This window comes from Pseudomonas sp. ZS1P83 (genome assembly GCF_054897825.1).
This window is the reverse complement of sequence record NZ_CM142706.1, coordinates 457281-570432: the sequence shown is the minus strand read 5'-3', so window position 1 is coordinate 570432 and position 113152 is coordinate 457281. Positions and strand designations below refer to the sequence as shown.

109 protein-coding genes, 2 tRNA genes and 2 pseudogenes (2 of these 113 only partly in view) are annotated in these 113152 nt (G+C 58.7%); 43 read left to right on the top strand and 70 right to left on the bottom strand.

Features of this window, described 5'->3' with window-relative positions; all coding sequences use genetic code 11:
• From ACYZT0_RS02765 to pdeM, 9 genes are all read left to right on the top strand, one after another.
• A protein-coding gene (locus tag ACYZT0_RS02765) for a ligase-associated DNA damage response exonuclease (protein WP_462044526.1) crosses the window boundary here: on the top strand, positions 1 to 510 show its 3' end. Its footprint begins 525 nt before the window's first position; 510 of the gene's 1035 nt are visible here — the last part of the coding sequence; the start codon falls outside the window, past its left edge; the stop codon is at positions 508 to 510.
• Positions 507 to 2195, top strand: a complete 1689-nt coding sequence (locus ACYZT0_RS02760; RefSeq protein WP_462044525.1) for an ATP-dependent DNA ligase — start codon at positions 507 to 509, stop codon at positions 2193 to 2195. The genes ACYZT0_RS02765 and ACYZT0_RS02760 overlap by 4 nt, the downstream gene beginning before the upstream one ends.
• A 206-nt stretch (positions 2196 to 2401) precedes the next feature.
• Positions 2402 to 3184, top strand: a complete 783-nt coding sequence (locus tag ACYZT0_RS02755) for a transporter substrate-binding domain-containing protein (protein WP_462044524.1) — start codon at positions 2402 to 2404, stop codon at positions 3182 to 3184.
• A 56-nt stretch (positions 3185 to 3240) separates the two neighbouring features.
• Entirely contained in the window at positions 3241 to 3969 is a 729-nt protein-coding gene (locus ACYZT0_RS02750; protein WP_462033723.1) for an ABC transporter permease, read from the top strand.
• Entirely contained in the window at positions 3966 to 4676 is a 711-nt protein-coding gene (locus tag ACYZT0_RS02745) for an ABC transporter permease (RefSeq protein WP_462044523.1), read from the top strand. Before ACYZT0_RS02750 ends, ACYZT0_RS02745 begins: the two co-directional genes overlap by 4 nt.
• A gap of 29 nt (positions 4677 to 4705) precedes the next feature.
• A complete protein-coding gene (locus ACYZT0_RS02740; protein WP_462044522.1) occupies positions 4706 to 5824 on the top strand; it encodes a succinylglutamate desuccinylase/aspartoacylase family protein in 1119 nt (372 codons plus the stop codon).
• A 13-nt stretch (positions 5825 to 5837) separates the two neighbouring features.
• A complete protein-coding gene (locus ACYZT0_RS02735; RefSeq protein ID WP_462044521.1) occupies positions 5838 to 6602 on the top strand; it encodes an ABC transporter ATP-binding protein in 765 nt (254 codons plus the stop codon).
• A gap of 59 nt (positions 6603 to 6661) precedes the next feature.
• Positions 6662 to 9142, top strand: coding sequence for a ligase-associated DNA damage response DEXH box helicase (locus ACYZT0_RS02730; protein ID WP_462044520.1), 2481 nt, complete (start codon positions 6662 to 6664; stop codon positions 9140 to 9142).
• Positions 9139 to 9795, top strand: coding sequence for a ligase-associated DNA damage response endonuclease PdeM (gene pdeM / locus ACYZT0_RS02725; protein WP_462044519.1), 657 nt, complete (start codon positions 9139 to 9141; stop codon positions 9793 to 9795). Before ACYZT0_RS02730 ends, pdeM begins: the two co-directional genes overlap by 4 nt.
• Before the next feature lie 46 nt (positions 9796 to 9841).
• On the opposite strand, the gene ACYZT0_RS02720 is transcribed toward pdeM, so the two are convergent.
• A complete protein-coding gene (locus ACYZT0_RS02720) occupies positions 9842 to 10051 on the bottom strand; it encodes a hypothetical protein (protein WP_282376892.1) in 210 nt (69 codons plus the stop codon).
• 106 nt (positions 10052 to 10157) lie between these two features.
• Entirely contained in the window at positions 10158 to 10724 is a 567-nt protein-coding gene (dcd, locus tag ACYZT0_RS02715) for a dCTP deaminase (protein WP_462044518.1), read from the bottom strand.
• A 356-nt stretch (positions 10725 to 11080) separates the two neighbouring features.
• Between dcd and ACYZT0_RS02710 the strand changes: the two genes are divergently transcribed.
• A complete protein-coding gene (locus ACYZT0_RS02710; RefSeq protein WP_002554837.1) occupies positions 11081 to 11290 on the top strand; it encodes a cold-shock protein in 210 nt (69 codons plus the stop codon).
• A gap of 111 nt (positions 11291 to 11401) precedes the next feature.
• Here ACYZT0_RS02710 and ACYZT0_RS02705 read toward each other — a convergent pair whose 3' ends face one another.
• The gene (locus ACYZT0_RS02705; RefSeq protein ID WP_462044517.1) at positions 11402 to 12409 is read right to left on the bottom strand and encodes a DUF481 domain-containing protein; all 1008 of its coding nucleotides are present in this window, start codon (positions 12407 to 12409) and stop codon (positions 11402 to 11404) included.
• Positions 12410 to 12574: 165 nt separating this feature from the next.
• Here ACYZT0_RS02705 and ACYZT0_RS02700 point away from each other — a divergent pair, with 165 nt between their 5' ends.
• The 4 genes from ACYZT0_RS02700 to ACYZT0_RS02685 all read left to right on the top strand — a co-directional run bounded on the left by ACYZT0_RS02700 (position 12575) and on the right by ACYZT0_RS02685 (position 17347).
• Positions 12575 to 12928, top strand: coding sequence for an MGMT family protein (locus ACYZT0_RS02700; protein ID WP_462044516.1), 354 nt, complete (start codon positions 12575 to 12577; stop codon positions 12926 to 12928).
• A gap of 44 nt (positions 12929 to 12972) precedes the next feature.
• Positions 12973 to 14538: an AmpG family muropeptide MFS transporter gene (locus tag ACYZT0_RS02695; protein ID WP_462044515.1), complete on the top strand. Its 1566-nt coding sequence runs from the start codon at positions 12973 to 12975 to the stop codon at positions 14536 to 14538.
• Positions 14539 to 14660: 122 nt separating this feature from the next.
• Positions 14661 to 16376 (top strand): proline--tRNA ligase, encoded by a 1716-nt coding sequence (locus ACYZT0_RS02690; protein WP_462044514.1) that lies wholly within the window; start codon positions 14661 to 14663, stop codon positions 16374 to 16376.
• A gap of 17 nt (positions 16377 to 16393) precedes the next feature.
• Positions 16394 to 17347 (top strand): hypothetical protein, encoded by a 954-nt coding sequence (locus ACYZT0_RS02685; protein ID WP_462044513.1) that lies wholly within the window; start codon positions 16394 to 16396, stop codon positions 17345 to 17347.
• A gap of 54 nt (positions 17348 to 17401) precedes the next feature.
• On the opposite strand, the gene dinB is transcribed toward ACYZT0_RS02685, so the two are convergent.
• Positions 17402 to 18463 (bottom strand): DNA polymerase IV, encoded by a 1062-nt coding sequence (gene dinB, locus ACYZT0_RS02680; RefSeq protein ID WP_462044512.1) that lies wholly within the window; start codon positions 18461 to 18463, stop codon positions 17402 to 17404.
• 301 nt (positions 18464 to 18764) lie between these two features.
• Between dinB and ACYZT0_RS02675 the strand changes: the two genes are divergently transcribed.
• From ACYZT0_RS02675 to ACYZT0_RS02660, 4 genes are all read left to right on the top strand, one after another.
• A tRNA-Met gene (locus ACYZT0_RS02675) sits at positions 18765 to 18841 on the top strand.
• 221 nt (positions 18842 to 19062) lie between these two features.
• Positions 19063 to 19139 (top strand) — tRNA-Met (locus ACYZT0_RS02670).
• A 278-nt stretch (positions 19140 to 19417) separates the two neighbouring features.
• Positions 19418 to 22060, top strand: a complete 2643-nt coding sequence (gene mprF / locus ACYZT0_RS02665; protein ID WP_462044511.1) for a bifunctional lysylphosphatidylglycerol flippase/synthetase MprF — start codon at positions 19418 to 19420, stop codon at positions 22058 to 22060.
• Positions 22060 to 23355 (top strand): virulence factor family protein, encoded by a 1296-nt coding sequence (locus tag ACYZT0_RS02660; RefSeq protein WP_462044510.1) that lies wholly within the window; start codon positions 22060 to 22062, stop codon positions 23353 to 23355. Before mprF ends, ACYZT0_RS02660 begins: the two co-directional genes overlap by 1 nt.
• A 57-nt stretch (positions 23356 to 23412) precedes the next feature.
• Here ACYZT0_RS02660 and ACYZT0_RS02655 read toward each other — a convergent pair whose 3' ends face one another.
• Positions 23413 to 23700: a type II toxin-antitoxin system RelE family toxin gene (locus ACYZT0_RS02655; protein ID WP_462044509.1), complete on the bottom strand. Its 288-nt coding sequence runs from the start codon at positions 23698 to 23700 to the stop codon at positions 23413 to 23415.
• Between the two features lie 11 nt (positions 23701 to 23711).
• The gene (locus ACYZT0_RS02650; protein WP_134418782.1) at positions 23712 to 24002 is read right to left on the bottom strand and encodes a type II toxin-antitoxin system Phd/YefM family antitoxin; all 291 of its coding nucleotides are present in this window, start codon (positions 24000 to 24002) and stop codon (positions 23712 to 23714) included.
• A 347-nt stretch (positions 24003 to 24349) separates the two neighbouring features.
• Between ACYZT0_RS02650 and ACYZT0_RS02645 the strand changes: the two are divergent.
• A pseudogene (locus ACYZT0_RS02645) lies at positions 24350 to 24427 on the top strand (DUF3077 domain-containing protein); the annotation flags it as partial.
• 128 nt (positions 24428 to 24555) lie between these two features.
• On the opposite strand, the gene ACYZT0_RS02640 reads toward ACYZT0_RS02645, so the two are convergent.
• Positions 24556 to 26457, bottom strand: coding sequence for a potassium transporter Kup (locus tag ACYZT0_RS02640; protein WP_462044508.1), 1902 nt, complete (start codon positions 26455 to 26457; stop codon positions 24556 to 24558).
• Positions 26458 to 26746: 289 nt separating this feature from the next.
• Here ACYZT0_RS02640 and rimO point away from each other — a divergent pair, with 289 nt between their 5' ends.
• The 6 genes from rimO (at position 26747) to tsaA (ending at position 31956) form a co-directional block, all read left to right on the top strand.
• Entirely contained in the window at positions 26747 to 28084 is a 1338-nt protein-coding gene (gene rimO / locus ACYZT0_RS02635) for a 30S ribosomal protein S12 methylthiotransferase RimO (RefSeq protein WP_462044507.1), read from the top strand.
• Between the two features lie 126 nt (positions 28085 to 28210).
• Positions 28211 to 28684 carry a GNAT family N-acetyltransferase gene (locus tag ACYZT0_RS02630; RefSeq protein WP_462044506.1) on the top strand — a complete coding sequence of 158 codons (474 nt, stop codon included), beginning with the start codon at positions 28211 to 28213 and terminating at the stop codon, positions 28682 to 28684.
• Positions 28685 to 28873: 189 nt separating this feature from the next.
• Positions 28874 to 29584, top strand: a complete 711-nt coding sequence (locus ACYZT0_RS02625) for an rRNA pseudouridine synthase (RefSeq protein ID WP_401118818.1) — start codon at positions 28874 to 28876, stop codon at positions 29582 to 29584.
• Between the two features lie 75 nt (positions 29585 to 29659).
• A complete protein-coding gene (locus tag ACYZT0_RS02620) occupies positions 29660 to 30130 on the top strand; it encodes a YehS family protein (protein WP_462044505.1) in 471 nt (156 codons plus the stop codon).
• 186 nt (positions 30131 to 30316) lie between these two features.
• On the top strand, positions 30317 to 31087 hold the full coding sequence (locus tag ACYZT0_RS02615; RefSeq protein ID WP_462044504.1) for an SDR family oxidoreductase: 771 nt from the start codon (positions 30317 to 30319) through the stop codon (positions 31085 to 31087).
• Positions 31088 to 31254: 167 nt separating this feature from the next.
• On the top strand, positions 31255 to 31956 hold the full coding sequence (gene tsaA / locus ACYZT0_RS02610) for a tRNA (N6-threonylcarbamoyladenosine(37)-N6)-methyltransferase TrmO (RefSeq protein WP_462044503.1): 702 nt from the start codon (positions 31255 to 31257) through the stop codon (positions 31954 to 31956).
• Positions 31957 to 32092: 136 nt separating this feature from the next.
• Here the strand turns inward: tsaA and fpr are convergent, their stop codons facing one another.
• Positions 32093 to 32872 (bottom strand): ferredoxin-NADP reductase, encoded by a 780-nt coding sequence (gene fpr / locus ACYZT0_RS02605; RefSeq protein ID WP_003443014.1) that lies wholly within the window; start codon positions 32870 to 32872, stop codon positions 32093 to 32095.
• A 150-nt stretch (positions 32873 to 33022) separates the two neighbouring features.
• Between fpr and ACYZT0_RS02600 the strand changes: the two genes are divergently transcribed.
• On the top strand, positions 33023 to 33949 hold the full coding sequence (locus ACYZT0_RS02600) for a LysR family transcriptional regulator (protein WP_008153977.1): 927 nt from the start codon (positions 33023 to 33025) through the stop codon (positions 33947 to 33949).
• Here ACYZT0_RS02600 and ACYZT0_RS02595 read toward each other — a convergent pair.
• The 3 genes from ACYZT0_RS02595 to ACYZT0_RS02585 all read right to left on the bottom strand — a co-directional run bounded on the left by ACYZT0_RS02595 (position 33946) and on the right by ACYZT0_RS02585 (position 36004).
• Positions 33946 to 34308: a diacylglycerol kinase gene (locus ACYZT0_RS02595; RefSeq protein WP_282376914.1), complete on the bottom strand. Its 363-nt coding sequence runs from the start codon at positions 34306 to 34308 to the stop codon at positions 33946 to 33948. The two genes, ACYZT0_RS02600 and ACYZT0_RS02595, sit on opposite strands and share 4 nt — an antisense overlap.
• A gap of 76 nt (positions 34309 to 34384) precedes the next feature.
• Positions 34385 to 35035, bottom strand: a complete 651-nt coding sequence (gene erdR, locus ACYZT0_RS02590; protein ID WP_282376915.1) for a response regulator transcription factor ErdR — start codon at positions 35033 to 35035, stop codon at positions 34385 to 34387.
• A 210-nt stretch (positions 35036 to 35245) separates the two neighbouring features.
• Positions 35246 to 36004 carry a tRNA-uridine aminocarboxypropyltransferase gene (locus tag ACYZT0_RS02585; RefSeq protein ID WP_462044502.1) on the bottom strand — a complete coding sequence of 253 codons (759 nt, stop codon included), beginning with the start codon at positions 36002 to 36004 and terminating at the stop codon, positions 35246 to 35248.
• Positions 36005 to 36193: 189 nt separating this feature from the next.
• On the opposite strand from ACYZT0_RS02585, the gene ACYZT0_RS02580 reads away from it, so the two are divergent.
• Positions 36194 to 36619: a PA3611 family quorum-sensing-regulated virulence factor gene (locus tag ACYZT0_RS02580; RefSeq protein WP_462044501.1), complete on the top strand. Its 426-nt coding sequence runs from the start codon at positions 36194 to 36196 to the stop codon at positions 36617 to 36619.
• Here ACYZT0_RS02580 and ACYZT0_RS02575 read toward each other — a convergent pair whose 3' ends face one another.
• Positions 36620 to 36814, bottom strand: coding sequence for a hypothetical protein (locus ACYZT0_RS02575; protein WP_462030853.1), 195 nt, complete (start codon positions 36812 to 36814; stop codon positions 36620 to 36622).
• A 366-nt stretch (positions 36815 to 37180) separates the two neighbouring features.
• Here ACYZT0_RS02575 and ACYZT0_RS02570 point away from each other — a divergent pair, with 366 nt between their 5' ends.
• A complete protein-coding gene (locus ACYZT0_RS02570) occupies positions 37181 to 38299 on the top strand; it encodes an LOG family protein (RefSeq protein ID WP_462030854.1) in 1119 nt (372 codons plus the stop codon).
• A 41-nt stretch (positions 38300 to 38340) separates the two neighbouring features.
• Here the strand turns inward: ACYZT0_RS02570 and recX are convergent, their stop codons facing one another.
• The 23 genes from recX to ACYZT0_RS02455 form a co-directional block, all read right to left on the bottom strand.
• Positions 38341 to 38808: a recombination regulator RecX gene (gene recX / locus ACYZT0_RS02565; protein ID WP_462044500.1), complete on the bottom strand. Its 468-nt coding sequence runs from the start codon at positions 38806 to 38808 to the stop codon at positions 38341 to 38343.
• Positions 38809 to 38816: 8 nt separating this feature from the next.
• Positions 38817 to 39869, bottom strand: coding sequence for a recombinase RecA (gene recA / locus ACYZT0_RS02560; protein WP_449644954.1), 1053 nt, complete (start codon positions 39867 to 39869; stop codon positions 38817 to 38819).
• An 83-nt stretch (positions 39870 to 39952) separates the two neighbouring features.
• Complete coding sequence (locus ACYZT0_RS02555) at positions 39953 to 40453, bottom strand: CinA family protein (protein WP_462044499.1); 501 nt, start codon at positions 40451 to 40453, stop codon at positions 39953 to 39955.
• A gap of 80 nt (positions 40454 to 40533) precedes the next feature.
• Positions 40534 to 41070, bottom strand: coding sequence for a lysis protein (locus ACYZT0_RS02550; RefSeq protein ID WP_462044498.1), 537 nt, complete (start codon positions 41068 to 41070; stop codon positions 40534 to 40536).
• Positions 41052 to 41615: a glycoside hydrolase family 19 protein gene (locus ACYZT0_RS02545; RefSeq protein WP_462044497.1), complete on the bottom strand. Its 564-nt coding sequence runs from the start codon at positions 41613 to 41615 to the stop codon at positions 41052 to 41054. Before ACYZT0_RS02545 ends, ACYZT0_RS02550 begins: the two co-directional genes overlap by 19 nt.
• 3 nt (positions 41616 to 41618) lie before the next feature.
• Positions 41619 to 42023: a phage tail assembly chaperone gene (locus tag ACYZT0_RS02540; protein ID WP_462044496.1), complete on the bottom strand. Its 405-nt coding sequence runs from the start codon at positions 42021 to 42023 to the stop codon at positions 41619 to 41621.
• A gap of 13 nt (positions 42024 to 42036) precedes the next feature.
• The gene (locus tag ACYZT0_RS02535; RefSeq protein WP_462044495.1) at positions 42037 to 43248 is read right to left on the bottom strand and encodes a carbohydrate-binding protein CenC; all 1212 of its coding nucleotides are present in this window, start codon (positions 43246 to 43248) and stop codon (positions 42037 to 42039) included.
• Positions 43249 to 43290: 42 nt separating this feature from the next.
• A complete protein-coding gene (locus tag ACYZT0_RS02530) occupies positions 43291 to 43851 on the bottom strand; it encodes a tail fiber assembly protein (RefSeq protein ID WP_462044494.1) in 561 nt (186 codons plus the stop codon).
• Between the two features lie 7 nt (positions 43852 to 43858).
• Positions 43859 to 44881 (bottom strand): phage tail protein, encoded by a 1023-nt coding sequence (locus ACYZT0_RS02525; RefSeq protein WP_462044493.1) that lies wholly within the window; start codon positions 44879 to 44881, stop codon positions 43859 to 43861.
• A gap of 11 nt (positions 44882 to 44892) precedes the next feature.
• The gene (locus ACYZT0_RS02520; protein WP_462044492.1) at positions 44893 to 45492 is read right to left on the bottom strand and encodes a YmfQ family protein; all 600 of its coding nucleotides are present in this window, start codon (positions 45490 to 45492) and stop codon (positions 44893 to 44895) included.
• Complete coding sequence (locus ACYZT0_RS02515; protein WP_462044491.1) at positions 45483 to 46523, bottom strand: baseplate J/gp47 family protein; 1041 nt, start codon at positions 46521 to 46523, stop codon at positions 45483 to 45485. Before ACYZT0_RS02515 ends, ACYZT0_RS02520 begins: the two co-directional genes overlap by 10 nt.
• Entirely contained in the window at positions 46513 to 46911 is a 399-nt protein-coding gene (locus ACYZT0_RS02510) for a phage GP46 family protein (RefSeq protein ID WP_462044490.1), read from the bottom strand. The genes ACYZT0_RS02515 and ACYZT0_RS02510 overlap by 11 nt, the downstream gene beginning before the upstream one ends.
• The gene (locus tag ACYZT0_RS02505) at positions 46911 to 47420 is read right to left on the bottom strand and encodes a phage baseplate assembly protein V (RefSeq protein ID WP_462044488.1); all 510 of its coding nucleotides are present in this window, start codon (positions 47418 to 47420) and stop codon (positions 46911 to 46913) included. Before ACYZT0_RS02505 ends, ACYZT0_RS02510 begins: the two co-directional genes overlap by 1 nt.
• Positions 47421 to 47456: 36 nt before the next feature.
• A complete protein-coding gene (locus ACYZT0_RS02500) occupies positions 47457 to 48497 on the bottom strand; it encodes a phage baseplate assembly protein (RefSeq protein ID WP_462044487.1) in 1041 nt (346 codons plus the stop codon).
• Between the two features lie 3 nt (positions 48498 to 48500).
• The gene (locus ACYZT0_RS02495) at positions 48501 to 49739 is read right to left on the bottom strand and encodes a DNA circularization protein (protein WP_462044486.1); all 1239 of its coding nucleotides are present in this window, start codon (positions 49737 to 49739) and stop codon (positions 48501 to 48503) included.
• Complete coding sequence (locus ACYZT0_RS02490) at positions 49726 to 51288, bottom strand: phage tail protein (RefSeq protein WP_462044485.1); 1563 nt, start codon at positions 51286 to 51288, stop codon at positions 49726 to 49728. The genes ACYZT0_RS02495 and ACYZT0_RS02490 overlap by 14 nt, the downstream gene beginning before the upstream one ends.
• Before the next feature lie 130 nt (positions 51289 to 51418).
• Positions 51419 to 51715, bottom strand: a complete 297-nt coding sequence (locus tag ACYZT0_RS02485) for a phage tail assembly protein (RefSeq protein WP_046054588.1) — start codon at positions 51713 to 51715, stop codon at positions 51419 to 51421.
• On the bottom strand, positions 51712 to 52059 hold the full coding sequence (locus tag ACYZT0_RS02480; protein ID WP_046054587.1) for a phage tail tube protein: 348 nt from the start codon (positions 52057 to 52059) through the stop codon (positions 51712 to 51714). Before ACYZT0_RS02480 ends, ACYZT0_RS02485 begins: the two co-directional genes overlap by 4 nt.
• Positions 52060 to 52126: 67 nt before the next feature.
• Positions 52127 to 53623, bottom strand: coding sequence for a phage tail sheath subtilisin-like domain-containing protein (locus ACYZT0_RS02475; protein ID WP_462044484.1), 1497 nt, complete (start codon positions 53621 to 53623; stop codon positions 52127 to 52129).
• A complete protein-coding gene (locus tag ACYZT0_RS02470; RefSeq protein ID WP_462044483.1) occupies positions 53623 to 53805 on the bottom strand; it encodes a DUF2635 domain-containing protein in 183 nt (60 codons plus the stop codon). The genes ACYZT0_RS02475 and ACYZT0_RS02470 overlap by 1 nt, the downstream gene beginning before the upstream one ends.
• A complete protein-coding gene (locus ACYZT0_RS02465; protein WP_462044482.1) occupies positions 53802 to 54386 on the bottom strand; it encodes a phage tail terminator protein in 585 nt (194 codons plus the stop codon). Before ACYZT0_RS02465 ends, ACYZT0_RS02470 begins: the two co-directional genes overlap by 4 nt.
• A gap of 133 nt (positions 54387 to 54519) precedes the next feature.
• Positions 54520 to 54867 (bottom strand): phage holin family protein, encoded by a 348-nt coding sequence (locus ACYZT0_RS02460; protein ID WP_462044481.1) that lies wholly within the window; start codon positions 54865 to 54867, stop codon positions 54520 to 54522.
• A 506-nt stretch (positions 54868 to 55373) separates the two neighbouring features.
• Entirely contained in the window at positions 55374 to 56108 is a 735-nt protein-coding gene (locus tag ACYZT0_RS02455; RefSeq protein WP_462044480.1) for a LexA family transcriptional regulator, read from the bottom strand.
• A 210-nt stretch (positions 56109 to 56318) separates the two neighbouring features.
• On the opposite strand from ACYZT0_RS02455, the gene mutS reads away from it, so the two are divergent.
• Both mutS and fdxA read left to right on the top strand, forming a co-directional pair.
• Complete coding sequence (gene mutS, locus ACYZT0_RS02450; protein WP_462044479.1) at positions 56319 to 58898, top strand: DNA mismatch repair protein MutS; 2580 nt, start codon at positions 56319 to 56321, stop codon at positions 58896 to 58898.
• Positions 58899 to 59040: 142 nt separating this feature from the next.
• The gene (gene fdxA / locus ACYZT0_RS02445; protein ID WP_128872800.1) at positions 59041 to 59364 is read left to right on the top strand and encodes a ferredoxin FdxA; all 324 of its coding nucleotides are present in this window, start codon (positions 59041 to 59043) and stop codon (positions 59362 to 59364) included.
• A gap of 1155 nt (positions 59365 to 60519) precedes the next feature.
• On the opposite strand, the gene rpoS is transcribed toward fdxA, so the two are convergent.
• The 8 genes from rpoS to ACYZT0_RS02405 form a co-directional block, all read right to left on the bottom strand.
• Positions 60520 to 61527, bottom strand: coding sequence for an RNA polymerase sigma factor RpoS (gene rpoS / locus ACYZT0_RS02440; RefSeq protein WP_008154012.1), 1008 nt, complete (start codon positions 61525 to 61527; stop codon positions 60520 to 60522).
• 105 nt (positions 61528 to 61632) lie between these two features.
• Entirely contained in the window at positions 61633 to 62490 is an 858-nt protein-coding gene (locus tag ACYZT0_RS02435) for a peptidoglycan DD-metalloendopeptidase family protein (protein ID WP_462044478.1), read from the bottom strand.
• Positions 62491 to 62701: 211 nt separating this feature from the next.
• Positions 62702 to 63337 (bottom strand): protein-L-isoaspartate(D-aspartate) O-methyltransferase, encoded by a 636-nt coding sequence (locus tag ACYZT0_RS02430; protein WP_462046493.1) that lies wholly within the window; start codon positions 63335 to 63337, stop codon positions 62702 to 62704.
• 41 nt (positions 63338 to 63378) lie between these two features.
• Entirely contained in the window at positions 63379 to 64128 is a 750-nt protein-coding gene (gene surE, locus ACYZT0_RS02425; protein WP_462044477.1) for a 5'/3'-nucleotidase SurE, read from the bottom strand.
• Positions 64116 to 65174: a tRNA pseudouridine(13) synthase TruD gene (gene truD, locus ACYZT0_RS02420; RefSeq protein ID WP_462044476.1), complete on the bottom strand. Its 1059-nt coding sequence runs from the start codon at positions 65172 to 65174 to the stop codon at positions 64116 to 64118. The genes surE and truD overlap by 13 nt, the downstream gene beginning before the upstream one ends.
• Entirely contained in the window at positions 65171 to 65644 is a 474-nt protein-coding gene (ispF, locus tag ACYZT0_RS02415; RefSeq protein WP_462044475.1) for a 2-C-methyl-D-erythritol 2,4-cyclodiphosphate synthase, read from the bottom strand. Before ispF ends, truD begins: the two co-directional genes overlap by 4 nt.
• A gap of 43 nt (positions 65645 to 65687) precedes the next feature.
• Positions 65688 to 66533, bottom strand: coding sequence for an S-formylglutathione hydrolase (gene fghA / locus ACYZT0_RS02410; protein ID WP_462044474.1), 846 nt, complete (start codon positions 66531 to 66533; stop codon positions 65688 to 65690).
• Positions 66534 to 66541: 8 nt separating this feature from the next.
• Positions 66542 to 67654: an S-(hydroxymethyl)glutathione dehydrogenase/class III alcohol dehydrogenase gene (locus ACYZT0_RS02405; protein WP_462044473.1), complete on the bottom strand. Its 1113-nt coding sequence runs from the start codon at positions 67652 to 67654 to the stop codon at positions 66542 to 66544.
• A 106-nt stretch (positions 67655 to 67760) separates the two neighbouring features.
• On the opposite strand from ACYZT0_RS02405, the gene ACYZT0_RS02400 reads away from it, so the two are divergent.
• Positions 67761 to 68657 (top strand): LysR family transcriptional regulator, encoded by an 897-nt coding sequence (locus tag ACYZT0_RS02400; protein ID WP_462044472.1) that lies wholly within the window; start codon positions 67761 to 67763, stop codon positions 68655 to 68657.
• Here the strand turns inward: ACYZT0_RS02400 and ispD are convergent.
• The 23 genes from ispD to rpsB form a co-directional block, all read right to left on the bottom strand.
• A complete protein-coding gene (gene ispD, locus ACYZT0_RS02395; RefSeq protein ID WP_462044471.1) occupies positions 68654 to 69361 on the bottom strand; it encodes a 2-C-methyl-D-erythritol 4-phosphate cytidylyltransferase in 708 nt (235 codons plus the stop codon). The genes ACYZT0_RS02400 and ispD overlap by 4 nt on opposite strands.
• Positions 69358 to 69636 (bottom strand): cell division protein FtsB, encoded by a 279-nt coding sequence (ftsB, locus tag ACYZT0_RS02390; RefSeq protein WP_008028992.1) that lies wholly within the window; start codon positions 69634 to 69636, stop codon positions 69358 to 69360. Before ftsB ends, ispD begins: the two co-directional genes overlap by 4 nt.
• Positions 69637 to 69808: 172 nt before the next feature.
• Complete coding sequence (gene eno / locus ACYZT0_RS02385; RefSeq protein ID WP_462044470.1) at positions 69809 to 71098, bottom strand: phosphopyruvate hydratase; 1290 nt, start codon at positions 71096 to 71098, stop codon at positions 69809 to 69811.
• A gap of 163 nt (positions 71099 to 71261) precedes the next feature.
• Positions 71262 to 72107 carry a 3-deoxy-8-phosphooctulonate synthase gene (gene kdsA / locus ACYZT0_RS02380; protein WP_007949350.1) on the bottom strand — a complete coding sequence of 282 codons (846 nt, stop codon included), beginning with the start codon at positions 72105 to 72107 and terminating at the stop codon, positions 71262 to 71264.
• Positions 72107 to 73744, bottom strand: a complete 1638-nt coding sequence (locus ACYZT0_RS02375) for a CTP synthase (protein WP_462044469.1) — start codon at positions 73742 to 73744, stop codon at positions 72107 to 72109. The genes kdsA and ACYZT0_RS02375 overlap by 1 nt, the downstream gene beginning before the upstream one ends.
• A 274-nt stretch (positions 73745 to 74018) precedes the next feature.
• Positions 74019 to 75332: a tRNA lysidine(34) synthetase TilS gene (gene tilS, locus ACYZT0_RS02370; RefSeq protein ID WP_462044468.1), complete on the bottom strand. Its 1314-nt coding sequence runs from the start codon at positions 75330 to 75332 to the stop codon at positions 74019 to 74021.
• Positions 75333 to 75455: 123 nt separating this feature from the next.
• Positions 75456 to 76403 carry an acetyl-CoA carboxylase carboxyltransferase subunit alpha gene (locus ACYZT0_RS02365; protein ID WP_462044467.1) on the bottom strand — a complete coding sequence of 316 codons (948 nt, stop codon included), beginning with the start codon at positions 76401 to 76403 and terminating at the stop codon, positions 75456 to 75458.
• A 149-nt stretch (positions 76404 to 76552) separates the two neighbouring features.
• Positions 76553 to 80074: a DNA polymerase III subunit alpha gene (gene dnaE / locus ACYZT0_RS02360; protein WP_462044466.1), complete on the bottom strand. Its 3522-nt coding sequence runs from the start codon at positions 80072 to 80074 to the stop codon at positions 76553 to 76555.
• An 84-nt stretch (positions 80075 to 80158) separates the two neighbouring features.
• Positions 80159 to 80800, bottom strand: a complete 642-nt coding sequence (gene rnhB, locus ACYZT0_RS02355) for a ribonuclease HII (protein ID WP_282376959.1) — start codon at positions 80798 to 80800, stop codon at positions 80159 to 80161.
• Positions 80797 to 81927 carry a lipid-A-disaccharide synthase gene (lpxB, locus tag ACYZT0_RS02350; protein ID WP_462044465.1) on the bottom strand — a complete coding sequence of 377 codons (1131 nt, stop codon included), beginning with the start codon at positions 81925 to 81927 and terminating at the stop codon, positions 80797 to 80799. Before lpxB ends, rnhB begins: the two co-directional genes overlap by 4 nt.
• 2 nt (positions 81928 to 81929) lie before the next feature.
• Positions 81930 to 82706 (bottom strand): acyl-ACP--UDP-N-acetylglucosamine O-acyltransferase, encoded by a 777-nt coding sequence (gene lpxA / locus ACYZT0_RS02345; RefSeq protein WP_262165811.1) that lies wholly within the window; start codon positions 82704 to 82706, stop codon positions 81930 to 81932.
• Positions 82703 to 83143, bottom strand: a complete 441-nt coding sequence (fabZ, locus tag ACYZT0_RS02340) for a 3-hydroxyacyl-ACP dehydratase FabZ (protein WP_017336708.1) — start codon at positions 83141 to 83143, stop codon at positions 82703 to 82705. The genes lpxA and fabZ overlap by 4 nt, the downstream gene beginning before the upstream one ends.
• 108 nt (positions 83144 to 83251) lie before the next feature.
• Positions 83252 to 84307, bottom strand: coding sequence for a UDP-3-O-(3-hydroxymyristoyl)glucosamine N-acyltransferase (lpxD, locus tag ACYZT0_RS02335; protein ID WP_462044464.1), 1056 nt, complete (start codon positions 84305 to 84307; stop codon positions 83252 to 83254).
• 2 nt (positions 84308 to 84309) lie between these two features.
• Positions 84310 to 84813: an OmpH/Skp family outer membrane protein gene (locus tag ACYZT0_RS02330; RefSeq protein ID WP_008028980.1), complete on the bottom strand. Its 504-nt coding sequence runs from the start codon at positions 84811 to 84813 to the stop codon at positions 84310 to 84312.
• Positions 84814 to 84858: 45 nt separating this feature from the next.
• Positions 84859 to 87249, bottom strand: coding sequence for an outer membrane protein assembly factor BamA (gene bamA / locus ACYZT0_RS02325; protein WP_462044463.1), 2391 nt, complete (start codon positions 87247 to 87249; stop codon positions 84859 to 84861).
• A gap of 74 nt (positions 87250 to 87323) precedes the next feature.
• Positions 87324 to 88676, bottom strand: coding sequence for a sigma E protease regulator RseP (gene rseP / locus ACYZT0_RS02320; RefSeq protein WP_462044462.1), 1353 nt, complete (start codon positions 88674 to 88676; stop codon positions 87324 to 87326).
• Between the two features lie 53 nt (positions 88677 to 88729).
• The gene (ispC, locus tag ACYZT0_RS02315; RefSeq protein WP_462044461.1) at positions 88730 to 89920 is read right to left on the bottom strand and encodes a 1-deoxy-D-xylulose-5-phosphate reductoisomerase; all 1191 of its coding nucleotides are present in this window, start codon (positions 89918 to 89920) and stop codon (positions 88730 to 88732) included.
• Positions 89917 to 90723: a phosphatidate cytidylyltransferase gene (locus ACYZT0_RS02310; protein ID WP_462044460.1), complete on the bottom strand. Its 807-nt coding sequence runs from the start codon at positions 90721 to 90723 to the stop codon at positions 89917 to 89919. The genes ispC and ACYZT0_RS02310 overlap by 4 nt, the downstream gene beginning before the upstream one ends.
• Positions 90723 to 91478 carry a polyprenyl diphosphate synthase gene (gene uppS / locus ACYZT0_RS02305; RefSeq protein WP_462033610.1) on the bottom strand — a complete coding sequence of 252 codons (756 nt, stop codon included), beginning with the start codon at positions 91476 to 91478 and terminating at the stop codon, positions 90723 to 90725. Before uppS ends, ACYZT0_RS02310 begins: the two co-directional genes overlap by 1 nt.
• 13 nt (positions 91479 to 91491) lie before the next feature.
• A complete protein-coding gene (frr, locus tag ACYZT0_RS02300) occupies positions 91492 to 92049 on the bottom strand; it encodes a ribosome recycling factor (protein ID WP_462044459.1) in 558 nt (185 codons plus the stop codon).
• The gene (gene pyrH / locus ACYZT0_RS02295) at positions 92046 to 92789 is read right to left on the bottom strand and encodes a UMP kinase (RefSeq protein WP_003172271.1); all 744 of its coding nucleotides are present in this window, start codon (positions 92787 to 92789) and stop codon (positions 92046 to 92048) included. Before pyrH ends, frr begins: the two co-directional genes overlap by 4 nt.
• Positions 92790 to 92998: 209 nt before the next feature.
• Complete coding sequence (tsf, locus tag ACYZT0_RS02290) at positions 92999 to 93862, bottom strand: translation elongation factor Ts (RefSeq protein ID WP_033056302.1); 864 nt, start codon at positions 93860 to 93862, stop codon at positions 92999 to 93001.
• Between the two features lie 192 nt (positions 93863 to 94054).
• The gene (rpsB, locus tag ACYZT0_RS02285) at positions 94055 to 94792 is read right to left on the bottom strand and encodes a 30S ribosomal protein S2 (protein WP_003219330.1); all 738 of its coding nucleotides are present in this window, start codon (positions 94790 to 94792) and stop codon (positions 94055 to 94057) included.
• Between the two features lie 373 nt (positions 94793 to 95165).
• Between rpsB and map the strand changes: the two genes are divergently transcribed.
• From map to ACYZT0_RS02265, 4 genes are all read left to right on the top strand, one after another.
• Positions 95166 to 95948, top strand: a complete 783-nt coding sequence (gene map / locus ACYZT0_RS02280; protein ID WP_462044458.1) for a type I methionyl aminopeptidase — start codon at positions 95166 to 95168, stop codon at positions 95946 to 95948.
• Between the two features lie 45 nt (positions 95949 to 95993).
• On the top strand, positions 95994 to 98696 hold the full coding sequence (locus ACYZT0_RS02275; RefSeq protein WP_462044457.1) for a [protein-PII] uridylyltransferase: 2703 nt from the start codon (positions 95994 to 95996) through the stop codon (positions 98694 to 98696).
• A 43-nt stretch (positions 98697 to 98739) separates the two neighbouring features.
• Positions 98740 to 99939: a succinyldiaminopimelate transaminase gene (gene dapC, locus ACYZT0_RS02270; protein ID WP_462044456.1), complete on the top strand. Its 1200-nt coding sequence runs from the start codon at positions 98740 to 98742 to the stop codon at positions 99937 to 99939.
• Positions 99940 to 100398: 459 nt separating this feature from the next.
• Positions 100399 to 101124 carry a M12 family metallopeptidase gene (locus ACYZT0_RS02265; protein WP_462044455.1) on the top strand — a complete coding sequence of 242 codons (726 nt, stop codon included), beginning with the start codon at positions 100399 to 100401 and terminating at the stop codon, positions 101122 to 101124.
• 252 nt (positions 101125 to 101376) lie between these two features.
• Here the strand turns inward: ACYZT0_RS02265 and ACYZT0_RS02260 are convergent, their stop codons facing one another.
• The 3 genes from ACYZT0_RS02260 to ACYZT0_RS02250 are packed head-to-tail and all read right to left on the bottom strand — an operon-like array spanning position 101377 to position 103087.
• On the bottom strand, positions 101377 to 101517 hold the full coding sequence (locus ACYZT0_RS02260; RefSeq protein WP_462044454.1) for a hypothetical protein: 141 nt from the start codon (positions 101515 to 101517) through the stop codon (positions 101377 to 101379).
• 48 nt (positions 101518 to 101565) lie between these two features.
• Positions 101566 to 102762, bottom strand: coding sequence for an IS66 family transposase (gene tnpC / locus ACYZT0_RS02255; protein ID WP_462046492.1), 1197 nt, complete (start codon positions 102760 to 102762; stop codon positions 101566 to 101568).
• Entirely contained in the window at positions 102722 to 103087 is a 366-nt protein-coding gene (locus tag ACYZT0_RS02250; RefSeq protein WP_462044453.1) for a transposase domain-containing protein, read from the bottom strand. Before ACYZT0_RS02250 ends, tnpC begins: the two co-directional genes overlap by 41 nt.
• A gap of 37 nt (positions 103088 to 103124) precedes the next feature.
• Here ACYZT0_RS02250 and ACYZT0_RS02245 point away from each other — a divergent pair.
• The 5 genes and pseudogenes from ACYZT0_RS02245 to ACYZT0_RS02225 all read left to right on the top strand — a co-directional run.
• Positions 103125 to 103891, top strand: a pseudogene (locus tag ACYZT0_RS02245) (LysR substrate-binding domain-containing protein); the annotation flags it as partial.
• 148 nt (positions 103892 to 104039) lie between these two features.
• Positions 104040 to 104402: an ArsC family reductase gene (locus tag ACYZT0_RS02240; protein ID WP_462044452.1), complete on the top strand. Its 363-nt coding sequence runs from the start codon at positions 104040 to 104042 to the stop codon at positions 104400 to 104402.
• A 33-nt stretch (positions 104403 to 104435) separates the two neighbouring features.
• Positions 104436 to 105470, top strand: a complete 1035-nt coding sequence (dapD, locus tag ACYZT0_RS02235; RefSeq protein ID WP_449644911.1) for a 2,3,4,5-tetrahydropyridine-2,6-dicarboxylate N-succinyltransferase — start codon at positions 104436 to 104438, stop codon at positions 105468 to 105470.
• A gap of 156 nt (positions 105471 to 105626) precedes the next feature.
• Positions 105627 to 106832, top strand: a complete 1206-nt coding sequence (locus ACYZT0_RS02230) for an aminotransferase class V-fold PLP-dependent enzyme (protein WP_462044451.1) — start codon at positions 105627 to 105629, stop codon at positions 106830 to 106832.
• Positions 106829 to 107239 (top strand): SufE family protein, encoded by a 411-nt coding sequence (locus ACYZT0_RS02225; protein WP_462044450.1) that lies wholly within the window; start codon positions 106829 to 106831, stop codon positions 107237 to 107239. Before ACYZT0_RS02230 ends, ACYZT0_RS02225 begins: the two co-directional genes overlap by 4 nt.
• Positions 107240 to 107382: 143 nt before the next feature.
• On the opposite strand, the gene tcdA is transcribed toward ACYZT0_RS02225, so the two are convergent.
• Complete coding sequence (gene tcdA / locus ACYZT0_RS02220; protein ID WP_371918014.1) at positions 107383 to 108195, bottom strand: tRNA cyclic N6-threonylcarbamoyladenosine(37) synthase TcdA; 813 nt, start codon at positions 108193 to 108195, stop codon at positions 107383 to 107385.
• 228 nt (positions 108196 to 108423) lie between these two features.
• Here tcdA and ACYZT0_RS02215 point away from each other — a divergent pair, with 228 nt between their 5' ends.
• The 3 genes from ACYZT0_RS02215 to ACYZT0_RS02205 form a co-directional block, all read left to right on the top strand.
• Positions 108424 to 111015, top strand: coding sequence for a glycosyltransferase (locus ACYZT0_RS02215; RefSeq protein WP_462044449.1), 2592 nt, complete (start codon positions 108424 to 108426; stop codon positions 111013 to 111015).
• A gap of 212 nt (positions 111016 to 111227) precedes the next feature.
• Positions 111228 to 112379 (top strand): succinyl-diaminopimelate desuccinylase, encoded by a 1152-nt coding sequence (gene dapE, locus ACYZT0_RS02210; protein ID WP_462044448.1) that lies wholly within the window; start codon positions 111228 to 111230, stop codon positions 112377 to 112379.
• Positions 112379 to 113152: the 5' portion of a putative RNA methyltransferase gene (locus tag ACYZT0_RS02205; protein ID WP_218536281.1), read on the top strand. 36 nt of this gene lie beyond the right edge of the window; the window shows 774 of its 810 coding nt (coding positions 1-774); the start codon lies at positions 112379 to 112381; its stop codon lies beyond the right edge, outside the window. Before dapE ends, ACYZT0_RS02205 begins: the two co-directional genes overlap by 1 nt.

Sequence of the window (113152 nt, the reverse complement as noted above, 5' to 3'; positions counted from 1 at the left end):
AAGGCCCAGCGCATTCTCCACGGCATCGACGCCAGCCTCGGCCCCATTCTGGTGCATGGCGCTGTGGAACCGCTGAACCGGGTGTATCGCGAGAGCGGTATTTACTTACCGCCAACGATCTATGCCGGCGAGGTCAAAAAGAGCGATCCGATGATGCGCAAAGCCTTGGTCATCGCCCCACCTTCTGCTGGCGGCAGTACCTGGATGCGCCGATTCGGCGACTACAGCGACGGCTTCGCGAGCGGCTGGATGCGTTTGCGTGGCACCCGGCGGCGGCGCGGCGTCGACCGTGGTTTCGTACTGTCTGACCACGCCGACTGGCCGGGCCTGCTCTGGGCCATCGAACAGACCGGTGCGGAACGGGTCATGGTGACCCATGGTTCGGTGGGCGTACTGGTGCGCTATCTGCGTGAACAGGGTCTTGATGCTCAGAGTTTCAGCACCGAGTACGGCGACGATGAGGAAGAAAATGTAGCCGTCGAACCCGAGCGCGCCGAGGTGCTGCCATGAAGGCCTTCGCCGAGTTGTACGCCGAACTCGACGCCACAACATCGAGCAACGCCAAACTCGCGGCGATGCAAAACTACTTCGCCAAAGCCGCGCCGGAAGATGCCGCATGGGCTGTTTACTTTTTGTCCGGTGGGCGACCTCGACAACTGGTGCCGGTGCGCATCCTGCGAGAGCTGGCGGTGGCGTTCTCCGGCCTCTCGCCGTGGTTGTTCGAAGAAAGTTATCAGGCGGTCGGCGATCTGGCGGAAACCATCTCACTGGTATTGCCCGAAGCACCTCACAGCTCCAATGACGGATTGGCGGTTTGGATTGAAGACAAACTGCTGCCACTGCGCGGTGAAACCCCGCAAGTCCTCGCCGAGCGACTGCCAGCCCTGTGGTCGCAACTGGACCGCCAGAGCCTGATGCTCTGCATCAAACTGATCACTGGCAGTTTCCGCGTCGGCGTATCCAAGTTGCTGGTAACCCGTGCCTTGGCGGCCATGGCCGGGCTCGACAGTAAACGAGTGGCCCAGCGACTGGTGGGTTACACCGACCTGTCCCACCGCCCGAGCGCGCCCGGTTACTTGAAGCTGATCGCCGCTGAATCAACTGACGAACATGCGCAACGTGGTGGTCAGCCCTACCCGTTTTTTCTCGCCCACGCGCTATCGCAACCCGTTGAACAATTCGAAGCCCTGCTTGGCCCTGCCAGCCACTGGCAAGTGGAATGGAAGTGGGACGGCATCCGCGCGCAGGTCGTCAAACGCGACGGGCGACTGTGGATCTGGTCGCGAGGTGAAGAGCTGGTCACCGAGCGCTTCCCCGAACTCGATAGTCTGGTTCACGGCTTGCCCGATGGTACGGTGATCGACGGTGAAATCGTCGCTTGGAAAACCGCACAACCCACCACCGAGGACGCCTTCAACCCTCCTTCCCCAGCCTCACCCGCGGTAAAACCTTTCGCTCTGCTGCAACAGCGGATCGGCCGTAAAACCCTGGACAAAAAAATTCTCGAAGCAGTGCCGGTGGTCGTCCTCGCCTACGACCTGCTGGAATGGCAGGGCGAAGACTGGCGCAATCAGACTCAGGCAACGCGTCGCACTCAGCTGGAACAGGTGGTTAAAACCTGCGCTAACCCGGTGCTGCTGCCCTCGCCTGTGCTCACTGGCAAAGACTGGTTCGACCTCGCCCGACAACGGGAAGCCTCCCGCAGTCTCGGTGTCGAAGGCATGATGCTCAAAGCTCGGGATGCGCTGTATGGCGTCGGGCGCACCAAGGACATGGGCATCTGGTGGAAATGGAAAGTCGACCCGTTCATCGTTGACGCGGTGCTGATCTATGCGCAACGCGGCCATGGTCGCCGCGCCAGTCTCTACAGCGATTACACCTTCGCGGTGTGGGACGGGCCGCCTGACGCGAGCAAACGCACCCTGGTGCCGTTCGCCAAGGCCTATTCAGGGCTGACCGACGAAGAAATGCGCCAGGTCGACAGCATCGTACGCAAGACCACCGTAGAGAAATTCGGGCCGGTGAGCAGTGTGACGCCGAGTCTGGTGTTCGAACTGGGATTTGAGGGCATCGCCCTGTCCAAACGGCACAAGAGCGGGATTGCAGTGCGGTTTCCGAGGATGTTGCGCTGGCGGCAGGATAAGTCGGTTGAAGAGGCTGACAATCTTGGGACGTTGCAGGATTTACTCAGCTGACTATCAGGTTATGCTCCACGCCAGTGCATCAAATTTTCAACGCCCGTTTTCGTGCACGAATAGCGTATTGCCACTTCTTGTATTACCTTTTAAAACGCTTGTTCGGGACTCTGGTTCGGAAATTGCTACTTTCAGTAGGTCTTACGCTTTCCAGTAACAATAATTCTGCGCCACACGCGCTCATATTGGTTCTTAGGGATTGAATAATGAAAAAAGCATTGCTGACCCTTTCTGCACTGGCGTTGTGCATGGCTGCCGGCTCCGCGCTGGCGAAGGAATACAAAGAATTGCGTTTTGGCGTTGACCCTTCCTACGCTCCGTTTGAATCGAAAGCGGCTGACGGTAGCCTGGTAGGCTTCGACATCGATCTGGGTAACGCGATCTGCGCCGAGCTGAAGGTCAAGTGCAAATGGGTCGAAAGCGATTTCGACGGCATGATTCCGGGCCTGAAGGCCAACAAATTCGACGGTGTTATCTCTTCGATGACCGTCACCCCGGCCCGCGAAAAAGTCATCGACTTCTCCAGCGAGCTGTTCTCCGGCCCGACGTCCTTCGTGTTCAAGAAAGGTTCTGGCATTACTGCAGAAACCGCTTCGCTGAAGGGTAAAAAAGTCGGTTACGAGCAAGGCACGATCCAGGAAGCCTACGCCAAAGCCGTGCTGGACAAGGCCGGCGTGACTACTCAGGCCTACGCTAACCAGGACCAGGTCTATGCTGACCTCACTTCCGGTCGACTGGACGCCTCGATTCAGGACATGTTGCAAGCCGAACTGGGCTTTTTGAAGTCGCCACAAGGTGCAGATTACGAAGTCAGCAAGCCAGTTGACGATCCTCTGCTGCCAGCCAAAACGGCTGTCGGTATCTCTAAAGGTAACAAAGACCTCAAGGCGCTTTTGGATAAAGGTATCAAAGCGTTACACGACGACGGCACCTACGCCACCATTCAAAAGAAACACTTTGGCGATCTGAATCTGTTCAGCGGCAAATAATGCCCGGCGCCCATCTCACGATGGGCGCTTTTTTCATCCGATCAGGTTGCTGATTTATGTTCGAAAACCTACTACAAAACCTGGGGCTCTCAGCCTTCAGCCTCAAGGGCTTCGGTCCGTTGCTGATGGAAGGCACCTGGATGACTATCAAATTATCAGCGTTGTCGCTGCTGGTGGCCGTGTTGCTTGGCCTGCTCGGCGCCACAGCCAAACTGTCAAAAGTCAAACTGGTGCGGGTTCCGGCCCAGCTCTACACCACACTGATTCGCGGTGTGCCGGACCTGGTGCTGATGCTGTTGATTTTCTACAGCCTGCAAACCTGGTTGACGTCGTTTACCGATTTCATGGAATGGGAATACATCGAGATCAACCCGTTCAGCGCAGGGGTCATCACCCTGGGCTTCATTTATGGCGCGTATTTCACCGAAACCTTCCGCGGGGCGATCCTCGCTGTGCCTCGGGGTCAGGTCGAAGCCGCCACCGCTTATGGCCTCAAACGCGGCCAGCGTTTTCGTATCGTGGTGTTCCCGCAGATGATGCGTTTCGCCCTGCCGGGCATCGGTAACAACTGGATGGTGATGCTCAAGGCCACCGCGCTTGTCTCGATCATCGGCCTTGCCGACCTGGTCAAGGCTGCGCAGGATGCCGGTAAAAGCACCTATCAACTGTTCTACTTCCTGGTGCTGGCAGCCGTGATTTACCTGCTGATCACCAGCGCGTCCAACGTCGTCCTGCGCTGGCTCGAACGCCGCTACGCCGCCGGTTCCCGGGAGGCCGTACGATGATCGAACTCCTGCAGGAATATTGGAAACCTTTCCTTTATACCGACGGCTACAACATCACAGGCCTGGCCATGACCCTGTGGCTGCTCAGTGCGTCGATCTTCATCGGTTTCCTGGTGTCGATTCCACTCTCCATCGCCCGGGTTTCGCCGCACGTCTACATCCGCTGGCCAGTGCAGTTCTACACCTACCTGTTTCGGGGTACGCCGCTCTATATCCAGCTGCTGATTTTCTACACCGGTATCTACAGCCTGGCCAGCGTGCGCGCCCAGCCAGTACTCGATGCGTTCTTTCGCGATGCGATGAATTGCACCATCCTGGCCTTCGCCCTGAATACCTGCGCCTACACCACGGAGATTTTCGCCGGGGCAATTCGCAGCATGGCTCATGGTGAAGTCGAAGCGGCCAAGGCTTACGGTCTGACAGGCTGGAAGCTTTATGCCTACGTGATCATGCCTTCGGCCCTGCGTCGTTCGTTGCCTTATTACAGCAACGAAGTGATTCTGATGCTGCACTCGACCACCGTGGCGTTCACTGCGACCATCCCGGACATATTGAAAGTCGCGCGGGATGCCAACTCGGCGACCTTCCTGACCTTCCAGTCGTTCGGCATCGCCGCGCTGATCTACCTGACGGTTACCTTTGCGCTGGTCGGCCTGTTCCGCCTCGCCGAACGCCGATGGCTGGCCTTCCTCGGGCCGACCCACTAGGACCTGCTTTCAGGAATAAAGAGACGAACATGCGCCACCAGATTCATGACCTGCTGGCCCCACTGCCGGGGACCGCACGACAGATTCACAGCTTCCACTTCGGCCCTGAGTCGGCCAAAGGCAAGATCTACATCCAGTCATCCCTGCATGCCGACGAAATGCCGGGCATGCTGGTGGCCTGGCACCTCAAGCAACGTCTGGCGGAGCTGGAAGCCGCCGGCCGCCTGCGCAGCGAAATCGTACTGGTACCGATAGCCAACCCGGTGGGCCTCGAACAAGTGCTGATGGATGTGCCGCTGGGCCGTTACGAACTCGACAGTGGGCAGAACTTCAATCGCTGGTTCGTCGATGTGAGCGAAGCCGTCGGCAACGAGATCGAAGGCCAACTCGGCGACGATCCGCAGCTCAACCTCGAACTGATTCGCAGCTGCCTGCGCAATGCCCTCGCTCAGCAGACTGCCAGCACGCAACTGCAATCCCAGCGCCTGACCCTGCAACGGCTGGCCTGCGATGCCGACATGGTGCTGGACCTGCATTGTGATTTCGAAGCGGTCGCCCACCTTTACACCACGCCCGAGGCCTGGCCGCAGGTCGAGCCGCTGGCGCGGTACATCGGGGCCGAAGCCAGTCTGCTGGCCACCGATTCCGGCGGTCAGTCGTTCGATGAATGCTTCACCCTGCTTTGGTGGCAGTTGAAGGAGCGCTTCGGCGAACACTTCGACATTCCGTTGGGCAGTTTTTCGGTCACCGTTGAATTGCGCGGTCAGGGCGACGTCAATCACCCTTTGGCCAGCCTCGATTGCCAGGCGCTGATCGATTACCTGATTCACTTCGGCGCGATTGCTGGCGAACCTGCTTCGCTGCCCGAGCTGCCCTACCCCGCCACACCGCTGGCCGGCGTTGAACCGGTGGCAACAGCGGTCGGCGGGCTGCTGGTGTTCACCGCGCTGCCAGGGGAATACCTCGAAGCCGGGCAACTGATCGCTGAAATCATCGACCCGATCTTTGATCGCGTCACCCCCGTTCATTGCACCGTCGCCGGATTAATGTACGCCCGCTCGCTACGGCGCATGGCCACTGCCGGCATGGTGATCGCGCACGTCGCGGGCTCCGAGGCCTATCGCAGCGGCTACCTACTTTCGCCTTGAGGATGCATGCCCCATGTACAAACTGACCATCGAAGGCCTGCATAAAAGCTATGGCGATCACAACGTGCTCAAAGGTGTTTCACTCAAGGCCAACACCGGCGACGTCATCAGCCTGATCGGCGCCAGTGGCTCGGGCAAAAGTACCTTCCTGCGTTGCATCAACTTTCTTGAACAGCCCAACGACGGCGCCATGAGCCTGGACGGCCAGAACATCCGCATGATCAAGGATCGCCACGGCATGCACGTGGCCGACGCCAATGAACTGCAACGGATTCGTACCCGCCTGGCCATGGTGTTCCAGCACTTCAACTTGTGGAGCCACATGACCGTGCTGGAAAACATCACCATGGCGCCGCGCCAGGTGCTGGGTTGCAGTAAGAAAGAGGCCGAAGACCGTGCCCGACGTTACCTCGACAAGGTCGGGCTGGCGGCGCGAGTGGCCGATCAGTACCCGGCGTTCCTGTCCGGCGGTCAACAGCAACGGGTCGCCATTGCCCGCGCATTGGCCATGGAACCGGAAGTCATGCTGTTCGACGAACCGACCTCCGCACTGGACCCGGAACTGGTGGGCGAAGTACTCAAAGTGATCCAGGGCCTGGCCGAAGAAGGCAGGACCATGATCATGGTCACCCACGAAATGAGCTTCGCCCGCAAAGTATCGAGTCAGGTGTTGTTCCTGCACCAAGGGTTGGTGGAGGAAGAAGGCGCACCGGAAGACGTGTTGGGCAATCCGAAAAGTGAGCGGCTGAAGCAGTTCCTGAGCGGTAACCTCAAGTAAAACTAATCCCGTGCCGGCGTGGTCACTGAAAGAGGACTTTCAGAGCGCACACGGCCGGCATGGGAACCTCCCCCGACTTCGCAAAACAATGGTTCACCGCCCGCGGCTGGAAGCCGTTCGTCTTTCAGAAACACGTGTGGGCGGCCGTTAAACGCGGTGAGTCCGGGTTGCTGCATGCCAGCACCGGCGCCGGTAAAACCTACGCCGTCTGGTTTGGCGCGCTTAATCGCTACGCCTCTTCTTTTGAACAACCTCGAAAACGAAAAACGGTTGCCGAACCGCTGACGGTGCTGTGGATAACGCCCATGCGCGCCCTTGCCGCCGACACCGCTCGCGCACTGGAAGCCCCGCTACACGACCTGCAGATTCCGTGGAGCGTCGGCCTGCGAACCGGCGACACCAGCAGCAGCGAACGTGCGCGTCAGAGTCGGCGATTGCCCACCACGCTAATCACCACCCCGGAAAGTCTTACCCTGATGCTCGCCCGTGCTGACGCACACACTGCGCTGTCGACCCTGCGCATGGTGGTGGTCGACGAATGGCACGAACTGCTGGGCAACAAGCGCGGCGTGCAACTGCAACTGGCCCTAGCCCGGTTGCGCCGCTGGCATCCGGCGCTGATTGTCTGGGGCGTTTCCGCGACCCTGGGTAATCAGGCCCACGCCGAACAGGTATTAATCCCACAGGGCGCAGGCATCAGCGTTCAGGGCCAAACCCATAAAGAACTACGCATCGACACGCTGCTACCGCCCGCCACCGAGCGATTTCCATGGGCCGGGCACATCGGGCTGAAGATGTTGCCGCAGGTCATCGCCGAGATCGATTCCAGCCCCAGCAGCCTGGTGTTCACCAACACCCGTGCGCAATCGGAGATCTGGTATCACGCCCTATTGGATGCGCGCCCCGATTGGGCTGGATTGATTGCCCTGCATCACAGTTCACTGTCACGAGACACGCGTGACTGGGTCGAGCGCGCCCTCAAGGAAGGTCAGCTCAAAGCCGTTGTCTGCACGTCCAGTCTGGATTTGGGGGTGGACTTCCTGCCAGTGGAACGCGTGCTGCAAATCGGTTCGGCCAAAGGCGTGGCGCGACTGATGCAGCGTGCGGGCCGTTCCGGTCATGCACCTGGGCGGGTTTCACGGGTGACGCTGGTGCCAACGCACAGCCTCGAACTGATCGAGGCTGCGGCGGCACGGGACGCCGTAACACAACGGCAAATTGAACCACGCGAGTCTCCCCATAAACCGCTGGATGTGCTCGTTCAGCATCTGGTCAGCATGGCGCTGGGAGGGGGTTTTCAGCCCGATGAGTTGTACGAGGAAGTACGCGGCGCCTGGGCTTATCGCGACCTTACGCCGGCGGACTGGACGTGGGCGTTGGCTTTCGTACGCCACGGCGGACTTTCCCTGACGGCTTATCCGGATTATCGCCGGGTCGAACCGGATGAACACGGTGTCTGGCGCGTACCCGATGCGCGCTTGGCCCGCCGACATCGCCTGAGCATCGGCACCATCGTCAGCGACGCGAGCATTCAGTTGAAGTTCTGGAGCAAGGGTGGCGGCGGCAAGCAATTGGGCAGCATCGAGGAAGGTTTTATCGCACGGCTCAAGCCCGGCGACGGTTTTCTGTTCGCGGGGCGCTTGCTGGAGTTGGTGCGGGTGGAAAACATGACCGCCTATGTAAAACGCAGCATCGCGAAAAAAGCTGCGGTGCCGCGATGGAATGGCGGGCGCATGCCATTGTCCAGCGAGTTGGCCAGTGCGGTGGTCGCGCGCTTTAGTGCGGCGGCGCAGGGCGAGTTCGCTGGGCCGGAAATGCAGGCGCTGCGCCCACTTTTAGAGGTGCAACAACGCTGGTCCGGGCTACCGACCTCGGACACTTTGCTGGCCGAAACACTGAAATCACGCGAAGGCTGGCACCTTTTCCTCTACCCATTCGCCGGGCGTCAGGTACATCTGGGGTTGGCGAGTTTGATGGCATGGCGGGTCAGTCAGCAGCAGGCGGTGACGTTTTCTATTGCGGTGAATGATTACGGGCTGGAATTGCTCAGCGCTACCTGCGTGGATTGGTCCGACCCTCTGCCCACCGGACTATTAAGTCCGGAGCATCTGCTCAGGGACGTGCTCGCCAGTCTGAATGCCGGTGAACTCGCGCTTCGCCGATTTCGGGAAATCGCACGAATTGCCGGTCTGGTGTTTGCCGGCTACCCCGGCGCACCGAAAAGCACTCGCCAAGTTCAGGCCTCGAGCGGGTTGTTCTTCGAAGTGTTCAAGCAATACGACGCCGGGAATCTGCTACTGGCCCAGGCAGGGGAAGAAGTCCTGCGGGAGGAATTGGATATTCATCGACTGAAACAGACGCTGGAGCGGATCAACCGACTGAAACTGGACCTGCATCACATCAAACGTCCTACGCCGCTCGGGTTTCCGCTGCTGGTGGAGCGCATGCGGGAAAGCATGAGTTCGGAAAAACTCGCGGATCGCATCAGGCGCATGGTCACAGATCTTGAAAAAACCGCCGGCACCGGGAAAGCCAGATGAATACGCCCTATCCCGTGCAATTGGCTGGCGAAGAATTGTGGCTGCTGCCAGAAAAAGCCCTCTACTGGCCCGACCAACAAGCGCTGCTGATTGCCGACGTGCATTTCGGCAAGGCTGCGGCCTATCGAAGCCTCGGCCAACCCGTGCCTCATGGCACCACCGCCAGCAACATTGCCGTGCTGGACGGAATTTTGGCCGCCTTGCCCTGCCGTCAGCTGATTTTCCTCGGAGATTTTCTTCACGGCCCCGGTTCCCACGCAACGGCCACACTGAACGCCTTGGCTGAATGGCGCGCCCGACACCGCGATTTGCCTATGACACTGATCCGCGGCAACCACGACAAGCGCGCGGGCGATCCGCCGGCATCGTTAAACATTCGTGTGGTGCCCGAGCCGTTGCTGCTGGGGCCGTTCGCCTTGCAGCATGAACCTGACCCGCATCCATTCCGGCATGTGCTCGCCGGGCATGTGCATCCCGTTTATCGGCTGAACGGTAGAGGTCGACAAAGTTTGCGACTGGCGTGCTTCAGACTGGGAGAGCACATCAGTCTGCTGCCGGCTTTCGGCGCGTTTACCGGCGGCTATCAGGTCGAACGGGACGATAGCTGTAGGATCTTTGTCATAGGCGACAACGAAATATGGCCAGTCAGCTGATGTCTTTAAGGACATCAGCTGACTGGCCATTCATTTCAGCTACAGATCAAGCTACAGGCGCGGGAGGCGGCTCATCCGGCAGGGTGGGCTCACCGGGCTCCGTAGGTTGTTCGTTGGGCGTATCGGGATCAGGCTGACCGGGAATTCCCCCTGCCATGCTGATGGGTGGATGTGCCAACAAGGACCAGGCCAAAACGCCAACCTGATTGGGCTCAAGCTTTGCCAGTTCGGCACTTATTCGCGGATCGATCTTCATAGAGCACTCCTGAGCGATGGCCCCGTCCGCATCGCGCGAACCGGGCAGTACACCCAATAGAGTATCTACTCGCTCAAGAATTCCCACGACTTGCCAGACAAACCGATCAGGTGCGTGGCAGGGTGACGCCGCGCTGGCCCTGATACTTGCCGCCACGGTCCTTGTAGGACACTTCGCACTCTTCGTCGGATTCGAAGAACAGCATCTGAGCCACACCTTCGTTGGCGTAGATTTTTGCCGGCAACGTAGTGGTATTAGAGAATTCAAGGGTCACGTGGCCTTCCCACTCAGGCTCAAGCGGTGTCACGTTGACGATAATGCCGCAACGAGCGTAGGTGCTTTTACCCAGGCAGATAGTCAGCACATTGCGCGGAATACGGAAGAATTCCACGGTGCGCGCCAAGGCAAAGGAGTTCGGCGGGATGATGCAGACATCGCTTTTGACGTCGACGAAGCTCTTCTCGTCGAAGTTCTTCGGATCAACGGTCGCCGAATTGATGTTGGTGAACACTTTGAATTCATCGGCGCAGCGTACGTCGTAGCCATAGCTCGACACGCCGTAGGAAATCACTCGGTCGGCGCCTTCGCCGCGCATCTGGCGCTCTACGAAGGGCTCGATCATGGCGTGCTCTTGCGCCATGCGGCGAATCCACTTGTCCGATTTGATGCTCATGGCGGGTGTCCTGAATAGCGAGGTGGAAAAAATCTGTCCGGCATCTTACCGGGCGCGCGCTTCGGGTTCAAAGTCCGAGGCACACAATTCTCGCCAATCCCCCGTGAAATCTGGCCCTTCGCCGCAATCGGGTGCACCGTCAGTCATGAAAACAGAGAAACCTTCGCAGGAAGCATTGGCACGTTCCGGAAAAAGGGTTAAGGTGGCGCCACTGTGCTGCTTGTGTCACTGAGAATCTCTACACGATATGTTGAATTTCGATCCAACCATCTACAAGAATTTTTCCTGCTCTTTGCACTCAGTCTCGGCCAGGGTTCTTCCTGCGTCGCAGTTATCTTTGTTCAAGGAGTTACACCATGTCTAATCGCCAAACTGGTACCGTTAAGTGGTTCAACGATGAAAAAGGCTTCGGCTTCATCACTCCACAATCCGGTGACGACCTGTTCGTTCACTTCAAAGCTATCCAATCCGACGGCTTCAAAAGCCTGAAAGAAGGCCAACAGGTTTCTTTCATCGCTACCCGCGGTCAGAAAGGCATGCAAGCTGAAGAAGTTCAAGTTATCTAACTTGTACTTGCTTTAGTAAAAAGCCCCGCCCTCAAAAGCGGGGCTTTTTTGTGCCTGTCTATTTTGCAGGCAAAAAAATATCGCAGCCCATGGCTGCGATTTTTTTGCGTCTTACCAGGCCACGCCAAACCCTGCGGTGTAGCGGGTCTTGTCCAGATCGGCATCGTCGGTACCGCTGATAATGTCTCGCTCGGCCTTCAGGTTAAGCGACGCCCAGTCGGTCACCTTGTAGCGCAAGCCCATTTCGGCATCTAGCGCGTAATCCGCCACGCCCGACAACGGCTTACCCACTTCGCCATTGGTGAAGAACTCCACCTTCTTACCGATCAGGTAGCGGTTGTAATCCCATTTCATCGCCACAGAATAGAAGTTTTCTTTGCCGCCGTTGGCGAACTCATAGTCCGTGCGGTTGACCAGCGAGCCCAGGGAGAATGCACCCAACTCGTTGTCCCAGAACTGGTAACCAGGGCCTGTACCGACCGTGCGCTGGCGGGAAAGCTCTTCAACCTTGTCGCGTTTATAGACCGCGCGACCCTGCCAGAACCATTTCTCGGTCAGGAAGCGGTCGAGCGAGTATTCAGCCCGCCAGTTGTCGGTGGTGACTACGTCATCCTGAAACTCGCGGTTGTACTCGCCTTCCGCCGTGTGCCGCCACCGACCATGGCGCGCAGTGGTTTTGAAGCCAACGTCGTAGTCATCGGTGTCTTTTTCTGCCCGCTGATAATCAAGCGCCGCGTCGACATTCCCCTTCCACACCAGATCCTCGATCACAGGTTTTGGCTTGAGAATCTGCTGGATACTGGCCAGCTCGACGGTCTTGGGAGCGTCGCCATTGGCCAAGGTGACCTTGCCGTCATCTGCCGCATGCAGCGCCTTGGCCTTTTCGCCAGTGTAGGCATCCTGCTTGACCAGCAGTTGCTGATCACTTTCCAGGGTTTTAACCTGCTTCCAGTCGATCGGGACGGCACCGGCGTATTCGGTCTGGATCAACAGCTTGCCGCCATCGAAAACGGTGATCTTGCCGCTCAGCTTGTCACCGTTCTTCAACCAGACGGTATCGGCGAGTAAGGGTGTGGAAGCACTGGCGACAGCGAGGCACAGCAGGGTTCTAGACAACATAAGCAAATACAGGCTCAAGTTTGCGAAAAAAAGTCGGCATTATCCGTAGGAATAAGACCCTAACAAGGACTGACCCGACTAATTCTATTGAGTTCATTTCTCAATGGGTGATCCAGGATTTACTCTACAGACGGTAATGCGAAACTTTTTTCAGGAACTGCGGACGTGACCGACTCAACCACTGAAACCGACAGTCCGGCGCAAATCCGACGCACGGCGCTCTACCTGACTCTGGCCCAAGTCCCCGAGGGCAAAGTCGTGAGTTACGGGCAGCTTGCCGAGCTGGCGGGATTGGGTCGCGCCGCCCGCTTCGTCGGGCGGACATTGAGCCAACTGCCGGGTGACAGCAAATTACCCTGGCATCGTGTGCTCGGTGCCGGCGGGCGTATCAGCCTGCCGGTAGGCAGCCCTTCGGGGGATGAACAACGCGCGCGTTTGCGCCTGGAGGGCATCAGTATCCTGAACAATCGTGTTGATATTCAGCGCCATGGCTGGCGCCCGGTAGAGCACAGCGGTTAGAGTGCGCGCTTTGTTTCCGTATTTGTTGAGGCAGACTTCAGCCCATGCCCCGTAAAACCTGGCGCGCCGCGCTCGCCGCCTATGCCAGCCCCTCGACGCTCGTACTCTTGCTGCTTGGTTTCGCCGCCGGCCTGCCCTACATGCTGGTGTTTTCGACACTTTCGGTCTGGCTGCGCGAAGCCGGCGTAGCTCGCGAAACCATCGGCTATGCAAGCCTGATCGGCCTGGCCTATGCCTTTAAGTGGGTCTGGTCACCGCTGCTCGACCAATGGCGCCTGCCATTGCTCGGCAAGCTCGGTCGACGACGTTCGTGGCTGGTGCTTTCCCAGGCGCTGGTCATCCTCGGTCTGATCGGGATGGGTTTCTGCGACCCGCAAAAGCATTTGTCCTGGCTGATCGCCATTGCTGTGGTCGTCGCCTTCGCCTCCGCGACGCAAGACATTGCGGTCGACGCCTATCGCCTGGAAATCGCCGACGACAGTCGCCAGGCCGCGCTCGCCGCCAGTTATATGTCTGGTTATCGGATCGCTGCGCTGCTGGCCACCGCCGGTGCCCTGTTCTTCGCTGAAGGCTTCGGTTCCACCGGCTTCAACTATAAGCATTCGGCATGGGCCGGCACCTACATCCTGTTCGGCGCCTTGATGGTTCCGGCGCTGCTGACCTCCTTTTTCATGCGCGAACCGCCGGTGCCGCTGCGCACCCAGCTTCAGGCCGGGCGCTACAGCTTTGTACATCAACTGGCGTCGGTGTTCGTACTGATCGTGCTGCTGGTGTCCGTACCGGCCATGTTCACCCAGCTCTACAACACCGATTTCGCCAGCGTGCTGTTCAAAGGCGTGAGCGTGCTCGACCTGCTGCTCGAAGACCGCGCGCTCCTGCGGGCAATCCTCTACACCACGCTCACGGCTATATGCCTGTCGGCCATAGGCCGCCGCGGCTTGGCACCAGTGCTGACGCCGGTCAACGATTTCATTCTGCGTTACCGCTGGCAAGCTTTGCTGCTGCTTGGCCTGATCGCCACCTATCGGATGTCCGATACGGTCATGGGCGTGATGGCCAACGTGTTCTACATCGATCAGGGCTTCACCAAGGATCAGATTGCCAGCGTCAGCAAGATCTTTGGCCTGATCATGACCCTGGTTGGTGCCGGCATGGGCGGCCTGCTGATCGTGCGCTTCGGCATCCTGCCAATCCTGTTCATCGGTGGTATTACATCGGCCGGCACCAATCTGCTGTTCCTGATGCTGGCCGACATGGGCGCCAACCTGAACATGCTGATCCTTACTATTTCCCTGGATAACTTCAGCTCGGGCCTGGCGACTTCGGCGTTCGTCGCTTACCTGTCGAGCCTGACCAACCTCAAATTCTCCGCAACCCAGTACGCCCTGCTCAGTTCGATCATGCTCTTGCTGCCACGCCTGATCGGCGGCTACTCGGGGGTCATGGTGGAGAAGTTCGGCTATCACAACTTCTTCCTGATCACCGCCCTGTTGGGCGTGCCGACCCTGCTGTTGATCGCCTTGCACTGGTTCCAGGAGAGCCGTCGTGCAGGTCCGACACCAACGCCAACGCCCGAACCGGTTCCGACCCAGGTCGCGGAAGAATCGTAGGAAGCTTCGCAGAGGGCGCGGTGATTCCCGCCCTCCTGCCGACCGCACGCCTGTACGCCAGCAGATCTCGCCCGTACAATGCTCCGTCATTTCTCGTCATCAGCAACCGACAACGGCCAACCATGCGCACCAGTCAATTTTTGCTCGCCACACAGAAAGAAACGCCTTCCGACGCGGTCGTGATCAGCCATCAGCTGATGCTGCGCGCCGGCATGATCCGCAAACTCGCCTCGGGCCTGTACACCTGGCTGCCGATGGGCTTGCGAGTGATGCGCAAGGTTGAAGCCGTCGTTCGTGAAGAAATGAACGCCGCTGGCTCTCTCGAAGTGTTGATGCCGAGCACCCAACCGGCTGAGCTGTGGCAGGAATCCGGTCGCTGGGAAGAATACGGCCCTGAATTATTGCGCTTCAAGGATCGCCACGGTCGCGACTTCTGCGCCGGCCCGACTCACGAAGAAGTCATCACCGACCTGATGCGCAACGAGTTGAGCAGCTACAAACAGCTGCCGATCAACCTGTACCAGATCCAGACCAAATTCCGTGACGAAATCCGTCCACGCTTCGGTTTGATGCGCGGTCGCGAATTTATCATGAAGGACGCCTATTCCTTCCACGCTGACCAGCCATCGCTGCAGGTCACCTACGACCGCATGCATCAGGCGTATTGCAACGTGTTCACCCGTCTGGGCCTGAAATTCCGTCCGGTTGAAGCTGATAACGGCTCGATCGGTGGTGCCGGCTCCCACGAGTTCCACGTACTGGCCGAATCCGGCGAAGACGATATCGTCTTCAGCAACGGCTCCGACTACGCCGCGAACATCGAGAAAGCCGAAGCCGTGCCGCGCGAAACTTCCCGCGCCGCACCGACCGAAGCGCTGCGCTTGGTCGACACGCCGAACGCCAAGACCATCGCGCAACTGGTCGAAGGCTTCGACCTGCCGATCGAAAAGACCATCAAGACCCTGGTGGTTCGCGCTGAAGAGCAAGGCAAGCTGATTGCCTTGATCATCCGTGGCGACCACGAGCTTAACGAAATCAAGGCCGCCAACCAGCCTGGCGTTGCCAGCCCGCTGGTCATGGCGTCCGAAGCCGAACTGCGCGACGCCATTGGCGCTGGCGCAGGCTCCCTCGGACCGTTGAACCTGCCACTGCCAATCATCATCGACCGCTCTGTCGAACTGATGAGCGACTTCGGTATCGGCGCGAACATCGACGACAAGCACTACTTCGGTGTGAACTGGGAGCGTGATCTGCCGGTTCCGACCGTTGCCGACCTGCGCAACGTCGTCGCCGGCGATCCAAGCCCCGACGGCAAAGGCACCCTGGAAATCAAGCGCGGCATCGAAGTCGGGCACATTTTCCAGCTGGGCGACAAGTACAGCAAAGCGATGAAGTGCGAAGTGCTAGGCGACAACGGCAAGCCAGTCACCCTGCAAATGGGTTGCTACGGCATCGGCGTTTCCCGCGTGGTGGCGGCTGCCATCGAGCAGGGCAACGACGCCAACGGGATCATCTGGAGCGACACGCTGGCTCCGTTCCAGATCGCTCTGGTACCGCTGCGCTACGAAACCGAACAGGTTCGCGAAGCCACCGACAAGCTGTATGCAGAACTCACTGCAGCCGGTTTCGAAGTATTGCTGGACGACCGCGACAAAAAAACCAGCCCGGGCATCAAGTTCGCGGACATGGAGCTGATCGGCATTCCTCACCGGATCGTGGTCAGTGACCGCGGCCTCGCCGAAGGCAATCTGGAGTACAAGAGTCGCACCGAACCCGAAGCGCAAGCGCTGCCGGTCGCCGACGTACTGTCTTTCCTCCAAACCCGTATCCGCCGCTGACACCAGATAGAGAAGTCATGTTCAAGCGAAACACCTTAGGCCTCGGTGGTGCCGCCCTGTGCGGCACCCTGCTGGTCAGCGGCTGTGCCAATCACATGTCGCAACGCAGCGAGCACGAGGAACGTGTCGAGCGCAAATTGCTCGATCACAGCCTGCAGATCGATGTCGGCGAGCCAAAGGTGCTTGAGCTGCCGCAACGCCGGATAAAGATCCACGAGCAGAAGACTTTCGAAGTCACCGAATTCGAAGTCTCCCGCCACTACGACCGCTACACGCCTTACCAACCCTGGCGCGAGGCTTACGAGATCCCGCTGGGTGCGGTGGCCGTGGTCGCCGGTGTCGGCGCGAACGTGGTCAACGTGTTCACTCTCGGCAACCTGCCGGACAGCGTGACGAAAGATTGGTTGAGCTACGGTTTCGCCGGGCTCAACCCGTTCATGAACGTGCAGTCTCATGGTCGCGCGCAGCAGAACCTGGCGGGAATCGACGAGGTCCAGCTCGACAAGCGCACCGAATACTCGAGCCTGCCATGGAGCGAGCGTCCGGTTGAGGTCAAGGCTGGCAAAGAAACGTTCAATCTGAGCACCGACAAGAACGGCGTATTGCGCGTGAACCTGCTGGACAGCCCGTTCGCCGAACATGACATCAATCATCTGAGCCGACTGCTGATCAGCGTCGAAGATGCCCAGGACGATGTGCACACCGAATCGTCCCTGGCGGTCAGCAGTTCCTTGCGCGGCAAGCTGCTCGAAGCTCACGGGCTGATTTACGACGACCTCGAAGACGACGAAGTGAGCCAGTGGGTACACCGGGTCAAACGCCTGTCGGAACTGGGTCTGGAAGAAGAAGCCACCGAGCTGGAACAGAGCCTGATCGAACTGACGCGCAACGATCCTGAGTTGCAGACCGAATTCCTCAAGTCGTTGACCAAGGATGCCGGGCGACTGGTAGCGGATCCGGGACCGAATTAAAGCCTAAAGCATCGCGAGCTTGCTCGCGATGCGACCCTGACAACCACCGCTGAACTACCGCTCAAATAACTCCAACTGTTCAAACCCGCCCCGCAAATCCTCCAGCCGCACTCCAATCCCCAACAAACGCACCGGTTTGCCGCCGCGATTGAAGGCTTGGGTCAGCAACAACTGATAACTCCCCAAATCCCGCCCTGCCCCGGCCTGCTCCAAAGTGGTCTGAGTGAAGTCATGGAATTTCACTTTGACGAACGGCTTGCCCGGCCGATAGCTGCTGTCGATCCGCGCCATGCGGCCGGCGAGGGTTTCCAGCAACTCGGGCAACTTATCAAGGCAGCTCACCAGATCCGGCAGGTCCACGTCGTAGGTGTTTTCGACACTGATCGACTGCCGGCGACTGTCGTTGTGCACCAATCGGTCATCGATCCCACGAGCCAGGCTCCAGAGTCGCTCGCCGAAGCTGCCGAATTCCCGCACAAGCGCCAACTTGTCCCATTCGCGCAGATGTGAGCAATCAACGATGCCCAGCTTGCCCAGTTTATCTGCGGTCACTTTGCCAACGCCGTGCAGCTTGCTCACCGGCAACCCACTGACAAAATCCTCGACCTGATCCGGCGTGATGACGAACAAGCCGTTGGGCTTCTTCCAGTCGCTGGCTATCTTGGCCAAAAACTTGTTCGGCGCTACGCCAGCCGAAACGGTGATGTGCAGTTGATTAGAGACACGACGGCGAATGTCTTGGGCGATCCGCGTGGCGCTGCCACCGAAATGCGCGCATTCCGACACATCGAGGTAGGCCTCATCCAGCGAAAGCGGCTCTATCAAGTCGGTGTAATCGCGAAATATCGTGTGAATTTCCTTCGAGGCTTCTCTATAGGCATCCATGCGCGGCTTGACGATGGTCAGGTCCGGGCACAGTTTCAAGGCATGGCCGGAAGACATGGCCGAGCGCACCCCATATGCCCGCGCTTCATAATTGCAGGTGGCGATCACGCCACGTCGATCCGCCGAACCGCCCACCGCCAGAGGTTTACCGGCCAGACGCGGGTCGTCACGCATCTCGATGGCGGCGTAGAAGCAGTCACAATCGACGTGGATGATTTTTCGCTGCGTCATATAAAAGCAGTGTTCATGGTTAAGAAATGGAGTCTTGGCGAGTCAGATCGGCAGTATCTCACTGACACCTGTATATAGCACCAGTACTCAGAATGTTCTTTTTCACTCGTAGGAAAAGTGCCGGATGAATTTATTTTTTCAATCGAAATGCCTCACCCGATAGAGCTGAAAGCCTTGCCACACTGGCCTTACAGCCAATCACCCAGCCCTCTTTTCAAGCTAAGCGATTGAACAGAAAGAGGTTTCCTCTGGATTTAAGGTTGACAGCCCGCCGATCCTCTGTAGAATGCCGACACACAGACGCGGGATGGAGCAGTCTGGTAGCTCGTCGGGCTCATAACCCGAAGGTCGTCGGTTCAAATCCGGCTCCCGCAACCAAACATCAAAAAAGGCTACTCGAAAGAGTGGCCTTTTTTGTGCGCGTTTGTTTTGTATAGATGGAGTGCTTACGCCTGCGCGGCGCAGAAATGAGAAATCGTTCTGATTCCGAAACTTAGGTCTCCCCCACGACCGTTCACCGCTTATTTACGCTTATTTGACCCGATTCAGGATTAACGGTTGACACCTAGGCGTATCTCTATAGAATGCCGCCACACAGACGCGGGATGGAGCAGTCTGGTAGCTCGTCGGGCTCATAACCCGAAGGTCGTCGGTTCAAATCCGGCTCCCGCAACCAAACATCAAAAAAGGCTACTCGAAAGAGTGGCCTTTTTTGTATCTGCTGAAAAAGTCCTTTCGCAACAATGATCTGCCACTGTGCAGTAAGCCGTTCGGCATCACCCATACTCTGAGCCCGGATTATGCTGAACCGCAGACAAAACCCTCTACGACTGATGACGCACCATCGCCGAGACCCGGTGAGAGGCGTTAATATTTGTGATTATTTTTTTCTACAGGGATTGGTAACTTGGCTGGATACCCCCATCCTGTCGCGCACAATCCAAGAGGTGATTGATGCGCGCCAACTCGTCTGATCCACAAGACACCGTCACAGCGACACAACCGATCAAGGCCGAACGTCTGCGTTTGCTTGATCGAATCAGCAAATACCGCCAGCCCATCGGCCTGGCAGTCACTTTGCTGTTGTTCGCTATCGCGCTGATTGCCTGTCGCCACCTGCTGAGCGAACTCGATCTGTACGCTCTGCACGACTCGATTCTCGACGTTCCGAAACCGGCATTATTGGGCGCGCTGGGCGCGACCGTGGTCGGCTTCATCATTCTGCTGGGCTACGAATGGTCGGCCAGCCGCTACGCGGGCGTGACACTGGCGCCGCGAATCCTGGCCCTGGGCGGGTTCACCGCATTCGCCATCGGCAATGCGATCGGCCTTTCGATGCTCTCGGGGGGCTCGGTTCGTTACCGTTTATACGCACGTCATGGCTTGGGAGCTTCTGAAGTTGCCCATATGACGCTGTTTGCCAGCCTCTCGCTCGGCTGCGCCCTGCCCCCACTGGCCGCCCTCGCCACCCTCAGCAACCTGCCTGCCGCCTCTACTGCACTGGGTCTGTCCGAGATATTGCTGGGTGCAATTGCCGTGGCCGTCTTGCTGCTCTTCAGCGTAGTGGCCATCGGCATCTACCGCCGCCGCCTGCCAGAACAGCCTTATCCCGACAACCTGCTGGTCAAGGTTGGACGCCGCACCTTGCGCCTTCCGGGCCGTCGCCTGACGTTCCTGCAACTGATCATCACTGCCCTGGACGTCGCCGCCGCGGCAACCGTGCTCTATCTGCTGCTGCCTGAAGCGCCGCCCTTTGGCGCGTTCCTGCTGGTGTACTTGCTGGCCCTGGCCGCCGGTGTGCTCAGCCACGTTCCCGGCGGGGTCGGGGTGTTTGAAGCGATTCTGCTGGCCGCCTTTTCCGACACACTCGGCGCCGCGCCACTCGCTGCCGCCCTGCTGCTCTATCGCCTGATCTATGTGGTGCTGCCGTTGCTGGTGGCCTGCGTATTTCTGCTGATCAACGAAGGTCAGCGCCTGTTTCAATCGCGTCAGTCCTTAAGAGTTGCGTCCGGCCTGGCCGCGCCGATTCTGGCGGTGCTGGTATTTCTGTCCGGCGTGGTGCTGTTGTTCTCCGGTGCCACCCCGGAAATCGACACACGCCTGGAACACATCGGCTTTCTGATCCCGCATCGATTGGTCGACGCCTCGCACTTCGGTGCCAGCCTGATCGGCGTGCTTTGCTTGCTGCTGGCTCAAGGACTGCGCCGCCGACTGTCGGCCGCCTGGATGTTAACCACCATATTGTTGCTGGCCGGTGCCCTGCTCTCGCTGCTCAAGGGCTTCGACTGGGAAGAAGCCTGCCTGCTGACGCTGACTGCGAGCTTGCTAGGGGTTTTCCGCAGCTCGTTCTATCGCCCCAGCCGTCTGACCGAACTGCCGTTCTCGCCGCTGTATCTGGTGGCCAGCCTGTGTGTACTCGGTGCGTCGATCTGGCTGCTACTGTTCGCTTATCAGGACGTCCCGTACAGCCATCAGCTCTGGTGGCAGTTCACCCTCGACGCCGACGCCCCGCGTGGCTTGCGCTCGCTGCTCGGTGCCGCAGTCCTGCTGGTGGTGGTGTCCCTGACCTGGCTGCTGCGCACCGCCCGCCCGGTGATCCATCAGCCAACGCCCGATGAACTGGACCGCGCGGTAAAGATCCTCATGGCCTCCGCACAACCGGATGGCGGTCTGGCCCTGACCGGTGACAAGGCGCTGCTGTTTCACCCCAACGACGAAGCGTTCCTGATGTACGCCCGCCGTGGTCGCAGCCTGGTGGCCTTGTATGACCCGATCGGCCCGACCCAGCAGCGGGCGGAAATGATCTGGCAGTTCCGCGACCTCTGCGATATCCATCACGCCCGTCCTGTGTTCTATCAAGTGCGCGCCGAGAACCTGCCGTACTACATGGACATCGGCCTGACCGCGATCAAGCTCGGCGAAGAAGCCCGGGTCGACCTGCTTCGCTTTGATCTCGAGGCCAAGGGCAAAGAGATGAAAGACCTGCGCTACACCTGGAACCGTGGCACTCGCGATGGCCTGTCGCTGGAGATCTTTGATCCGGGGCAAGCGCCGATGGATGAGCTCAAGGTGATTTCCGATGCCTGGCTGACCGGCAAAAACGTACGCGAGAAAGGCTTCTCGCTCGGCCGCTTCAGCGATGGCTACATCAAGCATTTCCGCGTCGCGGTGATTCGTTTCGAAGGGCGCCCAGTGGCGTTCGCCAACCTGCTCGAGACCTACGGCCATGACTTGGCCAGCCTCGATCTGATGCGCGCACACCCGGACGCCCCCAAGCTGACCATGGAGTTCATGATGGTCGGCCTGATTCAACATTATAAAAATCATGGATACGCGCGCTTCAGCCTGGGCATGGTGCCGTTGTCGGGGTTACAACCCCGACGTGGTGCACCACTGACCCAGCGTCTGGGCTCGATGGTGTTCCGCCGTGGTGAGCAGCTCTACAACTTCCAAGGTTTGCGCCGTTTCAAAGACAAATTCCAGCCTGACTGGGAACCCCGTTATATGGCCGTGCCCGCCGGACTTGATCCGCTGGTTGCCTTGGCCGACACTGCTGCCCTGATTGCGGGCGGCTTGACTGGATTGGTGAAACGCTGATGATTCAACGCTCCTTGCGGTACGTACTGGCCACACTGGTAGTGCTGGCCCTGATTCTTGGTGGCGGTTACTGGTACCTGAAACGCCCGGCACCCGAACCGACCCTTGAACAGTTGACGCCTGCCGATGGCGCCGTGATGACCCGCGTCATCCCCGGTGCCACGCCACGCGCCCAAGTGCTGGTGGCGGTCAATGAAGGCCAGAAGCTCAGCGATAAACAATTGATAACCCTGAGCCGCACCGGCTCGGCGCAGATTGTTCAGGTGATCCTGCCCAAAGACTGCCTGCTGCAAAGTCGCGCCCTGCAATCGGCCCTGAGAGAGCTCAAAGGCCCGGCGACCCTGGTCAGCGGCATCGGCCCTGGCGCCGTGCTGGCGTGGCGCTGGTTGTCCGAGCAGAAGGACGACAAGGCCCAGGCCATTTCGGTTGACCTGGCCCTGGAAAAACCCGGTTGCACTCACCTGCTGCCGAAAAGCGCCGCTCACGGTCGCTGGCTGGTGGCGTGGAACGACAACCCTGACGACACCAGCGCCGGCTTCGTGCGCGACCAACCCAACGCCGAAACCAGCATCAGCGACTACGACATCAATCTGCCGCAAGTGCTGAACAACGAACTGCGCAAGATCCTCGTTGGCGGCGATAAAGCCGCCGGCGGCCTGCAGATCCCGGTGGTCGAAGTGCCCGCCGGTCAAGCCAAGGACACCGTGACCCTGTTCCTGTCCGGTGACGGCGGGTGGCGCGACCTTGACCGTGACGTCGCGGGCGAGATGGCGAAGATCGGCTACCCAGTGGTCGGCATCGACACCTTGCGTTACTACTGGCAGCACAAGAGCCCTGAGCAAAGCGCTCTGGACCTGGCCGAACTGATGCAGCACTACCGGCAGAAATGGGGCACCAAACGCTTCATCCTGACCGGCTACTCGTTCGGCGCCGACGTCCTGCCGGCGATCTACAACCGACTGGCCGAATCGGAGCAGCAACGGGTCGATGCGATCATCCTGCTGGCCTTCGCCCGCACCGGCAGCTTCGAAATCGAAGTCGAAGGCTGGCTTGGCAACGCCGGCAAAGAAGCCGCCACCGGCCCGGAAATGGCCAAGCTGCCACCGGAGAAAGTGGTGTGCATCTACGGTGAAGAAGAAGTCGACGAGAGCGGCTGTACCGACAAGACTGCGGTGGGCGAAGCGATGAAACTGCCCGGCGGTCATCACTTCGACGAGAACTACCCGGCCTTGGCCCAGCGGTTGGTGGATGTGATCGAGAAGCGTCAAGCGAAGGAGACGGCGGCTCAAGAGTGATCTGAGTCCCGCCCACAGAAAAGCCCCCGCAACCATAAGGCTGCGGGGGCTTTTTAGTTAGAGACGACGCTCTGCCGCGCCGTAGACCTCTTCGTCACGTCGAGCACCAACGGCAACGATCAATACCTGAATCGCCTTGCCATCGACTCGATAAACAATTCGCGTGTCGCCTGTTCGGATCCGTCTACAGCCTGCAAGACTGGCTCTTAGGGGGTTGCCGCTCTTGTCCGGCTCACCATTGATAATCCGCTCTTCGATGACATCAAGAATGCGGTTCGCCGCCACAGTTCCCAGCAGATCCAGATCCTTCTGAACCTCCAGATGATAGATAACACCCCAAACCATCCACAACTCCTTTAGTCTTTCCTGGCGTACCGCGCCCGCAAATCGTCGTGGCTGACTGCCTTGCTCTGATCAAAACCAATCAGTCGCTCCCGAGCGGCTGCTTCAACTCTCAGATCTTCAAGTTCATCGAGCATTTCCTGATACGCATCGACATTGATAATGACCGCTGCTGGCTGATTGTCCTTGAAAATGACCAGCCGCTCGGTGGCTCGACTGGAAATCTCTTTGAGCCTTGCGCTGAACCCCCTGACCATTGCAGTCACCGATATCGCCTGGTCAGCACGCTCTAGTAATGCCGTCATACTCACCTCTCTACACAATCATGCAAATTTGAACACATAGTTCTACGCAGAGTATTGCGTCGAATTCGACATACAGCAAGCGGCAAAAAACACGAAATACGACCTGCGTTTTTCATGCCTACAAAAAGAGGCGATCGGGTGTGGTAACCCGGCGAAACCAGCGCAACAGCGCCTTCAACACGAACACAGGCATTTTTTATGTCTGCGATCTCGCGTTATGGCGGCTGTGCGTGGGACGCCCTCGGGCGTGCCGGTTTCCTTGGTTCCCGGTTTACCACCCTGCGTACATCTGCCTCCCTTTCGTGTGGTAACGAAAATGGCAGCTCCTCGAACCCAGGAGTAAAACCATGACAAAAACAAATCCGTCCCAACCCTCAGAGCTGAAAACCATCGGCCTCACCCCCTTCATCTACTGCTCAAATCAGGACGCCGCCACCTGCTTGGACAAAAGCCGAATCTAAAAATAGCTGCCTGAGCGCAATTAATAGCACCGAGACACCAGACACAAAAAAGCCCCCGCTGCCGCAAGGCAACGGGGGCTTTTTGATGGGGCTTACATTTCTACCTGGGTCCCCAGTTCAATCACCCGGTTCAGCGGCAGATTGAAGAAGCGCAGGTTGCCGTTGACGTTCTGCAACATGAAGGCGAACAGCGCCTCACGCCAGCGTGCCATGCCTTCAAGCTTGGAAGCGATGACCGTCTCGCGGCTGAGGAAGTAGGTGGTGCGCATCGGGCTGAAGTCCAGTTCATCGAGATGACACAGCTTCAGCGCTTGCGGCACATCCGGCTCGTCGACGAAGCCAAAGTGCAGGATCACCCGGAAGAAACCTTCGCCGTGGGATTCAACCTCGAAACGCCGCTGCGCAGGCACCCGCGGGATGTCTTCGTACACCACCGTCAGCAACACCACTTGCTCGTGCAGCACCTGGTTATGCAGCAGGTTGTGCAACAGCGCATGAGGCACGGCATCCGGCCGCGCGGTCAGGAATACGGCAGTGCCCTGAACGCGATGCGGCGGTTGCACGCGAATACTGCCGATGAAGATCGGCAGCGGCAATCCACCTTCGTCCAGACGGTCGACCAGCAGTTGCTTGCCGCGTTTCCAGGTGGTCATCAGCACAAACAACACGATACCGGCGATCACCGGGAACGCCCCGCCCTGAATGATTTTCGGCACGTTGGCAGCGAAGTACAGACCGTCCACTAACAGGAAACCGAGCAACAGCGGAACCGCGAGGATCGGAGGCCATTTCCACAGCAGCAATATCACCGCCGACACCAGAATGCTGGTCATCAGCATGGTCCCGGTCACGGCCACACCGTAGGCCGAGGCCAGGGCACCGGAAGACTCGAAGCCCAGCACCAACAGGATTACGCCGACCATCAGCGCCCAGTTCACCGCGCCAATATAGATTTGGCCTTGTTCGGCACTGGAGGTGTGCTGAATGTGCATGCGCGGAATATAGCCGAGCTGGATCGCCTGACGGGTCAAGGAGAACGCACCGGAAATCACCGCCTGAGAAGCGATCACCGTGGCCAGGGTCGACAACCCCACCAACGGAATCAGTGCCCAGCTCGGCGCTAGCAAGTAGAACGGGTTGCGAGCGGCTTCCGGGTCACCGAGCAGCAAGGCGCCCTGACCGAAGTAGTTCAGCACCAGCGCCGGCAGCACGAGGATGAACCACGCACGGGCAATCGGCTTGCGACCGAAGTGGCCCATGTCGGCGTACAGCGCTTCGGCGCCGGTCAGTGCCAGCACCACCGCGCCAAGAATGGTCACACCCATGCCTGGGTGTGCGACGAAGAAACGCACGCCCCAGAACGGGTTCATCGCTTGCAACACTTCCGGGTGTTGCAGGATGCCGTAGACACCCAGCGCCCCCAGCACCACAAACCAGGTCACCATGATCGGCCCGAACAGAATGCCGATCCGCGCGGTGCCGTGACTCTGAATCAGGAACAGCGCCACCAGCACGATCAACGACAGCGGCACCACCCAATGGTCAATGCCGTCAAATGCCAGCCCCAGGCCTTCAATAGCCGAGAGAACGGAAATCGCCGGCGTGATCATGCTGTCGCCGTAAAACAGCGCCGCACCAATCAGCCCGCAGACCACCAGAAACCCTCTCAACTTGGGATGCCCCGCCGCTGCCCGCCGAGCCAGTGCAGTCAAGGCCATGATCCCGCCTTCGCCTTGGTTGTCGGCGCGCAGTACGAACATCATGTACTTGATCGACACCACCCAGATCAGCGACCAGAAAATCAGCGCCAGAATCCCCAGCACCCCGTCATGATTGACAGGCACGCCATAGCCACCGAAAAACACTTCTTTGAGGGTGTACAGCGGGCTTGTGCCAATATCGCCATAAACCACCCCGACCGCCGCGACCAGCATGCCGATCGGCTTCGCGGCCGAATGCTCGGCGCCCGCCGCCTGACTACTTGCCTGACCCATCCACCACTCCTACTACTCAGACCGGACTTCTTTGGAAGAAGCACTATGCTTTGCCGTGCAGCATGCGCTGTTTTACTTCACGTTACAGACGTTTTGTTGACTGTAAAAAATCGGTAAAGCGTAACGGCGCGAAGCATAGCGCAGCACTCGTCGTATTTCCCTGCATAAAGCTGGTCAAGTGAGCTCCCCATCGCTAGAATTGCGCACTTTTTGATCAGAGGCGCGACAAAGCGCCCGTCTGTCGCCTTGCCGACTTCGGCTGGAGGCGTCACAAATACCGAGGTTAGACATGTCCACCACTCCTGCGCCGGCCAATCCAAAGGTTGGCTTCGTATCCCTGGGTTGCCCTAAAGCACTGGTCGACTCCGAGCGCATCCTTACCCAGCTGCGTATGGAAGGCTATGACGTTGTGTCCACTTATCAGGACGCTGACGTCGTGGTGGTCAACACCTGCGGTTTCATTGACTCGGCCAAGGCTGAATCCCTGGAAGTGATCGGCGAAGCCATCAAGGAAAACGGCAAGGTCATCGTGACCGGCTGCATGGGCGTTGAAGAAGGCAACATTCGCAAGATTCACCCAAGCGTGCTGGCCGTGACCGGCCCGCAGCAGTACGAGCAAGTGGTCAACGCCGTGCACGACGCCGTGCCGCCGCGCAAGGATCACAACCCGCTGATCGACCTGGTGCCGCCGCAAGGGATCAAACTGACCCCGCGCCACTACGCCTACCTGAAGATTTCCGAAGGCTGCAACCACAGCTGCAGCTTCTGCATCATCCCGTCGATGCGCGGCAAACTGGTCAGCCGCCCGGTCGGTGACGTACTCGACGAAGCTCAGCGCCTGGTCAAGGCCGGCGTCAAAGAGCTGTTGGTGATCTCCCAGGACACCAGCGCCTACGGCGTCGACGTGAAATACCGCACCGGTTTCTGGAACGGCGCGCCGGTGAAAACCCGCATGACCGAACTCTGCGAAGCCCTGAGCACCCTCGGCGTCTGGGTTCGTCTGCACTATGTTTACCCGTACCCCCACGTCGACGAGCTGATTCCGCTGATGGCCGCCGGGAAAATCCTGCCGTACCTGGACATCCCGTTCCAGCACGCCAGCCCAAAAGTCTTGAAAGCCATGAAACGCCCGGCCTTCGAAGACAAGACCCTGGCCCGAATCAAGAACTGGCGCGAAATCTGCCCGGACCTGATCATCCGTTCGACCTTCATCGTCGGCTTCCCCGGCGAAACCGAAGAAGACTTCCAGTACCTGCTGAACTGGCTGACCGAAGCGCAGCTCGACCGCGTCGGCTGCTTCCAGTACTCGCCGGTTGATGGCGCACCCGCCAATGATCTCGACCTGGACATCGTTCCGGACGACGTCAAGCAAGACCGCTGGGACCGCTTCATGGCGCATCAACAAGCCATCAGCGCCGCGCGTCTGCAAATGCGTGTTGGCCGTGAAATCGAAGTGCTGGTGGACGAAGTCGACGAGCAAGGCGCTGTCGGCCGTTGCTTCTTCGATGCCCCGGAAATCGATGGCAACGTGTTCATCGACAATGGCAGTAACCTCAAGCCAGGCGATAAAGTCTGGTGCAAAGTGACTGACGCCGACGAATACGACCTGTGGGCTGAACAGATCTAAACGCAAAAAATACGAAAAGCCCCGCCCTCTTGACGAGATGCGGGGCTTTTTTACGGCTATCGTTTTGTTAGGAAAGGATTCTCAACATTCACAGAAACAGCGAGTAAAAAGAAGGAGCAACCGGCCATGCGCCAACATTCGGTCATCCACACGCCGAAACACAGCGACTACGAAGAACTCACTCAGGTCTGGGAAGCCTCGGTGCGCGCCACCCATGACTTTCTGCCGGACAGTTATATTGAACTGCTGAAGAACCTGGTGCTGACCCGCTACCTCGATGCAGTGATGCTGATCTGTACCAAAGACCCGCGCCAGCGCATCACCGGGTTCGCCGGGGTCGCGGCGGGCAAGATCGAAATGCTCTTCATCGACCCGGCTCACCGTGGCCAGGGCCTGGGCAAGCAGTTGCTACGCTATGCCATGGAACACCTGAATGCCGATGAACTGGACGTCAACGAGCAGAATCCTCAAGCCTTGGGTTTCTACTTCAAACAGGGCTTCGAGGTGATCGGTCGCTCCGAACATGACGGCATGGGCCAGCCTTATCCGCTGCTGCACATGCGCCTGCGCCAAAACCAGCAACATTCGCGGCATGGCTGACACAATGCGGAACCACTGTGGGAGCGAGCCTGCTCGCGAAGAGGCCATCAGTTTCATATCAATGTTGTCTGATAAACCGCTTTCGCGAGCAGGCTCGCTCCCACAAAAAGCTTTACTGCGCAAATGGACCCGCGATTAACCGGCGCCAGGCAGGTACAATGCCCACCCCTTTTTTGTTACGGCCCTGTCATGACTGACCCGATTCGTCTCTCCAAACGCCTCATCGAACTCGTCGGCTGTTCCCGTCGGGAGGCTGAGCTGTTCATCGAGGGCGGCTGGGTTACCGTGGACGGCGAAGTCATCGACGAGCCGCAGTTCAAGGTCGACACGCAAAAAGTCGAGCTTGATCCCGAAGCCAAGGCCACTGCCCCGGAGCCGGTGACCATCCTGCTGAACGTGCCCGTGGGCATGGATGCGGAAACGGCCATGGCGACGATCAGCGCCGAGACCTTGAGCGAAGAACATCGCTTCAGCAAACGTCCGCTCAAGGGCCACTTCCTGCGCCTGACCGCCAGCACCGACTTGCAGGCCAATGCCAGCGGTCTGCTGGTGTTCACCCAGGACTGGAAGATTCTGCGCAAACTCACCGCTGACTCCGCCAAAATCGAGCAAGAGTATGTGGTCGAAGTTGAGGGCGAGATGGTGGCGCACGGCCTCAACCGCCTGAACCACGGACTGACTTACAAGGGCAAGGAACTGCCGCCGGTCAAGGCCAGCTGGCAGAACGAAAACCGTCTGCGCTTTGCGATGAAGAACCCGCAACCGGGCGTGATCGCCCTGTTCTGCCAGGCCGTAGGCCTGAAGGTGGTCGCCATCCGCCGCATCCGCATTGGCGGCGTGTCCATCGGTAAAGTGCCGTTGGGGCAATGGCGCTACCTGTCCGGCAAAGAGAAGTTCTAATACTTTTCACGCCGCCACACTTTTCGGCGCCGCTGTGTATGCGGCGCCCACTGCTGAATATCAGGATTGCACACCATGATTCATAACGACGTACTGCGCAGCGTGCGCTACATGCTCGACATCAGCGACAAGAAAGTCATCGAGATCATCAAGCTCGGCGGCATGGACGTTACCTTGGAAGACCTGGTGACGTACCTCGATAAGAAAGAGGAAGACGAGGAAGGCTTCGTACGCTGCCCGGACGACGTCATGGCGCATTTCCTCGACGGCCTGGTGACCTTCAAGCGCGGCAAGGACGAAAGCCGTCCGCCACAGCCGATCGAAGTGCCGGTGACCAACAACATCATCCTGAAGAAACTGCGTGTGGCCTTCGAACTGAAAGAAGACGACATGCACGCGATTCTCAAGGCGTCCGAGTTCCCGGTGTCCAAACCTGAGCTGAGCGCGCTGTTCCGCAAGTTCGGCCACACCAACTACCGTCCGTGCGGCGACCAGTTGCTGCGCAACTTCCTCAAGGGCCTGACCCTGCGCGTGCGCCCGCAGTAAATCGCCCACCCAAGGAGCACAGCTTGCTGGCGATGGCGTTTTGAAGATCGCCATCGCCAACAAGCTGTGCTCCTACAGGGGCGGCAGTTCAAGGCTGTATAGACCCACATTCCTCGCAAAAATAGTGGCTCCGCTTCTGGCGGCTGACGACTAGGGTGTATTGACCCTCAGCTCTCAGGATTCGCCATGCACCCGTACTTTTCCCTGCAAGGCCGCACCGCTCTGGTGACCGGCGGCACCCGTGGTATCGGCAAAATGATCGCCAAGGCTTATGTCGAGGCTGGCGCCACTGTGTACGTGTGCGCCAGGGATGCCGAAGCCTGTCAGCAAACGGCTGATGAGCTGAGTGCGCTCGGTCGCTGCCATGCCCTGGTGGCCAATCTCGCCACTGAAGAAGGCGTGCTTCAGTTGGCCACACAATTGGGAGAACAGATCACCCAGCTGGATATTCTGGTGAACAACGCCGGCACCACGTGGGGAGCGCCGTTGGAGAGCTACCCGGTCAAGGGCTGGGAAAAGGTCATGCAGCTCAACGTGACCTCGGTGTTCAACTGCATTCAACAGTTTTTGCCGCTGCTGCGTAAGGCCGGTTCGCCAGCGAATCCGGCGCGGATCATCAACATCGGTTCAGTGGCCGGTATTTCGTCCTTCGGCGAACAGGCTTATGCCTACGGGCCGAGTAAAGCGGCCCTGCATCAACTCTCACGGATTCTCGCGCGGGAGTTGGTGAGCCAGCACATCAACGTCAACGTCATCGCACCGGGGCGTTTTCCGAGCAAGATGACTCAGCACATCGGCGATGATGAACAGGCGCTGGCCAACGATACGGCGTTGATCCCGATGAAACGCTGGGGTCGGGAGGAAGAGATGGCGGCGCTGGCGATTAGTTTGGCGAGTACGGCTGGGGCATACATGACCGGGAATATTATTCCTTTGGATGGTGGGTTCAGTCTCTGACTGTCTCCCCATGATCGTTCCCTCGCTCTGCGTGGGAATGCAGCCCGGGACGCTCCGCGTCCCAAGAGCGGATGCAGAGCGTCCATTGAGGCATTCCCACGCGGAGCGTGGGAACGATCTTTGGGTGGGTTATCATGCCCGCCCTCACTCCCGCCTCGACCTAAACCATGACCTACAGCGTTTCCCCCATCGGCTTCGTGCGTTCCTGCTTCAAGGAGAAGTTCGCCATCCCGCGCCAGCCGCAACTGGCCCCGGCTGCTCGCGGCGTGTTGGAACTGGTGGCGCCGTTCGATCAGGGTGACGCCGTGCAAGGTCTGGAGCAGGTCAGCCATGTCTGGCTGCTGTTCCTGTTTCACCAGGCCCTGGAAGAAAAGCCACGACTGAAAGTCCGCCCTCCTCGCCTCGGCGGTAACAAATCCATGGGCGTGTTCGCCACCCGGGCGACGCATCGACCCAATGGCATCGGTCAGTCAGTGGTCAAACTGGACAAGGTTGAAGCCAATCGGCTGTGGATATCCGGTATCGACCTGCTGGACGGCACGCCGATTCTCGACATCAAACCCTACGTGCCTTACGCCGACATCATCGATACGGCCTCCAACAGCATCGCCAGCGCTGCGCCGCAGCTGATTCCCGTGCAGTGGACAGATTCCGCGCTGCAACAGGCTTACGGCCATGCTCAGCGCCTTGAAGAACCGCTGGTGGCATTGATCGAGCAATGCCTGGCACAAGACCCACGTCCGGCGTACCAGATTCCTACACCAGAACGGGAATACGGCGCACAGTTCTGGGATCTGGATGTTCGCTGGCATTACCCAGAGGCGGGGGTGATCCGCGTCTTGGAAGTCGTTCCAGCGCCTAACTTGTAGGAGCAAAGCTTGCTCGCGATGCCGATCTCAAGGACGCCATCGCCGGCAAGCCGTGCTCCTACAGGGATTGCGTCAGGCATAAAAAAACCCCCACTGCCTGGACAGGCAATGGGGGCTTTTCAGTGATGCGGTGTTCTTACTTCTCGACGAACGCTCGCTCGATCAGGTAATCACCCGGCTCGCGCATCCGTGGGGAAACTTTCAGGCCGAAGCTGTTCAACACTTCGCTGGTCTCGTCGAGCATGCTCGGGCTGCCGCATAGCATGGCGCGGTCGTCCTGCGGATTGATAGGTGGCAGGCCGATGTCGCTGAACAGCTTGCCGCTGCGCATCAGGTCGGTCAGGCGACCTTCGTTCTCGAACGGCTCGCGGGTCACGGTCGGGTAGTAGATCAACTTGTCACGCAGGGCCTCGCCGAAGAACTCGTTCTGCGGCAAGTGCTCGGTGATGAACTCGCGGTAAGCGACTTCGTTGACGTAACGCACGCCGTGGCACAGGATCACTTTTTCGAAGCGCTCGTACGTTTCCGGGTCCTGGATGACGCTCATGAACGGCGCCAGACCGGTACCGGTGCTGAGCAGGTACAAATGTTTGCCAGGCTTCAAGTCATCCAGCACCAGCGTGCCGGTAGGCTTTTTGCTGATGATGATCTCGTCGCCTTCCTTCAGATGCTGCAGCTGGGAAGTCAGCGGGCCATCAGGCACCTTGATGCTGAAGAACTCGAGATGCTCTTCCCAGTTCGGGCTGGCAATCGAGTAAGCGCGCATGAGCGGCCGGCCGTTGGGCTGTTGCAGGCCGATCATCACGAACTGACCGTTCTCGAAGCGCAGGCCCGGATCGCGGGTGCACTTGAAGCTGAACAGAGTGTCGTTCCAGTGATGAACACTGAGGACACGCTCGTGGTTCATGTTGCTCATGTACGTGGGACTCCTGGGAATTTTGTCTGCGCTTGCTCTGCGCCTGCTCTGCGAAAAATGAGCTGCTGTGCACAATTGCATCGCATTCTAATGGCAGCCACAATATCTGTTAACTGGATTATTAAGATAAGGGTTATCGGTTATATAGATATGCGATTTACTCTCCGTCAACTTCAAGTATTCGTCGCCGTCGCCCAGCAGGAAAGCGTGTCCCGTGCCGCGGGTCTGCTCAACCTCTCGCAGTCGGCGGCGAGTACCTCAATCACCGAGCTAGAGCGTCAGTCCAGCTGTCAGCTGTTCGACCGCGCCGGCAAACGGCTGAGCCTCAACGCCCTCGGCAAACAGCTGCTGCCGCAAGCGGTGGCGCTGCTCGATCAGTCCAAAGAAATCGAAGACTTGCTCAATGGCAAGTCGGGATTCGGCTCTCTGGCGGTCGGCGCGACCCTGACCATCGGCAATTACCTGGCCACCTTGCTGATCGGCAGCTTCATGCAGCGCCATCCGGAAAGCCAGGTGAAGCTGCACGTGCAGAACACCGCCAACATTGTGCAGCAGGTTGCCCACTATGAAATTGATCTGGGTCTAATCGAAGGCGACTGCAGCCATCCGGACATCGAAGTGCAGAGCTGGGTCGAGGATGAGCTGGTGGTGTTCTGCGCGCCCCAGCATCCACTGGCCAAGCGCGGCACGGCGACTATGGAAGAGCTGACCCACGAAGCCTGGATTCTGCGTGAACAGGGTTCTGGCACGCGACTGACCTTTGACCAGGCCATGCGTCACCATCGCAGCTCGCTGAATATCCGACTGGAGCTTGAACACACCGAAGCGATCAAGCGTGCTGTGGAGTCCGGGTTGGGGATTGGTTGCATTTCTCGCCTGGCACTGCGCGATGCATTCCGCCGTGGCAGCCTGGTGCCTGTGGAGACACCGGATCTGGACCTGGCGCGGCAATTCTATTTTATCTGGCACAAACAGAAATATCAGACGTCGGCTATGCGCGAATTCCTCGACCTGTGCCGCGCTTTCACCGCCGGGGTTCAGCGCAGCGACGAGATTGTGCTGCCCACCATCGCTTAAAGCAGAATCACCGCCCACACCAACGCGATCATGCTCAACGCCACGAACTGAGCGGCGCTGCCCATGTCCTTGGCATTCTTGGACAGCGGGTGCAATTCAAGGGAAATGCGGTCGATGGCCGCTTCCACTGCCGAATTGAGCAATTCGACGATCAACGCCAACAGGCAGACTGCAATCAGCAACGCCTGTTCGACGCGACTGACGTTCAGGAAGAACGACAGCGGGACCAATATGACGTTGAGCAACACCAGTTGCCGAAAGGCCGCTTCGCCGGTGAAGGCAGCGCGCAGGCCGTCCAGGGAATAACCGGAGGCGTTAAGGATGCGTTTTAGGCCGGTTTGGCCTTTGAAAGGTGACATAAAGTAGGTAACTGTCCAAGAACGAAGTGGGAAAGCTAGATTAAGCAAAGTCAAAAAAGCGTGAACATGCAGCGCCTTAGTGGTTCGAAATTGACTCAAGTTGTTGCAGGAGCAACGCCGCCTGAGTCCGGGTCCGCACATTCAGCTTGCGAAAAATCGCTGTCACGTGGGCCTTGATCGTCGCTTCGGAAACGCTCAGTTCGTAGGCTATCTGCTTATTCAGTAAACCTTCACAGACCATGGTCAGGACACGAAACTGCTGGGGCGTGAGGCTCGCAAGGCCTTCACTGGCGGCTTTGGCTTCGGCGGAAACGCTGACCGCCTCGAACGCCTGGGGCGGCCAGAACACATCACCATCGAGCACCGCGCGTACGGCTTTCTGGATGACGCTCAGATCACTGGACTTGGGGATGAAGCCGCTGGCGCCGAATTCACGGGACTTCACCATAATCGAAGCTTCTTCCTGGGCCGACACCATGACTACCGGAATCTGTGGATATTGACCGCGCAGCAGCACTAGTCCGGAAAAACCGTAGGCCCCCGGCATGTTGAGGTCCAGCAGCACTAAATCCCAGTCGGACTTCTCGTCCAGACGGGTTTCCAGCTCGGCAATGCTCGCCACTTCCACCAGACGGACTTCAGGGCCCAGTCCCAGAGTCAACGCTTGATGCAGGGCGCTACGAAATAGGGGGTGGTCATCGGCAATCAGGATTTCGTATGTGGCCATTTTTCAAATGATCCTGTTTTTCAAACAACTCGAGGTGCAGCCACGGAGCGGCACCAACAGGGCACGTTCAACGCCAATCACGTGGCTATTCACGTAAAGAATACGGCGTATCAAACTTTGGCCGCGCCCTAATGGGCGCCAAGCATGCCCAGCGAAACCGGGGTGGTCAAGGTGCATGGCCGGTACAGTTCTTTGCAGTATGGGCGACAATCAGCAGATGACCGGGGCCGTGTTCTGCACGAAAGGCATCAGTTCGGCGTGGGCTGGCGTTGCTACGTTCATGTCCAGCTGATGTTTCGCATCCAGGTAATGCTGGCTGAACACGTCGAAATAAGCGTCCAGCGCCGATGCCGCTTCGGTATCGCCCGCAAGATCGAGACACAGTGCCGCCACTTCAGCTGTGCACAAATGCTCGCTGCGGGTCGACCTGCGCAACCGGTACCGCGACAGCTTCTCGGGCAACAGGCTCAGGATCGGCAACGTATCAAAATACGGGCTTTTGCGGAAAATCTTCCGGGCTTCGGTCCAGGTCGCGTCGAGCAGAATGAACAGTGGTCGCTTGGTGCTATCGGCTTCGACGGTGTTCGTCACTCGCTCAGGCTCGACGTATTCACCTGGAAAGACCAGATACGGTTGCCATTGCGGGTCGGCCAGCAACGCCAGCAACTGCGGATCAGTTTCCGTGCGCGACCAGATAAATGCATGGTTGTCGCGCACCACATCGGCGATCAGCCAACCGGTGTTGCTCGGCTTAAACACTTCCTTATTGGTCATGATCAGGCACACACCAGAGCGGGCCTCGACCTGCGGGCGCCAGGCGCATAGGCAGTGGCTCTCGATCACGCGGCAGGCTCGGCAACGCGGTGCCCTCCAGCCTCGGGCCTGAATCGGCTTGATACCCTCTTCCTCTCGCTCATCGCGCAAGCGGGCTACTGCGTTTGCAGCAAAGCGTGGGGTTGCAGGGTTCATCGCAGGCAACGCCGGCGGGGGAAGAAAGTCGACACGAAAAACACTCGGCAAGGCAGAAAGTGCCGGCAGTTTATCAGAGCAGCCGGCGCAAGCCTGTACCGTCCAGGCCTCGTCCCCTATAATTCGCCGCCACTGAACGCACAGTCATGTGACGGGTCGAACCACCAGTCACTGAACCAGGAGAGTTTCATGCTGCGCCTTATCGTTCCCACCGCTGCCATTTTGCTGGCGTCGTCTTTCAACGCTCAGGCTGCATCCTTGAGTGAGCAGAATCTCAACAGAGAGCTGCGAAACGTCGCCGCACAAAGCAGTGCTGGCACTCCACGGGCGATCAACGAAGACATTCTTGATCAGGGCTACACCGTCGAAGGCAACACGCTGATCAACCATCTGAGCGTACAAAGCAGCCACGCCAACAAGATGCGTGCCGACCCGAAAGCCGTGTATTTCCAGCTGGGCGCTTCCGTATGCAACAACCCATCGTTCCGCAAGCTGATGGCCAAGGGCGCGGTCATGCGTTACGACTTCACTGAGGTGAAGACCAACCGCTCAGTCGGCTCCGCCAGCTATCAGGAATCGGATTGCCCGAAAGCGGCCCCGACCAAGAAGAAGTAATCATCGGGAATTGGCGCGTCGCTGTTCATCCTCGGCGCGCAGTTCTGCCACCAGCGCCTGCAAATAGCGCGAGCGTCGGTCGGCGCCCTCCAGACGTCGGCAGCACTCCTCTTCGAGACTCAAATGATTGGTCTCGGCCGATGACTTCAGTAATCGATACAGTTGCGTATCGATCTCCAGAGTGACTCTGGCCATCGCTACCCGCCTCCTTGCACCTCGCCCTTGCTTGAGCGATAAAATCCTTGAACCGCTTGTACCGTACGCCCTGCCTTTGACGCAAAGTTGTCGTGTCATGCCTGTCATTTAGTAAATCAGACTATCGGACACGCGGGCTGCGTTCAGACGAGCGGTGAAAGCACCTTGCAAATCGCCATTAAGCGGTTGCCAGGAAAGACTTTGCGGCGCAATGATCAAGTCAGCGAAAATCTCTGCGAGGGTCTAGATTCATAGTGTTCACGTTCACTTTTCAGGGCAGAAAAGGGGCTGCCCATTGCACGTCTTGTTGTGCGAATGTTTCCTTCATCCAAGGGAAAAACAGAGCCTGTATGGAAGGAGAAGTTGATGCCTTACCAACCGAATGACCTCCTGAGCCGTCATTTTGAAGAAAGCGGCCACGACCTCATCATCAAGGTCGAAGAGCAACTCAACCTGGTTTCACCCAACAGCCCGAACATCCCGATCTACCGCGACATGATCCTGACCGTGCTACGCATGGCCCAGGAAGATCACAACCGCTGGAATGCCAAGATCACCCTGCAAGCCCTACGCGAACTGGAACATGCGTTCCGTGTGCTGGAGCAGTTCAGGGGGCGCCGCAAGGTCACCGTTTTTGGCTCGGCCCGAACACCGATAGAACATCCTTTATACGGTCTGGCCCGGGAACTTGGCGCCGCGCTGGCGCGCTCAGATCTGATGGTCATCACCGGTGCCGGTGGCGGCATCATGGCGGCGGCCCACGAAGGTGCCGGCCTGGCACACAGCCTGGGATTCAATATAACCCTACCCTTCGAGCAGCATGCCAATCCCACCGTGAATGGCACCACCAACCTGCTGCCCTTCCATTTCTTCTTTACCCGCAAGCTGTTCTTCGTCAAGGAAGCCGATGCGCTGGTCCTGTGCCCTGGAGGTTTCGGTACCCTGGATGAAGCGCTGGAAGTGCTGACTCTGATCCAGACCGGCAAAAGCCCGCTGGTGCCCGTGATACTGCTGGACGCTCCCGGCGGCAGGTTCTGGCAAGGCGCGCTGGACTTCATTCACCATCAACTGGAGGAAAATCGCTACATCCTGCCGACCGATATGAAACTCGTGAGCTTGGTCTACAGCGCGGAAGAGGCTGTGGAGCAGATCAACCAGTTCTACAGCAACTTCCACTCCAGCCGCTGGCTCAAGCATCAATTCGTGATTCGCATGAATCACAAACTAAGCGACCAGGCGCTAGAACACATGCAGGAGGCATTTGCCGACCTGTGTCTGAGCGATCATTTCCATCAACATGCCTACAGCGGTGAGGAGCACGACGAACCGCAGTACAGCCATCTGGCGCGACTGGCCTTCACCTTCAATGCCCGTGATCATGGTCGGCTGCGGGAACTGGTGGATTACATCAACCTGCCGGAAAACTGGGCGCAGTCCAAACCCCAGTCGCAACAGCGCACGCGGGAACCGTCCAAGGTTACGTAGGCAACAAAACGGCCCGCTATCGAAATAGCGAGCCGTTTCAGTCAATCGTCCATCCCTCGGCCGCTGAACAAGCGGCTGATCATTTCCATTGAATATCCCCGATAACTCAGGAACCTGCCCTGTTTGGCACGTTCCCGGGCGTCTATCGGTAAATGGCCGGAAAATTTTCGCCGCCAAGTGTCTTCCAGTTGTTCCTGCCAGCTGATACCGCTCTCGCGTAAAGCGAGTTCGATGTCGGTACGTTGCAGGCCGCGCTGGCTCAACTCTTCACGAATACGCAAAGGGCCATAACCGGAACGGGCACGGTAGGAAACAAAGCTTTCGAGATAGCGGGACTCGGACAGCAGACCTTCTTCAGTCAAACGGTCGAGTGCCGTGTCGATCATTTCAGGGAGGGCGCCGCGTTGACGCAGTTTACGCGTCAACTCGACACGACCGTGCTCGCGTCGCGCGAGCAGGTCCATTGCGGTTCGCCGCACCGCGACGGGTGTATCGAGTACGGCAGTCATCGGATCAATCAGATATCAGCGTCAGCCAGGTCATCAGCAGTCTCTTTGACTGGCGATGCTTTGACGTCCGGCGCTGGAGTCAGCAGCTTGTCGCGCAGCTGCTTCTCAAGAGTCGCGGCAATTTCCGGATTATCCGCCAGGTACTTGGCCGAGTTAGCCTTGCCCTGACCGATCTTGGTGCCGTTGTAGGCATACCAGGCACCGGACTTCTCAACGAAACCGTGCAGAACACCCAGATCGATCATCTCACCGTTGAGGTAGATGCCCTTGCCGTAAAGAATCTGGAATTCGGCCTGACGGAACGGCGAAGCGACCTTGTTCTTCACAACCTTGACGCGGGTTTCGCTACCAACAACTTCATCACCTTCTTTCACCGCGCCGGTACGACGGATGTCCAGACGAACCGAAGCGTAGAACTTCAGCGCGTTACCACCGGTGGTGGTTTCCGGGCTGCCGAACATCACGCCGATTTTCATACGGATCTGGTTGATGAAGATAACCAGGCAGTTGGCGTTCTTGATGTTACCGGTGATTTTACGCAGCGCCTGGGACATCAGGCGGGCTTGCAGGCCCACGTGCATGTCACCCATTTCGCCTTCGATTTCAGCTTTTGGAACCAGAGCCGCCACGGAATCGACGATGATCACGTCAACCGCGTTGGAACGCACCAGCATGTCGGTGATTTCCAGGGCTTGCTCGCCGGTGTCCGGCTGCGAAACCAGCAGATCGTCGACGTTGACGCCAAGTTTTCCGGCGTATTCAGGGTCGAGGGCGTGTTCGGCATCGACGAATGCACAGGTCGCGCCGGCTTTTTGAGCCTGGGCGATCACCGATAGTGTCAGCGTGGTTTTACCGGAGGATTCAGGACCGTAGATTTCAACGATACGGCCTTTTGGCAGACCGCCAATGCCGAGCGCAATGTCCAGACCCAGAGAGCCAGTGGAGATAGCCGGGATCGCCTGACGGTCCTGATCGCCCATTCGCATTACGGCACCCTTGCCGAATTGACGTTCGATCTGACCCAGGGCCGCAGCCAAGGCTTTCTTCTTGTTGTCGTCCATTAAAGTCCTCACGTAATCAATAAGGCCTGACGGCCAACACCTGTATAAGTAGCCAGTATTATTCCACAGCGTTTCAGGATCGCCTACCCCTGATTTGAGATTTCTCCAGCGGTATGGCGCAGCAGCCCCTCTAGCGCGGCCTTCACCGTTTGTCGGCGGACCTCGTCACGGTTACCGGGAAAGTGCTGCACCTCGCTGAACACCTGCTCGCCAACGCCCCAGGCCAGCCACACGGTGCCCACCGGCTTGTTCGGCGAACCGCCATCCGGCCCCGCCACACCGCTGACCGCCACGGCAAATAGCGCCCGGCTTTTTTCCTGCGCGCCTCGGACCATGGCCTCGACCACCTCGCGACTGACAGCCCCCACCGTCGAAAACAACTCAACCGGGATATTCAATTGCTCGATTTTCTGGCGGTTGGAGTAGGTGACATAACCGGCCTCGAACCACGCTGAGCTGCCCGGAATCCGGGTAATCGCCTCACTGATCCCGCCGCCGGTACAGGACTCGGCGGCAGTGACGTGGGCATTGAGAACCTGCAAGCGCCTGCCAAGTTCAGCGGCCAGTTGGGTGATTTCTTTCACGGTCATCTCCTGAGCAAGCGGAATGAGAACTACCGTACACGAGCGGATAACGCTTGCAAGGCGCAGGATCGATCAAAATGTTAGCGAGCGAGCGCTCTGATATAAGCCTGACAGGCCTGCAGGGCAATCAGAGCGCTGTCACCGGCGTCGGTGATGGCGATAATTCGTTGAGCATGCGTCGGGTCAAGTCGGGCGCGCGCGTCTCCATGAACCACGCCGCCGGTGCTGGAGGTGGCTGGCACTGAGCAGCCTGGGGCAGCGTCACTGGCGTCGAGGAGGACTGACAGGCGCAGATCAGCAGTGGCAAGACGATCGCGCAGGCGACCTTGGTCACGTTGGGCATCGCTAAGCGCTCGATAATGGGTTTGTTCACTGGCCGACAACCGCTGCTCCAGCGCCAGACGCTTGTCCTGCTCGGCCTGTTGCCGCGTCGCGGTTGCCAGGGTCAGTTGATTGAGCGCCTCGGCGTGCACTCTGGCCTGCTCCGCCAGTTGCCGGCCATATCGCCAATCCTGGAAGCGCCAGGCCAGCGCCGCCGAGCCACCGGCTAACACAGCCAGAAACACAACGATGCCAATGACGCGGTAAGACATCGGCATCAGACCGAAGGCTGGCATAACACCGCCCTCGCCCTCGCCCAGAGTTGCAAGCGATCCTGCAAACCGTTCAGGCCACCGTTGATGCGGCGGGTGATGCTGTTGAACTGGTCGCGGTCGGCCAGTTCGTTGAAGCCATTTTGCTCCCAGAACCACGCGGCCGACTCGGCGGCCCATTGCGGTTGTTCCAATAGTTCTGGCAAAAACAGTAAACGATCATCACCGAAGAGTCCGAGACTGCACTGACGGTAATTGTTGCGGCCAGTGATCTGAATCAGACCTCGGCCACGGTACTTTTGACCGTCGCCGTCGGGCTCCGGAGTGTTACCCAACAAGGCAGCGAGGGAACCGGTATCGTATTTGCCGAGGTATTGATTACTCCCCAACTCACGCACGTACTGCAACTGCCCTGACTCGTGACCCACTTGTGCGAGGAAGGCGGCGACGCGTTTCGGGGTGTTGATGTTGCGGTGGGCCATGGCGGTGTTGAGGGCGGAAATGAAAACACCCGCTTGAGGGCGGGCGTTGGGAAAAATTTGTTGCAACTGCGCTGAAGTGAGAGACATGGGTCATGTTCCATTTGCCGTTGTTTTAAACCAGACCGGCGCCAGGGGTTTGCTGAAGTCTTTTGGAAAGTTGGCTAGCGAGGGCCAGTCGCGCAGATCCTGCCGGTAATCCAGCAGTTCATGATATTGATCGCTGCTCAAAGCCAACGGAGTGCCGGCAGCTTGCTCATCGCGATCACGGTCGACCAGCCATTGGCTGGCGGCCAGTTCCTGGTTCCGCCAAGCTCGGGCAACTGTGGCTGGTTCAGGTTCTGCCTCCGGATCGCCTTCCAGCATGGCGAGCAACGGCACGCCACCACTCGCCAGCCATTGCTGGTATTCATCCCAGAAACGGTGATGCCGAGGCACGGTTGCTCCGTCAGGCAGACGAATGACAGTGGCCAGGTCTTTAGTGAGTTGAAAGTGCATAGGGAAAACCTCCTTAAAGTTCGGCATCGGCGGTGGCGTGGATGTAATAAGTCTGAGTAACCAGCCCGATATCGGAGTTATCTACCCAGATGCCGCGAGTCGACACCCCAAGAGGTCGAGCATTAGCCGATGAAACTTCATCGCTCCCCGAACGCCATTGCCCAGCGACCCCCTTCGAAGTAGTGGTAAACAAACTGAGACTTGGAATAGCTCTCTTCTCAACCTTGAAGGTCCACTGAGCCAAGGGCTGTGAGGCAAAGCTCGTTTGCCCCTGTTTCACTGTGGATAACAGTGCACCGTAGGGACCTGTCATGCTTCCAGGTGGCAGATCCTGGCTATAGGTTTTTTCGTAATAACGCTGACACATCATCAACTCATCGCCAGGGCTACGGAGCTCGAACGGCGTCGACACCCGCCCCTCTTCCAACTGGATCTGCGCCAGGTCTATAACTTGCAAAACATTCAAAGGCAGGTCAAAGGAGAGCCGCAGAAAGTCATTGCCACTACTTCCCAACGTTTTGCCCGCCAGGGACGGTACTTGAATCGTCGAGCTGTATCGGGTCCAGGAGGTTTTGAGTTGAAAGCTGCCAACCGGCGTCACGGTATCCACACTACCGCCCGCTCCGAAATACTGCGCGACAGTCACATTGAGTTGACGCGCCGTGTCGGCCTTGGCCCAGAACGTCAGCATCGCGGTTTTCCCCGCCAAGGTCCTGACCGACTCGATAGCCTGGGAAATTTTATGCACGCTGGCGCCAACCCCCGCAGTGATTTGCTGCCAACGCATAAAGTAACGGGGCTCATTGGGCACCTCCCCCTGACCCAGCGCAAAGCTCTGCCGGGAAATATTCACCCCGGCGTTTCCGTTCCAGTCGCAACGAAAACGGTCAGCGAGATAAGCACCGGTGTAAGGCCCCAAGTTGACCGTACCGCGCTGCCAGATATCGAAGTTGCCGTTAATCACCAGGTTCTTGCGATAAACCTGCACCGGAAAATTCTGTTGCGGGTCGAGTTTGGCCAACTCTTTAATGGCCAGGCTCAACTGATCAGTTTGATTCTCGGAAGGCATCAGCCCCGCGGCGGTGATGGCGTTGAGAATTTCCTGGGTGACGCTATTACCCCAACTGGCTGGAATCAGGGAGCCGGGAGTTCCGGCAATCGGGTTTTCATCGGCAAATCTACCGTTGACCAGTCCTGCACTGGGGACGCTTTTTGGATAGTCCATTTGATCTACTCAAGTTGTAGGGCATAAACACAGGCAGTGCAGTTACTCGGTCGAGCCTGGAACCTGAGGCCAGTCGATCTCTGCAGGAAAGGTTGCTTGCCGTTCAAGGCGATTCAACTCAACGCTGTAGAGTTTCCATTCCATCAATGCCAGTTGCTCATCGTGAGTGGCGTCACCGATATCTTCGGCATATTGAAGCGGGGCTATACGCAGGACTGCGTCACGAAGTAGCGCGTCTCGCTTGGTGGACACCTGATTCCTGACATCCGCCAATCGCGCCTGGTCGTCCGACTCCCAGGTGTTATCACGCCAGACATAAAACTCACCCGGCCATGGAACCGTGGTAAAGGCGTCAGGCAACTCCCCAAGTTCACTCCAGATCTGCTGAGCCCCGCCCTCTTTGCGATACACCAGACCGCGCCGGTCGATCACTTCGCGCGGGACATTATTGACCAGTGCCCATGTACGGCCCTGTTCCGGAGGCGGCAATTCAAATGAAAGTTCAATGGCATTACTGGGCAGTTGAATACCGATTCCCGGCGTCACGAAGAACTCCACGGGCCCCGACAAGGCGCCCGAGTTATCAATCAGATAATTAAACATGGACACCTCAGATAAGTTTGATACGGCCGGGATAGGCGATGTTGCGTCCGCGAGTCTCTGATCCGCCGGAAAATCCGGTAGCACCGGCTTGCCAAAGTGAGTAGTTGTTGGAGCCGCCGCCCATCATCTGTGTGCCGAAGGAACCGGCACCCGGCGTTGAGTGGTTGTGAGATTCGATTTGGCCGGCCTGCCAGCTACCCGCCGCACGGCTTGCATCCACCCCACGCGACTCATCAAGAACTCGCACAAACTCACCACGGGCCTCTGGGCTACGGAAGGTCGTGGCGCCGTCGCCCGAGGTCCACATACCCTCCTTACCCGCGCGCAACGCTTCGGTGGTGAGCATCCCCGACGCCTGCGCGTGATCCCAAACCCACGGCCACTCGGTACGATTGAGCAGAGATCCATTGAGCGCACCATATCCACCCGGCATCACCGTCGTAGAGGTCTCAAAAACTGCCCCTCCCAGCGTCGTACCGTCATACCGTCCAACAGGCCACCAGTTACCCGAGGCATCACTGCGCAGATGCCACCAATCGCCCGCCCCCATCAACACCAAAAACGGATAGCCACCCGCACTCAGATGGGTGTGAAACTTGATGGAATCTGTTCCCGAACAGCGAACGACCAACCGATTACCAGTGTTATCCACCCGTCGCACGATCACATCACGAATCCCCAAACCGGTGTTGGCCACTGGCAGGGTAACGGTGGTGGCCCCAGGGTTTGCATCAATCAGCACCAGACCGAGTTCTTCCGGCGCCAGCAGCTTCGATGCCGCTAGCCGGGTCACCACCGAACGCATCGGACTGCTCACACCGATAATCGCCTGAATCGCCTTCAACAACTGCCCCGTGTCCGCCTCCAACGGCGCCATCCCGGCGCCAGCCACCACACTCAAAATCTCCTGCGTAACGGCATTGCCCCACACCGCCGGAATCAACGACCCAGGCGAACCGGCCACCGGATTTTCATCGACAAACCGTCCATTGACCAGTCCGACACTGGGCACACTCTTTGGATAATCCATTCCTCTACTCCCTAGTCATATTTGATGTGCACCTTGGTGTGCGCCGGTGCGCTGCGATGGATCAGGCACTCCAGTGCAGATCCTGGATTCATGCCAAACCGCTCTCCCCAGTAACTCGCACCAAAACGCCGGCCCAACAGCAGCCGGCCACCCGTGCTCAGCGTCCACATGAAATGCGCCTGCCATGTTCCGAAGTGCGCCTGGCCAAATCGCGAACGTCCCATTCGCGGGACTTCAAGCTCGGTGATGGTGGCGTTCGGGTACCCCTGACTCTTGGCGATCTCGACGTAGTAGCTGATGGCTTGGCTGCCAACAGCGAGCAGTCGACGGCGTACGGCGAGGCGGCGGTCGTCGAACAGCGGCGTCGCACCCAGGCACGGGTCGGGCAGGTTCATCACCCGCTCCCAATCCGGCACCAGTTCGCTGACGCCGGCGGGGTCCATTTCGTTGAGCAGGTCGGCGGCGCGAGCATCGAGTCGGGCCAGTTCCTGCGAGATGCCTTCGAGAACTTCTTCGAGTTCCGGGACCCGCTCGGGGTCCCACGCCGGACCGCTGGGTAGCAGGCTGCGCAGTTGGGCCTGGTATTGCGCGGCGGTTCTGATCACTGCCATACGCAACCTCCGAAGGTCAGCAACTGGTTGCTCTCAGCTTTGACGTCGGCGGTAGGTGACTTGAGATCGTGATCACTTTCGCCTGTCGCGCTGCTGATGGCCTCACGGATGTGACTCACCAGCAAGGTGTCGCCCAGGCCTCCTTCGCGGTTATGCAGATCGCGCAGTTGCGCCTCAACGGCGGCGCGTACGGCAGTGGTGTCGGGCTTCAGGCTCAGTCGGTAAGTCACCGGCACTTGTACCGGTGGCAGCACACGCAATTCGGCGGTGACCGGCCGCAGAGGTTCGATGTAGGCCCGGACTTCAGCCAGTTGCTCGGGATTCGGGACGGGTTGCGCATCGTCGTCACGCATGATGTACAGACTGACAATGCCGGGGCCGGGATAGCTGCCGCGACACCAGGCGCGGGTCACCCCCGGACATTCGCGCGCCCAGGTTTCGTAGTCTTGCGCCGAACCGCCGTGAGGAATGATCCGATAAGAACGAATCACCCGGGAGCGCAGGGACTCCAGACTTTCCCGAGCGATACCGCCGGTCAACCCCGGTGCCAGCACCGTGAAGCTATTGCCGACAATGCCCAGAATCGGCTGCACCGGAATCAGCGTCATGCCGGCGTCTGCATTACCGAGGCTGCCGGCATCGAGCGCGGCGATGGTGGTGCTGTTGAGGCCGTTGCTGGTGGTGCGCGCGGCGGTCACTTTGTAGGTACGACCGTCGCTGGATTGCAGCAAGGTATCGACATCCAGGACAGCCCCCGCGCTGGCGGTGAAGCTGACGCTGCCACTGGCCGATTGCGCGGCTTTGCGCGGCTGATTGAGGCGAAGTGCGGCGATCCGCTCCAGGGTCGATTCATCGGCCTTGTCCGGGAGGATCTGCTCAGCGATCCAGCTCAGATAGCCATACAGGCCATAGGCGGCACCACCGAGGGTGCGGGCCAACACTTGCGCGTCAGACTGGCGCAGCGAATCGCTGGCCAGGTCGCTTTGGGTGCGCTTGATCAGCACCGGCAGCGAAGGGGTTTCAAACGGCATAGATCACCTGCCAACTGTTATCAGGGTTGATGTCCAGGCGTTCGCCGTAGGCCAGGGTCAGGACCGTGCGCAGGTTCAGGCGCTGGACGTCGAGGCGTTCGCTGATGATGTCGATGGCGCTGCAATGGCCGTCGTCGATCAGCCATTGCAGGGCTTCGCTGGCATAGAACTCGGCGTCCATCTGGGTTTGTCGGGTCAGCTTGACCCGGCGCAGCAGCCACAGGCGTGAGCCGATGCGGTCGTCGGCCACCGTAGGGAAAGTGTCGCCCCACCAGCCGAAACGTTCTTCGTCGTCGAGGGCATCGTCATCGGCGGCGCGGCGCCAGGTGAACAGGCTGATCAGCACCGAACGGGTCAGTGCGGCGTGGAGGTTTTGGCTGATGAACATCACTGCCCTCCTGCCGGTACGCCGGTCTGGCCGTTGCCCGCTTGAACGCCGACATGCACGTGTTTGATCTGGCTAATGCCGCCGGCAATCTGATCGCCTTGAGAAACGATCTTGCCGGTCTGGGTCAGCGTCGGTGTGTCGATGTTTACGGCGCTGCTGGCGCGGATGTTGAGGGTGGCGGTTTCGATGTCGATGATCCGCCCGCGCTTGAAGTGGATCTTGTCGCCTTCGTCGGTGTAGATCGCTACTTCGCCTTGGGCCAGTGCCTTGAGGCGATAGCGGCGGTCGGCGACCACCAGCACGATGGCGTGAGAACGATCGCCACCCAAAAACGTGGCGATACCTTCAGCACCGGCCAGCGGATTGCTGGTGAAACCGTAAGGTTCGAAGTGTTCCATGTCGTCGTTCACTTCGCCGGCGGTGAGGCGCATTTGCAGCGATTGAAGCTTGGTGGCCGAGTTGGCGAGCACGACAGTGCCGCGCGCCAGGAGGCGTGTCAGTAGGCTCATGTGGATTACCTTGTAGAAGTGAGGCTTAGCGGGGTGTCAGGTTTTGGGAGGCACCGGGTTCGCATCGAAGGTGTAAGGCGGCGCCACTTGAAGTGTGGTGACCGAGCCCTGTTCGGACAGCGAGTAAGTCACCTTGGAGATCAGCATGTCGTGGTCGAAGCCCAACACCTTGTCGATCACCCGCACCAACGTGTTGTGCTTCCACAAATCACCATTGGACTGCCGCCAGCCTTGTACCCGATAGGTCGTGGTGCCAGCCTTGCCGACGCGAATACCGCTTTCCCAATCGGCACGTTGCTGCGCCAGTTCCGGGGTCAATTGCGCGCTTTCGTTGATCACGGTGATCCGCTTGCGCCCGATAATCGGGTCGGTGGAAACCCCGGACACTTCGCTCACGGCCGCACCGCTCTTCTCGTCGCCGCCCTTGTGCTGACCGATCACCCGGTACTCGGAGAACACCTGGCTGAAGTCCATCGGCGCGTTGGCCGACAGAATATTCTTGCCCAGCTCAAGCACGTCACTGGCTCGCCCTCCGCTACCCGGCCGGGCCAGTACCACCCGACCCTCGGCGTCATCGGTGGAAAACACCCGAAACAGCGTGAGCAAACGGTCGATCGACTGAAAGACCGTTTCCCCCGGCACGATGGTGTGGCTGCCGAGCCGCGTGGTTTCCGGGATTTCGCTGATCACTTTCCCGGCGTAGGGCGAGGCCAGCGCTTCGACGATGCTGAGTAACGATTGCTGATGCCATTGGTTGGGTGTGTTGATCGCCGCGCAGTCCACCAGATCCTGAGTCTTCGAACTGCCTTCGATGCTCAGGCTGATCTGCCGCCCGTCATAGCTGATCGGCGCCTTGAACACATACCCGCTGAGCACCAGATCGCAACCGATTCGCACTTGGCAGGGCGCACCCGGACGAATGGGTCGGTCGACCGTCTGCCCCGGCCATTGCCAGGTGATATCGAGCTTGAAAGTGCGGAACTGGCGCTCTAGGTCCGCGGTGATTTCAACGCTTTTCCAGCCGCCATACTCCAGACCGTCAACGGTCAGCAACACGCTGTTGTCGAGTTCATTCATGGTCTATTCCCCCAGGACCTTTACGTCGTCCAGCGGGAGAAACCCCGGATGAATAATGCCGTTGCGCTGTAGTACTTCAGCGATTCGCGTGGCGTCTCCACTTTGCTGATAGATCACGACCAGCCCCGGAAGGCTTTGCTTGAAAGACTTGCTGACCAGTCGAACGCCGGACGACGCGACCGCTTTCAAATGCGCCCGGAGCGCCTGGCGCAGATTGCTCATCGCCAGATAGTGCGCAGGATCCGCCTTGGCCTCGGGCAGCTTGAACACTTCCTCAAGTGCCACACGCAAGGCCTCTAAATCGTCGACCACCGGAACGTCCTGATGCATGGTCGGTAGCACAGCCTGATGCCCGACCGGCAGGTTGGTGACCCGCTTGACTGCCTGCGAAGCCACCGGCATCGACGCGACCCACTGGGCCACTTGCACAATCAAAGTGTCCTGCACCAGGTTGGTCAGCGCCTGGGCCGCAGCGGTGGTGTCCTTGCCGGTGGTGAGCTTCGGCGCATCGGCCTTCTTGATGGCTTCGACCTGTTGGGAGACGTTGGCAATCACGCCACGATAACCTTCACGGGCGAAGTCCTTCAGTTCGTTGATGTCGCCGATCAATCCCTTGAATTCCGCCGCCACGTCCTTGGGCAGTTCCTTGACGGCTTTGACCAGATCGCTGATCTGCTGGTACTCATCGATCAACGGCTGAAGGTGCTGCTGAATCACCTCGTAAGCCTCCTTGATGCTGTTGCGCAGGTTGGCAATGCCGATCCGCGCAGCCTTGATCAAAGTCATCGCGTCTTCGAAACGCTTCACTGCGGAGCCCAACAAGCTGTCGGCCGACACCAGCAATAGCTTCTGCGTACTGACCGCCGCCGTCGGAAACGGCACCGGTTGATCGGGGTAAAACTTCAGGGTAAAGGTCACCAGCCCGCCGTCCTGGCGGGTGTGGGTCATGTCGCATTCGCCGACCTTGACCTGCAGACGTCCCAGCCACGGGTGAACCAGCTCACCACTGCCCTGCTCCAGCGCCTTGAGCAGTTTGTCGCGCTGCTCCAGGCAATCGGGGCCAACGATAAATGCGGTCAAATCGTGAATCTTCGCCTGCAGGCCTAGGCCCTCGAAATACGGCAGATCGCGCTGCGGGTACTCGTGCAACTGGCCCTTTTGGCCGACCGGGTTTTTCGCCTGATCGACCCAGAACTGGACGCCGCGAAACGACGCCGGCATCAAACGATCACGCCAGCTCATTGGAACCTCCAAGGGACAGTGTGCGATAGCCGATGCGCGAATTGAGCGCCAGCGCCGGTTGATTGGTTTGCGGCTGATCGGTGTGCATGCCGGCCGGCGCATTTTCGAAGCGCACGGTCAGGCCGCCTTCGAGTTGTGTGCGGCTGTTGGCGGCGCTTTGCTGAATCAGGGCGTTGGAGTTTTGTGTCAGGGAGCCAGGCTGCATCGAGGATTTGTGCGGCAGATTGCCGGGCAGCACTGACAGGCTTTGTGGTTGCTCGGTATCGGCGCCAAAAAACGCCGGCGCAAACTTACCGTTGCCTTCGGCATTGGTTTTTTCTTGAGCCTCGGTCAGGCCTTCGACCTTGCCAGTCACACTGGCGACAAGGCTGCCGAAACCACCGGCAAAGAATTCCTTGATCGGCGCGACGACGCCTTGCAGCTTGTCCCACCATTGGCTGAACCATTCGGTGATCGGCTCCCAACGCTTTTTGATCTCCTCCAACGGAAACCAGTCAAACAGGCTGCGCAGCGTGCCGTACAGCACCAGCGCCGGGACCTTGATGCTGTCCCAGATCCCGGAAAACAATTCGGTGACCGCGCCCCAGCCAGTGATGATCATCTCCCGCGGCGACCAGTCGAACAGGCCATGTAGAAAATCCATGACCGGCACCGACAGCGCTCTGAGCAAGTCCCAGATGGCCGAGAACAGACCCGTCAACGGAGTCCAGTTGCTGATGATCAAACCCAGTGGTGACCAGGAAAAAAGCGTCTGAAAAAAACCGATTACCGGCGTGGCCGCCGCTTTGATGACGTCCCAGATCGCCGCGAACACGGCGGTGATCGGTCCCCAATGGCTGATGATTTGTCCCAGCGGCGTGAACGCAAACATCGTCCTGAAGAACTCGACCATGGGCATCACGACCGGAGAAATCTTTTGCCAAAGCCCGGCGAAGAACGCCGAAATGGGTTTCCAGTTGGCCACAATCAAACCGGCTGCCAAGGCGATGCCCGTGGCAATCAGCACGATGGGATGGGTCTTGAGCACCATGTTCATCAGATCGAACACTTGGGTCGCGCCGGTCACGGCGGTTTGCATCGCCGAAAACGCAATGGCACCGGCCGCAAGTCCCTCGACCAGCTTAGGGTTGTCATTGAGCAGACTGCCAAAGCCAATGAGCAGCGGCTGAAGCCCTGCCGTGACGGTCGCGACGGCAGGTTGTAACGCGGTATTTGCGGCAGCCGACACCTGCTCCATCGACCGACTGAACACACTCATGGTTTGCGCGGCGCTGGTCGGTACGCTCGGCACATCGACACCTTTGGCGGCCTCATTGACCTCGGTCAATTGGCCCTTGAACGCAGCGGACGCCTTGATCCCGTCCACGAAGGGCGTGATCACGCTGCCACCCTTGAACAGACCGCTGATATCCAGCTTGCCCAACCCCGTCTGTTCAAGACGTGTTCTGAAGCCCTCGACCTTCGCTCGTAGGCCGGCGAGCTTGGGGGTCAGTTCATCGATCCCGGTCAGCCGGACCGACTTTTCATCTTCCTTTTCTATGTCTGCCATCACTGCACCTGCTGCATCGCATTGATCCGTTGCGCGTGCTCCAGCGATTCGCGGAGCACATCCAGTGGCCTGGCCATCATCTGTTCGGGGTCAACCTTCCAGAACCAGGCCAGGTAATAGGCGACTGAAATCAGGTCGGTGATGGCTCCGACGCCGCACTCATGAAAAAACTCGCAACGGCCCAACTCAACGCGTTGAGGTCAGCCAGATCCAACTGGTTGACCGACGACGGCGGGATGCCGGCGCACACCGCGATGTATTTGGCCGCGACGTCCATGTCGAGGCTGACTTCTTCGCTCTTGTCGATCTTGTATGGCAGCGCCTTGATCGCCCGAACTTCCTGCACCGTTGGGCGGCGCAGGTTGAGTTCGGTCAAAGGCTCGCCGTGGGCTTCGATCGCAACCTGAAGCTTCACGGCACCAGTCATTGCCAGGTCCCCTTGATGCCTTCGAATTTCAATTCGATGGTGGCGTCGTCGCCTTTGGATACCGGTTCTTCCACCAGGTAGGCGCCAGCCAGTACGTAGACTTTGCCGTTGCTGAATTCGCAAGTGACGGTCATGTCGGCGCCTGCGATCAGTTGCTTGAGCGGGAAGTCCGCGGTGTGCAGCGCCGTCACTTTGAACGACGGGGAAATGTCGGTTTCCTTGTAGAAACCCGGTACGACGGTTTCCCGTTTCACAGCCATCAACGGCGCTTCGCAGCCGCCGTTGATGGTCAGTTGAGCGCCGTCCACTTTGACGTAGCAGGTACCCGCAATCAGTTGACCCATGGTGTTTCTCCCTTCAAATAAAAAGCCCACGCGAGGTGGGCTGAAATAACACAGTCAAAGGCAGCGATCAGGCTGCGTCGTCGTACTGCAGACGGAATTGGTTGAGCAGTGCGAACACGCGCAGGCCATTGATGTAATCCGGCGGGAACAGCACGTTGACCCGGCTCGGGTCCTGCACGTCGCGCTCGACGATCAGGTGCTCGGCGAACAGTTCGGCGTTTTCGACGTGGCCTTCCAGTTCGAGCTTGGCGTACTGGGCGATCAGCTCGCCGCGAATCGTGCTCGGGGTAACGATCGGCTGGCCGGCGCCGAAACGGGTGCCGTCAGAGGCCAGTTTGTGACGACCGTATTTGCTGGTGATCACGCTTTGCAGACGGCGCACGATGAAGGCCGACTGGTGCATGGTTTCGCTGTCCAGGTAGGAATTGTCTGCCTGGCCGTAGGCGTTCTTCTGATAGGTGGTGATCGAACGCTGAATGCGCACGTAGCCGCCTTCGTAGTACGCGGTGGCGATGCCGTAATTGAGCAGCGACTGACGCTCGGTCAGGGTGAAACGCTCGCTGGCCGGCGCCGGGTCAAGACCTGGCAGGCTGCCGCTTTGAGTCGGACGGCTGGCGTCGGCGGAGATGAACACCGACGTGCGCGCCGCCAGTGCGGCGGCCTGAACCCAGAACGGTTGTGGTACGCCCGGTTCCAGCGCCTGAAGGGTCATGTGCTGGTCGTTACGCGCCTGACCGGCCGCCACCAGGGTACCGATGGTGCCGCGCTTGGCGCTGTAGACGTGACCGAACAATTGCTTGGCCCACGACCAACGACCGGTGCTGTCATCCATGACGGCTTGCCAGGTGTTGAGGGTCGACAGATCCGACCACGGCATGCAGATGAACTCGAACGGTTCATCGCCCAGCGCCGCCACGGCGGCGACTTGATCCGGCACGCCGACGCCGCGGGTCATGGCGGTGATGGCCGAGGTCAGGCCAGCCGGGGCTTCTTCGCCATTGCTCTTGCCCAGGCGATTGAATTGCAGGCTGATGTCGTTGCCGCTGTCGCCGGTCCATTTGGCGCTCAGGGTCACGACGCCTTCGACGGCTGCCGCGCTGACCGGCAGATCTGCCGAGGCGTTGATTTTCAGCGTCAGCGCGGTAGCCGCCTGAGTTGCCGTGGCGCCGTTGACGATGGCCGCCTGAACACGAACGCCACCGACATACAGATTGAGCACACCGCTTTGAGTGGCCGCGCCGGTCAGGGTCAACACGCCTTTGGCGATGCTGCCTTCAGTGTTGTGCAGCGGCAGGCACCAGATCTCGCCGATCGGGTCGGTCTTGCGCCAGGTTTCGTACATCGAGGCGAGCATCGAGCCCTGACCGCCAATGCTCTTGGCCAGAGCCACGCTGGACACCAACACCAGTTTCCCGACGTCGGCCGGCGCAATGTTGTCGTTGACCTGAGCGACAATCAAACGGCGCATGGCCGACGAAGCACTATTGGCGGCCGAATTGTCCATCTCGGCGTAAAACAGCGGAACACGAATGTCCGCGGGGATGTTGCTGAATCCGATCGCCATTATTTGGCTCCCTGTGGTGTCGCCGCTTTCACGGCTTTGGTAGTGATATCGCCATCGGCCAGACGTCGACGCCACCAGGCGTTGTCCGGCACTTCACGGCCCTCGAGGGGCAACAGATCGCCCGCTTCCGGGTCCGGCACGGCGCGGCCTGGGGCCGGCAGCACGGTGATACGTTTGCTCATGGGGTTACGTCTCCAGAGAAAGTCAGTTCCAGGCGTCCGTCGGGGCCTGGGCGTTTCAGATTGGGGTCCGCTGGATCAATCGCATCGACCCGCACGGTGACCCCGGTAAAGGACGACAAGCCGTCCAGTTCACGTTCGTGCCAGCTCTCCGCAGGCTGATCAGGCAGATTGCGGCCGAGTTGGAACTCGGCAAAAAAGCGCAGGCGATACAGCACGCGGGTGCTGTTGATGGAAACCAGTTCGCCACCGTCGTACTCAATGGCGTCGTAGTCGCTGCCGGGCTTGAAACCCACCAGCGCCTGCCACACTTCGGCCCGCAGGTCGTGCAACAGATCCAGCGCTTTTGTAGCGTCTGCGGTGTCAAGCACCAGGGTCACTTCGAAGCGGTCGCGAATAGTCTGCCGCGTAGCGTTTTGCGCCGTGTTTGCGCTCGCCAGATCGGCAATCGACACCACGTAGGCGCAAGGGGCTGGCAGCGGGGTACTGGCTTGCAACGTTTCGAGATCAATACCGCCAGCCACGCGATTGGCGAGACTTGGGCAGTGATCACGCAGTTGGGTGATCAGTGGGGTGATCTTCATGGTGTTTTCACCGGGTAATAAAAAACCCGCTGAGGGCGGGCTTGAATGAGAGGTACTGGCTGTGGGAAACCCGCGTCCTTGCGGGTCGGATGCCGGTCGGCACCGCTGCTCGCCATTCCATTGGGCTTTGTGTTCAGTGATCCTGGCCCGTATCTCGCGGCGGCACTTCGCAAACGCCAATCCGCTTGGCTGCCCAGCGTTCATAAAGGCCGATGGCGACGTCTGCCCCAGCCATCGCCGTGAGGCAACCGAACGCGCAAGCCGTCCAGATCGACACGCCGGCGGCATACAGCAGCATGATTGCCGAGACCCCGCAGACCATGCAGGCCCCGGATCGCAAGGCCAGACGCCGCAGCAATGACCAGCCGCGGGCGCCCTCCTTGTCGGCGCGCCACATTTCGCCGGACACCCCGCCCACCAGGGCGAGGACGATGACGAGCCAGATCGGCATGTCCAGCAACGCTTGTTGCTCGTTTGTCATGTCACGCCTCCTGGGGGTGATTGATAAGTGATGTGTGTGTGTCTATCAAACGGTGTCTCTGAGGTGCCTGCGGTAGGTAGGCATTCCAAAAAGCCCGGTGTTGGCCGGACTTTTCAGTAATGCGGTCCTTCGCGTTGATCCTTCGGCGCTACTGGCGCGGTATAGATCGATTCAAATTGTTTTTCCGACCGCGGTCCCTGCCCGCCGGATAACTGCTTGCGGTGCTTTACGCTGCACACCCGGGTCAGTTGCCAACCCTCTGAACCGTTGAGGCCGGTTCATCGCTGCCTTTGTGGTGGAACTAAAGAGCTTCGTCTCGAGCTGCTTTGTTGAGCGGCTTGAGACAAAGAATATGCATGTATGCATATACAGTCAATGCACAAATGCATTTATTTGCGCCATGTAAATGCGTCAGCGCATACAAATCCCGCAAACAAAGGGGCCGACGGTTTTCGCCAGGCGAAAAAAAACCCGCTCGGTGGCGGGTTTTATCTGACACGCTGAGGTTAACGGGCGTACATGCCCCACCAGAAGACGTGACCGAGGATGACAATCTGCTCTTCCTGGATTTCCTGGAAGGTGTAGTCCTCGTCCGGATGCTCATCGCGATTGAAGCTGCGCAGGCGTATCCCGGTAGGCAGGCGATAAAGCTGTTTCACCCGCAGCTGGCCGTTGTGGTTAATGGCGTAAAGGTCGCCATCCACGATATCGCCGATCCCGCACTTGCCAGCATTCACGCCGACGGTGGCGCCGTCGCGCAGTACCGGCAACATACTGTTGCCGCGCACCGTCACGCATTTGGCCTGGTCGAACTGAACACCGTTATGGCGCAAACTCCGCTTGCCGAAACGCAGACTAGAGCGCTCGCTCTCTTCGATAACGAATCTTCCTGATCCTGCAGCCAATTCAACCTCGCGAAGAAAGGGGACCGATACCTCGTCGTCGTCGACGGGCGTATCGTCGTCCCACAGACTTATGTCCTTGAGTTCCGAATGCAATTGATCGCGCCCGGTATAGGCTGCCGGCGCGACATCCGCACGGCCCCGCAACTGGTCGGTGCTCACGGCGAAGTACTCGGCGATCTTCGAGATGTGTTTATCCGAAGGATCGATGATCTTCCCACTGAGAATTCGCGAGAGAGTGGATTGAGGCACACCGGTGCGACGGTGAAGCTCCGTGGGGGAGATCCCGTGCTGATCGAGCAGCGCTTTTAAGACGGTAGAAACATTGCGTTTTTGCATAACGCGCATAGTGCTTGTACTTTTTGCGGAAGACAAATGTCAAATTGCATAAATAGTGCATAAGCCGTGCATGCACAGAAGAAATGTAGCGCGGGGCTTTCATGCCTGCGTCGGGTGGACCGCCCATGTTAACCTTGCGCCATCGCGGAAAAGCCGGGCCGATGCCCCTCCTTTACCCTACACCTTTCAACGAATTTGCCTGATTATCCGATGAATAAAGCACTCTCCGATCTGTCCTCCCACACGCCAATGATGCAGCAATACTGGCGCTTGAAGAACCAGCACCCTGACCAGCTGATGTTCTACCGCATGGGCGATTTCTACGAGATCTTCTACGAAGATGCGAAGAAAGCCGCCAAGTTGCTGGACATCACCCTGACTGCTCGGGGGCAGTCGGCGGGTCAGGCGATTCCGATGTGTGGGATTCCTTACCACGCCGCGGAAGGTTACCTGGCGAAACTGGTGAAGCTCGGCGAGTCGGTGGTGATCTGTGAGCAGGTCGGCGACCCGGCCACCAGCAAAGGGCCGGTGGATCGTCAGGTGGTGCGAATCATCACGCCCGGTACGGTCAGTGACGAAGCGCTGCTGGATGAGCGTCGGGATAACCTGATCGCTGCCGTTCTGGGTGACGAGCGCCTTTTCGGTCTCGCCGTGCTGGACATCACCAGCGGCAACTTCACCGTGCTGGAAATCAAGGGCTGGGAGAATCTGCTGGCAGAACTGGAGCGGGTCAATCCAGTGGAGCTGATGATTCCGGATGATTGGCCCAAAGACCTGCCGGCGGAGAAACGTCGTGGGGTTCGTCGCCGTGCGCCGTGGGATTTCGAGCGCGATTCGGCGCTGAAAAGTCTTTGCCAGCAATTTTCCACCCAGGATCTGAAAGGTTTCGGCTGCGAAAACCTGACCCTGGCCATCGGCGCTGCCGGTTGCCTGCTCAGTTATGCCAAGGAAACCCAACGCACCGCCCTGCCCCATTTGCGCAGCCTGCGGCATGAACGCCTGGACGACACCGTGGTGCTGGACGGCGCGAGCCGTCGCAACCTGGAATTGGACACTAACCTGGCGGGCGGTCGCGACAACACGCTGCAATCGGTGGTCGATCGTTGCCAGACGGCCATGGGCAGCCGTCTGCTGACCCGCTGGCTGAACCGCCCGCTGCGGGATCTGACTGTATTGCTGGCGCGCCAGACCTCGATCACCTGCCTGCTCGACGGTTACCGCTTCGAGAAACTGCAACCGCAGCTCAAGGAAATCGGCGACATCGAGCGGATCCTGGCGCGGATCGGCCTGCGCAATGCCCGTCCTCGTGACCTGGCTCGCCTACGCGATGCGCTCGGTGCATTGCCTGAGTTGCAAGTGGCGATGACTGAGCTGGAAGCTCCGCACATCATTCAACTGGCGAAGACCACCAGCACCTACCCGGAACTGGCGGCACTGCTTGAAAAAGCCATCATCGACAACCCGCCCGCAGTGATCCGAGACGGTGGTGTGTTGAAAACCGGTTACGACGCCGAGTTGGACGACTTGCAATCGCTCAGCGAAAATGCCGGGCAGTTCCTGATCGACCTCGAAGCCCGTGAGAAGGCCCGCACCGGCCTGTCTCATCTGAAAGTCGGTTACAACCGCATTCATGGCTACTTCATCGAGTTGCCGAGCAAGCAGGCCGAATCAGCGCCGGCAGACTATATCCGTCGCCAGACGCTGAAAGGTGCCGAGCGCTTCATTACGCCGGAACTGAAGGCGTTCGAAGACAAGGCGCTGTCGGCGAAGAGCCGCGCCTTGGCTCGCGAGAAGATGCTCTACGAAGCACTGCTCGAAGATTTGATCGCCCAGTTGCCACCGTTGCAGGACACCGCCGCGGCACTGGCCGAGCTGGACGTGCTAAGCAACCTCGCCGAGCGTGCGCTGAACCTCGATCTGAATTGCCCGCGCTTCGTCAGTGAGCCGTGCATGCGCATCGGCCAGGGTCGTCACCCGGTGGTCGAGCAAGTATTGACCACGCCGTTCGTGGCCAACGATTTGAGCCTCGATGACAACACCCGCATGCTGGTGATCACCGGTCCGAACATGGGCGGTAAATCCACCTACATGCGCCAGACTGCTTTGATCGTGTTGCTGGCGCACATCGGCAGCTTCGTGCCAGCAGCCAGTTGTGAGTTGTCTCTGGTGGACCGGATCTTTACCCGGATCGGTTCCAGCGATGACCTGGCCGGCGGGCGCTCGACCTTCATGGTCGAAATGAGTGAAACCGCGAACATCCTGCACAACGCCACCGAGCGCAGTCTGGTGCTGATGGACGAAGTCGGTCGCGGCACCAGCACCTTCGACGGTCTGTCCCTGGCGTGGGCTGCGGCCGAACGCCTGGCACATCTGCGGGCATACACGCTGTTCGCCACCCACTACTTTGAGCTGACCGTGTTGCCGGAAGCCGAGCCGTTGGTGGCCAACGTGCACCTCAACGCCACTGAGCACAATGAGCGGATCGTGTTCCTGCACCACGTGCTGCCCGGACCTGCAAGCCAGAGCTATGGCCTGGCGGTTGCGCAACTGGCCGGTGTGCCGAGCGAAGTGATCGTGCGCGCTCGCGAACACCTGGGCCGGCTGGAAGCTACCGCACTGCCCCATGAAGTGCCGAAGCCAACCAAGGGCAAACCCGCCGCGCCGCAGCAGAGCGACATGTTTGCCAGCCTGCCGCATCCGGTACTGGATGATCTGGCCAAACTTGATCTGGACGACATGACCCCGCGTCGGGCGCTCGAAATGCTCTATACACTAAAGACACGGATCTAACGCACTTGCCTGCAAGCTGTTAGAATCTCGCGCGGTTTGGGATGCTGCTGGCTTATAGCCTGACCAGCAGACTATCGCTCCCAAACCTGGCGACCCCAACGTGAAGGGGCTCCGCTGCCGCCGCCTGAGGAGAAAATTAGAAATGACCTTCGTCGTCACCGACAACTGCATCAAGTGCAAGTACACCGACTGCGTAGAAGTCTGTCCGGTGGACTGCTTTTACGAAGGCCCGAACTTCCTGGTGATTCACCCGGATGAGTGCATCGACTGCGCACTGTGCGAACCAGAATGCCCTGCCGTGGCCATCTTCTCCGAAGATGAAGTCCCGGAAGACATGCAGCAATTTATTCAGCTGAACGTTGAGCTGGCGGAAATCTGGCCCAACATCACCGAGAAGAAAGAATCGATGCCGGATGCTGAAGAGTGGGATGGCGTCAAAGGCAAGATCAAAGACCTCGAACGCTGATTGCCCCGCGTTCTCGAAAAGGCCCCTGCGGGCCTTTTTGCTTTTCTGCAGACAAAAAAAGGGGCGGTTTGACCCGCCCACATTTTTTCCCTATTCCCTGTATTCCTTTTCATCGTCCTGATGAATCGCTTCCTGCGATGTCCTTTCCCCTCATCCTTGAAGGGCGTGTCTGTCCGTCGACACAGATCAGATACTAGAGAGTTCCCTACCAAGAGCAATGGCCCCGGACAGTTGCAACTGCCTGTCACAGGCTATTCATCTAAAAAAATAACTATATAAATCAACTATTTAATCTTCTCTCAGGTAAGAATATGTACGATTGCTACTCATGGAGTTAGCGAACACTTACGAAAGAGTAAGCAAACACTTACAGCGAGAGACTGCAAACCAGAGATGATTACGGAGGGAACTCAAAACCTGTCATCAGGATCGAGTAGGAGGCGGGGTTGCCCCCGCCGTCCTCTCACACCACCGTACATACGGTTCCGTATACGGCGGTTCCTGCCTACTGACAAAGAACGTCAGCGAGCTTGGTTCCGTTGATGTGTCGCCTGCGGTATCTAAGCGCCCAGACCGGCCCTCGGAGCTTCCGGCTCCTACCTCCTGATGGTCTCGACCTCCGCTACGCGGAGTTTCTGCTTTACGCTCCAACAGAGATCACACCCGACTATCCACTCATGGCAGGTTCAACCCTTCATTACTCCGGTTTCGAGCAACTACTACGGCCTCTGCTGACTTCTGTCGCCCATCCCGTCATCTCGCGACGCCGGTAGCACATGGCAGGCTAAATAGATCTCCCAGGGTAATTCGCGCGACCTTCCTGCTTATGCTTGTCGGATCTACGTCGTAGCGCTCCGTGCAAGTATTGGGCTTTGGCAAGTTTGGCTACCTTACCCCGCTACGCCGCCTAATCCGCTTCCTGTTCGTCAGGCCAGCATTTTGCCTCGGGCTTCCTTCAGATTCGCAGTCACCCGCGACACCCTTGTCTTTGGCTAACACTTCCCCTTGCCGGGTGTGTAGAGGACTTTCACCTCCAAGTCACCAGCGTGGCCACCACAGCCAAGCTGGTTGCGCTTGCGCGCAACGCGCCATGCCTGGCGCACCAATAAAAAACCCCGAACCAGTCGGGGTTTTTAAAGCCAGCCAGCAAATTACTTATTGAAACAGCGACTCGCTCGACAGGCCATTCTTCTCGAGAATCTCCCGAAGACGCTTCAGGCCTTCAACCTGAATCTGTCTGACCCGCTCCCGGGTCAGGCCAATTTCCAGGCCTACATCTTCAAGTGTGCTGCTCTCGTGACCGCGCAGCCCGAAGCGGCGTATCACCACTTCACGTTGCTTGTCGGTCAGCTCCGAGAGCCATTGATCGATGCTCTGAGACAGGTCGTCATCCTGCAACAGTTCACATGGATCGGTTGGACGGTCATCGGTAAGGGTGTCCAGCAGGGTTTTATCCGAATCCGGACCCAGCGAGACGTCGACCGAAGAAACCCGCTCGTTCAGGCCGAGCATGCGCTTGACCTCTCCCACTGGTTTTTCCAGCAGGTTGGCGATTTCTTCGGGTGAGGGTTCGTGATCGAGTTTTTGCGTCAGCTCCCGTGCAGCCCGCAGGTACACGTTGAGCTCTTTGACCACATGAATCGGCAACCGGATGGTCCGGGTCTGATTCATGATCGCGCGCTCGATGGTCTGACGAATCCACCAGGTCGCGTAGGTCGAAAAGCGGAAGCCACGTTCAGGGTCGAACTTCTCTACTGCCCGGATAAGCCCCAGGTTGCCCTCTTCGATCAGGTCCAGCAGCGACAGACCACGATTGACGTAACGCCGAGCGATTTTCACCACTAACCGCAAGTTACTTTCAATCATGCGTTTACGCCCGGCCGGATCTCCACTTTGCGACAAGCGCGCAAAATGAACTTCTTCTTCGGGGGACAGCAGAGGGGAAAAACCAATCTCATTGAGGTACAGCTGCGTGGCATCGAGCGCACGCGTGTAGTCAATATACTTGTGTTGCTTTAACGAAGCGGAGTGTTTGGATTTGGCACGAACGGAAGGTGGAGCAGCCCCTTCATCATTCGACATCGAATCCGTACCGATGCCGGTCTCCATCAGGAGAACCTCATCGTCGATGTCAAACTCCGGCACTTCTTTACTGAGAGCCATTGTTATAGTCCTTTGGTGAGTTCGACCTCAAGCTCAAGCGGCGCCTCTATCCTTGGCAACGCTGGAGCCTGTTCCCTCTACGCGACGGAACAGGCTGGAAAGCGATCAACGACGTGGCAGGAATTGCAGCGGATCTACGGGTTTACCTTGACGGCGAATCTCAAAATGCAGCTTCACCCGGTCTGTTCCCGTTGACCCCATTTCGGCAATTGTCTGTCCGACCTTGACCTGCTGCCCCTCCCGAACCAACAGCCTGCGGTTATGTCCGTAGGCACTGACGTAGGTATCGCTGTGCTTGATGATGACTAATTCGCCGTAGCCCCTTAAGCCACTCCCGGCGTATACCACCGTCCCATCAGACGCAGCTAAAACAGGCTGTCCCAAATCCCCGGCGATATCAATTCCTTTATTCAAACTCCCGTTTGAAGAGAATTTACCAATCAGAATGCCATTAGATGGCCATCCCCAGCCGGTCGGGGCCGGGCCTGCCGGAGGCAGTGAAGCGGTTGCCGGTTTGTTCGCGACGGACGGTACTACCACCCCTGCGCCCGTGGTCGCACCTGTTACCGGACGACGGAAGACTGTGGTTTTACTCGATGACGAAGGCGTTGAATTCGACGAACTGACCACTGCTGCCGGCGTTGAATCGGTACGGCCGTCAAAGCGAATCGTCTGACCCGGATGGATCGTGTAAGGCGTAGGAATGTTGTTGCGTGCCGCGAGGGCTTTGTAGTCCCAGCCATAGCGAAAAGCGATGGAGAACAAGGTGTCTTTAGGTCGTACAACGTATTGACCCGTGGTCACTGCCGGACGCTGGGCGACGGCGTTGTTGCGATCGACGACGCGTACGTCGCTCGATTTGTTGCTGGAGCATCCGACCAGCAAGGTGCTCAAGACAAGGCCAGTCACCAGGCGCTGAAAGCTCGTTTTACCCATTCGCTGCGCAATGACTGTGAGACTCACCCGCCGCTCCCTTTGTGGTGGCTGAAATATTGGATTGCCGTGTTCTGGCACGAAATGTCGCAAGTATAACGGGCCGTGCAGGCTTTACCTTTAATGAAGCAAAAAGGCTTCGCGCACACGTTTGCTGCCTGACGATGAATCCCGTTTAACTTATCGATGCCGCTGTAAGACAGGAGCAATCGAAGAGAATTCAGCGCCCTGAAACAAATGCTCAGGCGAGTGGCCCATTGAGTAATGGGACGAAGCGTACAGCCCCCAGAACACGCCTGGAAAAGCCCTGCTCTTCCCGAATGATCAGCATCAATTGTTGAACATCACCCGACCCAACCGGGATCACCAGCCTTCCTCCCGGCGCTAGTTGATCGAGCAGCGCCTGAGGGACATCGGTCGCCACCGCGGTCACGATAATGCCGTTGTACGGTGCCAGTGCCGGCCAGCCTTCCCAACCATCGCCCCAGCGGAATACCACGTTGCGCAGGTTCAGTTCCACCAGGCGCTCCTTGGCCCGATCCTGCAAAACCTTGATGCGCTCGACCGAAAACACCCGTTCGACCAGCTGTGACAGCACCGCCGTCTGGTAGCCCGAACCGGTGCCGATTTCCATCACCTTGTCGAGAGGACCTGCCTCCAGCAGCAGCTCGCTCATGCGGGCCACCATATAAGGCTGGGAAATGGTTTGGTTATTGCCGATTGGCAGCGCGGTGTCTTCATAGGCGCGGTGAGCCAGCGCCTCATCGACGAACAGGTGACGCGGCGTACGGCGGATGACTTCCAGCACTTTGGCGTTGGAAATCCCCTCTTCATAAAGCCGCTGAATAAGGCGCTCGCGGGTCCGCTGAGAGGTCATGCCGATGCCGCGACGCAGCATATCGTCTTGTTCACGACCCATTAGTGCAGCCCCTCCAGCCAGCCATCGAGACTTCTGAAGGCATCATTGAAGGTGCGATCCAGTTGTAGTGGAGTGATTGAAACATAGCCCTGCATCACCGCATGGAAATCGGTGCCCGGGCCGCCGTCTTCAGCATCGCCTGCCGCCGCAATCCAGTAACCGGATTTACCGCGCGGATCGACCACTTTCATCGGCGCCGCAGCACGTGCGCGATGCCCGAGACGGGTCAGCTGAATACCCCGGATGTGGTCCAGCGGCAAATTGGGAATGTTCACGTTCAGTACCGTACGCGGTGGCAGTTCAAGGTCCGCGTGAGCCTCTACCAGTTTGCGCGCAAAGTACGCGGCTGTGGGAAGGTTCTCCACTTGCCGTGAGGCCAACGAAAAGGCAAACGAAGGACGCATCAGGAAACGTCCCTCAAGGGCCGCCGCCACGGTGCCGGAATACAACACGTCATCACCCAGGTTGGCGCCCAGGTTGATGCCCGAAACCACCATGTCCGGTTCGCGTTCCAGCAAGCCGTTAAGGCCCAGGTGCACGCAATCGGTGGGTGTGCCATTGAGGCTGATAAAGCCGTTGGCCAGGGTTTGCGGGTGCAACGGACGGTCGAGTGTCAGCGAGCTGCTGGCGCCGCTTTTGTCCTGGTCCGGGGCGATAACCACGCATTCGGTGTAATCCGCCAGCGCAGCATAAAGCGCGGCGAGACCGGGTGCGGTTACCCCATCGTCGTTAGAAATCAGAATACGCATGGGCTGTCCGTCTGCCCCACCGGCACCAGATCAACAAGCTCGCGCACCAATACAGTGGCGAAGCATCCGGCCGGGAGGACGAATTCCAGTTGCAGAATGTCAGGCTCGGGATAATGCCACGTCAACCCACCAATGGGCAGCCGCAGGATGCGACGTTCGTGGCTCATACCGGCGTTAATCAACCAATCACGCAAGTCTGCTTCGCGCGTGGCGATTGCCTGCTCCAGTTCATGGACAGCGCCAGTCGCCGGCGAGTCACCTTCGCCCCACTGCGGACCGGTCGGGTGCAGATCGAGAATAGCCAGACGCGGGTCGCTGCACTCGGCAACACCTGCGGGAAAGAAGCTGCGGCTGTCGGTGAAGGCCAGCAGATCACCGACCTGGGCACGCTGCCAGGTGCCATCGGCGACGCGCGCCGCCAGCACCTGATTGAATAGAAAACTGCGCGCGGTGGAGAGCAGCCGCGAACGCACGTTGCGTTGTTCTGGCAAGGCTTTGCGAGCAGCCCACGCACGGGCATCGACCACGTTACCGCCGTCAAACCCAAAACGCTGAGCGCCGAAATAATTGGGAATACCTTGCTTGGCGATCAGTTGCAGACGCTCCTCGATCGCCGCTTTGTCGCCAGCGAATTGCGTCAGGCGCAAAGTGAAGCCATTGGCCGAGTGAGCACCGCGTTGCAGCTTGCGTTTGTGTCGACCGGTCTTGAGGATTTTCAGCGTATCGTTTTCCGCCGCCGACAGATCAGGATCGGCCTTGCCCGGCAGCTGCACGCTGAACCACTGGCGAGTCAGCGCCTGTCGATCCTTGAGGCCCGCGTAACTGACGGTGCGCAATGGCACGCCTGCCGCCTTGGCTATCCGCCGTGCCGCTTCTTCGGTATTCAGACCGCGTTTTTCCACCCAGATCCACAGGTGCTCGCCATCGCCACTGAGGGGGATATTGAGAACTTCATCGACCTGAAAATCTTCCGCCGTCGCTTTCAGTACCGCGGTGCCGAGGGCTTGACCATAGGCCCGCGGGCCGAGTAATTGCGCCTCGTTCATGCGCGCAGCAACAAGGTCACGGAGTGCACGGCGATGCCTTCTTCGCGACCGACAAAGCCGAGCTTTTCGGTGGTGGTAGCTTTTACGTTCACTTGATCCAACTCAACTTGAAGATCCGCGGCAATCAGCGCACGCATCGATTCGATATGCGGGGCCATTTTCGGCGCCTGGGCGACGATGGTGTTATCGACGTTGCCGACTTTCCAGCCCTTGGCGTGGATCAGTGCGACGACATGACGCAACAGCACTCGGCTGTCGGCGCCTTTGAATGTCGGGTCGGTGTCAGGGAAGTGCTTGCCGATATCACCCAGCGCCGCGGCGCCGAGCAAGGCATCGCTCAAGGCGTGCAGCAGGACGTCACCGTCGGAGTGAGCGAGCAGCCCGAAGCCGTGTGCAATCCGCACGCCGCCCAGAGTAATGAAATCGCCTTCAGCGAAACGGTGCACATCGTAGCCGTGGCCAATACGCATAAAAAAACGCCCCGATTTTTGTCAGGGCGTGATTCTACCTGCATTAGGCGCCTAGGGCGCGTGCGTGATGCTGTAAGTGGTCATCAATGAAGCTGGCAATGAAGAAATAGCTGTGGTCGTAGCCCGGTTGCAGTCGCAACGTCAGCGGATGACCCGCCAGTTTGGCCGCCTGTTGCAAGGCTTCAGGCTTGAGCTGAGTGGCCAGGAAATCATCGCGATCACCTTGGTCGACCAGCAGCGGCAGCTTCTCGTTTGTCTCGGCGATCAACGCGCAGGCATCCCATTCGCGCCACTTCGATCGGTCTTCCCCCAAGTAGCGGGAAAAGGCCTTCTGACCCCAAGGGCAGTCCATCGGATTGTTGATCGGCGAGAACGCCGACACCGACTGATAACGCCCCGGATTACGCAACGCGCAGGCCAGCGCGCCGTGGCCACCCATGGAGTGACCGCTGATGCCGCGCTTGTCCGAAGCCGGGAAATGGGCTTCGACCAATGCGGGCAATTCCTGCACGACATAGTCATGCATCCGATAGTGCCGGGACCAGGGTTCCTGCGTGGCATTCAGATAAAACCCGGCACCGAGACCGAAGTCCCAGGCGCCATCCGGATCACCCGGCACATCGGCACCGCGAGGACTGGTGTCCGGCGCAACGATGATCAGCCCCAGCTCGGCGGCCATGCGCATCGCACCGGCCTTTTGCATGAAGTTCTCGTCGGTGCAGGTCAGGCCGGACAACCAGTACAGCACCGGCAACTTGCCGCCCTGCTCCGCTTGCGGCGGCAGGTACACGGCAAACACCATGTCGCAGCCGACTACATCGGAGCGGTGCCGGTAGCGCTTGTGCCAGCCGCCGAAGCTTTTCTGACAGGAGATATTTTCCAGGCTCATGACCGACCTCAGAAATGGATGACGCTGCGGATGCTTTTGCCTTCATGCATCAGGTCGAAAGCCTTGTTGATATCTTCCAGGCCCATGGTGTGGGTGATGAAAGTATCCAGCGGGATCTCGCCGGTTTCGGCCATTTCGACATAGCTCGGCAGCTCGGTGCGACCACGCACGCCGCCGAACGCCGAACCGCGCCAGACGCGACCGGTCACCAGCTGGAATGGACGGGTGGCGATTTCCTGGCCGGCACCGGCAACACCGATGATCACCGACTCGCCCCAACCCTTGTGGCAGCACTCAAGTGCAGCACGCATCAATTGGACGTTGCCGATGCATTCAAAGGAAAAGTCGACGCCGCCGTCGGTCATGTCGACGATGACTTCCTGGATCGGACGATCGAAGTCTTTCGGGTTCACACAATCGGTTGCACCCATTTGCATGGCGATCTCGAACTTGGCCGGGTTGATGTCGATGGCAATGATCCGCCCAGCCTTGGCTTTGACGGCACCGATGATCGCCGACAGACCGATGCCGCCGAGGCCGAAAATAGCCACGGTGTCACCCGGTTTTACCTTGGCGGTATTGAGCACCGCGCCGATGCCGGTGGTGACGCCGCAGCCCAGTAGGCAGACTTTTTCCAATGGAGCTTCTTTTGGAATCTTGGCCACGGAGATTTCCGGCAGCACGGTGTACTCGGAGAATGTCGAGGTACCCATGTAGTGAAAAATCGGCTGACCCTTGTAGGAAAAACGCGATGTGCCGTCCGGCATCAGGCCTTTGCCCTGAGTCGCGCGAATCGCCTGACACAGGTTGGTCTTGCCCGACAGGCAGAATTTGCACTGACGGCATTCCGGGGTGTACAGCGGGATCACATGATCGCCGACAGCAACCGAGGTCACGCCCTCACCGATCGCTTCAACCACCGCGCCACCTTCATGACCCAGGATCGACGGGAAGATGCCTTCCGGATCCGCACCGGACAATGTGTAGGCATCGGTATGGCAGACACCGGAGGCAACCACGCGAAGCAGGACTTCACCGGCCTTGGGCATGGCGACATCGACTTCAACGATCTCGAGGGGTTTCTTGGCCTCGAAGGCAACGGCAGCGCGCGACTTGATCATGTGAATTCTCCAGTGAATAAAAACGAGACCGGGAGTGTAATACAACGCTCCACGGTGAATAATCCGGACAAAAGCAAAACATTATTGCCATACAGGGATAATCCTAATGTCCGAAAACCGCTGGGAAGGTATCGACGAGTTCGTCGCTGTCGCCGAATGCAGCCAGTTCACGGCTGCCGCGGAACGCCTTGGGGTTTCGTCCTCCCACATCAGTCGACAAATAGTACGGCTTGAAGAGCGACTGCAAACCCGCCTGCTTTACCGCAGCACCCGCCGGGTCACCCTGACCGAGGCCGGGCAAACCTTTCTGCAACATTGCCAGCGTTTACAGGATGGTCGCGAAGAAGCGCTGCGAGCGGTGGGCGACCTGACCAGTGAACCCAAAGGCATGCTGCGCATGACCTGCGCCGTGGCGTATGGCGAACGATTCATCGTGCCGCTGGTGACCCGTTTCATGGGGCTCTATCCGCAACTGCGAATCGACATCGAGCTGAGTAACCGCCAACTCGACCTCGTGCACGAAGGCCTGGACCTGGCAATCCGCCTCGGTCGCCTGCAGGACTCGCGGCTGGTGGCGGCACGCCTGGCGCCACGGCGCATGTACCTTTGCGCATCGCCGTCTTACCTGGAACGGTATGGTCGCCCGCACAGCTTGTCGGAACTGAGCCGCCACAACTGCCTCATCGGCAGCTCGGACCTCTGGCAACTGGAACAGAACGGACGGGAATTTTCCCAGCGGGTACTGGGAAACTGGCGCTGCAACAGTGGGCAAGCGGTGCTGGATGCGGCGCTACAGGGCGTGGGTTTGTGCCAGCTGCCGGACTACTACGTGCTGGAGCATCTGAAAAACGGTGAGTTGATTTCGCTGCTGGAAGCCCACCAACCGCCGAACACCGCCGTGTGGGCGCTGTATCCACAGCAACGGCATCTGTCGCCGAAGGTGCGCAAGCTGGTGGATTACTTGAAGGAAGGATTGGCCAAACGGCCGGAGTACGCAGCCTAGCGACGGGTAGTCCAACGCTGACGTAACCATTCAAGGTCTTCAGGGCGAGTGACCTTGAGGTTGTCGGATCGGCCTTCAATCAGGCGCGGCGACTGACCGGACCATTCCATCGCCGAAGCTTCATCGGTAACCACAACGTCCGCGACCAGACTGTCGGCCAATGCCCGATGCAGCGCCCCAAGACGAAACATCTGCGGCGTATAGGCTTGCCAGATCACACTGCGATCCACAGTTTCAACGACGCGGCCCTGCTTGTCGACCCGCTTGAGCGTATCGCGTGCCGGAACCGCCAGCAGCCCGCCAACCGGATCTTCCGCCAACTCACTCAGCAACTTATCCAGATCATCACGGCTCAGATTCGGCCGCGCGGCATCGTGAACCAACACCCAATCCTCATCGTCTGCGCCTTGCGCGTGCAAATGCAGCAACGCATTGAGCACCGACCCGGAACGCTCGGAACCGCCTTCGACACGCTGAATACGCGAATCGCAAGCACACGCCAAATTCGGCCAATAAGGATCATCAACAGCAAGACTGACCACCAACCCCTTCAGGGAAGGATGATCAAGGAAACAGCCAAGGCTGTGTTCGAGAATAGTGCGCCCGCCCAGTTGCAAGTATTGCTTGGGACGGTCCGCGGCCATACGGGCACCGACGCCCGCGGCAGGAATCACGGCCCAGAAGGCCGGTAACGAGGGGTTCATTGAGCCAACTGGTAAAGGGTTTCACCGTCCTTGACCATGCCCAACTCATGGCGGGCCCGTTCTTCAACGGTCTCCATGCCCTTTTTCAACTCACTGACTTCAGCGTCCATCACCCGATTGCGCTCGAGCAGCCCCTCGTTCTCAGCGTGTTGATCTGCGATCTGCTGAGTCAGTTCGGCCACTTGCGCCAGACTGCCATTACCCACCCACAGACGATATTGCAGGCCAGCCAGCAGCAGGAGCAAGACGAGGAACAACCAATTGGGACTGCGCATCGAATATCAGGTATCCAGTGAAAAAAGACAGCCATGCCAAAACTTTGAAGCGTCTGATAGCACGAAGCCTGGAAAAACCAGGCTTGTGCTAATAAGGCATCAGATTAGTGGCAAATCCATCGCTGGAGCGATTTTTCCGACACAATCCGGTGTCTTTTTTACTATCCAGCAATCAGCCGCGGAATTCGCTGCGACCGTTGTACTTGGCTTTGCCATTCAACTGCTCTTCGATACGCAGCAGTTGGTTGTACTTGGAAACGCGGTCGGAACGGCACAGGGAACCGGTTTTGATCTGACCAGCCGCAGTGCCCACAGCCAGGTCGGCAATGGTCGAATCTTCAGTTTCGCCGGAGCGATGCGAGATTACGGCAGTGTAACCAGCGGCCTTGGCCATCTGGATGGCTTCCAGGGTTTCAGTCAGGGTGCCGATCTGGTTGAACTTGATCAGGATCGAGTTGGCGATCTTTTTATCGATGCCTTCTTTCAGGATCTTGGTGTTGGTGACGAACAGATCGTCGCCTACCAGTTGAATCTTCTCGCCGATTTTGTCGGTAAGAATTTTCCAGCCAGCCCAGTCGGACTCGTCCAGGCCATCTTCGATGGAGATGATCGGGTAACGCTCGGTCAGACCTTTCAGGTAGTCGGCGAAACCTTCAGCGGTGAACACCTGACCTTCGCCGGACAGGTTGTATTGACCGTCTTCGTAGAATTCGCTGGCCGCGCAGTCCAGTGCCAGGGTCACGTCGGTGCCCAACTTGTAACCGGCGTTGGCCACGGCCTCGGAGATTACTTTCAAAGCGTCTTCGTTGGACGCCAGGTTAGGTGCGAAACCACCCTCGTCACCCACAGCAGTGCTCAGGCCACGGGCCTTCAGAACGGCTTTGAGGTGATGGAAAATCTCGGTGCCCATGCGCAGACCTTCCGAGAAAGACTTGGCGCCAACCGGCTGAACCATGAATTCCTGGATGTCGACGTTGTTATCGGCGTGCTCACCACCGTTGATGATGTTCATCATCGGAACCGGCATCGAGTAAACACCCGGGGTGCCGTTCAGGTTGGCGATGTGAGCGTACAGCGGCAAGTCCTGGTCCTGTGCGGCTGCCTTGGCTGCTGCCAGGGAAACGGCGAGGATCGCGTTGGCGCCCAGGGAACCTTTGTTTTCAGTACCGTCGAGCTTGATCATCGCGTGATCCAGGGCTTTCTGGTCGCTTGGGTCTTTACCCAACAACAGGTCGCGAATCGGACCGTTGATGTTAGCGACGGCTTTGAGTACGCCCTTGCCCAGGTAACGGCTCTTGTCGCCATCACGCAGCTCGAGCGCTTCACGCGAGCCAGTGGAAGCACCGGACGGCGCGCAAGCGCTACCGATGATGCCGTTATCGAGAAGCACGTCCGCTTCCACGGTGGGGTTGCCACGGGAGTCGAGAACTTCACGACCTTTGATGTCGACGATTTTTGCCATTGTTGTAAACACTCCAAAGTTGACGAAAACGCTGTAGGAACACGGTTTGCCGGCGATGGGGCCCTCAAGGACGCCATCGCTGGCAAGCCATGCTCCTACAAGAGCAGTGCGGCCAGCGGGCCTGAGCATTAATTCGTGCGGTACTTTACCGGAGAAATGAGGATTACGCGGTTTCTACCGTCGGAAAACTCTTCACCAGTTCGTCCAAAGCTTTGAGCTGGGCCAGGAATGGCTCCAGTTTGTCCAGACGCAAGGCGCAAGGGCCGTCGCATTTGGCATTGTCCGGGTCCGGGTGTGCTTCGAGGAACAGACCGGCCAACGACTGGCTCATACCGGCTTTTGCCAGATCAGTGACCTGGGCACGGCGACCGCCGGCGGAATCGGAGCGACCGCCGGGCATTTGCAGCGCGTGGGTCACGTCGAAGAACACCGGGTATTCGAACTGCTTCATGATGCCAAAGCCAAGCATGTCGACGACCAGGTTGTTGTAGCCGAAGCTCGAACCGCGCTCGCAGAGGATCAACTGATCGTTACCCGCTTCCACGCATTTGCTCAGGATGTGTTTCATCTCATGAGGCGCGAGGAACTGGGCTTTCTTGATGTTGATCACCGCACCGGTCTTGGCCATCGCGACCACAAGGTCGGTCTGGCGCGACAAGAAGGCCGGCAACTGGATGATATCGCAGACTTCAGCGACGACCGCGGCCTGATCAGGCTCGTGGACGTCGGTGATGATCGGCACGCCGAAAGCTTGCTTGATGTCCTGGAAAATCCGCATGCCCTCTTCCAGGCCGGGGCCACGGTAAGAGGTCACGGAGGAACGGTTGGCCTTGTCGAAGCTGGCCTTGAACACATAAGGGATCCCGAGTTTCTCGGTAACCTTTACGTATTCTTCACAGACCTGCATCGCCATGTCGCGGCTTTCCAGCACGTTCATGCCACCGAAAAGCACCATGGGCTTGTCGTTGGCAATCTCGATATCGCCTACGCGAATGATCTTCTGCGCCATCAGATTTGCGCCTTCTTCTGGTGTTGAATCAAAGCTGCTTTAACGAAACCGCTGAACAACGGGTGACCGTCGCGTGGTGTCGAGGTGAACTCTGGGTGGAACTGGCAAGCGACGAACCATGGATGATCCGGGGCTTCAATCACTTCAACCAGCGCGCCATCACCGGAACGACCGGAGATTTTCAGACCGGCCTCCATGATTTGCGGCAGCAGGTTGTTGTTCACTTCGTAGCGATGACGGTGACGCTCGACGATCACGTCTTTGGCGTAGCAATCGTGCACCAGGGAACCCGGTTCCAGCAGGCAATCCTGAGCGCCGAGGCGCATGGTGCCGCCCAGGTCGGACGTTTCGGTACGGATTTCGACGGCGCCGGTGGCGTCTTCCCACTCGGTGATCAGACCCACGACCGGGTGACCGCTTGCACGGTCGAACTCGGTGGAGTTGGCGTCTTTCCAGCCCATGACGTTACGAGCGAACTCGATCACGGCCACTTGCATGCCCAGGCAGATGCCCAGGTACGGGACCTTGTTTTCACGAGCGTATTGAACGGCAGTGATCTTGCCTTCCACGCCACGCAGACCGAAGCCGCCAGGGACCAGAATCGCGTCGACACCTTCCAGCAGCGCGGTGCCCTGGTTTTCGATGTCTTCGGAGTCGATGTAGCGCAGGTTGACCTTGGTGCGGTTGCTGATGCCGGCGTGACTCATCGCTTCGATCAGCGACTTGTAGGCGTCCAGCAGTTCCATGTACTTACCGACCATGGCGATGGTGACTTCGTGCTCAGGGTTGAGCTTGGCGTCGACCACGGCTTCCCACTCGGACAGATCGGCACCGCCACATTGCAGGCCGAAGCGCTCGACAACGAAATCATCCAGGCCCTGGGCGTGCAGAATGCCCGGGATCCTGTAGATGGTGTCGGCGTCTTCCAGCGCAATCACCGCCCGTTCTTCAACGTTGGTGAATTGCGCGATCTTGCGACGAGAAGAGATATCGATCGGGTGATCGGAACGGCAGACCAGCACGTCTGGTTGCAGGCCGATGGAACGCAGTTCCTTGACCGAGTGCTGAGTAGGCTTGGTTTTGGTTTCGCCAGCAGTGGCGATGTACGGCACCAGTGTCAGGTGCATCAGCATCGCGCGCTTGGCGCCGACTTCGAAACGCAATTGACGGATCGCTTCGAGGAACGGCTGGGATTCGATGTCACCCACGGTGCCACCGATTTCGACCATGGCCACGTCGGCATCGCCGGCGCCCTTGATGATCCGGCGCTTGATTTCGTCGGTGATGTGCGGGATCACCTGAATGGTGGCGCCCAGGTAATCACCACGGCGCTCTTTGCGCAGGACGTGTTCGTAGACACGGCCGGTGGTGAAGTTGTTGTTCTGGGTCATGGTCGTGCGGATGAACCGCTCGTAATGGCCAAGGTCCAGGTCGGTTTCGGCGCCGTCGTGGGTGACGAACACTTCACCGTGCTGGAACGGGCTCATGGTGCCCGGGTCAACGTTGATGTACGGGTCCAGCTTCAGCATGGTGACCTTAAGTCCCCGCGCCTCCAGGATGGCCGCCAATGAAGCCGATGCGATGCCTTTCCCCAATGAAGAAACAACACCGCCCGTGACGAATATGTAGCGCGTCATGAAAAACCCTAGAAGTCTGCGTTAAAGCGGTCCGAGCCGCCGGGGAAAGCGAAGGAAGGCCGAAGCCCCCGATCACCTGCATTAATCACAGTGCACCTTTCAAAAAAACCGCCGCGTTGGGACAGACCGGAAAATGAAACACCGGTACGTTGCTCGCTACACATTTTTTGGAATCGCCCAGCAAAGACTGCTTGGTAATCGGCAACTCCTGCAATTCAGGCGAATCCACAGAAGTTGTATCAAGAAGGGAGCGTAGTCTACCGGAAAGCCCCTTTCAGCTCAAACCTTGATCTTCGGTCGGTGGCTGCCAATGCAAATTCCAATGCTCCTTTGCACTGCCGTCCAAACCCCGCAGGTTGGCCACCGCCAGTAATTGCTCGCCTCGGTACAGCAGCGGCAATCTGCCACGGGCGAAACCCGGCACGCCACTTTCGTTGAGCAATCGCTTCAGATCGCGATGGCCGCGACCGGGCAGATTCATGACCTCACCACCCTCCCGATAGCGGATATGCAACGGGCCATCGGGAATTTGGCCAGTGACTGTGATCACCCCGTTGTCCGGCAACACCAGCGATAGCGAGGGATCAGGCCAGGTTCCGACGGCGGGCGAGGTGCGCAACCATCTGCCTGACAACCACCAGATACGTCCACCCGCCCGATGCAATTCACCATCCGCCAGCCGCCAGATCGGGCGGGCATCGCCGGTGGCGTCGCGTAAATCCTCCCAACCCGACCAATGGTCACAGTCTGGCAGTCGCGTCAGCGGTTTGAGCCAATGACTTAACGCATTACGCTGACGAGCAGCGGACAGCTTTTCCAATGCCGCCAGCTCCAGCGACGGCAATCCCAGCCAGTCAAAATCATTGGCCGTGCTGGCGTCAGTCAGGTCGATTTGCGCAAGCTCATCGAGCAATCCCTGCGCTTCACTCAGATGTGCAACGCTACGGGCCATGGTCGCCAACGCTTGCGGCCAGCGCTCGGTCAATACAGGGAAAACCTGATGCCGCAGGTAATTACGCGAGAACTGTCGGTTTTGGTTCGAAGGGTCTTCGATCCAGTTCAGCTGATGCTCGGACGCATAGGCTTCAAGTTCAGCCCGTGTTACATCGAGCAATGGCCGAAGCAACTGCCCTTTACCGAGCAGGCGCTGGCGTGGCATCCCCGACAATCCCCTCACCCCTGCCCCACGCAACATCCGAAACAACAGGGTTTCTGCCTGATCGTCACGGTGCTGGGCGGTCATCAACACTTCATTGGCCTGAGTCGCCTCGATGAACGCGGCATATCGCGCATCCCGAGCGGCACGCTCAAGGCTGGCGCCGGGTTGGACCTGCACGCGAACCACCTGCAACGGCACACCCAGAGCATCGCAGACCGACTGACAATGATCCGGCCACGCATCAGCCACAGCCTGAAGGCCGTGATGGACGTGGATGGCGTTGAGCGCCGGCAGGGATTCGGTTTTTGCGAGGTGTGCGAGAAGGTGCAGCAGAACGGTGGAGTCGAGACCACCGGAGAAGGCGATGCGCCAGGTTGTAGCGTTGCGCCAAGGGGCGAGTTGCTTGAGAAGTACTGCGCAGAGAGTCATGAACGCACCAAAACCTGTAGGAGCCGAGCTTGCTCGCGATAAACGATAACGCGGTCGGCCTGTTAAACCGAGGCGTCCCGATCGCGGGCAAGCCTTGCTCCTACATGATGGAGGAGCGTTCGATCAGAGACCGTAGCTCATCAGACGCTCGTAACGACGGGCCAACAGCGCTTCGTTATCGAACTTCTTCAACATCGCCAGCTGCGAGCTCAGCTCGGCACGGATCGATGCCGCCGCAGCGGCCGGATTACGGTGCGCGCCGCCCAAAGGCTCGCCGATCACTTTGTCCACAATACCCAGGCCTTTGAGGCGCTCGGCAGTGATGCCCATGGCTTCAGCGGCGTCCGGTGCTTTCTCGGCGGTCTTCCACAGAATCGAGGCGCAACCTTCCGGCGAAATGACCGCGTAGGTCGAGTACTGCAGCATGTTCAGTTGATCGCAAACGCCGATTGCCAGAGCGCCACCGGAACCACCTTCACCGATGACGGTGGCGATGATTGGGGTTTTCAGGCGCGCCATGACGCGCAGATTCCAGGCAATCGCTTCGCTCTGATTGCGCTCTTCAGCGTCGATACCAGGGTAGGCGCCCGGGGTGTCGATGAAGGTCAGGATCGGCATTTTGAAACGTTCGGCCATTTCCATCAGTCGGCACGCCTTGCGGTAGCCTTCCGGACGCGGCATGCCAAAGTTGCGACGAACTTTCTCGCGCACTTCGCGGCCTTTCTGGTGACCGATGATCATCACCGGCTGGTCGTCCAGACGGGCAACACCGCCCACGATGGCGGCGTCGTCGGAGAAGTGGCGGTCGCCGTGCAATTCGTCGAACTCGGTGAAGAGGTGTTCGATGTAGTCCAGGGTGTACGGGCGACGCGGGTGACGCGCCAGACGCGCGATCTGCCAGCTGGTCAGCTTGCCGAAGATGTCTTCGGTCAGCGTGCTGCTTTTGTCCTGCAGGCGGGAGATCTCATCGCCGATATTCAGCGAATTGTCATTACCGACCAAGCGCAACTCTTCGATCTTGGCTTGCAGGTCGGCGATCGGCTGTTCGAAATCTAGAAAATTCGGGTTCATAGGCGTCCGTCTTGGGTCGACATCAAGAGAGCTTGGGCCGGCCGGTTGTCTATTCGCGCCCTACCTTAAGGGAGAGGCGCGTTCAGGTCGAGATTAAAAATTGGGTCGAGATCAGAGCCGCACTCATTCGCAAGAGCGACACCTGACCGTCAACGGTATTGGAGGAAGACGTTGTCTCGCCCGAACTGGTCACGCAGGGCTTGAATCAAGGCATCCGCCGGGTCGATTCGCCAGGTCTCGCCGAACTGCAGCAAGGCCTTCGCATCGGGACTCGTGTATTCCATGGTGATCGGGCATGCACCGCGGTGACGCTTGAACAACTCACCCAGCCAGCGTAGCTGATCGCCCTTGAGGTCCTTGGTCTGCAGCTTCAAGCGCAGGCTTTCAGCCAGATTGGTGCGCGCATCTTCCATGCTCATCACCCGTTTGACCCGCAGCCGCAGCCCGCCGGAGAAATCGTCGTTACTGACTTCGCCTTCGACCACCACCATCGCGTCGGTCTGCAACAGCGACTGCGCTGAATGGAATGCTTCGGCAAACAGTGAGGCTTCGATCCGTCCAGAGCGGTCGTCGAGGGTGATGAAACCCATCTTGTCGCCCTTTTTGTTTTTCATCACTCGCAGGGCGATGATCATGCCCGCGACGGTCTGGGTATCACGAGCCGGTTTCAAATCGATGATGCGCTGACGGGCGAAGCGGCGGATCTCGCCTTCGTATTCGTCGATCGGGTGACCGGTCAGGTACAGGCCCAGGGTATCTTTCTCCCCTTTCAGGCGTTCCTTGAGGGTCAGTTCCTTGGCCTTGCGGTGATTGGCGTAGACGTCGGCGTCTTCCTCGACAAACAGTCCGCCAAACAGGTCGGCATGGCCACTGTCGTGGGTGCGAGCGGTTTGTTCGGCGGCCTTGATCGCCCCTTCCATCGCGGTCAGCAACACCGCGCGGTTTTGGTCGATGTTGGCTTGATACGCTTTCGGTTCGTCATGGAAAAACGGCCCTAGACGATCCAGCGCACCGCTGCGGATCAAACCGTCCAGGGTGCGTTTGTTGATACGCTTGAGATCGACACGGGCGCAGAAATCGAACAGATCCGTGAACGGCCCGTCCCGACGCGCCTCGGTGATCGCTTCCACCGGACCTTCGCCCACACCCTTGATCGCGCCGAGGCCGTAAATAATGCGGCCTTCGTCATTTACCGTGAACTTGAATTCCGAAGTATTCACATCCGGCGCGTCGAGACGCAGCTTCATGGTGCGAATTTCTTCGATCAAGGTCACGACCTTGTCGGTGTTGTGCATATCCGCCGACAGCACCGCCGCCATGAACGGCGCCGGGTAATGCGTTTTCAGCCACGCCGTTTGGTACGACACCAGACCGTAAGCAGCCGAGTGAGATTTGTTGAAGCCATAACCAGCGAATTTTTCCACCAGGTCGAAAATGTTACCGGCCAGGTCCGCGTCGATATTGTTAGCGGTGCAACCTTCAATGAAACCGCCGCGCTGCTTGGCCATTTCTTCGGGCTTTTTCTTACCCATGGCCCGACGCAGCATGTCCGCACCACCCAGGGTGTAGCCGGCCATGACCTGGGCAATCTGCATCACCTGTTCCTGATACAGGATGATGCCGTAAGTCGGCGCCAATACGGGTTTAAGGCCTTCGTACTGGTAGTCCGAGTGCGGGTACGCCAGTTCGGCGCGACCGTGCTTACGGTTGATAAAGTCGTCGACCATGCCCGATTGCAACGGGCCCGGACGGAACAGGGCCACCAGTGCGATCAAGTCTTCCAGGCAGTCAGGCTTGAGCTTTTTGATCAGCTCCTTCATGCCCCGGGACTCGAGCTGGAACACCGCCGTGGTTTCGGCTTTTTGCAGCAGCTGGTAGGTCGGCTTGTCATCCAGCGGGATGAAAGCAATGTCCAGCGGCGGCTCATCAACCTTGGCGCGGTCGCGGTTAATGGTTTTCAGCGCCCAGTCGATGACCGTCAGCGTCCGTAGACCGAGAAAGTCGAACTTCACCAGACCGGCAGCCTCAACGTCGTCCTTGTCGAACTGGGTTACCAGACCATCACCGGCCTCGTCGCAATAGATCGGCGAAAAGTCCGTCAGTTTGGTCGGCGCAATTACCACACCACCGGCGTGCTTGCCGACGTTACGTACAACGCCTTCCAGCTTGCGGGCCATTTCCCAGATTTCCGCGGCCTCTTCATCGACCTTGATGAAGTCACGCAGGATCTCTTCCTGTTCGTAGGCCTTTTCCAGGGTCATACCGACTTCGAACGGGATCATCTTCGACAGACGATCCGCCAGTCCGTAGGACTTGCCCTGCACCCGCGCCACGTCACGGACCACCGCTTTTGCCGCCATGGAACCGAAAGTGATGATCTGGCTTACGGCGTTACGGCCGTATTTTTCGGCTACGTATTCGATGACACGGTCGCGACCATCCATGCAGAAGTCGACGTCGAAGTCGGGCATCGATACCCGTTCCGGGTTAAGGAAACGTTCGAACAGCAGGTCATATTCCAGTGGATCGAGGTCGGTGATCTTCTGCACATAGGCCACCAGCGACCCGGCACCCGACCCACGACCCGGACCTACCGGCACGCCGTTGCTCTTGGCCCACTGGATAAAGTCCATAACGATCAGGAAGTAACCGGGGAAGCCCATCTGGATGATGATATCCAGCTCGAAATTCAGCCGGTCGACATAGACCTGACGCTTGGTTTCGTAGTCTTCGGTGGTGTCCTTGGGCAACAGGACACTGAGTCGCTCTTCCAGACCGTCGAAGGAAACCTTGCGGAAGTATTCATCGATGGTCATGCCATCGGGAATCGGGAAGTTGGGCAGGAAGTGCTTGCCCAGCTTCACTTCGATGTTGCAGCGCTTGGCGATCTCGACAGTGTTTTCCAGCGCCTCGGGCAAGTCACTGAACAGCTCGGCCATTTCCTCGGAGCTTTTGAGGTATTGCTGATCGCTGTAATTCTTGGAACGCCGCGGATCGTCAAGGGCACGGCCCTCACCGATGCAAACGCGGGTCTCGTGAGCCGCAAAGTCTTCCTGCTTGATGAAGCGCACGTCGTTGGTCGCCACCAGTGGCGCACCGATTTTCTCGGCCAGGGCCACGGCGCCGTGCAATTGTTCTTCATCGTAGGGGCGGTTGGTGCGCTGGATCTCCAGATAGAAACGGTCCGGGAACACCGCCATCCACTCGCGGGCAAGGGTTTCGGCCTCGGCGGGGTTGCCGCCGAGCATAGCCAGACCGATCTCGCCTTCTTTCGCCGCCGACAGCATGATCAAGCCTTCACTGGCTTCAGCCACCCACTCGCGCTCGATGATGACCGAGCCGTTGCGCTGACCGTCGATGAAGCCGCGGGAGATCAGTTCGGTGAGGTTGCGATAACCCACGGCGTTCATCGCCAGCAGGCTGATCCGGCTCAACGGGTTGTCCGGGTCCTTGTTCGACAGCCACAGGTCGGCGCCGCAGATCGGCTTGATCCCGGCGCCCATGGCCGCTTTATAGAATTTGACCAGGGAACACATATTGTTCTGGTCGGTGACCGCTACGGCAGGCATGTTCATGCCGACCAGCGTCTTGACCAGCGGTTTGATCCGCACCAGTCCGTCGACCAGGGAATACTCAGTGTGCAGGCGTAGATGAACGAATGAAGCCGGCATAGTGATCCTGTCTAGAAACTAGAAACGTGGAAGACAACAAGGCCCGGATTGTACCGGGCCTTGGCAAAAACATCAGCCTTGTGACTAACTCTCGATCAGGTTTTCCCGAGCCTCGTACGCCAGGCGTACCGGCGCGAACGAGCGGCGGTGAATCGGCGTTGGCCCCAAGCGGGCGAGCGCTTCCAGATGAACGGGCGTCGGGTAGCCTTTGTGGCCGCCGATGCCGTAACCCGGGTAAATCAGCTCGAACGCTGCCATTTCGCGGTCGCGGCTGACTTTGGCCAGAATCGACGCTGCAGCGATGGCCGGTACCTTACCGTCGCCCTGCACCACCGCTTCGGCGCGCATGGACAGTTTCGGGCAACGGTTGCCGTCGATCATCGCCAGTTTCGGTGTGATGTGCAGGCCTTCGACCGCGCGCTGCATGGCCAGCATGGTGGCGTGAAGGATGTTCAGCTCGTCGATTTCTTCGACTTCGGCCCGGGCGATGCACCAGCTCAGGGCTTTTTCACAGATCTCGTCGTAGAGCTTTTCGCGGCGGGCTTCGGTGAGCTTCTTCGAGTCGTTCAGACCCAGGATCGGACGGTTCGGATCAAGGATCACCGCGGCTGTCACCACCGCACCGCAGAGCGGGCCGCGACCGACTTCGTCGACGCCTGCGACCAGATCTTCAACTTCGGCGACCAGGGTGAAGTCCAGGCCCATCTGAGTGCTTGCTTTGCTCATTGTGTTTTGCCGATCAGGTTCAGTACCGCGTCCGCCGCCTGATTGGAGGCGTCCAGACGTAAGGTACGGTGAATTTCATCAAAGCCGCGGGTCTGTTCTTCGCCGCCTTCGATCAGTGGCGACAGCGTCTGGGCCAAGGCTTCAACTGTCGCGTCGTCCTGCAACAACTCGGGCACCAACAGGCGCTGGGCCAACAGGTTCGGCAACGAGATATAGGGGCTTTTCACCATGCGCTTGAGAATCCAGAACGTCAGCGGCGCCATGCGGTAAGCGACCACCATCGGACGTTTGTACAACAACGCTTCAAGCGTAGCGGTCCCGGAGGCGATCAGCACAGCGTCACAGGCTGCCAGGGCCAGATGGGATTTGCCATTGAGCAAGGTCAATGGCAAATCGCGACCGGCCAGCAATTCTTCCAGCTGCGCTCGGCGCTCAGCGCTGGCGCACGGCATGACGAAACGTACGCCGGGGCGCAAGGCCCGCAGGCGCTGGGCGGTATCGAGGAAAAGCGCACCGAGACGGCCGACTTCGCCACCGCGACTGCCTGGCATCAGCGCAACCAACGGCCCGTCTGGCAAGCCGAGTTCAGCCCGCGCGGCAGCGCGATCAGCTTCAAGTGGGATCGCATCAGCCAGGGAGTGCCCGACAAACCGCACCGGCACGCCCTTCTCTTCATAAAATCTCGCTTCGAACGGGAACAGCGTCAGCATCAGGTCGCAGCCTTCGCGAATCTTCAGCACCCGCTTCTGCCGCCACGCCCAAACCGACGGGCTGACGTAATGCACGGTCTTGATCCCGGCCTGACGCAGCTTCAGTTCGATATTGAGGTTGAAGTCCGGGGCATCGATGCCGATGAACACATCCGGCTTCTGGGCGATCAGGTCGGCGATCAGCTTCTTGCGACGAGCCATCAGCTCGCGCAATCGGCCCAGCACTTCCACCAGGCCCATGACCGAGAGACGCTCCATCGGGAAATACGAGGTCAGGCCTTCAGCCTGCATCAGCGGGCCGCCGACACCGATGAACTCGACAGCCGGATGCTGAGCCTTGAGTGCGCGCATCAGACCCGCGCCCAGAATGTCACCGGAAGCCTCACCCGCCACCAGCGCAATACGCAGATTAGCCATGATTAACGAGTGATGCCGCGGGTCGAAGACTGGATGGAATCACGGAATACCGCGACTTCCGGGAACTGGGCCGACGGTTCGGCCAGTTCGGCGAGCGCCTGTTCGACCGTCAGCCCCTGGCGGTAAACCACCTTGTAGGCACGACGCAGCGCGTGGATCGCATCTTCGCTGAAACCGCGACGACGCATGCCTTCGAAGTTCATGCTGCGGGCTTCGGCCGGGTTGCCGAACACAGTGACGTACGCCGGGACGTCCTTGCCGATGGCAGTGCCCATACCTGAAAAGCTGTGGGCGCCGATATGGCAATACTGGTGAACCAGGGTAAAACCGGACAGGATCGCCCAGTCTTCAACGTGCACATGGCCCGCCAGCGCGGTGTTGTTGACCAGGATGCAGTGGTTGCCGATGACACTGTCGTGGCCGATGTGGGCATAGGCCATGATCAGATTGTGATCGCCCAGGGTCGTTTCAGAACGGTCCTGAATGGTCCCACGGTGAATTGTCACGCCTTCGCGGATGACGTTGTGGTCACCAATAACCAGACGAGTTTCTTCACCCTTGTATTTCAGATCGGGCGTGTCCTCGCCTACCGAAGAAAACTGGTAGATGCGGTTGTGCTTACCGATTCGAGTCGGGCCTTTGAGAATCACATGCGGCCCGATCACTGTCCCCTCGCCGATTTCCACACCTGCGCCGATGATCGACCAAGGGCCGACCTCGACGCCGTCGGCCAGGATGGCCGTCGGATCGATGATTGCGCGAGGGTCAATCAAACTCATAGTTTGCGTTCCGCGCAGATAATTTCAGCAGAGCAGACTGGCTTGCCATCGACCGAAGCCTGGCACTCGAACTTCCAGATCTGACGCTTGCAGCTGATGAAGCGGGCTTCGAGAATCAACTGATCGCCTGGGGTGACGGGCTGGCGAAAACGCAGCTTGTCGGAGCCGACGAAGTAGTAAAGCGTGCCGTCGGCGGGCTTCACGTCGAGCATTTTGAAGCCAAGGATACCGGCAGCCTGAGCCATCGCTTCGATGATCAATACACCCGGCATGATTGGATGCGCAGGGAAGTGACCATTGAAGAAAGGTTCGTTGATGCTGACATTCTTGTAGGCGCGAATGCGCTTGCCTTCCACATCCAGTTCCACGACTCGGTCCACCAGCAGGAACGGGTAACGGTGAGGCAGGTATTCGCGAATCTCGTTGATGTCCATCATTTCGGGGGGAAGCCTATGTAAAGATTGGGAGCGCGCGACTGACGCGCACCCCTCTAGCAAATCAAGGAGGCAGTCTAGCGGCTGTGCACACTTGATATGGAAATGGTATCAGCCATCTGATGAAGCATTACCGTCAGGGGTCACTTCCCCTACACGCTTTTCCAGCTGTCGCAGACGTCGCGCGATGTCATCGAGCTGGCGGATGCGGGCCGCGCTTTTGCGCCATTCGGCTGCTGGTTGCATCGCTGTACCGGAAGAATAGGAACCCTTTTCGGTAATCGAGTGGGTCACCATGGTCATCCCGGTGATAAAAACGTTGTCGCAAATTTCGATATGCCCCACCAGCCCTACGCCACCGGCGAGCATGCAATGCTTGCCGATTTTGGTGCTGCCGGAGATCCCCACGCACGCGGCCATGGCGGTGTGATCACCGACCTGCACGTTGTGAGCGATCTGGATCTGGTTGTCGAGCTTCACACCGTTACCCAGCACGGTATCGGCCAGCGCACCGCGATCGATAGCGGTATTCACGCCAATTTCCACATCGTCACCGACCAGGACACCACCGATCTGAGCGATTTTCTGCCAGACACCCTTCTCGTTGGCAAAACCGAAACCTTCGCCACCGAGTACGGCACCCGATTGAATCACCACCCGTTTACCGATGCGAACATCGTGGTACAGCGTGACTCGCGGGGCCAGCCAACCGCCCTCGCCAATCTCGCAGCGGGCACCGATGAAGCAGTGCGCGCCAACGGTCACACCCGCAGCAATACGCGCGCAGCTTTCGATCACCGCAAAGGCACCAATGCTCGCCGCCGGATCGACCACTGCATCCGCTGCCACAACGGCAGTCGGATGAATACCGACAGCTGCCTTCGGCTTGGGATCGAACAGATGGGAAATCCGCGCGTAGGCCAGATACGGATCAGGCACCACCAGCGCATTACCTGCAAAACCTTCAGCGTCAGCGGCCTTCAGCAACAGGGCTGCGGCCCGGCTGTCAGTCAGGTACTTACGGTATTGGGGGTTTGCTAGAAAGCTCAACTGAGCTGGGCCAGCCTCTTGCAAAGTGGCTAGCCCAGTAATTTCTTTCTCCGGGTCGCCACGCAGTGTGGCGCCGAGGAACTCGGCCAATTGGCCGAGCTTTATAGTCGCTGTCATGGTTACTTCAGCTGATTCATGCGCTCGATAACCTGGCGAGTGATGTCGTACTGAGGTTTGACATCAATCACTGCGCCACGCTCGAAGACCAGGTCAAAAGCACCTTTCTTGATGACTTCTTCCACAGCGCTGTCCAGTTTCGGCTTGAGCTGCTTCAGCATTTCACGGTCGGCAACGGCTTTGGCTTCGTTCAGTTCCTTGGACTGGAACTGGAAGTCACGGGCCTTTTGCTTGAACTCGAGTTCCAGGCGTTCACGCTCGCCTTGTTGCATCTTGTCGCCGCCAGCCATCAGACGGTCCTGGATGCCTTTGGCACTGCTTTCCAAAGTCTTGAGTTTGGTCAGCTGAGGGCCGAACTTCTTCTCGGCATCCACAGCGTATTTCTTGGCCGCGTCGGACTCCAGCAGAGCCATCTGATAGTTCAGAACGGCGATTTTCATGTCGGCAAAAGCCGGACCTGCTACCAGTACGGTCGCCAGGAGAACCAATTGAGTCAACTTACGCACGATGCACTCCTACAAAATCCATTGTCGTTATCTTGGGTCAGACGCTTAGAACGTCTGGCCGAGGGAGAATTGGAACACTTGAGTCTCAGCGTTATCCGGTTTCTTGACCGGCATGGCCAACGCGAAGCTCAGAGGACCCAGTGCGGTAACCCAGGTCACGCCTACACCGACGGAGCTGGCCATGTTGCTCAGGCTGATGTCGTTGCATGTCGTTTGAGAGGACGAACCGACATTTGCGTTCGTGGTCTTGTCGCACGTGGAGTCGAATACGTTACCCACATCCCAGAATACCGAAGTACGCAGCGAACGCTGATCCTTGACGAATGGCAGCGGGAACAACACTTCGACACCACCCTGGATCAGAACGTTACCACCAAACGGCAGCGGGTCCTGGTCCGGGTCAGCGAGCGTACCGGTATTACCCGTCACAGCCGCACCGCGACTCGGGGTACTGCGAGGACCGAGGGTGCTGTCCTTGAAACCACGAACCGAGTTGAAACCACCAGCATAGTAGTTTTCATAGAACGGCAAGCCATCGGTAGAACCATAACCATCGCCATAGCCCAGCTCGGTGTGCAGGCGCATGGTGTAGTTTTCAGACAATGGCTGGAACAACTGGCCACGGTAATCAAGTTTGAAGAACGACAGGTCACTGCCAGGCGTGGTGGTTTCCAGTGTCAGGCTCTGGGAATGACCACGGGTCGCCAATACGCCTTTGTTCAGTGTGGATTCGGACCAGCCGGCCGAGGCCTTGAAGTTCAGGTAGTTGTCGCCTTCCCTGTTAACGAAGTCGAAAATCTCGTCAACGGTGTATTGGCCGGTCTTGATCTTGTCTTGTTGCGCAGTCAGGCCAAAGGTCAGACGCGAAGTCTCGCTAATCGGGTAACCGACGCTGACGCCTGCACCCAGGCTGTCCACGGCATAGCTGGCTACGTCGACGTCGAGGTCTTTGTAGTCAGTGGTGCGATAGAACGCGTTGTAACCCAGGCTCACGCCGTCAGCAGTCCAGTACGGGTCAACATAACCGAAGTTATAGCGACTCTGGTATTGACTGCGGGTCAAGCCGATGCTGACCTTGTTACCCGTACCCAGGAAGTTGTTCTGGGTGATCGAACCACCGAGAATCAGACCGGCGCTCTGGGCGAAACCGACGCTGGCGGTAATCGAACCGGAGGCCTGCTCTTCAACGCTGTAGTTCACGTCTACCTGGTCGTCGACGCCTGGTACGGCCGGCGTTTCGACGTTGACCTCCTTGAAGAAGCCCAGACGCTCAAGACGAGTCTTGGATTGGTCGATCAGGTAGGTCGAAGCCCAGCCGCCTTCCATCTGACGCATTTCACGGCGCAGCACTTCGTCTTCGGACTTGGTGTTGCCACGGAAATTGATGCGGTTCACGTAAGCACGTTTGCCCGGATCGACTGCGAAAGTGATGTCGACCGTGTGGTCTTCGTCGTGAGGCTGAGGCACGCCATTGACGTTGGCGAAGGTGTAACCCTCGTTACCCAGACGGCGGGTGATCAGCTCGGAAGTGGTGGTCATCAGCTTGCGCGAGAACACCTGGCCTTTCTGCACCAGCAGCAGGGACTTGACCTGGTCTTCAGGGACTTTCAGGTCGCCGCTCAGCTTGACGTCGCGGACGGTGTACTTCTCGCCTTCATTGACGTTGACGGTGATGTAGACGTGCTTCTTGTCCGGGGTAATGGACACCTGGGTCGAAGCGATATCCATGTTGATATAGCCACGGTCCAGGTAGTAGGAGCGCAGACGCTCCAGGTCACCGGAAAGCTTTTCACGAGCGTACTTGTCATCGTTCTTGAAGAACGACAGCCAGTTGGTGGTCTTGAGCTCGAACAGGTCGATCAGGTCTTCATCAGGGAAGACGGTGTTACCCACCACGTTGATGTGCTGGATGGCAGCAACCGTGCCTTCGTTGATATTGACCTTCAGCGCAACGCGGTTACGCGGCTGCGGCACCACTTCGGTGTCGACGGTGGCCGAGTAGCGACCCTGAGCGACGTACTGGCGCTGCAGTTCGTTACGCACACCTTCGAGGGTGGCGCGCTGGAAGATCTCGCCTTCGGCCAGACCGGATTGTTTGAGGCCTTTCATCAGGTCTTCAGTGGAGATCGCCTTGTTACCCTCGATCTCGATACTGGCGACCGACGGGCGCTCGACTACCGTGATGACCAGGACGTTGCCATCTCGGCCCAGCTGGATATCTTGAAAGAAACCGGTTTTGAACAACGCACGAGTGGATTCCACCAGGCGACGATCATCCGCCTGTTCACCGACGTTCAACGGCAAAGCACCAAAGACGCTACCCGCGGAGACCCGCTGGAGGCCATTGACGCGAATATCAGAGATAGTGAAGGACTCGGCGTGAACTTCGGCGATCATCAACACGGTGAGAACCGCAGTTAGCAGCAGACGTTTCATGAAGTCCTTTCTTATTCCAACTGGCAATAAACAAACTGCCGCAAAATGCGGCAGATTCGCAATTCAGCGAAGCGTTACAGTCGACCCAGATCATTGACCAGAGCAAGCAACATCACCCCGACCACCAAACTGATACCGATCTGTATCCCCCAACCCTGCACCCGATCCGACAAGGGGCGACCACGCGCCCACTCGATCAGATAAAACAACAAATGCCCCCCATCCAGCACAGGAATGGGCAACAAATTCAGAACCCCCAAGCTAATACTCAGATAAGCAAGGAAATTCAGGAAATCAGCGACACCCGACTGGGCAGAAGCGCCCGCCACTTTAGCAATGGTTATCGGTCCACTCAAGTTTTTTACCGAGAGCTCACCGAACAACATTTTCTTGAGCGAATCAAGAGTCAGTACGCTCATGGTCCAGGTGCGTCTAGCACCCTCCCCAATCGCGGCCACAGGACCATAACTGACTTCGCGAATCATCTCTGGCGGCCAATCGACTGCTTTCACCCCAGCGCCCAGATAACCACTGGGTGCCTTTTTCTCGCCGCGAGCGGCCAGCGTCACAGGGACGTCGATTTGAGCACCATCACGCTCGACGCGCAGCATGATTTTGGTCTCAGGGTGCATACGGACCGTGTCAACCACCTGCTGCCAGTCATCGAGCGACTTGCCATCCAGAGCCAACAGTCGGTCACCGGTCTTCAGGCCTGCAGCCTGTGCCGGGCCTTTCGGGTCAAGTTCGGCCAGGACCGGTGGCAGCGCCGGACGCCAAGGGCGTATACCCAGCGAGCGAATCGGGTCCGGCTCATCGGCACCCTTGAGCCATTTATCCAGCGCCAGTTCATGGGGCGAATCCGCTGTAGAACCCTGATCACGGACCAGCAACTGCAGGGAACCGCTCTCCCCAAGACGCCGGACCAGCTGCAAGTTCACCGCAGCCCAGCCGGACGTTGGCTCGCCATCGATGGCAATGATTTCCTGGCCCGGGTTCAAACCCGCCTTGGCGGCGATACTGCCGGATTCGACTGCGCCGATGATCGGGCGCACTTGCTCGCTGCCGAGCATTGCGAGCACCCAGAAAAAAATCATCGCCAATAAAAAGTTGGCAATAGGGCCAGCAGCAACGATAGCGACGCGTTGACGGACAGATTTTCGATTAAAGGATTGATCAAGCTGATCGGCAGGCACTTCGCCTTCGCGCTCATCGAGCATTTTCACGTAACCGCCCAGCGGGATCGCGGCGACGACAAACTCAGTGCCTTTCTTGTCGTACCAGCGCAGCAATGGCATACCGAAGCCCACGGAGAAACGCAGCACTTTGACCCCACAGCGACGCGCGACCCAAAAATGGCCGAATTCGTGGAAGGTGACCAGCACACCCAAAGCCACCAGGGTGCCGACAATCATATAGAGCGCACTCATCTACTTTCTCCGCAATCCTATCCAGTGCTGCATGGGCCAACGTATTGCAGCACTTACCGCCCGTGACGACTCAACCATTGTCCGGCCAGTACTCGCGCTTTCGCGTCGGCCGTGAACACTGCCTCGAGATCATCAACCGCTACCACAGGCTCAAGATTCAAGACTTCTTCGATGATACTCGCGATTTCCGGATAGCGAACCCGCCCATCGAGAAAGGCCGCGACAGCCACTTCATTCGCCGCATTAAGCATGGCCGGCGCGCTGTTGCCGGATTCGGCTGCCTGACGCGCAAGACGCAGACACGGAAATCGCTCTTCATCAGGCACCTGGAAGTCCAGTCGCGCAATTGCAAACAGGTCCAGCGGCGCAACACCCGAATCGATTCGCTCCGGCCAGGCCAGCGCGTTGGCGATCGGCGTGCGCATGTCAGGGTTACCTAACTGGGCCAATACCGAACCGTCGATGTAATCGACCAGCGAATGAATCACGCTTTGAGGATGAATCACCACTTCGACCTGGGATGGTTTGGCATCAAACAGCCAGCAAGCTTCGATTAACTCAAGCCCCTTGTTCATCATGCTGGCCGAATCCACCGAAATCTTGCGCCCCATGGACCAATTCGGGTGGGCACACGCTTGCTCAGGGGAAACATGCGCCAGTTCAGCCATAGGTGTCTGTCGGAACGGACCGCCAGAGGCCGTGAGTAAAATCCGACGGACCCCGACTGCACCCAGCCCGCGAGCGAAATCTTGTGGCATGCACTGGAAAATTGCGTTGTGCTCGCTGTCGATCGGCAGCAACACCGAACCACTCTTGCGCACTGCCTGCATGAACAGTGCACCGGACATCACCAGTGCTTCTTTGTTGGCCAGGAAGATTTTCTTGCCGGCTTCGACCGCCGCCAGGGTCGGTCGCAAGCCCGCTGCGCCAACGATGGCGGCCATGACCGCATCGACCTCAGGATCGGAGGCAACCTGACACAACCCCTCCTCACCCACCAGCACGCGAGTCGGCAGACCCGCGGCGCGCAAGTCGTCCTGCAAGCCCCGGGCAGCACTGGCCTCAGGCACCACGGCGAACCGCGGCGTATGACGAACACACAGCGCCAGTAACTCACTCAGACGAGTGAAACCGCTCAAGGCGAAAACCTGGTAACGCTCGGGATGACGAGCGATGACATCGAGAGTGCTCAGACCAATCGAGCCGGTCGCCCCCAGGACAGTAATCTGCTGAGGGCGGCTCACGGTGCCGCCATCCACAGCAGCACGGCAAACACCGGAATCGCTGCCGTCAGGCTGTCGATACGGTCCAGCACGCCGCCGTGACCCGGCAGCAGATTGCTGCTGTCCTTGATCCCGGACTGACGCTTGAACATGCTTTCGGTGAGATCACCTACCACCGAGATGAACACAATGATGGCTGCGCCCATCAGACCTTTAAACAGCTGTGCCACCGTCCAGTCGCGAACCAGACCGACAACGACAGTGATGACCAGACTCAGCGCCAGGCCACCGTAGACACCCTCCCAGCTTTTACCGGGACTGACCTGCGGTGCCAACTTGCGCTTGCCAAAGGCCCGACCGGAAAAGTAAGCACCGATATCAGCGCCCCAGACCAGCACCATCACCGCCATGATCAGCCAGTTACCCAACGGTTCCTGTTTGATCTGAATCAGACCTTGCCAGGCCGGCAACAGGATCAGCAGACCGATCACCAGCTTGCAGGCAGCGCTGGCCCAGTGTTCGCTGGTGCGCGGATAAGTCAGCACCAGGTAGGTTGCAACGCCCCACCAAAGCACTGAAGCGCCCAACACCCAGGGCGCGAGCCCTGGCAGGATATGCATGAAAAACAACATCAACGCGACCACTGCCGCATAGGCAACGCGGAGCGGCTGCTCAGTGAAACCCGCCAGGCGAGCCCACTCCCATGCACCGAGGGTCACGATCAGTCCGATGAACAGCGCAAAACCGGTGCCCTCGAGCAGGAAAAACCCGCACAGGGCAATCGGCAGCAGGATCAGCGCGGTGATGATTCGTTGTTTAAGCATTAAACCCGGGCCCCAGCCTCGACCTGCTCGCTCGTTTTACCGAAGCGGCGCTGGCGAGAAGCAAAATCGGCCAGCGCATTACGCATGGCATCGTGTTTGAAGTCCGGCCAGAACAGGTCGGAGAAGTACAACTCGGCGTAAGCCAGTTGCCACAGCAGGAAGTTACTGATGCGGTGCTCGCCACCGGTACGGATGCACAAGTCCGGCAATGGCAAATCGCCGGTCGCCAGACAGGTTTGCAACAGTTCCGGGGTGATGTCTTCCGGACGCAGGTGCCCGGCCTGAACTTCCCGCGCCAGACGCTGTGCGGCCTGCGCGATGTCCCACTGACCGCCGTAGTTGGCTGCGATCTGTAGCACGAAGCGATTGGCGCCCGCCGTCATTGCTTCAGCTTCACGCATGGCAGCTTGAAGCTCTGGATGAAAGCGCGAACGGTCGCCAATGATGCGCAAACTGATGTTGTTTTCGTTCAGGCGCTTGGCTTCGCGGCGCAATGCCTTGAAGAACAGATCCATCAAGGCACTAACCTCGTCAGCCGGGCGCTGCCAGTTCTCGCTGGAGAAGGCGAACAGGGTCAATACTTCGACCTTGGCCTCGAAACACACCTCGATCACCGCACGAACTGCATCCACACCCGCTTTATGACCGGCGACACCCGGCATAAAGCGCTTTTTCGCCCAGCGATTATTACCATCCATGATGATCGCGACATGGCGCGGCACCGCGAACGGCGCAGTCTGCTTGGTCTTTTCCATGAAAACGTGAGCCTTATACGGCCATCAGGTCTTTTTCTTTCTGCGCCAAATTCGCGTCGATTTCAGCCACGAACTTTTTGGTCAAATCATCAATCTCGCCAGTGGCACGACGCTCTTCGTCTTCGCTGATTTCTTTTTCCTTGACCAGATCCTTCAGCGAGCTGTTGGCATCGCGACGGATGTTGCGCACCGCAACACGGGCATCTTCAGCAACATCGCGAGCCTGCTTGGTAAAGCCTTTGCGGGTTTCTTCGGTCAGGGCCGGCATGGAGATCAGCAGTAATTCACCCAGGTTGGTCGGGTTGAGGTTCAGACCCGCGCTACCGATGGCTTTGTCGACGGCACCCAGCATGTTGCGCTCAAAGGCAACGACTTGCAGGGTACGGGCGTCTTTGACGGTGATGTTCGCCACCTGCTTGATCGGAGTGTCGGAACCGTAATACGGCACCATCACGCCTTCAAGAATGCTTGGGTGCGCCTGGCCGGTACGAATACGGCCGAAGTTGTGTGCCAGCGACTCCACAGATTTTTTCATGCGCTCTTGAGCGTCTTTTTTGATTTCGTTGATCATTGTTGGCCTTCCTCGATCAGGGTCCCTTCAGCGCCGCCATGCACGATATTCAGCAGGGCGCCGGGCTTGTTCATGTTAAATACGCGCAACGGCATCTTGTGGTCGCGGCACAGGCAAATGGCGGTCAGATCCATCACGCCCAACTTGCGATCCAGCACTTCATCGTAAGTCAGATGATCGAACTTCTCGGCATGCGGGTCTTTGAATGGGTCAGCGGTGTAGACGCCATCGACCTTGGTCGCCTTGAGCACGACATCAGCATCGATTTCGATTGCACGCAGACACGCTGCCGAATCCGTGGTGAAGAACGGATTGCCAGTACCGGCCGCGAAAATCACGACTTCCTTGGCGTTCAGGTGGCGCATGGCTTTGCGGCGATCATAGTGATCGGTCACGCCAACCATGGAAATGGCCGACATCACGATGGCCGAGATATTGGCACGTTCCAGCGCATCGCGCATGGCCAGGGCGTTCATCACAGTGGCCAGCATGCCCATGTGGTCGCCAGTGACCCGATCCATGCCGGCCGCGCTCAGTGCCGCACCGCGGAACAAGTTACCGCCGCCGATCACCAGACCGACCTGAACACCGATGCCGACCAATTGACCGACTTCCAGCGCCATGCGATCCAGAACTTTCGGATCGATCCCGAACTCTTCCGAGCCCATCAGGGCCTCGCCGCTAAGCTTGAGTAGAATGCGTTTATAGCGAGCCTGATAACCACTGCCCTGCTGAGCCATTGCGAATCTCTCCTGCGGCGTATTTTAAAAATTCTTTGCGAGCTTTACAGCTGGCGTTCACTCTAGCTTGGCACTTCTTCAGCGCCATCGGAACATGGCTTTGTAAGCCAGTTCCAAAAGGAAACCAATTAAAAATTGGTACCCCATCTGAAAAGAGGCTGCGCGCGTGAGCGGGCAGCCTCTTCAGGGCGACAGTTAAAAAAACCGTCTTATTGCTTGGCGGCAGCCAGCTGGGCAGCAACTTCTTCAGCGAAGTTGTCGACCGGCTTCTCGATGCCATCGCCTACTTTGAAGTAGGTGAAGGAAACGATTTCAGCACCGGCTTTCTTGGCCAGTTCGCCGACCTTGATTTCAGGGTTCTTGACGAACGCCTGCTCAACCAGGCTCGCTTCAGCGAGGAACTTGCTGATACGGCCTTTGACCATGTTTTCAACGATGTTTTCCGGCTTGCCGGCGATCTTGTCAGCGTTGAGGGTCAGGAACACGCCCTTCTCACGCTCGACCGCTTCAGCGGAAACTTCCGATGGCAGCAGGAATTCAGGGTTGGTCGCCGCTACGTGCATGGCGATGTCTTTGGCCAGCTCAACGCTGCCGCCTTTAAGGGCAACCACAACACCGATCTTGTTGCCGTGCAGGTAACCGCCAACAACATCACCTTCAACGCGAGCCAGGCGACGGATATTGACGTTTTCGCCAACCTTGCCGACCAGAACCAGGCGATCAGCTTCTTGAGCGGCGATCAGCGGAGCAACGTCAGTCAGTTTGTCAGCGAACGCTTTTTCAACGCTGGAAGCGACAAATGCCTTGAAGTCATCCTGCAAAGCCAGGAAGTCGGTCTGCGAGTTCACTTCCAGCAGAACGGCGGATTTACCGTCTTCCTTCAGAGCGATAGCGCCTTCAGCGGCAACGTTGCCAGCTTTCTTGGCAGCTTTGATGGCGCCGGAAGCACGCATGTCATCAATGGCTTTCTCGATGTCGCCGCCAGCCTTGGTCAAGGCCTTTTTGCAATCCATCATGCCTTCGCCAGTACGCTCACGCAGTTCTTTGACCAACGCTGCAGTAATCTCTGCCATTTCAAAATTCCTCTTGGATAGGTTTTCAACCATTCCACCCGATCGAACGGGCGATCAATTCTTCCCGAACCACCCTTGCTGGCTGCTGCAGGTTACAAAGGCTGTAACTGCGCCGCCGACAAACGGTTTTCGAGGTGGCAAAAAGGGGGCCAGGCCCCCTTTTTGCTTACTGAGTTAACGCCAGGGCGTCAATTACTCAGCGGCTGCTACCGGAGCTTCTTCAACGAACTGCTCGGTGCCGCCAGCAACGTGGTTGCGACCGCGGATTACAGCGTCAGCCATCGAACCCATGTACAGCTGGATAGCGCGGATTGCGTCATCGTTGCCTGGGATGATGTAGTCAACGCCTTCCGGGCTGCTGTTGGTATCGACTACGCCGATAACCGGGATGCCCAGCTTGTTGGCTTCGGTGATCGCGATGCGCTCGTGATCAACGTCGATAACGAACAGAGCGTCTGGCAGACCGCCCATGTCCTTGATACCACCCAGGGAACGATCGAGCTTCTCAAGATCGCGAGTGCGCATCAGCGCTTCTTTCTTGGTCAGCTTGGCGAAAGTACCGTCTTCGGCTTGCACTTCAAGGTCACGCAGACGCTTGATGGAAGCACGGATGGTTTTGAAGTTGGTCAGCATGCCGCCCAACCAGCGGTGATCGACGTACGGCGAACCGCAACGTGCTGCTTCTTCAGCAACGATCTTGCCAGCGGAACGCTTGGTGCCAACGAACAGAATCTTGTTTTTGCCCTGGGCCAGACGCTCTACGAAAGTCAGAGCTTCGTTGAACATTGGCAGGGTTTTTTCAAGGTTGATAATGTGGATCTTGTTACGCGCGCCGAAAATGTATTTACCCATTTTCGGGTTCCAGTAACGGGTCTGGTGACCGAAGTGCACACCGGCCTTCAGCATATCGCGCATGTTGACTTGGGACATGATAGTTCCTTAATAAGTCGGGTTTGGCCTCCACGTATCCCAATGACCAACCAGCAGCATCAGCTGAAGGCACCCAGGTCATCGTGTCGACACGTGTGTGGATTTAGGCTTTTCAGGGGATCCCCGGAAAGCGGCGCATTTTATATCACAAGGCTGAAAAAAACGGAACCCGGAATGTTAAATCCTGGCGCGTGCCTTGGTTCCGCCCATTGGAATCCTCCAAGAATGCGCCATTCTATAAGGAGAAGCGATGCACAGAGGCTCAGATTTGCGCTGCTCGTCTGTTAGAATCGCGTTTTTCAGGGCCGTGAAGATCGATCGCGAAACGCCCATTTCGTTTTAGAAAGCGCCATCGAGCGCAGAGAGAGCCTGTATGACCGTCACCCTCAAAACCCCGGAGGACATCGCAAAAATGCGTATCGCCGGCAAACTGGCCGCCGATGTGCTGGAAATGATTGCCGATCATGTCAAACCGGGCATCACTACTGAAGAACTGGACCGCATCTGCCACGACTACATCGTCAACGAGCAGAAAGCCATCCCTGCCCCGCTCAACTACAAGGGCTTCCCGAAGTCGATCTGCACCTCGATCAATCACGTGGTCTGCCACGGTATTCCGAACGAGAAGCCATTGAAGGATGGCGATACGCTGAACATCGACGTCACCGTCATCAAGGACGGCTACCACGGCGACACCAGCCGCATGTTCCATGTCGGCAGCGTGCCGGTCTGGGCCGAGCGCCTGTCGCATGTGACTCAGGAATGCATGTACAAGGCCATCGAAATCGTCAAACCCGGCTGCCGCTTGGGCGACATCGGTGAAGTCATTCAGAAGCACGCTGAAAAGAACGGTTTTTCCGTGGTTCGCGAGTTCTGCGGTCACGGCATCGGCAAGGTGTTCCACGAAGAGCCGCAGATCCTGCACTACGGACGCGCCGGCACCGGCATGGAACTGAAAGCCGGCATGACGTTCACCATCGAGCCGATGATCAACCAGGGCAAGGCCGACACCAAGGTATTGGGCGACGGCTGGACCGCGATCACCAAGGACCGCAAGCTGTCGGCACAGTGGGAACACACCCTGCTGGTGACCGACACCGGTTACGAGATCTTCACCTTGCGCGCCGACGACACCATCCCGCGCGTTTCGGCCTGATCCGAGCGCGCAGCTCCTCAGCCTTATAGACAGGAAAGCCAATCGATGCCGCAGGTGGATCCCGAACTCTTCGACCGTGGCCAGTTCCAGGCTGAACTGGCCCTGAAGGCAAGCCCGATCGCGGCCTTCAAGAAAGCGATTCGCCAGGCCCGCGAGGTGCTCGACGGGCGCTTTCGCAGCGGCCGCGACATTCGCCGGTTGATCGAGGATCGCGCCTGGTTCGTCGATAACATCCTGCAAAAAGCCTGGGAACAGTTTAACTGGAGCGAAGACGCCGACATTGCGCTGGTCGCGGTCGGCGGCTACGGTCGCGGTGAGTTGCACCCTTATTCCGACATCGACTTGCTGATCCTGCTGGACAGCGCCGATCACGAAATTTTCCGTGATTCCATAGAGCGTTTTCTGACGCTGTTGTGGGACATTGGCCTGGAAGTGGGCCAGAGCGTTCGCTCGGTGGACGAATGCGTCCAGGAAGCCCGCGCCGACCTGACGGTCGTCACCAACCTGATGGAAAGCCGCACCATTTGCGGCCCCGAGCGCTTGCGCCAGCGCATGCTGGACGTTACCAGTACCGCGCACATGTGGCCGAGCAAGGACTTCTTCCTGGCCAAACGCGCCGAGCAGAAGGCTCGTCACCACAAGTACAACGATACCGAATACAACCTGGAACCCAACGTCAAAGGCTCGCCCGGCGGCTTACGGGATATTCAGACGATTCTGTGGGTGGCCCGTCGTGAATACGGCACCTTGAACCTGCGGGCCCTGGCCGGCGAAGGCTTTCTGGTAGAGAGCGAAAACGCCCTGCTGGCCTCCTCCCAGGAATTCCTGTGGAAGGTTCGTTACGCCCTGCACATGCTCGCCGGCCGTTCCGAAGACCGCTTGTTGTTTGATCACCAGCGCACCATTGCCGGGCTGCTGGGCTTCAAAGGCGATGACGCCAAACAAGCCATCGAAAACTTCATGCAGCAGTATTACCGGGTGGTCATGAGCATTGCCCAGCTCAGCGACCTGATCATCCAGCACTTCGAGGAAGTCATCCTCGCGCCGGAAGACGAAGCGCCGCCGCAGCCGATCAACTCGCGATTCCAGGTGCACGACGGTTACATCGAGGCACGCAACGACAACGTGTTCCGCCGTACACCGTTCGCCATGCTGGAAATCTTCGTACTGATGGCTCAGCAGCCGGAAATCAAAGGCGTGCGCGCCGATACCATTCGCCTGCTGCGAGAAAATCGCCACCTGATCGATGACGAGTTCCGCAACGACATCCGCAACACCAGCCTGTTTATCGAGCTGTTCAAGTGCAAGATCGGCATCCACCGCAACCTGCGACGGATGAATCGTTACGGCATCCTCGGGCGCTACTTGCCGGAGTTCGGCTTTATTGTCGGGCAGATGCAGCACGATCTGTTTCACATCTATACGGTCGATGCTCACACCCTGAACCTGATCAAACACTTGCGTAAGTTGCAGTACACCCAAGTGTCGGAAAAATTCCCGCTGGCCAGCAAGCTGATGGGCAAACTGCCCAAACCCGAGCTGATCTACCTGGCCGGCCTGTATCACGACATCGGCAAGGGCCGGCATGGCGATCACTCGGAAATCGGTGCAGTGGATGCTGAAGCCTTTTGCCAGCGCCATCAGTTGCCGGTGTGGGACAGCCGCCTGATCGTCTGGCTGGTGCAGAACCATTTGGTGATGTCGACCACTGCCCAGCGCAAGGACTTGTCCGACCCGCACGTCATCCATGATTTCGCGCAGATCGTCGGCGACGAAACCCACCTCGATTATCTGTACGTGCTGACCGTCGCCGACATCAACGCCACCAACCCGACGCTGTGGAACTCCTGGCGGGCCAGTCTTTTGCGCCAGCTCTACACCGAGACCAAGCGTGCCTTGCGCCGAGGCCTCGAAAACCCGGTGGACCGCGAAGAGCAGATTCGCCAGACCCAGAGCGCCGCACTGGACATTCTGGTGCGCGGCGGTACCGATCCGGACGACGTCGAGCAGCTGTGGGCGCAATTGGGCGATGACTACTTCCTGCGCCACACTGCCGGCGACGTGGCCTGGCACAGTGACGCAATTCTTCAGCAGCCGGCCGACGGCGGGCCGCTGGTGCTGATCAAGGAAACTACCCAGCGCGAGTTCGAGGGCGGCACGCAGATCTTTATCTATGCGCCGGATCAACACGACTTCTTCGCCGTGACCGTGGCTGCGATGGACCAGCTCAACCTGAACATTCACGACGCCCGGGTCATCACCTCCAGCAGCCAGTTCACCCTCGACACCTACATCGTGCTCGACACCGACGGCGACTCGATTGGCGACAACCCGGCACGGGTCAAGCAAATCCGCGAAGGCCTGACCGATGCCCTGCGCAACCCGGACGATTACCCGACGATCATCCAGCGTCGGGTGCCGCGCCAGCTCAAGCATTTCGCGTTTGCGCCACAGGTAACGATCCACAACGACGCCCAACGCCCTGTAACAGTGCTGGAGCTCAGCGCCCCGGATCGCCCCGGCCTGTTGGCGCGGATCGGCACGATCTTCCTGGAGTTCGACTTGTCGCTGCAAAACGCCAAGATCGCGACCCTCGGCGAACGCGTGGAAGACGTGTTCTTTATTACCGACGCGAACAACCAGCCGCTGTCCGACCCGCTGCTGTGCAGCCGCTTGCAGGATGCGATCGTTGAACAGCTCAGCGTCAGCCATGAACCCGATATCAAACTGTCGCACATCAGCATCTAGCCGCGCGCCAGGATTCAGCCGCTTTGAACGAGACCCCGTACCGATGAACAACGCTCTGACCCAATTGCAGCCCTACCCGTTCGAGAAACTCCGCGCCCTGCTCGGCAGCGTCACGCCAAACCCGGACAAACGCGCCATCGCACTGTCCATCGGCGAGCCGAAACACCGTTCGCCAAGTTTTGTCGCCGAAGCCCTGGCCAGCAATCTGGATCAGATGGCCGTGTACCCGACCACCCTCGGCATCCCAGCCCTGCGTGAAGCCATCGCCGCGTGGTGTGAACGCCGTTTCAGCGTTCCGAACGGCTGGCTGGACCCGGCGCGCAATGTGCTGCCGGTCAACGGCACACGCGAAGCGCTGTTCGCCTTCACCCAGACCGTGGTCAACCGTGGCGACGACGCACTGGTGGTCAGCCCGAACCCGTTCTATCAGATCTACGAAGGCGCGGCGTTCCTCGCCGGGGCCAAGCCGCATTACCTGCCGTGCCTGAACGAAAACGGCTTCAACCCGGATTTCGATGCGGTTTCGCCAGACATCTGGAAACGCTGCCAAATCCTGTTCCTGTGCTCGCCAGGCAACCCGACCGGTGCCTTGATCCCAGTTGAAACGCTGAAGAAGCTGATCGCCCTGGCCGACGAATACGACTTCGTAATCGCCGCCGACGAGTGCTACAGCGAACTGTACTTCGACGAACAAACCCCGCCGGCCGGCTTGCTCAGCGCCTGCGTGGAACTGGGCCGCAAAGACTTCAAGCGTTGCGTGGTGTTCCACAGCCTGTCCAAGCGCTCCAATCTGCCGGGCCTGCGTTCAGGCTTCGTGGCCGGTGATGCGGACATTCTCAAAGGCTTCCTGCTGTATCGCACCTACCACGGCTGCGCGATGCCGGTTCAGACTCAACTGGCCAGCGTTGCTGCGTGGAATGACGAAGTGCACGTGCGCGCCAACCGTGCGTTGTATCGCGAAAAATACGATGCGGTGCTGGAAATCCTCAGCCCGGTGATGGACGTGCAGCGCCCGGATGGTGGCTTTTACTTGTGGCCGAACGTTGATGGCGATGACGAGGCGTTCTGCCGGGATTTGTTCGTTGAAGAACATGTGACTGTAGTGCCGGGTTCTTACCTGTCTCGCGAAGTGGATGGCTTCAACCCGGGCTCCGGGCGTGTGCGGATGGCGCTGGTGGCACCTTTGGCCGAGTGCGTTGAGGCGGCTGAGCGCATTCGCGCCTTCATTCAGCGTCGCAAGTAGTACCTGAGCCCATGCCGGGCAATCCGGTATGGGCTCTTCAACTATCACGTGATATCGCCCACATTGTTATATGTGCTGCGTTGGCCATGAACCGCGCAATGTGCGGATCGCAAATAAACTCCCAACTGGAAACTTCGAAAGAAGTCTGCGGCCTCCACACTAACCGACGGGGTGCTTATTCATCGACCAACCCAATAGGTTGCTTTAACGACATCGGCGACAACCAACACAACATCAATAGCCACACCAGTCCGGACCTTCAATATCAAGCAACACATACAACCAATCCATTACTTCCCTTACTTGCCTCCCGCTATTAAAGTCAATCACACGGACTGACTGGTCAAGCTCCACTTCTCAAATCAGACAAATCAGCCATTTCTGAAACAGCATCTTCACGCACTTATAAACTTCTCATCCAAACTAATTAGACATTACACTCTCGAAAGGAATTCGAAAATGAATGGCAGTATAATTTGCAGAACCATTAACCCCTCAGATCCTCAACGTTCTTATCAGGCTGCCATTACGGAATGCCCACGCAACGCGGTGAAAATCGATAGCACTGTCCAATCGGTCAGCCTCCACTCAAAACTATGGAAGAACTTTAGTACTCTCTCCGTCTGCTTTCTTGACAAACTGAGCAATGAAGACAAGAACGAATTCAAGAAGCACATCTGGAAATGGGCCAAACTGACAAATCTTAATATTGTTTTTGTCGACAACGTCACCGCCACCATTCGAATCAAGACCGACACCAGCGACAACATGTCAGCGATCGGCACAGATGCACGTTTGGCCGGCGCCGACGAGCCGACGATGCACATCGCAGAGAAGCCTGGCAGTAAACTTTTCCAAGCCGTTGTACTTCATGAGTTCGGCCACGCACTTGGCCTACACCACGAGCATCTGCACCCCGAGGCGAATATCCCCTGGAACAAACCAAAAGTTCATGAGCACTATGCCGCTCTCGGTTGGAGCCGCGCGGACATTGCGACAAACTTGTTTGACAGTATCAGCCACCACGCCCTGCTGATGTCGGACTACGATAAGACGTCAATCATGCACTACCAGATTGATAAAAACCTGACTGACGGCAAGTTCGAAGTAGGTCAGAACACAATGCTCAGCGAAAATGACATGGCCATGGCCTTTAACGCCTATCCCCTCGACGGAACCAGCTAACTCGATGATTCATTGGTCCGCCCCTGACTTATTGGAGGATGATGCGCAGCATACCTGCCCGCAACATGCAGCGGGCAGTCTGCTGATGCGTCAATTAACAGGTTATTTAACCTGGCCCAGTTGGCCTCACTCAGATCCAGCTCCGCCAACACACTTCGCGCAGCACGTCATCTCCAATCTGGTGATGACGGCTCAGGCTGTACAATTCAAGGCGCTGTGCCACCAGCGGGCATTGCACAGGAACGCAGCACTTTACTCAGCGACGATGATCGCGCTGATTTTTCCGCTGCGGTAAGCCTCGAATATTTGATCGATGCTGGATCTGGCACCCCCCTTCGCCGTGAAAATACCGCCGCAGCCACGGTTGGCTGCAGCGTAGTTCTCGTCGTCCATTGTATTCGCCCCATAAACCACACATGGCAAAAAAAACGATGTGTGTATTTAGCGCGAGATAGTCAGGGAGCACTTCCATGGCAGCAAGGCTTCAATCGAAGCCGCCAGCGGCAAGCGCTCCAGTACGTGGCGCAGCCACGCGTAGGACTCTTGGCCGTTGGCTTTGGCAGTTTCGACCAGGCTGTAAATCTGCGCGCTGGCAGTGGCACCCTTGGGCGTGTCGCTGAACATCCAGTTTTTACGACCGATCACAAAGGGCTTTACTGCTCGTTCTGCCCTATTGTTATCGATGGGCAGGAAGCCAGCCTCGGTGTAACGCTCAAGCTTGCTCCAGTTGCGGGCCAGATAACCGACGGCCTTGCCCAAGGCACTTTGTGATGTGACTAGGGGATGCGTTTTTTCCAGCCAGTTTTTCAGTTGGGCGAGTATCGGTAAGCTCTTTTCCTGTCGTCCGGCAAAGCGCTGATCATCAGTGGCCTCTGTGAGTTCACGTTCGATGCCATACAGTTTGTTGATCATAGTCAGCGCGATGTCAGCGCGGCCCGTCTTGCCTTTGGGCTGCACTTTTTGCGCATCGACAAACTTACGTCGCGCATGCGCCCAGCAGCCCAAACGCTCGACACCTGGCTGCGCGCCCAAGGCGTTATAGCCGGCGTAATCATCAGTCATCAGATAGCCCCGATAATCGGCGAGCAGGTGCAGCGGCACCTCCTGCGCTCGGCTGGTGGTGTAGTCAAACAGAACAACTGGGCGCTCTGGCGGGCCGCTGGCTTGTACCCACATCCAGGACTGGCTGGTCGGGTCTCGATCCGGTTCCTTCAGCACTTGTACCCGCGTTTCGTCGCAGTGGAAAACCGGACTTTCCAGCAACCGGTCGTGCATCAAATTCAGCAGCGGTTGCAAATGCTCGCCGCACTGGAGCACCCAGCGCGCCAAGGTTTGGCGGGGGATATCGACGCCGTGTCGGCCAATTACTTTTTCGAACCGATACAGCGGCAAACCGTCGACGTATTTGGTGGTCAGCAACATTGCCCACACGCTGGGGCTGGCCATGCTCTTTTCGATCAGATGAGCCCGTTTGTCGGCGGTGACCGGTGCGGTTTCACAGCCACGGCACGCGTAAACCTTGCGGATGTGTTTGATCACGCGGATTTGCATCGGCGCGATTTCCAGCTGTTCGCTGGTTTCTTCGCCGATGACGTGTTTACGACAGCCGCACGCGCAGCTCAGTTCGCGCTCGGGCAGTTCGTGGATGACTTCGATGCGCGGTAGGTCGGCGGACAGCGGTTTGCGTGCCTCGGCGCTGGGTCGGGGTAACGACTTCTTCGTCAGACTCATCGGTGACCAGAACTACGAGGCTTTCGGTTTCGTTGAACAGCGCCAATTGCGGTGTATCAGTTTCGACCGTCTGCTCGGATTTGCGGCCAAATAAACGGTCACGCAGCAACTTGATCTGTTCTTTAAGATCAACAATCTGGCCCTTGTCCAACTGACGTTCACTGAGCATCTGCACAAGCATTTGCTTGAGCAGAACCGCATCATCAGGGAGCATTTCGGGCATCAAATTCATGCCCGGATTATATTCGATCAGGTGACGAATCGAGGGGTTAAAACTTGATACGGGCGGTTGCGCCACGAGTCAAAACCGTCGAGCAACCCTTGCGAACCTCGAAGAGGCCGAGCTTTCTCTACAGGCCGAAAATACCGAGCCGGGTGGCAGGATTCGAATTGACCTTCCAGGTGCTTTCGGTCGTGCGCAAGTGCTTCCGATCATCCTGCGGTTTGTTCAGGATCATCCGTTGCTGATACCGCACATTTCCTTCTCGGACGGATTGATCGACCCTTTCCAGCAAGGTGTGGACATTGTTGTACGCATTGGTGGTTCGGATGTCTGGCCCGATACAGTGGGGCATCGTTACCTGACCAGTGAGTGGCATACCTTCTGTGCATCGCCTGCGTATTTGGCCAAGCACGGCATCCCCCTGACTGATCGTGATCTGGAGCATCACCAGTGCATCGCGTATGGCTGGGTGGACGGAAACGTGACCCCGTGGAACTTCGCAGGAGACCACCCCTACGCAACGAAACGCAGGCAGGTACCCGCTCAGTTCGTGGTGGGCAATGTTGAGGGTTTGTTGATGGCGGTATCAGCGGGCAGCGGTATCGCGCAGTTGCCGTCGTGGTTGATTAAGCGAGAGCTGGAAGAGGGACATTGGTGGAAGTGCTTCCCCATCTAGCAACCGAGGGAATGGCGATCGATCTCGCCTGGATGAAAAGTCGTCAAGCGCTTCCCAAGGTCAGTGCTTTGCTAGAGGTGCTTGCTGCCAGCTTGACGCCGACGGGAGGTATATCGGGTAGTCCTGGGCGACCGTGACGCTTTGGGCAATAGTTACACCAATGTCGCAGGCAACAGCTGATCGCCAGGTCCAACCGACAAACCTGACCACGGCCGACGCGAAACCGTCCGGTCATGGCATAATCCGTCACCTTTAATTTCCAGCACCTGCAAAGGGGGCAATTCCTTGACCGTTTCAAGCAAAACGTTGCACCTTTTCGGCATCAAAGCCTGCGACACCATGAAAAAGGCGCGCACCTGGCTCGATGAACACGCTGTCAGCTATGACTTTCATGATTACAAGGCGGTCGGAATCGACCGTGAACACCTGACCCAATGGTGCGACGAGCACGGCTGGCAAGTGGTGTTGAACCGCGCAGGCACGACCTTTCGCAAGCTCGACGACGAACGCAAAGCCGATCTCGACCAGCGCAAAGCCATCGAACTGATGCTCGCACAACCTTCGATGATCAAGCGCCCGGTGCTTGATCTCGGTGACCGAACCCTGATTGGCTTCAAGCCAGATATCTACGCGGCAGCGCTCAACTAAGGCAGCCCGTTCCATTTTGTTAGAGGTATCAACATGTCCACTACTCTGTTCAGCCTGGCCTTTGGTGTCGGCACTCAAAACCGTCAAGGCGCATGGCTGGAAGTGTTTTACGCGCAGCCACTGCTCAACCCGTCGGCCGAACTGGTCGCAGCTATCGCACCTGTTCTGGGCTACACCGAAGGCAATCAGGCCATCGCGTTCAGCACCGCTCAAGCTTCGCAACTGGCCGAAGCCCTGAAAAGCGTCGACGCTGCCCAGGCTGCATTGCTGACCCGTCTGGCCGAGAGCCACAAGCCGCTGGTCGCGACCCTTCTGGCCGAAGACGCTCAGTTGACCTCCACCCCCGAGGCATACCTCAAGCTGCACCTGCTGTCCCATCGCCTGGTCAAGCCGCATGGCCTGAACCTGGCCGGCGTGTTCCCTCTGCTGCCGAACGTGGCGTGGACCAGCCAGGGTGCGATCGACCTGGCCGAACTGGCCGAGCATCAACTCGAAGCCCGTCTGCGCGGCGAGCTGCTGGAAGTGTTCTCGGTGGACAAGTTCCCGAAAATGACCGACTACGTGGTTCCGGCCGGCGTGCGTATCGCTGACGCGGCACGTATTCGTCTGGGCGCTTACGTCGGCGAAGGCACCACCGTGATGCATGAAGGTTTCGTCAACTTCAACGCCGGCACCGAAGGCCCGGGCATGATCGAAGGTCGCGTGTCGGCTGGCGTGTTCGTCGGCAAGGGTTCGGACCTGGGCGGCGGTTGCTCGACCATGGGCACCCTGTCGGGCGGCGGTAACATCGTGATCAAGGTCGGCGAAGGCTGCCTGATCGGCGCCAACGCCGGTATCGGTATCCCGTTGGGCGATCGCAACACCGTTGAATCGGGCCTGTACGTGACCGCTGGTACCAAAGTGGCGCTGCTGGACGAGCACAACAAACTGGTCAAAGTCGTGAAGGCCCGTGAACTGGCCGGTCAACCTGACCTGTTGTTCCGCCGCAATTCGGAGACCGGTGCCGTGGAATGCAAAACCCACAAATCGGCCATCGAACTGAACGAAGCGCTGCACGCTCACAACTAAGCAGCGACTCAAACGATCACTTGTGCCCTGCACTTGTAGGAGCGAGGCTTGCCCGCGAAGGCGTCATCACTGACGCCAAAAAGCTTCGCGAGCAAGCTTCGCTCCTACAGGGAAGGTCAGGCGTACACCCGCCCATGTTTAACAGGGCCCGATAGCATGATGATTGCCTCCCCCTGGCGCGCCGATTTTCCGGCCATCGCCACATTGCAACGGCAAGACCAGACGTATCTGGACAACGCCGCCACCACGCAAAAACCTCAAGCCCTGCTGGATGCCCTGACGCATTACTACGCCAACGGCGCGGCCAACGTGCATCGGGCGCAACATTTGCCCGGCGCTCATGCCACGCAGGCGTTCGAGGCCAGCCGCAGCAAAGTGGCCCATTGGCTCAATGCCGGCGATTGCGGGCAGATCATCTTTACCCATGGCACAACGTCTGCGCTGAACCTCCTGGCTTATGGCCTGGAACATCTTTTCAATCCGGGCGATGAAGTTGTCATCAGCGCCCTGGAGCATCACGCCAATCTGTTGCCGTGGCAGCAGCTTGCCCTCCGTTGTGAGCTGAAACTGGTGATCCTGCCGCTGGATACCGACGGTTTGATCGACCTTGATGCCGCCGCGCAGTTGATCGGTCCGCGAACCCGTTTGCTGGCGGTCAGTCAGCTGTCCAACGTCCTCGGTGCCTGGCAGCCGTTGCCCGCGCTGTTGGCGATGGCCCAAGCGCACAACGCGCTGACCGTGGTCGATGGCGCTCAAGGCGTGGTCCATGGTCGGCATGACGTGCAGGCGCTGGGTTGCGATTTTTATGTATTTTCCAGCCACAAGCTCTATGGCCCCGAGGGTCTGGGCGTACTGTTCGGGCGCAATGAAGCGCTGGAGCAACTGCGTCATTGGCAATTCGGCGGTGAAATGGTGCTGGACGCGGATTACCACGGCGCTCGCTTTCGCCCGGCGCCACTGGGGTTCGAGGCGGGAACGCCGCCGATCGCCAGCGTGATCGGTCTGGGCGCGACCCTGGATTATCTGGCAGGGCTCGATCAGGACGCCGTGACTGCCCATGAAGCAGCGCTGCATGACTATTTGCTCAAAGGCCTTGAAGCGCGCAACGGTATTCGGCTGCTGGGCAAGCCGCAGTTGGCGCTGGCCAGTTTTGTCGTCGAGGGTGTGCATAACTCTGATTTGGCGCATTTGCTGACGGAACAGGGGATTGCGGTGCGCGCCGGTCATCATTGCGCCATGCCGTTGCTCAAGCGTTTTGAGCTGGCCGGGGCGATTCGGGTGTCGCTGGCGTTGTACAACGATTCCGATGACCTGGAACGATTCTTTGAAGCGCTGGATCAGGCGTTGGAGTTGCTGCGATGAGCTTGCCCGCCGATGCCGCTACGGCACTGGAAACCTTTCAGAATGCCGCTGGCTGGGAACAGCGGGCGCGTCTGCTGATGCAATGGGGCGATCGCCTGCCAGTGTTGAGCGATGTGGATAAGGTCGACGCCAACCGCGTACATGGCTGTGAAAGCCAGGTGTGGCTGGTGGGCGAGTTGCAGGATGGCTACTGGCAGTTTGCCGCGAGCAGTGATGCGCGGTTGATTCGCGGGTTGGTGGCGTTGTTGCTGGCGCGGGTTAACGGGTTGTCGGCTGTCGAGTTGCAGCAGGTGGATTTGCCGGACTGGTTTAATCAGCTGGGTTTGTCGCGGCAGCTGTCGCCGTCGCGTAGCAATGGCCTCAATGCCGTGCTACAGCGGATGAATGAGTTGGCCGCGCCCCTGTAGAGCGAGCGATGCGGCGACCCGACTTGCCCGCGAAAGCGGTGTGTCAGGTAGGACGCCTTCGCGGGCAAGCCTCGCTCCTACGGGGGAACGCATTCCCAATGTGGGCGCGGGCTTGCTCGCGAAAAGGCCATCAGCCACACCGATCAAACCTCAGGCTTAACCCTATCCGCCGGCCGCCGCACTCCGGCAACTATCTTATCCACAGCCTTGGTTGCCGCGACCATTCCAAACGTCGCCGTCACCATCATCACCGCACCAAACCCTCCCGCACAGTCAAGCTTCACACCATCACCGACAAAGCTCTTCTGCAAGCAAATGCTGCCATCCGGTTTCGGATAGCGCAGTTGTTCGGTGGAAAACACACATGGCACGCTGTAATGACGGGTCACGGTACGGGAGAAGTTGTAGTCGCGGCGCAACGTGGAGCGCACTTTTGAGGCCAATGGATCATTGAATGTCCGGTTCAAGTCGCAGACCTGAATCAGCGTCGGATCAATCTGCCCGCCCGCACCGCCGGTGGTGATGATCTGGATCTTGCGGCGCTTGCACCAGGCGATCAGCGCAGCCTTGGCATTCACGCTGTCGATGCAGTCGATCACGCAGTCGATGTTCGGCGTGATGTACTCGGCCATGGTCTCGCGGGTCACGAAATCCGCCACGGCGTGCACCGTGCAGTCCGGGTTGATCCCGCGCAGACGCTCGGCCATCACGTCGACCTTGGGTTTGCCGACGGTGCTGTCCAGCGCATGCAATTGACGGTTGGCGTTGCTGACACAGACGTCGTCCAGGTCAAACAGCGAAATCTCGCCCACACCACACCGGGCAACGGCTTCCGCCGCCCAGGAACCGACGCCACCCACGCCGACGATCGCCACGTGGGCCGCGCGCAGGCGCTCCAGGCCGTCGATGCCATACAAACGGGCGATGCCTGCAAACCGCGGATCTTCTGTACTCATGACCATTACCCCAAAAACCGGCGCGCATTATAGGGCCACAGTGCGAGAACTTTTAACCTTCCAGCGACAAGTGTAAGAACTTATGTGAAACCAGAGTGCCCAATGTCGAGCGTTTCCCTGTTCGCTGTACGGTCAGAGAACCTCCAGTGTAGGATGCGCGCCCCTGCCTCCTGGCAGCCAGCCGCCAACCGTTCCTTCGTTCCACAGCCTTTGGAACCCGAAAAAGCTATGTCATCGCGTAAATTTGGACTCAACCTGGTCGTGGTGCTCGCCATCGCAGCCTTGTTTACCGGCTTCTGGGCGCTGATCAATCGCCCGGTCACCGCCCCTAACTGGCCTGAACAGATCTCCGGCTTTTCGTACTCGCCGTTTCAGCAAGGCCAGTACCCACAGAAAGACCAGTATCCGACCGACGATGAAATGCGTCGCGACCTGGAGATCATGAGCAAGCTGACGGACAACATCCGCACCTACTCGGTCGACGGCACGCTGGAGGACATCCCCAAACTGGCGGAAGAGTTCGGCTTGCGGGTGACCCTGGGGATATGGATCAGTCCGGATCAGGAACGCAACGAGCGCGAGATCCTGCGCGCCATCGAACTAGCCAACACCTCCCGTAGCGTGGTTCGCGTAGTGGTGGGTAACGAGGCTATTTTCCGTAAGGAAATTACCGCCAAGGAACTGAGCGTGATCCTCGATCGCGTCCGCGCGGCAGTGAAGGTGCCGGTCACCACGTCCGAGCAGTGGCACGTCTGGGAAGAACACCCGGAACTGGCCAAGCACGTCGACCTGATTGCTGCGCACGTTCTGCCGTACTGGGAATTCGTCCCGGTCGACAAGGCTGGTCAGTTCGTCCTCGACCGCGCCCGGGACCTGAAAAAGATGTTCCCGAAAAAACCGCTGCTGCTCTCGGAGGTTGGCTGGCCGAGCAATGGCCGCATGCGTGGCGGCACCGATTCAAGCCCGGCGGATCAGGCGATCTACCTGCGCACTTTGGTCAACAAGCTCAACCGCCAGGGCTTCAACTACTTCGTGATCGAAGCCTTTGACCAGCCGTGGAAGGCCAGTGACGAAGGTTCCGTGGGCGCTTACTGGGGGATTTTCAACGCGGCGCGCCAGCAGAAATTCAACTTTGAAGGCCCGGTTGTCGCGATCCCGCAGTGGCGCGTGCTGGCGATCGGCTCGGTGGTTCTGGCCCTGCTGTCCCTCACCCTGTTGATGATCGACGGCTCGGCCCTGCGTCAACGCGGTCGCACCTTCCTGACCTTTACCGCGTTCCTCTGCGGTTCGGTATTGGTGTGGATCGGTTACGACTACAGCCAGCAATACAGCACCTGGTTCAGCCTGACGGTGGGCTTCTTGCTCGCCCTCGGTGCGCTCGGGGTGTTTATCGTGTTGCTGACCGAGGCTCACGAACTGGCCGAAGCGGTCTGGACCCACAAGCGCCGGCGTGAATTCCTGCCGGTGGTGGGTGATTCGGACTACCGACCAAAAGTCTCGATCCACGTACCGTGCTACAACGAGCCGCCGGAGATGGTCAAACAGACCCTCAATGCGCTGGCCAACCTCGACTATCCGGACTTTGAAGTCCTGATCATCGACAACAACACCAAGGACCCGGCGGTCTGGGAACCCGTACGCGATTATTGCGAAACCCTCGGCCCGCGCTTCAAGTTCTTCCACGTCGCACCGTTGGCCGGTTTCAAGGGTGGCGCGCTGAATTACCTGATTCCGCACACTGCCAAGGATGCCGAAGTGATTGCGGTGATCGACTCGGACTACTGCGTCGACCCGAACTGGCTCAAGCACATGGTGCCGCACTTCGCCGATCCGAAAATCGCCGTGGTGCAGTCGCCGCAGGATTATCGCGATCAGAACGAAAGCACCTTCAAGAAGCTCTGCTACGCGGAATACAAAGGTTTCTTCCACATTGGCATGGTCACCCGTAACGACCGTGACGCGATCATCCAGCACGGCACCATGACCATGACCCGGCGCTCGGTGCTCGAGGAACTGGGCTGGGCTGACTGGTGCATCTGTGAAGATGCCGAGTTGGGTCTGCGTGTATTCGAAAAAGGCCTGTCGGCGGCGTATTACCACACCAGCTACGGCAAAGGCCTGATGCCCGATACCTTTATCGACTTCAAGAAACAGCGTTTCCGCTGGGCCTATGGCGCGATTCAGATTATCAAGCGTCACACCGCAAGCCTGCTGCGCGGCAAGGACACCGAGCTGACCCGTGGCCAGCGTTACCACTTCCTCGCGGGCTGGTTGCCGTGGGTAGCAGACGGCATGAATATCTTCTTCACCGTGGGCGCCTTGTTGTGGTCGGCGGCGATGATCATCGTGCCGCAGCGTGTCGATCCGCCGTTGTTGATTTTCGCGATCCCGCCTCTGGCGCTGTTCGTGTTCAAGGTTGGCAAGATCATCTTCCTCTACCGTCGTGCGGTGGGGGTCAACCTCAAGGATGCATTCTGCGCGGCACTGGCAGGGTTGGCGCTGTCGCACACCATCGCCAAAGCGGTGTTGTACGGCTTCTTCACCAGCAGCATTCCGTTCTTCCGCACACCGAAGAACGCCGATAACCACGGCTTCTGGGTGGCGATATCGGAGGCGCGTGAAGAGGTGTTCATCATGCTGCTGTTATGGGGCGCTGCACTGGGGATCTTCCTGGTGCAGGGTCTGCCAAGCAACGACATCCGCTTCTGGGTGGCCATGTTGCTGGTGCAGTCGCTGCCGTACCTGGCGGCGCTGATCATGGCGTTCTTGTCCTCTCTGCCAAAACCGGCAGCCGAGGCCGAGGCGCTACCAGCGGTCTAAATCACGACAGATGCACTAAACGGCGGCCAATGGCCGCCGTTTTGCTTTAAGATAACCGCCATTTTGCAAGCCTTGCCCCATTCCCTGTAGGAGCGAGCGATGCGGCGATCCGACTTGCCCGCGAATGAAGCGACTCGGTGTAACAGAGAGTCCTCATCATCGTTCTTCGCGGGCAAGCCTCGCTCCTACACAATAAGCTTTCGGAGTTCCCCATGACGGCCCACGCCGACCTTTCGCCGACCCTTCAACTCGCCATCGACCTGATCCGCCGTCCGTCCGTGACGCCGGTCGACGCCGATTGCCAGAAGCAGATGATGCAGCGCCTGGGCGATGCCGGTTTTGCGCTTGAGCCAATGCGAATCGAAGATGTGGATAACTTCTGGGCGATCCACGGCAAACACGACGGTCCGGTGCTGTGCTTCGCCGGCCACACCGACGTGGTGCCGACCGGCCCGGTGACCGCCTGGCAGATCGACCCGTTCAACGCGTTGATCGACGAACACGGCATGCTCTGCGGCCGTGGTGCGGCGGACATGAAAGGCAGCCTCGCTTCCATGACCGTGGCGGCCGAGCGTTTCGTGACTGACTACCCGGATCACAAGGGCAAGGTCGCGTTCCTGATCACCAGCGACGAAGAAGGCCCGGCGCACCACGGCACCAAGGCTGTGATCGAACGCCTCGTCGCCCGCAAGGAGCGTCTGGACTGGTGCATCGTCGGCGAACCGTCGAGCACCACGTTGGTGGGTGATGTGGTGAAGAACGGCCGTCGCGGCTCCCTCGGCGCCAAGCTGACCGTGCGCGGGGTGCAGGGCCACGTGGCGTATCCGCACCTGGCGAAGAACCCCATCCACCTCGCCGCCCCGGCGCTGGCCGAACTGGCCGCCGAGCATTGGGATCACGGCAACGACTTCTTCCCGCCGACCAGCTTCCAGATTTCCAACGTGAACTCCGGCACTGGCGCGACCAACGTGATCCCGGGTGATTTGGTGGCGGTATTCAACTTCCGCTTCTCCACTGAATCCACCGTCGAAGGCCTGCAAAAGCGCGTTGCCGACATCCTCGACAAGCATGGCCTGGACTGGCACATCGACTGGGCGCTGTCCGGCCTGCCCTTCCTGACCGAGCCGGGCGCGTTGCTGGATGCCGTTGCGTCGAGCATCAAGGACATCACCGGCCGGGAAACCAAGGCATCCACCAGCGGCGGCACCTCCGACGGGCGCTTCATCGCGACCATGGGCACTCAGGTGGTTGAACTGGGCCCGGTCAACGCGACGATCCACCAGGTCAACGAGCGTGTGCTGGCCGCCGACCTCAATGTGCTGACCGAAATCTACTACCAGACCCTGATCAAGTTGCTCGCCTGATGCTCGCCTGCCCGATCTGCAGCGAACCGCTGAACGCGGTGGACAACGGCGTGGCCTGCCCCGCCGGGCATCGTTTCGACCGCGCTCGTCAGGGTTATCTGAACCTGTTGCCGGTGCAGCACAAAAACAGCCGCGACCCTGGGGATAACCTGGCGATGGTCGAAGCCCGGCGAGATTTTTTGAACGCCGGTCATTACGCTCCGGTGGCCAAGCGTCTGGCCGAACTGGCTGCGCAATACGCACCGCAGCGCTGGCTGGACATCGGTTGTGGCGAGGGTTACTACACCGCGCAAATCGCCGAGGCCTTGCCGAACGCCGACGGTTACGCGCTGGATATTTCCCGGGAAGCGGTCAAACGCGCCTGCAAACGCAACCCGCAACTGACTTGGTTGATCGCCAGCATGGCGCGGGTGCCGTTGGCCTCGGGCAGCTGCCAGTTTCTCGCCAGCGTCTTCAGCCCGCTGGACTGGGAGGAAGCCAAACGCCTGCTCAGCCCCGGCGGCGGTTTGATGAAAGTCGGGCCGACCAGCGGCCATCTGATGGAATTGCGCGAGCGTCTGTATGACGAAGTCCGTGAGTACACCGACGACAAGCATCTGGCCCTGGTGCCCGAAGGCATGGCGCTGCAACACAGCGAAACCCTGGAGTTCAAACTGACGCTGGAAAAGGGTCAGGATCGCGCCAACCTGCTGGCCATGACGCCTCACGGATGGCGCGCCAGTGCCGAGCGCCGGGCGGCGGTCATCGAACAGGTAGAGCCGTTCGAAGTCACC

Excerpts from the sequence above, each read along its gene's own strand:
- ACYZT0_RS02760 (WP_462044525.1), top strand. The coding sequence starts at position 507 with ATGAAGGCCTTCGCCGAGTTGTACGCCGAACTCGACGCCACAACATCG.
- ACYZT0_RS02755 (WP_462044524.1), top strand. The coding sequence starts at position 2,402 with ATGAAAAAAGCATTGCTGACCCTTTCTGCACTGGCGTTGTGCATGGCT.
- ACYZT0_RS02750 (WP_462033723.1), top strand. The coding sequence starts at position 3,241 with ATGTTCGAAAACCTACTACAAAACCTGGGGCTCTCAGCCTTCAGCCTC.
- ACYZT0_RS02745 (WP_462044523.1), top strand. The coding sequence starts at position 3,966 with ATGATCGAACTCCTGCAGGAATATTGGAAACCTTTCCTTTATACCGAC.
- ACYZT0_RS02740 (WP_462044522.1), top strand. The coding sequence starts at position 4,706 with ATGCGCCACCAGATTCATGACCTGCTGGCCCCACTGCCGGGGACCGCA.
- ACYZT0_RS02735 (WP_462044521.1), top strand. The coding sequence starts at position 5,838 with ATGTACAAACTGACCATCGAAGGCCTGCATAAAAGCTATGGCGATCAC.
- ACYZT0_RS02730 (WP_462044520.1), top strand. The coding sequence starts at position 6,662 with ATGGGAACCTCCCCCGACTTCGCAAAACAATGGTTCACCGCCCGCGGC.
- pdeM (WP_462044519.1), top strand. The coding sequence starts at position 9,139 with ATGAATACGCCCTATCCCGTGCAATTGGCTGGCGAAGAATTGTGGCTG.
- ACYZT0_RS02720 (WP_282376892.1), bottom strand. The coding sequence starts at position 10,051 with ATGAAGATCGATCCGCGAATAAGTGCCGAACTGGCAAAGCTTGAGCCC.
- dcd (WP_462044518.1), bottom strand. The coding sequence starts at position 10,724 with ATGAGCATCAAATCGGACAAGTGGATTCGCCGCATGGCGCAAGAGCAC.
- ACYZT0_RS02710 (WP_002554837.1), top strand. The coding sequence starts at position 11,081 with ATGTCTAATCGCCAAACTGGTACCGTTAAGTGGTTCAACGATGAAAAA.
- ACYZT0_RS02705 (WP_462044517.1), bottom strand. The coding sequence starts at position 12,409 with ATGTTGTCTAGAACCCTGCTGTGCCTCGCTGTCGCCAGTGCTTCCACA.
- ACYZT0_RS02695 (WP_462044515.1), top strand. The coding sequence starts at position 12,973 with ATGCCCCGTAAAACCTGGCGCGCCGCGCTCGCCGCCTATGCCAGCCCC.
- ACYZT0_RS02690 (WP_462044514.1), top strand. The coding sequence starts at position 14,661 with ATGCGCACCAGTCAATTTTTGCTCGCCACACAGAAAGAAACGCCTTCC.
- ACYZT0_RS02685 (WP_462044513.1), top strand. The coding sequence starts at position 16,394 with ATGTTCAAGCGAAACACCTTAGGCCTCGGTGGTGCCGCCCTGTGCGGC.
- dinB (WP_462044512.1), bottom strand. The coding sequence starts at position 18,463 with ATGACGCAGCGAAAAATCATCCACGTCGATTGTGACTGCTTCTACGCC.
- mprF (WP_462044511.1), top strand. The coding sequence starts at position 19,418 with ATGCGCGCCAACTCGTCTGATCCACAAGACACCGTCACAGCGACACAA.
- ACYZT0_RS02660 (WP_462044510.1), top strand. The coding sequence starts at position 22,060 with ATGATTCAACGCTCCTTGCGGTACGTACTGGCCACACTGGTAGTGCTG.
- ACYZT0_RS02655 (WP_462044509.1), bottom strand. The coding sequence starts at position 23,700 with ATGGTTTGGGGTGTTATCTATCATCTGGAGGTTCAGAAGGATCTGGAT.
- ACYZT0_RS02650 (WP_134418782.1), bottom strand. The coding sequence starts at position 24,002 with ATGACGGCATTACTAGAGCGTGCTGACCAGGCGATATCGGTGACTGCA.
- ACYZT0_RS02640 (WP_462044508.1), bottom strand. The coding sequence starts at position 26,457 with ATGGGTCAGGCAAGTAGTCAGGCGGCGGGCGCCGAGCATTCGGCCGCG.
- rimO (WP_462044507.1), top strand. The coding sequence starts at position 26,747 with ATGTCCACCACTCCTGCGCCGGCCAATCCAAAGGTTGGCTTCGTATCC.
- ACYZT0_RS02630 (WP_462044506.1), top strand. The coding sequence starts at position 28,211 with ATGCGCCAACATTCGGTCATCCACACGCCGAAACACAGCGACTACGAA.
- ACYZT0_RS02625 (WP_401118818.1), top strand. The coding sequence starts at position 28,874 with ATGACTGACCCGATTCGTCTCTCCAAACGCCTCATCGAACTCGTCGGC.
- ACYZT0_RS02620 (WP_462044505.1), top strand. The coding sequence starts at position 29,660 with ATGATTCATAACGACGTACTGCGCAGCGTGCGCTACATGCTCGACATC.
- ACYZT0_RS02615 (WP_462044504.1), top strand. The coding sequence starts at position 30,317 with ATGCACCCGTACTTTTCCCTGCAAGGCCGCACCGCTCTGGTGACCGGC.
- tsaA (WP_462044503.1), top strand. The coding sequence starts at position 31,255 with ATGACCTACAGCGTTTCCCCCATCGGCTTCGTGCGTTCCTGCTTCAAG.
- fpr (WP_003443014.1), bottom strand. The coding sequence starts at position 32,872 with ATGAGCAACATGAACCACGAGCGTGTCCTCAGTGTTCATCACTGGAAC.
- ACYZT0_RS02600 (WP_008153977.1), top strand. The coding sequence starts at position 33,023 with ATGCGATTTACTCTCCGTCAACTTCAAGTATTCGTCGCCGTCGCCCAG.
- ACYZT0_RS02595 (WP_282376914.1), bottom strand. The coding sequence starts at position 34,308 with ATGTCACCTTTCAAAGGCCAAACCGGCCTAAAACGCATCCTTAACGCC.
- erdR (WP_282376915.1), bottom strand. The coding sequence starts at position 35,035 with ATGGCCACATACGAAATCCTGATTGCCGATGACCACCCCCTATTTCGT.
- ACYZT0_RS02585 (WP_462044502.1), bottom strand. The coding sequence starts at position 36,004 with ATGAACCCTGCAACCCCACGCTTTGCTGCAAACGCAGTAGCCCGCTTG.
- ACYZT0_RS02580 (WP_462044501.1), top strand. The coding sequence starts at position 36,194 with ATGCTGCGCCTTATCGTTCCCACCGCTGCCATTTTGCTGGCGTCGTCT.
- ACYZT0_RS02575 (WP_462030853.1), bottom strand. The coding sequence starts at position 36,814 with ATGGCCAGAGTCACTCTGGAGATCGATACGCAACTGTATCGATTACTG.
- ACYZT0_RS02570 (WP_462030854.1), top strand. The coding sequence starts at position 37,181 with ATGCCTTACCAACCGAATGACCTCCTGAGCCGTCATTTTGAAGAAAGC.
- recX (WP_462044500.1), bottom strand. The coding sequence starts at position 38,808 with ATGACTGCCGTACTCGATACACCCGTCGCGGTGCGGCGAACCGCAATG.
- recA (WP_449644954.1), bottom strand. The coding sequence starts at position 39,869 with ATGGACGACAACAAGAAGAAAGCCTTGGCTGCGGCCCTGGGTCAGATC.
- ACYZT0_RS02550 (WP_462044498.1), bottom strand. The coding sequence starts at position 41,070 with ATGCCAGCCTTCGGTCTGATGCCGATGTCTTACCGCGTCATTGGCATC.
- ACYZT0_RS02545 (WP_462044497.1), bottom strand. The coding sequence starts at position 41,615 with ATGTCTCTCACTTCAGCGCAGTTGCAACAAATTTTTCCCAACGCCCGC.
- ACYZT0_RS02540 (WP_462044496.1), bottom strand. The coding sequence starts at position 42,023 with ATGCACTTTCAACTCACTAAAGACCTGGCCACTGTCATTCGTCTGCCT.
- ACYZT0_RS02535 (WP_462044495.1), bottom strand. The coding sequence starts at position 43,248 with ATGGACTATCCAAAAAGCGTCCCCAGTGCAGGACTGGTCAACGGTAGA.
- ACYZT0_RS02530 (WP_462044494.1), bottom strand. The coding sequence starts at position 43,851 with ATGTTTAATTATCTGATTGATAACTCGGGCGCCTTGTCGGGGCCCGTG.
- ACYZT0_RS02525 (WP_462044493.1), bottom strand. The coding sequence starts at position 44,881 with ATGGATTATCCAAAGAGTGTGCCCAGTGTCGGACTGGTCAATGGACGG.
- ACYZT0_RS02520 (WP_462044492.1), bottom strand. The coding sequence starts at position 45,492 with ATGGCAGTGATCAGAACCGCCGCGCAATACCAGGCCCAACTGCGCAGC.
- ACYZT0_RS02515 (WP_462044491.1), bottom strand. The coding sequence starts at position 46,523 with ATGCCGTTTGAAACCCCTTCGCTGCCGGTGCTGATCAAGCGCACCCAA.
- ACYZT0_RS02510 (WP_462044490.1), bottom strand. The coding sequence starts at position 46,911 with ATGTTCATCAGCCAAAACCTCCACGCCGCACTGACCCGTTCGGTGCTG.
- ACYZT0_RS02505 (WP_462044488.1), bottom strand. The coding sequence starts at position 47,420 with ATGAGCCTACTGACACGCCTCCTGGCGCGCGGCACTGTCGTGCTCGCC.
- ACYZT0_RS02500 (WP_462044487.1), bottom strand. The coding sequence starts at position 48,497 with ATGAATGAACTCGACAACAGCGTGTTGCTGACCGTTGACGGTCTGGAG.
- ACYZT0_RS02495 (WP_462044486.1), bottom strand. The coding sequence starts at position 49,739 with ATGAGCTGGCGTGATCGTTTGATGCCGGCGTCGTTTCGCGGCGTCCAG.
- ACYZT0_RS02490 (WP_462044485.1), bottom strand. The coding sequence starts at position 51,288 with ATGGCAGACATAGAAAAGGAAGATGAAAAGTCGGTCCGGCTGACCGGG.
- ACYZT0_RS02485 (WP_046054588.1), bottom strand. The coding sequence starts at position 51,715 with ATGACTGGTGCCGTGAAGCTTCAGGTTGCGATCGAAGCCCACGGCGAG.
- ACYZT0_RS02480 (WP_046054587.1), bottom strand. The coding sequence starts at position 52,059 with ATGGGTCAACTGATTGCGGGTACCTGCTACGTCAAAGTGGACGGCGCT.
- ACYZT0_RS02475 (WP_462044484.1), bottom strand. The coding sequence starts at position 53,623 with ATGGCGATCGGATTCAGCAACATCCCCGCGGACATTCGTGTTCCGCTG.
- ACYZT0_RS02470 (WP_462044483.1), bottom strand. The coding sequence starts at position 53,805 with ATGAGCAAACGTATCACCGTGCTGCCGGCCCCAGGCCGCGCCGTGCCG.
- ACYZT0_RS02465 (WP_462044482.1), bottom strand. The coding sequence starts at position 54,386 with ATGAAGATCACCCCACTGATCACCCAACTGCGTGATCACTGCCCAAGT.
- ACYZT0_RS02460 (WP_462044481.1), bottom strand. The coding sequence starts at position 54,867 with ATGACAAACGAGCAACAAGCGTTGCTGGACATGCCGATCTGGCTCGTC.
- ACYZT0_RS02455 (WP_462044480.1), bottom strand. The coding sequence starts at position 56,108 with ATGCAAAAACGCAATGTTTCTACCGTCTTAAAAGCGCTGCTCGATCAG.
- mutS (WP_462044479.1), top strand. The coding sequence starts at position 56,319 with ATGAATAAAGCACTCTCCGATCTGTCCTCCCACACGCCAATGATGCAG.
- fdxA (WP_128872800.1), top strand. The coding sequence starts at position 59,041 with ATGACCTTCGTCGTCACCGACAACTGCATCAAGTGCAAGTACACCGAC.
- rpoS (WP_008154012.1), bottom strand. The coding sequence starts at position 61,527 with ATGGCTCTCAGTAAAGAAGTGCCGGAGTTTGACATCGACGATGAGGTT.
- ACYZT0_RS02430 (WP_462046493.1), bottom strand. The coding sequence starts at position 63,337 with ATGACCTCTCAGCGGACCCGCGAGCGCCTTATTCAGCGGCTTTATGAA.
- surE (WP_462044477.1), bottom strand. The coding sequence starts at position 64,128 with ATGCGTATTCTGATTTCTAACGACGATGGGGTAACCGCACCCGGTCTC.
- truD (WP_462044476.1), bottom strand. The coding sequence starts at position 65,174 with ATGAACGAGGCGCAATTACTCGGCCCGCGGGCCTATGGTCAAGCCCTC.
- ispF (WP_462044475.1), bottom strand. The coding sequence starts at position 65,644 with ATGCGTATTGGCCACGGCTACGATGTGCACCGTTTCGCTGAAGGCGAT.
- fghA (WP_462044474.1), bottom strand. The coding sequence starts at position 66,533 with ATGAGCCTGGAAAATATCTCCTGTCAGAAAAGCTTCGGCGGCTGGCAC.
- ACYZT0_RS02405 (WP_462044473.1), bottom strand. The coding sequence starts at position 67,654 with ATGATCAAGTCGCGCGCTGCCGTTGCCTTCGAGGCCAAGAAACCCCTC.
- ACYZT0_RS02400 (WP_462044472.1), top strand. The coding sequence starts at position 67,761 with ATGTCCGAAAACCGCTGGGAAGGTATCGACGAGTTCGTCGCTGTCGCC.
- ispD (WP_462044471.1), bottom strand. The coding sequence starts at position 69,361 with ATGAACCCCTCGTTACCGGCCTTCTGGGCCGTGATTCCTGCCGCGGGC.
- ftsB (WP_008028992.1), bottom strand. The coding sequence starts at position 69,636 with ATGCGCAGTCCCAATTGGTTGTTCCTCGTCTTGCTCCTGCTGCTGGCT.
- eno (WP_462044470.1), bottom strand. The coding sequence starts at position 71,098 with ATGGCAAAAATCGTCGACATCAAAGGTCGTGAAGTTCTCGACTCCCGT.
- kdsA (WP_007949350.1), bottom strand. The coding sequence starts at position 72,107 with ATGGCGCAGAAGATCATTCGCGTAGGCGATATCGAGATTGCCAACGAC.
- ACYZT0_RS02375 (WP_462044469.1), bottom strand. The coding sequence starts at position 73,744 with ATGACGCGCTACATATTCGTCACGGGCGGTGTTGTTTCTTCATTGGGG.
- tilS (WP_462044468.1), bottom strand. The coding sequence starts at position 75,332 with ATGACTCTCTGCGCAGTACTTCTCAAGCAACTCGCCCCTTGGCGCAAC.
- ACYZT0_RS02365 (WP_462044467.1), bottom strand. The coding sequence starts at position 76,403 with ATGAACCCGAATTTTCTAGATTTCGAACAGCCGATCGCCGACCTGCAA.
- dnaE (WP_462044466.1), bottom strand. The coding sequence starts at position 80,074 with ATGCCGGCTTCATTCGTTCATCTACGCCTGCACACTGAGTATTCCCTG.
- rnhB (WP_282376959.1), bottom strand. The coding sequence starts at position 80,800 with ATGAGCAAAGCAAGCACTCAGATGGGCCTGGACTTCACCCTGGTCGCC.
- lpxB (WP_462044465.1), bottom strand. The coding sequence starts at position 81,927 with ATGGCTAATCTGCGTATTGCGCTGGTGGCGGGTGAGGCTTCCGGTGAC.
- lpxA (WP_262165811.1), bottom strand. The coding sequence starts at position 82,706 with ATGAGTTTGATTGACCCTCGCGCAATCATCGATCCGACGGCCATCCTG.
- fabZ (WP_017336708.1), bottom strand. The coding sequence starts at position 83,143 with ATGATGGACATCAACGAGATTCGCGAATACCTGCCTCACCGTTACCCG.
- lpxD (WP_462044464.1), bottom strand. The coding sequence starts at position 84,307 with ATGACAGCGACTATAAAGCTCGGCCAATTGGCCGAGTTCCTCGGCGCC.
- bamA (WP_462044463.1), bottom strand. The coding sequence starts at position 87,249 with ATGAAACGTCTGCTGCTAACTGCGGTTCTCACCGTGTTGATGATCGCC.
- rseP (WP_462044462.1), bottom strand. The coding sequence starts at position 88,676 with ATGAGTGCGCTCTATATGATTGTCGGCACCCTGGTGGCTTTGGGTGTG.
- ACYZT0_RS02310 (WP_462044460.1), bottom strand. The coding sequence starts at position 90,723 with ATGCTTAAACAACGAATCATCACCGCGCTGATCCTGCTGCCGATTGCC.
- uppS (WP_462033610.1), bottom strand. The coding sequence starts at position 91,478 with ATGGAAAAGACCAAGCAGACTGCGCCGTTCGCGGTGCCGCGCCATGTC.
- frr (WP_462044459.1), bottom strand. The coding sequence starts at position 92,049 with ATGATCAACGAAATCAAAAAAGACGCTCAAGAGCGCATGAAAAAATCT.
- pyrH (WP_003172271.1), bottom strand. The coding sequence starts at position 92,789 with ATGGCTCAGCAGGGCAGTGGTTATCAGGCTCGCTATAAACGCATTCTA.
- tsf (WP_033056302.1), bottom strand. The coding sequence starts at position 93,862 with ATGGCAGAGATTACTGCAGCGTTGGTCAAAGAACTGCGTGAGCGTACT.
- rpsB (WP_003219330.1), bottom strand. The coding sequence starts at position 94,792 with ATGTCCCAAGTCAACATGCGCGATATGCTGAAGGCCGGTGTGCACTTC.
- map (WP_462044458.1), top strand. The coding sequence starts at position 95,166 with ATGACCGTCACCCTCAAAACCCCGGAGGACATCGCAAAAATGCGTATC.
- ACYZT0_RS02275 (WP_462044457.1), top strand. The coding sequence starts at position 95,994 with ATGCCGCAGGTGGATCCCGAACTCTTCGACCGTGGCCAGTTCCAGGCT.
- dapC (WP_462044456.1), top strand. The coding sequence starts at position 98,740 with ATGAACAACGCTCTGACCCAATTGCAGCCCTACCCGTTCGAGAAACTC.
- ACYZT0_RS02265 (WP_462044455.1), top strand. The coding sequence starts at position 100,399 with ATGAATGGCAGTATAATTTGCAGAACCATTAACCCCTCAGATCCTCAA.
- ACYZT0_RS02260 (WP_462044454.1), bottom strand. The coding sequence starts at position 101,517 with ATGGACGACGAGAACTACGCTGCAGCCAACCGTGGCTGCGGCGGTATT.
- ACYZT0_RS02250 (WP_462044453.1), bottom strand. The coding sequence starts at position 103,087 with ATGAATTTGATGCCCGAAATGCTCCCTGATGATGCGGTTCTGCTCAAG.
- dapD (WP_449644911.1), top strand. The coding sequence starts at position 104,436 with ATGTCCACTACTCTGTTCAGCCTGGCCTTTGGTGTCGGCACTCAAAAC.
- ACYZT0_RS02230 (WP_462044451.1), top strand. The coding sequence starts at position 105,627 with ATGATGATTGCCTCCCCCTGGCGCGCCGATTTTCCGGCCATCGCCACA.
- ACYZT0_RS02225 (WP_462044450.1), top strand. The coding sequence starts at position 106,829 with ATGAGCTTGCCCGCCGATGCCGCTACGGCACTGGAAACCTTTCAGAAT.
- tcdA (WP_371918014.1), bottom strand. The coding sequence starts at position 108,195 with ATGAGTACAGAAGATCCGCGGTTTGCAGGCATCGCCCGTTTGTATGGC.
- ACYZT0_RS02215 (WP_462044449.1), top strand. The coding sequence starts at position 108,424 with ATGTCATCGCGTAAATTTGGACTCAACCTGGTCGTGGTGCTCGCCATC.
- dapE (WP_462044448.1), top strand. The coding sequence starts at position 111,228 with ATGACGGCCCACGCCGACCTTTCGCCGACCCTTCAACTCGCCATCGAC.